A 109,906-nucleotide genomic window follows, 5' to 3' on the forward strand; every position below is an offset into this window, starting at 1 on the left:
TGGGTGATTTCGTAGGGCGCCATCGCCGCGTCGCCGACGAACACCACCTTGTAGTCCGGACCGTACTTGTGCAGCAGGTCGAAGGTGGCGGTGCGTTCGCTGCTGCGGCGCAGGTTGTTCTTCCACACCGACTCGTAGATGAAGTTGTGGAAGTAGAAATACTCCAGGTGCTTGAACTCGGTCTTGCAGGCCGAGAACAGCTCCTCGCAGACCTTGACGTGGGCGTCCATCGAGCCGCCGATGTCCAGCAGCAGCAACAGCTTCACCGTGTTGCGCCGCTCCGGGCGCATCTGGATGTTGAGCAGCCCGGCGTCCTTCGCGGTGTGGTCGATGGTGCCGTCGATGTCCAGCTCCTCCGCCGCGCCCTCACGGGCGAACTTGCGCAGGCGCCGCAGGGCGATCTTGATGTTGCGCGTACCCAGTTCGACCTGGTCGTCGAGGTTCTTGTATTCGCGCTGGTCCCAGACCTTGGCCGCCTTGCCCTGGCGCTTGCCGGCGTCGCCGACGCGGATGCCCTCCGGGTTGAAGCCGCCGGAGCCGAACGGACTGGTACCGCCGGTACCGATCCACTTGTTACCGCCGGCATGGCGCTCCTTCTGTTCCTCGAGGCGTTTCTTGAACTCCTCGATCAGCTTGTCCAGGCCGCCGAGGGACTGGATCTGCGCCTTTTCCTCGTCGGTCAGCAGGCGCTCGAACTCCTTGCGCAGCCATTCCTCGGGGATCAGCGCCTTGAGGTGGTCGTCGAGCTTCTCCAGGCCCTTGAAGTAGGCGCCGAAGGCCCGGTCGAACTTGTCGAAGTGGCGCTCGTCCTTGACCATGATGGTGCGCGCCAGGTAGTAGAACTCGTCCATGTCGGCGAACACCACGCGGTGCTTCAGGGCGTCGATCAGGTCGAGCAGCTCGCGCACCGACACCGGCACCTTGGCTGCGCGCATTTCGTTGAACAGGTTGAGCAGCATGGCTGCGACCTCGTCTGTTGTCCGTTGATCCCGGCGCGCGAGCGCCGGTCAGTATTGGTGTTCCTGCGGCAGGTCGTCGGCGATGACGTACCAGTCGGCTTTCGAACCCACGTAGATGTGCCGCTGCGCTACCGATGGCAGCGGCGAGTCGAGGGTGCCGAGGGCAATAGAGGTGTACGTCGGGTCCTCGTTGCCGCCAAGCCACTGCAGGTTCGATCCGCAGTGGCGGCAGAAGGTACGGGTGACGCCTGGCGACGAGTGGTATTCGGCCACCGCGTCCGCTCCGGCGACATAGCGGAACGCCTCGCGGCGCACCTTGCCGTAGGTGGCGAACGCCGCGCCGTGGGCCTTGCGGCACTGGCTGCAATGACAATGACTGGCCGACTCGATGGGCGCGTCGATTTCATAGCTTACCGCGCCGCACAGGCAACTTCCGCTGAGCATGGGATGTTCCTCCGCTGTCTGGCGTGCCGCCCCGCAGCCCTTTCCCCGGAAAGGGCCGACGCACTCAGCGGCTGGCGCGGCGGCTCATGAACGCCAGGCGCTCGAGAAGCTGCACGTCCTGCTCGTTCTTCACCAGGGCGCCGGCCAGCGGCGGGATCGCCTTGGTCGGGTCGCGTTCGCGCAGCACCGCTTCGCCGATCTCGTCGGCCATCAGCAGCTTCAGCCAGTCGACCAGCTCGGAAGTCGAAGGTTTCTTTTTCAGGCCGGGCACCTTGCGCACGTCGAAGAAGATGTCCAGCGCCTCGCTGACCAGCGACTGCTTGATGTTCGGGTAGTGCACGTCGACGATCTTCTGCAACGTCTCGCGGTCGGGAAAGGCGATGTAATGGAAGAAGCAGCGGCGCAGGAAGGCGTCGGGCAGTTCCTTCTCGTTGTTCGAGGTGATGATGATGATCGGGCGCTGCTTCGCCTTGATGGTTTCGTTGGTCTCGTAGACGTAGAACTCCATCTTGTCGAGTTCCTGCAGCAGGTCGTTGGGGAACTCGATGTCGGCCTTGTCGATCTCGTCGATCAGCAGGATCACCCTCTCCTCGGCCTCGAAGGCCTCCCAGAGCTTGCCCTTCTTGATGTAGTTGCGCACGTCGTGAACCTTGTCCACGCCCAGCTGCGAATCGCGCAGGCGGCTTACCGCATCGTACTCGTAGAGGCCCTGGTGGGCCTTGGTGGTGGACTTGATGTGCCAGGTGATCAGCTTGGCGCCGAAGGACTCGGCCAACTGCTCGGCGAGCATGGTCTTGCCGGTGCCCGGTTCGCCCTTCACCAGCAGCGGCCGCTGCAGGGTGATGGCGGCGTTGACCGCGAGCTTGAGGTCGTCGGTGGCGACGTAGGACTGGGTGCCTTCGAACTTCATCAGGAAATCCTCGAACGGTAACGCCCTGGCTGGAAAACCGGGCAGTTCAGTATTGTTTGAAAACCCGACTATAACGCGGGGACAAGCGCACTGTGAACGCAGACGGGTCATTCAGTCACTGAATGCCCGGCCACCTCGCGACCCGCCGTTCCGCCCGCGTCTTCAGCCGTCGTCGTCGCGCGTCGCCGGGGAACGCTCGAAACGAGCGTTGAACGCCTCGACGAACGCGTTGCGGAGAATCCCGAGGAACGCCTGGAACGCGCTGACGTCCCGCTGGTGGATATTACCGCTCAGGTTCACACGGGTTGCGAACTGGTCTTTGCGCTGGTTCTTCAGCACAGTCTCGCCACCGCCGACCAGCGCCTCCCACACCGAGCGGAACAGGTTCTTGTCGCCATCCTCCACGTCCTGCCGCCAGTTGAACACGTCCACGTCGCGCAGCAGCGGCTTGATGTAGCCATCCAGCTGGCCGCGCTTAGCCTGGGCCTCCAGCACCAGGTCGCCGGTGCCGGCATTGAAGTCGAACTTGCCATAGGCGCTGGCGAAGTCGTTGAGCCGCTTCAGCTCGACGCGGGTGACCCGCAGGCGCAGGTCGAAGTCCTCGAAGTCGCTCAGCGGGTCGAAATGCGCCGCCACTTCCAGCGGCGCCTGGCCGAGTATCCGCGCCGTGCCTTCGAGACGCGCCGGCCGCTCGCCCCGGGCGTCGGCCACGTTGGTCAGGTTATAGATGCTGGCGTTGAGCGCCGAGGCGTGCAGGTTCACCGGCGGCTTCGAAGTGAAGTTGCGGAAACGCAGGGTGCCGTCCACCACCCGCACCTCGTTGAGGGTGATCGGCAGCAGCTTGTCCAGTTGCTCGCGCCAGTCGGTGCCGGCACCGGTCTGCGAGGCGTCGCGGTCGCCGCCGGCATCGACGAAGTTGAGCTGCGGACGCTCGAAGACCACCCGCGCCACTACTGCGTGATCATCCCAGAGCGCCTGCCAGCTCACCGACAGGTCGATGCTCGGCGCGTCGAGGAACGGCACCGGCACCTTGCCGTTGTCCTTGACGATGCTCAGCCCGTCGATCCGATACGCGCCGCGCCAGAGCGCCAGGTCGACGTCGGCGATGTGCCCACGGTAGTCGCCCATGTCGGCCAGCTTGCCGTTCAGGTAGTCGCGCACCAGGTACGGCAGCGCCAGGTGCAGCGCCAGCAACAACAGAAGCAGCGCCGCCAGGCTGCCCAGGGGAATGGCATAGCGTTTCTTCATCGGTACGGCCCTCCTGGACAGTGGACACGCGCGGCGCGCCGCTGGTTCGAACGCGTCTGGACGCGCGGGCGGGGGCGGAATAGGCTGATTGATCTTTCTCCATGCGACAAGGACACCATCATGAGCCGCATCTTCGCAGACAACGCGCAGTCCATCGGCAACACGCCGCTGGTCCAGATCAACCGCATCGCCCCGCGCGGCGTCACCATCCTGGCCAAGATCGAAGGGCGCAACCCCGGCTATTCGGTGAAGTGCCGGATCGGCGCGAACATGATCTGGGATGCCGAAGCCAGCGGCAGACTGAAGTCCGGCATGACCCTGGTCGAGCCGACCTCCGGCAACACCGGCATCGGCCTCGCCTTCGTCGCCGCCGCACGCGGCTACAAACTGATCCTGACCATGCCGGCGTCGATGAGCCTGGAGCGACGCAAGGTGCTCAAGGCGCTGGGCGCGGAGCTGGTCCTGACCGAACCGGCGAAGGGCATGAAGGGTGCGATCCAGAAGGCCGAGGAACTGGTCGCGGGGGATCCCGGGAAGTACTTCATGCCGCAGCAGTTCGACAACCCGGCCAACCCGGCGATCCATGAGAAGACCACCGGCCCGGAGATCTGGAACGATACCGAGGGCGCGGTGGACGTGCTGGTCTCCGGGGTCGGCACCGGCGGCACCCTCACCGGCGTCTCGCGCTACATCAAGAACACCCGGGGCAAGCCGATCCTCGCCGTGGCGGTGGAGCCGGTGACCTCGCCGGTGATCAGCCAGACCCTCGCCGGCGAGGAGGTCAAGCCCGCCCCGCACAAGATCCAGGGCATCGGCGCCGGCTTCGTGCCGAAGAACCTCGACCTGTCGCTGGTCGACCGGGTCGAGAAGATCGGCGACGACGAAGCGAAGAACATGGCGCTGCGCCTGATGCAGGAAGAAGGCATCCTCTGCGGCATATCCTCCGGCGCGGCGATGGCCGCCGCGGTGCGCCTGGCCGAGGAGCCGAACATGCAGGGCAAGACCATCGTGGTGATCCTCCCCGATTCCGGCGAGCGCTATCTTTCGAGCATGCTCTTCGACGGCCTGTTCAGCGAACAGGAACTGACCCAGTAACCACCGACCCGCGGCGCCGCAGCGAACCGGCGCCGCCTTGCGCCAGGCGTATCGAATCATGCTGGAAACCTCGCTCTTCGTAGCCACCCTCGCCACCCTGGGCATGCTCTCGCCCGGCCCGGACTTCTTCCTCATCATCCGCAACGCGGCGCGCTACCAGCGCTCGGCGGCGATGATGACCTCGCTGGGGGTGATCCTCGGCGTGGCCACCCACATGGCCTACTGCGTCGCCGGCCTGGCGGTGCTGATCACCACCACGCCGTGGCTGTTCAACGCGCTGAAGTACACCGGCGCGGTCTACCTGATCTGGATCGGCATCCAGGCCCTGCGCTCGCGCGGCGGCGGCACGCTCGACCTGGCGGTCGGCGGCGTGCAGCGCGTCGGCCACTGGAGCGCGTTCCTCCAGGGCTACCTGTGCAACCTGCTCAACCCCAAGGCCACGCTGTTCTTCCTCGCCGTGTTCACCCAGGTGCTGAGCCTGGACTCCAGCTTCGCCGAGAAGCTCTGGTACGCCGGCATCATCGTCGGCCTCGCCGCACTCTGGTGGCCGCTGCTGGTGGTGCTGATCCAGAGCGCGGTGGTGCGCCGCGGCCTGGCCAGGGCCCAGGGGGTGGTGGACAAGCTGCTCGGCGGCCTGCTGATCGCCCTCGGGGTCAAGGTCGCCCTGAGTTGAGGCAGGCGGGCGGAGCGACGCCCCGCTGCGGTGCCGGCGCCTGTCTGCGGGCCCGCAGGTAAAAGCCGCCCCTTTCCTCGCTTCCGGCAACGCGGGATAAAACCCGGGTGCCGGCCAGCGTTGCCGGCGCCCCCTGAGCGCCGGCGGCGAACCAGTCCGTCGCCGACGCTGTCGTCAGCCGACAGGACACCTACAACAATGAAGACCCGCATCGCTTCCCTCACCCTCCTCGCCCTCGCTTGCGGCAGCGGCGCAACCCTCGCCGCGGACAACCTGAAGATCTACAACTGGTCCGAATACATCGCTCCCGAAACCGTGGCGAACTTCGCCAAGGAAACCGGCATCCAAGCCACCTACGACGTCTACGACAGCAACGAGACCCTCGACGGCAAGCTGATGACCGGCCAATCCGGCTACGACGTGGTATTCCCGTCGAACCACTTCATGGCCAAGCAGATCCAGGCCGGCGCCCTGAAGAAGCTGGACAAGTCCCAGCTGCCCAACTGGAAGAACCTCAACCCGGTGCTGCTCAAGGCCCTGGAGGTCAACGATCCGGGCAACCAGTACGGCTTCCCCTACCTCTGGGGCACCACCGGCATCGGCTACAACCCGGCGAAGATCAAGGCGGTGCTCGGCGACGACGCGCCGCTGGACTCCTGGGATATCTTCTTCAAGCCCGAATACATGCAGAAACTGAGCAAGTGCGGGGTGGCGGTGCTGGACAACGGCCCCGAGCTGCTGCCCATCACCCTCAACTACCTCGGCCTGCCACACCACAGCCAGAAGGCCGACGACTACAAGCAGGCCCAGGCGGCGCTGCTGAAGGTGCGCCCGTACATCCGCTACTTCCACTCCTCGAAGTACGTCAGCGACCTGGCCAACGGCGAGATCTGCATGGTGGTCGGTTTCTCCGGCGACATCCTGCAGGCCGCGACCCGCGCCAAGGAGGCCAACAACGGCGTGGAAGTGCGCTACTCGACGCCGAAGGAAGGCTCGCCGCTGTGGTTCGACATGGTCTCGATGCCGGTCGACGCGCCCGACGAGAAGGCCGGCTACGCCTTCATGAACTACCTGCTGCGTCCCGAGGTGATGGCCGCGATCAGCAACCATGTGCACTACGCCAACGGCAACCTGGCCGCCGACCCGCTGGTGGACGCCGAGATCAAGGCCGACCCGGCGATCTACCCGCCGCAGGAGAAGATGGCCAAGCTGTTCGCCCTCGAGTCCATGCCGCAGAAGATCGACCGCGTGCGCACGCGCACCTGGAACACGGTGAAGACCGGCAAGTGAAGCCCGGCGCCGGCCCGGTTTGTCGCCGGGCTGGCGTTTTAGCGCAAGGCTCGCCCACAGGCTCGTCAAATCCCGGACGGCCCGCTATAGTCCCTCTCGTTGTCTTCATCCACCGGATAGCCTCCATGAACCAGCGCTCGCACAGCTCGCTCCCCGCCCTTCCGGTAGCCACCGGCGAGGTCGGCGCGCTCCAGCCGTGCGCCAGCCTGGGCTGCGTTTCCCCTCCTGTAGTCGCCTCGCCTCCGCCTCCCCCTCCCGGTTCGGCCGCCTGCCCGCCGCCGGGCGTCAGCCCCTGACGAGCGCGGTAGCGCCCCAACTCTCTTCCACAGCCCGCCGCAAGCAGCGCCATCCGCTGCCGAGGCGTGCCGTCCGCCGCCGGCCCGAGCCCGCGGCATGCCCGACTACAAGGTGGCAGATCCATGTTTGCACTGAACAAATCCGCGCTGGCCGGCCTGGCCAGCACCAGCCTCTTCGTCCTGCTCTGGAGCAGCGGGGCCATCGCCTCGAAATGGGGCCTGGCGCACTCCTCGCCGTTCGCCTTCCTGGTGTTCCGCTTCGGCATCGCCCTCGCCTGCCTGCTGCCGCTCGCCCCGCTGCTCAGGCTGCGCACGCCGCGCAGCGCGCGTGAGCGCGGCAAGGCCCTGCTCACCGGCCTGGTGATGCTGGGGATCTATCCGATCTTCTATATCTTCTCGCTGAAGCTGCAGGTCACTCCCGGCATGATGGCGACCATCCTCGGCGTGCAACCGATCCTCACCGCCGTCATCCTCGAACGCCGGCAGTCGCCGGCGCGCCTGTTCGGCCTGCTGCTGGGCCTGGCCGGCCTGGTGCTGGTGGTCTACCAGGGCATCGGTCTGGCCGGGATGTCCACGGCCGGCATCCTCTGCGCACTGCTGGCGCTGGCCGGCGTCACCGGCGGCTCGATCATGCAGAAGGGCATCCGCGAGAACCCGCTGGGCACCCTGCCCCTGCAGTACCTCGCCGGCCTCGGCCTGTGCCTGGCGTTCGTGCCCTTCCAGCCGTTCGAGTTCGAATGGAACGCCGGCTTCCTGGTCCCCGCACTGTGGATGGGCGTCGTGGTCTCGGTGGGCGCGACCCTGCTGCTCTACCGGCTGATCGCCCAGGGCAACCTGGTCAACGTCACCAGCCTGTTCTACCTGGTGCCGGCGGTGACCGCGATCATGGACTTCATGGTCTTCGGCAACCGCCTCGGCTGGCTCAGCCTGCTGGGCATGGGGCTGATCGTGGTGGGTCTGATGTTCGTCTTCCGCAAGGCCGGCTGAGCGAACCGAGCGGGTCGCGGCCCGCCCATGGCAGAGCGCGCGCGGATTCAGTTCTGCGCGAGCTTGCCAGCCATCGCCGCGAACCCCGGCCCCGGCACCGCCGTCACATCGCGCGACCCCACCGGCTCGCCGCACTCCGGGCAGACCATGGTCGGCCGGAACTTGTGGCCACAGGCCTTGTGTACATACTCCACCGGAGCGCCGCGGCCCTCGTCGAGCCAGCGGTCGCCCCAATTGGCCAGGGCCAGCAGCACCGGATGCAGGTCGTGGCCCATCTCGGTGAGGCGGTACTCGTAGCGCGGCGGTCGCTCCTGGTAAGGCACCTTCTTCAGCGCGCCCGCCTCCACCAGCCGGCTCAGGCGGTCGGCCAGTACCTGACGGGTGACCCCGAGGCTGGCCTGGAACTCATCGAAGCGGCGCATGCCGAGAAAGCAGTTGCGCAGGATCAGCAGCGTCCAGCGGTCGCCGAGGATCGCCAGGCTGCGCGCCATCGAACAGGGCGTTTCGCCGACTTCTTGCCATTTCATGGGGTTCTCCCGGAAAAACCTCCGTCCATTCTAGGGGGCCGCTTCGGAGCTTGACCAGTTCCAAATTGGAACTTAGTATCCGGCCGAAAAGGTCATGGATCCGGCGCGCTCCTGCCAGGATCGGACAAACCAGCACTACGGACGGGTCCCATATCAGCGCCCGCATAGTAAGTTCCGATTCGGAACTGTAGAAGCGTCGAGCATGAGAGGGAAAGGCCGATACGACGGGGTTCCGTGTGCCGCCCGCGCGTCGTCCTTGCAGCACAGCGTCAGGCAGTCCCGAAAGAACGAAGCCCGCACGGCTGGGGTGCGCCCCAGGTTGCGCCGGCAACGACAACAACGAGGAACACACCGTGACTACGCCGTCCCCGCAATGGAAGAAGACCGCCTGTATCCTCTGCAGCCTCAACTGCGGGCTGGAAGTGCAGACCGAGAATGGCCGCATCAGCAAGATCCGCGGCGATGACGACCACCCCGCCTCGCAGGGCTACGTCTGCGAGAAATCGCAGCGCATGGACTACTACCAGAACGGCGCCGACCGCCTGGACACGCCGATGCGCCGGCGCCCCGATGGCAGCTACGAAGCCATCGACTGGGACACGGCGATCCGCGAGGTGGCGGAGAAATTCCTCGCCATCAAGCGCAGGCATGGCGGCGAAAGCATCCTCTACTACGGCGGCGGCGCGCAGGGCAACCACCTCGGCGGCGCCTACGGCGACAGCACGCTGAAGGCCCTCGGGGTGAAGTACCGCTCCAACGCCCTGGCCCAGGAAAAGACCGGCGAGTTCTGGGTCCAGGGCAAGATGTTCGGTACCGGCGTGCACGGCGACTTCGAGCATTGCGAGGTGGCCATCCTGATCGGCAAGAATCCCTGGCAATCCCATGGTTTCGCCCGCGCCCGCGTGCTGCTCAACGCCATGGCCAAGGACCCCGCGCGCTCGATCATCGTGATCGACCCGCGCCTGAGCGAAACCGCCGCCCTGGCCGACTTCCACCTGCAGATCCGTCCGGGCACCGACGCCTGGTGCCTGGCGGCGCTGGTCGGGATCATCGTCCAGGACGGGATGCTGGCGCGCGACTGGCTGGCCGAGCACACCAGCGGCTACGAGCACATCGTCGACGAACTGAACGCCATCCCGGTGGCCTACTGCGCCGAGACCTGCGGGGTGGCGGAAGACAAGCTGCGCGCCGCCGCCCGGCGGATCGCCAGCGCCAGCAGCGTATCGGCGCTGGAAGACCTGGGCATGCAGATGAACCTGCACTCGACCCTCGGCAGCTACCTGCAACGCCTGGTCTGGTTGCTCACCGGCCATTACGGGCGCCCCGGCACCAGCAACGCCTTCGTGCCCTTCCTCTCGCTGTCCAAGGCCAGCAAGGGCGATACCTCGATGGGCAAGAAGGGCGCGCCACGCGTCGAGAAGCGCAGCCCGGTGGCCAATGCCAAGATCATCATCGGCCTGATTCCCTGCAACGTGATTCCAGAGGAAATCCTCACCGACCATCCCAAGCGCTATCGCGCCATGCTGGTGGAGACCGGCAACCCGCTGCATTCGCTGGCCGATAGCCAGCGCATGCGCGAAGCCATGCGCGCCCTGGAGTTGTCGGTGGTGATCGACGTGGCCATGACCGAGACCGCGCGCCACGCCGACTACGTGCTGCCGGCGGCGAGCCAGTTCGAAAAGGCCGAGGCGACCTTCTTCAACCTGGAATTCCCGCGCAACGCCTTCCACCTGCGCGCGCCGCTGTTCCCGGCGCGCCCCGGCACCCTGCCGGAAGCGGAGATCCACGCCCGCCTGCTGGAAGCCATGGGCGTGCTCGGCGAGAAAGACTACCGGCCGTTGCGCCTGGCCCTGAAGCTCGGGCGCAAGGCATTCTCGGCGGCTTTCCTCGCCGCCGCGGCGACCCGCCCCAAGGTCATGAAATACGCGCCGGTCCTGCTCTACCGTACCCTCGGCCCGACCCTGCCCGCCGGCATGGAAGCGGCCGCGGCGATCTGGGGCATCTGCCAACTGCACGTGCTGAACAACCGCAAGACCGCTGCCCGCGCCGGCTTCGACGGGTTGCCGCCGCTGGCCGCCGACCGCCTGTTCCAGGCCATGCTCGACAACCCGTCCGGGGTGGTCTTCGCCGAAACCACCTACGCCGAAAGCTGGCAGGCCGTCGCCCGTCCCGAACAGCGGATCAACCTGCACATCCCCGAACTGTTGCCGGAACTGGCCAAGCTCGCCCACAGCGCGCCACCCCACGATCCGGCCTACCCGTTCATCCTCGCCGCCGGCGAGCGGCGCAGCGACACCAGCAATACCGCCGTGCGCGACACCGGCTGGCACCGCCGCGGGCGCTACGGCACCCTGCGCATCAGCCCGCAGGACGCCGAGGCGCTGGGCTGCGCCGACGGCGAGGTGCTGCGCGTGGTGACCCGCCGCGGCGAGGTCGAGGCGGAAGTGGAGATCAGCGACATGATGCAGCCGGGCAATATCTCCCTGCCCAACGGCCAGGGCCTGGACTACCGCAACGCCGAGGGCGAGGTGGTGCGCCGGGGCGTGGCGCCCAACGAGGTGACCGACTGCACCCAGCGCGACTTCCTCGCCGGCACGCCCTGGCACAAGTACGTGCCGGCGCGCCTGGAACGGCTGGCGACGCCCGCCGCTACGAACGCCTGAGCCAGGGAGGACGATCATGACCTTCGTCGTGCTGGAAGAATGCATCCGCTGCAAACACACCGACTGCGTGGAAGTCTGTCCCGTGGACTGCTTCTACGAAGGCCCCAACTTCCTCGTCATCCACCCCGATGAATGCATCGACTGCGCGCTCTGCGAGCCGGAATGCCCGGTCGCCGCGATTCGCGCCGAGGACGAGGTGCCGCTCGGGCAACGGCAGTTCATCGCCCTCAATGGCGAACTCGCCGCGCATCCCAACTGGACGCAGATCACCCGCAAGAAGCCGGCGCCCGACGACCACGACGCCTGGTTCGGCCTGCCGGGCAAGCTGGCCGAACTCGACCGCAACGGCGCCTGAGGCGCTGACGGTGCTCAGGCTTCGGCGCGCGAACGCATGAGCCGCCGGTAACGGCGGGTCTGCAGGAGCGCGCCGGCCTGCTGCGCGAGCAACGCGCACAGCGGCGACACCCGTGGGTTGGTCGCCCTGCCCCGGCTCAGCTTGCGCAGCTGGAACTTCACCGCGGCCATGTTCGCCAGCGATGCCAGGGGTTTGTTCTTCCAGGTTATCGGCCGCAACTGCGGCGCCGAGTCCTTGCCGGCGCGCCAGTCGCGCGGCAGGTTCGGCTCGATCGCCAGCGCCGTGCCGATGCCGACCATGTCCACCCCGCTGGCCAGCACCTGTTCGGCCACCGGCCGCCGGCGGATGCCGCCCGTGACCATTACCGGCATCCGCGCCGCCGCGCGGATGTCGCGGGCGAACTCGACGAAGTAGGCCTCGCGGGCCAGGGTCCGCCCGTCGCGCGCTTCGCCCTGCATGGCCGGCGCCTCGTAGCTGCCGCCCGACAGCTCGACCAGGTCGATGCCCAGGCCATCGAGCATCCGTACCACCTCGCGGGCATCGTCGGCGCTGAAGCCGCCGCGCTGGAAATCGGCGGAATTCAGCTTCACCGCCACCGCGAAGCCAGGGGCAACCTCGGCGCGCACCGCCCGGACGATCTCCAGCAGCAGGCGCGCGCGATTCTCCAGGGAGCCGCCCCAGGCGTCGCTGCGGCGGTTGCTCAGCGGCGAGAGGAACTGGCTGAGCAGGTAACCGTGGGCGGCATGGATCTCCACCCCGCTGAAGCCGGCCCGCTCGGCCAGGCCGGCGCTGCGGGCGAACCGCTGGATCACCTCGGCGATCATCGCCTCGTCCATCGCCTTCGGCGTAGCGAAGTGCCTGGACATCCCGCCCAGTTCCAGCGGCACCGCCGAGGGTGCCCAGGCCTGCTGGCCGAGATTGGCCTGCATCTGCCGGCCGGGATGGTTGATCTGCAACCAGAACTGCGCGCCGGCGGAACGCCCGATGCGCGCCCAGCGGCGGAATTTCTCCAGTTGCGCGTCGTTTTCCAGGACCACCCCGCCGGGGCCGGTCATGGCACGGCTGTCGACCATCACGTTACCGCTGATCAGCAGCCCGGCGCCGCCGTCGGCCCAGGCCTGGTAGAGGCGCATCAGGCGTTCGGAGGGGGCCTGCGCGGCATCGGCCATGTTCTCCTCCATGGCGGCCTTGGCGAGGCGATTGGGAATGGTCGAGCCGTTGGGAAGCGTCAGCGTGTCGAACAGGTTCATGGGCCTACCTCATGAGGACAGTGGCCCGACGATAAGATTGAAGTCGACTTCAAGGTCAACGCTTTTTTTGCCGCGCCGCCCGGGCCCTGACCGGGTGCCGGGAGCGCGCCCCCAGCACCCGGCGCGCTCAGCCGCGGATGAAGGCCAGCAGGTCGGCGTTGATCACCTCGGCCTGGGTGGTCGGCATGCCGTGCGGGAACCCCGGATAGGTCTTCAGCGTGCCGTTGCGCAGCAGCTTCGCCGAGAGTACGCCGGAATTCTCGTAGGGCACGATCTGGTCGTCGTCGCCATGCATCACCAGCACCGGGATGTCGATGCGCTTCAGGTCATCGCTGAAGTCGGTCTGGGAAAAGGCCACGATCCCATCGTAGTGGGCCTTGGCGCCGCCCATCATGCCCTGCCGCCACCAGTTGCGGACGATCCCTTCCGAGGGCTGCGCCCCGGGACGGTTGTAGCCATAGAACGGGCCGGCGGGAATGTCCTGGTAGAACTGCGCGCGATTGGCCGCGAGCTGCGCCTGGAGATCGTCGAAGACGCTCTTCGGCAGGCCGCCCGGATTGCCCTCGGTCTTCACCATCAGCGGCGGTACCGCGCTGATGATCGCCGCCTTCGGCACCGGGTCGTCGGGATAGCGGGCGATGTAGTGGACGACCTCGCCGCCGCCGGTGGAATGGCCGACATGGATCGCCCCGCGCACCCCGAGGCGCTCGACCACCGCCGCCACGTCGTCGGCGTAGTGGTCCATGTCATGGCCGTCCCAGACCTGGCTGGAGCGACCGTGGCCACGGCGGTCGTGGGCCACTACGCGAAAGCCCTCGGCGAGGAAGAACAGCATCTGCGCATCCCAGTCGTCGGAACTCAGTGGCCAGCCATGATGGAAGTAGATCACCTGGGCGTCGCGCGGCCCCCAGTCCTTGTAGAAGAGTTCGACGCCATCCTTCGTTGTCACGTAACCCATGTCGCTTCTCCCGATCGGTGTGGATGCAGGCAACGGCGCCACCCTGCGGCCTCCGTCCCCCTGTGTAGAGTAGAAAGCCGCCTGCGTTGCGCCGCCTGGACGAGGAAAACGCGACCAGCGGTAGCGCCCATGCGGCCTGGCGAACCCGTCGATGGAGGCGTGTTCGTCGCCCGGCCGTGAAACCACCCTAGGCTTGAAGTAGGCTTGAAGGTCAACGCGTTTCGAGGTGCGACATGAAAATCGGCGAACTGGCCAAGCTCACCGGCCTGGCGACATCGCGCATCCGCTTCTACGAGGCCAGCGGCCTGATCCGCTCGCAGCGCAAGGCCAACGGCTACCGCGACTATGCGGCAGACACCGTGTGGATCCTGGAGCTGGTCACCGGCGCCCAGGGCGCCGGCTTCTCCCTGGAGGAGATCGCTCGCCTGCTGCCGAGCGGCGACGGCGCCTGGCAGCACGGCGAGCTGCTCGAAGGCTTGCGCCGCAAGGTGGCCGAGATCGAGGCCCTGCAACGACGCCTGGAACAGAACAAGGCGCAATTGCTGGTGGCCATCGAAAGCATCGAGAACAAGCCGGACGGCCTGCAGTGCACGGAAAACACCCAGCGCGTGCTGGAGCGCCTGCGCGAGGAAGGCCCTCCACAGACGGTCGGGCGTCCACGGCAAACCCGCTCGCGGGGGTCCTCTCCCACGCCGGCGGAGCAGCGGCTTTCCGACGCTTGACCTTGAAGTCGACTTGAATCTTAGAGTGACGCCAACCCACCCGGACAGCCTGCCGAAACCGGCTGCCGACGGGATCACTCACCGAGGAAGGTCAACGCAATGACCAAGCGCATCCTGCACGTCGTCACCAACGTCGCCCACTATGCCGATCCGACCCAGCCCACCGGGCTGTGGCTGTCGGAGTTGACCCATGCCTACGAGATCTTCGCCGCTCGGGGCTACCAGCAACGCCTGGTCAGCCCACGCGGCGGCGAGTCGCCGCTGGAGCCGCGCGCCCTCGGCTGGCCCCACGCCGACGCCAGCGCCAAGGCCTGGCTGGCCGACGAGACGCGCCTGGCGCTGCTGGCCGACACTGCCGCTCCCGAGCAGGTCGACGCGGAGGCGTTCGACGCCATCTATTTCACCGGCGGCCACGGCGTGATGTGGGACTTCCCCGACGACGCCGGGCTGCAGCACCTGACCCGCGAGATCTACCAGCGCGGCGGCATCGTCTCGTCGGTCTGCCACGGCTATTGCGGCCTGCTCAACACACGCCTGGACGATGGCCGCCTGCTGGTCGCCGGGCGCCGCCTCACCGGCTACTCCTGGATCGAGGAAGTGCTCGCCGGGGTCGCCCGCAAGGTGCCGTACAACGTCGAGGAAGAAATGAAACGACGCGGCGCGCTCTACGAAAGAAGCCTGCTGCCGTTCACCAGCAAGGTGGTGGTCGACGGCCGCCTGGTCACCGGGCAGAACCCGCAGTCGGCCAAGGCCACGGCCGAGCAGGTGGCCGCCCTGCTCGGCTGAACGCGGCGTGTCAGTCCTGCGCGCGCCTCATCTGGAAGTCATGGCGCCGCTTGCCGATGAAGAACGATTCTGCATCGTCCCGTCGGCCAGGGGCCGCAGGATCGTCGCAGTGCTGGTCGTGTGGTAGGGGTCGAACTCGTCGAAGGGCGACCTGACATGGATGGAGCCGCCATCGACCGGTTCCGCCTTGCGGGCTTCGCGACGCGGCGGCCTACGCCAGCGGCTTGAGCATGAGGAAGTTGCGCACGCTGTAGTAACCCTGCGAATCCTGCCAGTCGAGAGCGGCCAGGTTCTGCATGCCGGCCTCCCACGGCTGGTTGTCGAACAGCGCTTCCACCGTGCGCTGGTTGCCGAAGGCACAGAAGAAATGCCGGAACCAGTGCAGGCGCGCGTCCAGCGGCTCGGCGCGGATCGCCCGCTCGATGCTCGGGAACAGCCCGGCCGGCAGCGGCGGCGCCTTGCCCTCGGCGCCGCGCAGGCCGAGGTTGCCGATATGCACCTCGAAACGCCGCTCGCCGATCTCCCAGGTCTCCACCATCACCTGGTCCTCCTCGGCCTGGCCCCAGAGCGCGGAAAGCAGCACGTGGAAAGAGTTGGAGGCGAAGTTACGCAACGCGTCCTGCAAGCCGTCCTCGCCGCTGCCGATGCCGGCGAAGGCTTCCTGCAACTGGCGCTCGTCCTCCAGCAGCACGTCGACATCCAGCCGTCCGGTCTTCTCCCCCGCATACCAGGTGGCGCGGATCGCCGGTAGCCGCCCGGCTGGCGCCACCCATTCGCCGTGCACGACGCACTCGATCCGGTGGGATTCGAACAGAGCAGCCAGATGCTGCGAGACGGAGACCGCTTCCATGGGTTGTCCTTGCATGGTCGAGGGCGCGCCGCCGAGGCGCTGCCCGGAAAGCCCGGCGAGGCTGGGCGAAACGCGGCATAGGGTAGCGCAGATCGGCACTCGCGGCGCGACCTCCCGTTCGGCGCCTGCCCAGGTCGCCGCACGCCAGCCGACTAGACTGGCGGGGTCGACCCCGCCCGTGGAGACCTCGCCATGAACAGCAAGAACACCATCTGCCTCTGGTACGACAACGCCGCCCTGGAGGCCGCAACCTTCTACGCCGAGACGTTTCCCGACAGCGCCGTGCTGGCTGTCCATAGCGCGCCCGGCGATTACCCTTCCGGCAAGGAGGGCGACGTACTGACGGTGGAGTTCCGGGTGATGGGCATTCCCTGCCTCGGGCTCAACGGCGGCCCGGCCTTCCGCCACAGCGAAGCGTTCTCCTTCCAGGTCGCCACCGACGACCAGGCCGAGACCGACCGCCTGTGGAACGCTATCGTCGACAATGGCGGCGAGGAAAGCGCCTGCGGCTGGTGCCGTGACAAGTGGGGCATCTCCTGGCAGATCACCCCGCGCGTACTCAGCGAAGCCATCGCCAGCCCCGACCGCGCGGCGGCCAGGCGCGCCTTCGAGGCGATGATGACGATGGGCAGGATCGATATCGCCACCATAGAGAAGGCCTTCAAGGGCTGAACGCCCCAACGCCTTGCAAAGGAGTCACGAAATGGATCGATTCACCGGCGGCTGCCTCTGCGGCAAGGTCCGCCTGGTGGCGAGCGGCCGCCCCTACCGGGTCGGGCTCTGCCACTGCCTCGACTGCCGCAAGCACCACGGCGCGCTATTCCACGCTTCGGCGATCTTTCCCGAGGAGGCGGTGAGCATAGAAGGCGAGACCCGCGACTATGCCGGGCGTTTCTTCTGTCCGCAGTGCGGCTCCTCGGTGTTCTCGCGCAGCGCCGACGAGATCGAGGTCAGCCTCGGCGCCCTCGACGCTCCCGACCGGTTCCAGCCCACCTACGAACTCTGGACCGTCCGCCGCGAGGGCTGGTTGCCGGCGTTTCCGCTGGCACGGCACTATGAAAGGGATCGCGAAGGCGACGGACGCAGCGAAGAGTGACGTTGTTCCAGCAGGAGAAGGGAGGCAGCATGGACGAACTGTTCGAAGAGCACCTGGAGATCGCCAAGGCGCTCTTCGCGCAGCGCTTGCCGTACTGGTGCGATGTCTTTCTGCGCCCGGCCGACCAGGCTTTCAACGCCTACCTGAATGCCCGCGGCCAGGCCTCCACCTACCTGGTGCTCGAAGGCTTCGATCCGGTCTATATTCCTCGCGGCTGCGACCTCGACGCCGTGCGCGCGACCGCCAGGGCCAGGGCTCGATTGAGGGAAGCGGGGCTGGGCGAAGACGCGCTGCCCGTACTGCTCTGAGCGCAGGCCGCCAGTATCGCGGAAGCGTCTGCTGGCAATTTCTCCCACCGCACTGTCCGCCAACGGAAGGCTACATGACCCGCCCCTACCTGCTCCGTCTCGCCGCCGGCCTGGCGCTGCTCCTGCCGGCCGCCTGCACGTCCCCTGCCCCGCCAGCACCGAACCTGACCGCACTGTTCGCCGACGCCCTGCACTGCCGCGGCGACTTCCCCGACGGCCGCGACCGCGCAACCGCCGAGCGCCTGCGCGCCGAGGGCGTCGAAGTGCTGGATCGCGCGCCCGGCGAGACCCTCGACCTGCTCTACCGCTTCGCCACCCCGCTGCGCATCGACGGCAGCCTGGTGAACGCGGTGCGGGTACGCGGCGACAGCGGCGTGCTGGTGATGGCCTACGCCGAGGGCGACCTCGAAGACTTCGCCCGGCGCCAGGGCGCGACGCCGCACCCGGCGGAACGCGCCGCGCTGGATGGTTTCGGCGAGCTGGAGGTGCTCTACAGCCGTCCGTTGCCGCCGCGTCCCGACCTCGACGAAAGCCCGCCGCGCCTGGTGATCGGCCGCGGGATCGAGGCGGCGGCGCAGGCGTTCCGCTGGGGCTGCCGGAGCTACGACGGTTGAGCAGGCGCTCCGCCAAGCCTGGCACCCGGAACTCGTAGCGGTTTTCGTCGCCTCCGGCGAGGTCAGGGTTGGAGACATGGCCCTCGGGGCAATATGCTGTGGCCACGACACACGCTGTGAGCGACTACCGATGCCAGGGACTGCACTGTTCGAAAAGCCACGCTGGTTGCGCGACCTCCTGCGCTTCCTGCCCCTCAAGAGCCAATTCGTCCTCTCCGGGAACATCCGCGACCTGCAAGCCTGCGAAGTGGTGCCGGGTACGGTCACCGCGCAGAGCTTCAACCAGACCCTCTGCGACGCCCTGCTGGACGCCGGCTACACCCAGGTGCTGGCCTGGGATCCGCTGGCCGGGTTCCGCGTGCTCGGCCGGCCGGGCAGCGAGGCGGGGGCCACTCCGCAGGTGCTTCTCGACCTCGGCCTGACCCCGGTGGACGGTGCCGCGCCGGCCGGCATCGACCTGCTCGGCGCGACCCTGCAACGCCTGGTCAACCGTAGCGGCGAGCCGATCGCCCTGATCGTCGACTTCGCCTCGCGCCTGGCGGTGCGCAACGACGCCCTGAGCGCCGCCGAGCATCAGTTGTTCACCCAGGCCCTGGTGCTCTCCCACCAGGCCCGCAGCCGTCCCGCCGGGGAACAGCGCAAACCGTTCTTCAACAGCGTGCTGTGGGTGGTGGAAAAGGAAGGCGACCTGCCCGACTGGCTGCTGGTGGACAACCCGCGCCTGCGCCATATCCCGGTGTCGAAGCCCGACCAGCCGGCGCGCCGGGCCCTGGCCCCGGCGCTGCTCCGCGGGCTAGGCGGCGCGGGCGTCGCCGAGGAGGCCCTGCAACAGGCCGCCGCAACCTTCGTCGAGAACACCGAAGGCCTGCTGCTCCTCGATCTCAACGCCATCGTCCAGTTGGCGCGCGTGGAAGGCCTGGCCATGGAACGCATCGCCGACGCCGTGCGGCGCTACAAGGTCGGCGTCACCGAAGACCCCTGGCTGAAGATCGACCGCCAGCGCATCCGCCAGGCCGACGAGATCGTCCGCCGCCGGGTCAAGGGCCAGCAGCACGCGGTGACCCACATGCTGGACATCGTCAAGCGCGCGATGACCGGGGTCGGCGCCAGCCGCAAGGGCAACCGCCCGCGCGGCGTGGCCTTCCTCGCCGGGCCCACCGGGGTCGGCAAGACCGAGCTGGCGAAGACCGTCACCAGCCTGCTGTTCGGCGACGAGAGCGCCTACATCCGCTTCGACATGTCCGAGTTCAGCGCCGAGCATGCCGACCAGCGCCTGATCGGCGCGCCGCCCGGCTACGTCGGCTACGACGTCGGCGGCGAACTGACCAACGCGATCCGCGAAAAACCCTTCAGCGTGGTGCTCTTCGACGAGATCGAGAAAGCCCACCCCCGGATCCTCGACAAGTTCCTGCAGATCCTCGACGACGGCGTGCTCACCTCCGGGCGCGGCGATCGCGTGTACTTCTCCGAGGCGCTGATCGTGTTCACCTCGAACCTGGGCATCTACCGCCAGGGGGAGAACGGCGAACGGGTCGCCAACGTGCTCCCCGGCGAGCCCTTCGAGGCGGTGCAGGGCAAGGTCCACGGCGAGATCGAGCGCTACTTCAAGCTGGTTCTCAACCGCCCGGAAATCCTCAACCGGATCGGCGAGAACATCATCGTCTTCGACTTCATCCGCGCCGACGTCGCCGAGCAGATCTTCACCCAGATGGTCGACGGCACCTTCGCCGACCTCCGCGAGCAGCGCCTCGTCATCGAACTGGCCGAGGCGCCGCGTCAGGCGCTGCACGACCTCTGCCTGGGCGACCTGTCCAACGGCGGCCGCGGCATCCGCAACCAGCTCGAAGCGCGCCTGCTCAACCCGTTGTCGCGGGCGCTGTTCGACCAGGACGCGCAGCCGGGCGAGCACTTCCTGATCAGCGCCCTGGACGCCGACGGCCTGACCCTGGAACGCCGCTGAGATGGAACTGAGCCTGTCGCGGGTGCATTTCCCGGTGACCACCCTGGGCCCGGGACGGCGCCTGGGCATCTGGTTCCAGGGCTGTAGCATCCGCTGCCCCGGCTGCATCTCCGCCGATACCTGGGGGCCGGGACGGCGGCGCATCGCCCTGGCACGCCTGCTCGCCGACATCCAGCCATGGCTGGAGCAGGCCGAGGGCATCACCGTCTCCGGCGGCGAACCCTTCGAGCAGTTCGCTGCCCTCCTCGCCCTGCTCGGCGAACTGCGCCAGCGCAGCCGCGCCGACATCCTGGTCTACAGCGGCTACCCGCTGGAGCATTTGCACGCGCAACTGGAACAGGCCGCCGGGCTGATCGACGCGCTGATCAGCGACCCCTACCAACAGCACGCCGAACAGAGCCTGGCCCTGCGCGGCAGCGACAACCAGCGCCTGAGCCTGCTCACCGAACTCGGCCGCGCGCGCCTCGGCGGCTACCAGCGGCCACTGCGCGAAGACGACAAGGCCCTCGACCTGATGTTCGACCATGACGGCAGCGTGTGGATGGCCGGCATCCCGCGCCGCGACGACCTGCTGCGGCTACAGGACCTGCTGCGCGAACAGGGCCACCAACTTAGCGTCAGCGCCCATCGGCCGCGCTGAATGGATCGATACCGATGATACGTTTCTGCCCCAACTGCCAGAGCGAACGCTCGCTTTCGGAAATCTTCTGCGAAGGCTCGATCCAGGGCCAGCCCTGCGGCTGGGACCTTTCCGCCGAAGCCATCCATCCCGCCGGCTGGCGACCACAGCCGGTGCTGACCCAGGAAGCCATCGCGCCGCCCGCCAGCGAGCCGCCAGCGGCGTCCGCCCCGCTCTGCGCCAACGGCCACCCGCTGCAACCCGGCGACCTGATGTGCCTGGAGTGCGGCGCCGCGCCGGCCGAAGGCCCGCTGCCGATGCAGGCCGAGGCCACGCCGCAGCCCGCCGTCACGGAAACCCTGATCGACGGCTGGCGTCTGCTGCGGCAGATCGCCAGCAGCGACGGCGTGCGCGAGCGCTACCTGGCTGAACACGCGGAAAGCGCCCGCCAGGCGGTGCTCACCCTGTATCGCCCGGGCGCCGAGCCGGACCCGGCGATCTACGACGTGATCCGCCGCCTGCCGCGCGAACACGTACCGGAAATCCTCGCCACCGGCCGCTGGGACGAGCGCGCCTACGAAGTGGTCGAGGAGCTCACCGGCGGCAGCCTCGCCGACCTCGGCACCGTGCTGGAGGACCGCGAGGCGGTGCGCCACGTGGTCCGCGAGCTGGGCCACGCCCTGCACGTGTTCAACGAAGCCGGCCTGCGCCACCGCGACCTGCGCCCGGCCAGCCTGCTGGTGCGCAGCCACGAGCCACTGGACCTGGTGATCAGCGGCTTCGGCTCGGCGCGCCTGTCGGAGTTCGACCTGGATATCGTCTCGCCGCTGGAGACCAGCCGCTACATGGCCCCCGAGGCGATCGCCGGCGGCGTGGCGGCGGCTTCCGACTGGTGGAGCCTGGGCATGATCCTGCTGGAGCAGTTGACCCGCGGCGCCTGCTTCGAAGGAGTCAACGCCAACGCCTTCCTGATCCACGTGCTGGCCAACGGCGTGGCGCTGCCCGACGACCTCGACCCGCAGTTGCACCTGCTGCTGCGCGGCCTGCTTGCACGCGACCGCCACCAGCGCTGGCAGTGGCCGCAGGTACAGGCCTGGCTGAACGGCGAGGCGGTGGACGCGCCGGCCTCGGCGGACAGCGAAAAGGACGACGCCGAAGGCGCCAGCATCGCCCTCGGCGCACGGCGCTTCCGCAAGCCGACGGTCTTCGCCCTGGCCGCGGCCCAGGCCGAGCACTGGGCGGAGGCCCTCGACCACCTGCTGCGCGGGGCGATCGTCACCTGGGCCGAGCACATCGGCCTGTCGCCCAGGCTGCTCGCCGGCCTGCGCCAGGTGGCCCAGCACGAGGGGCTGGAGGACGACTTCCGGCTGATGCTGGCGCTCAAGCTGCTGAACCCGGAAATCCCGCTGATCCAGCGCGGCGAGATCGTCACCCCCGGCTGGCTGCTGGAGCATCCGCTGGAGGGCTACCGGCTGATCAGCGGCTCGGTGCCCGACCTGCTCGAACAGTTGCACACCGAAAGCTGGCTGTCGCGGCTCAAGACCCGCGCCGAGAAGGTCCGCCAGCGCGCCCTGCACCAGCACATCGAACTCGCCGAAGAACAGTTGCGCATCTACCTGCTGTCGACCTCGCGGGCGCGCCTCGCCGCGCAGTGGCAGGAGCGCCAGCGCCTCCTGCCGGACACCGAGCACCCCGGCCTGCTGGCCCTGGCCGAGCGCCGGGTGATCGCCGAGGAAGACCTGATCGTCCTGCTCAGCGCCAACATCGGCCAGTTCCGTGCCGCCGAGGCGATCGTCGAGGAAGCCGCCGGCCTGGCCCGCGACGCCGATGTGCACCTGTTCGACGCGGAGACCGCGCGCGGCCTGTTGCAGCACTCGCGGCAGGAGCTGTACCGCCGCGTCGACGAACGCATCAGCGGCTTCGCCCGCAGCGGCGTGCCCAGGGTCGACGAATGGGCCGAGCAGTTCCGCCTGGAGCGGCGCATGCCGTTGGCGAGGGTCCTGGTGCTGCTGGCGATCCCGCCGGAACAGTGGCTGGAACCGCAGAAGCAGCAGTACGTGTCGCAGATCCTCGATTTCTTCGAGAAGAAAGTGGTCGCCGCGGTGATGCGCGGGCCGCTGGTGCGCATGAGCATCGGCAAGAGCACCCCACGCATCGACCTCAACGAACTGGATAGCGCGCGACGCCCCGCCGCCGCCCTGCTCGACCACCTGCTGCAACGCAACGCCCGCGCGGTGAGCCTCGACCCGGACAGCTTCCTCGCCAACCCGCAACTGGAAGTGCGGCTCAACGCGCTGTCCCGGCAAAGCTCGCTGTACAAGCGCGACACCGGCATCGACGGGCTCTACCTGGGCTTCCCCTTCCTGCTCAACCGCGACCCGCGCGGCACCACCCGCACGCGCATCGTGCCGCTGCTGCTGTGGCCGCTGAAGCTGCAACTGGAAGTCGGCAGCCGCGGCCAGGTGGCGCTGGCCTTCGACGGCGAGCGCGAGGAAGTACGCCTCAACCCGGCCCTGGAAAGCCTGCTCGGCCCCGAGCCGTGCAAGCGCTGGCGCAAGGTCGCCGACGAACTGCTCGGCCGCTCCGCGCTGCGCGCCGCCGACGTGATGGATGCCTTCGGCCTGCTCGCCACCCCGCGCGGGCGGGTGCTGGAAGGATTGCCGCCGAGTTCCACCGAGGTCACGCCCTACCAGGACCAACTGGCCTGCGCCGCGGTGCTGTTCCACGTCACCTTCATGGGCCAGGCGATCGGCGAGGACCTGCGCCAGTTGAAGAGCCTGCCGCCCTCCGGCACCGGCCTGGAGACCGCGCTGCGCCTGCGCGAGAACGGCGAGCCGGAAGCCCGCGAGAGCCCGCCGGAGTTGCAGCGCTACTTCACCGTGGCCAGCGACCCGTCCCAGGAGGCCGCCGTGTTGCAGGCCCGGCAGAGCCCGGGGCTGCTGGTGGAAGGCCCGCCCGGTACCGGCAAGAGCCAGACCATCGTCAACATGGTCGCCGACGCCATCGGCCGCCAGCGCAGCCTGCTGATCGTCTGCCAGAAGCACGCCGCCCTGGAAGTGGTACACAAGCGCCTGGTGGCCGAGGGCCTGGGCCAGCGCATCGTCATGCTCAACGACGTCAACCGCGACCGCGAACCGGTGATCCGCAACATCCGCGAGCAGCTCGAAGCGCTGTTCGCCGACGCCGGCGGCGCCCAGGGCTGGGAGCGCCAGCGCGAGCGCCTGGCGGCGCGTATCGAGGCGCTGGAAGGCGAACTGGACCGCTACCACCAGAGCCTGCACCGCGTGGACGAGGCCACCGGGCTGAGCTACCGGCGCCTGCTCGGCGAACTGATCGAGCTGGAGAAAGGCTCGCCGCCGCTGGACTTCCCGGCCCTGCGCCAGCGCCTGGCGGCGCTGGACATCGGCAGCCTGGCGCGCCTGGAGGAAAACTGCGCGCCGCTGGTCCGCCTCTGGCTACCGGCCCGCTACGAAGGCAGCCCGCTGGCGCAACTGCGCGCCTTCGCCACCGACCAGGCCACCCTGCAAGCCTTCGCCGACAGCCTGCGCGCCTTCGGCGAAGCGGAGAACGCCCGGCAGAAAGCCCTCGACGAACACCCGGCGAGCTTCGAGGTCGACGACCCGACGCCCTACCGCGCCTGGCTGGCAAGCCAGGTCGGTACCCTGCTGAATTTGCGCGAGGAGCAGCGCCAGCGCCTGGCCCACTGGCTGCCGCTGTTCCGCGACGCCACACCAGGGCAGCCGAGCCGTGGCGACGGCCTGTTGGCGGAGGCCGAGCAGATCGAACGGCAACTGCGCCAGCTCGACCTCGAACGGCATGCGCCGCTGCTTTCGCCGGCTCTCGCCATGCTCGAAGAGAACAACCTCGAACGCTTCCAGGCCCACGCCCGCCAGGTGCTCGAGGCACGCACCTGGCTGGCCCGGCTCAACCCGCTGCGCCTGCTGCGGCGCGGCCGCCTGCGGCGCTTCCTGCGCGAGCACGGCGAGGCCGACGACGACAGCCGCCTGGCCGCCCTCCTCGGCGCCTGCGACCTGGAGCGCCAGTGGCGGCCGCTGCGCCGGCAACTGGCGGCGCTGCAACAGAGCCTGGGGCTGGCGACAGTCACCACCGATGCCGGTCCGGAACTGACCGGCCTGGCCGGCAGCGCCAGCCAGCAACTGCGCGAGATCCAGACCCTGGCTCGCAGCCTGGCCCAAGCGCCGCGCGCCGAGCAGCTCGACGCGGTGATCCTCACCGGCGAGAAACAGCGCTTCGAAGCGCTGCTCGGCGACCTCGACGCCGCGCTGATCCGCCAGGCCGCACGCCAGCTCAGCCTGGACAAACTGAAGGTGCTCGCCGACTGGCTCGGCGACGAACTGCTGGAACAGCTGCACCGCGCCATCGCCGGCAACCAGAGCAACCTGCCGGCCCTCGGCCGCCTGCGCGAGGCGCTACCGCAACTGGTCGCCTACCAGCGCTTCCGTGGCCGCGCCGGCCAGCTCGAAGCCACCGACCTGGAATTCCTGGCCCTGCTGCGCCAGCGCCAGGAACGACTCGACGCGATTCCCGCCGAAGCACTCGAAGCCACGGTGCGCCGCATGCTCAACCGCGAAGCGCGGCTGGGCTGGAAGCAGCGCCTGGAACAAGACAATCCGGAACTGCTGTTCAGCCAGGACGAAGCCAGGGCCAGGGTCGCCAGCCTCGCCGAAGCCGACGTGCAGATGCGCGCGCTGAACCGCGAACTGCTCGGCAAGGGCATCGACGCCGCGCGCCTGGGCAGCCGCAAGCAGTGGGAAGACGTCACCCGCCTGACCGGCAAGCGCTCGCGGCGCCTGCGCGAGTTCATCGAGCTGGGCGCCGAACTCGGCCTGATGAGCCTGCGCCCGGTCTGGCTGATGAACCCCGACCTGGCCAGCCGCGTGCTGCCGCTCAAGGCCGGGCTGTTCGACATGGTGATCTACGACGAAGCCTCGCAGATGCCGGTGGAGTTCGCCCTGCCGACCCTCTATCGCGGGCGGGTCACGGTGGTCAGCGGCGACGAGAAGCAGATGCCGCCGACCGCGTTCTTCTCCAGCCGCGTGGAAAGCGACGAGGCCGAACTGTTCGACGGCGAAGCGCCCGACGAGGACGCCGACGAGGAGCAGCGCGAAGCCTACGAGGACACCTGGAACCGCCGCGAGATCAAGGACTGCCCGGACCTCCTGCAACTGGCGCGCAACGCCCTGCCCAGCACCACCCTGCAGATCCACTACCGCTCGGCCTACCGCGAGCTGATCGGCTTCTCCAACGCCTCGTTCTACGGCAACCGCCTGAGCGTGCCGGTACGCCATCCGCAGGCCAACATCCTGCGCATCAAGCCGCTGGAACTGATCCAGGTGAACGGCCTGTACCAGAACCAGAGCAACGAGCGCGAGGCCGAGCGAGTCGTCGACTACCTCGCCGAACTCTGGCGCCAACCCTACGCGGCGCGGCCGTCGGTGGGCGTGGTCACCTTCAACCGCAAGCAGGCCGACCTCATCGAGGAGCGCCTGGAACTGCGCGCCGAGCAGGACGAGACGTTCCGCGCCGCCTACAGCGAGGAGCGCGAGCGCAGCGAAGACGGCGAGGACATGGGCGTGTTCGTGAAGAACGTGGAGAACGTGCAGGGCGACGAGCGCGACGTGATCGTCTTCTCCTCCACCTTCGGCCGCAACGGCCAGGGCAGCTTCCGGCGCAACTTCGGCGTGCTCGGGCAGACCGGCGGCGAGCGCCGCCTCAACGTGGCGGTGACCCGCGCGCGGCGCAAGGTGGTGATGATCACCTCGATGCCGATCGGCGACATCTCCGACATGCTCGGCACCCAGCGCTCGCCGAGCAGCCCGCGCGACTACCTGCAAGGCTACCTGGAATACGCCCGCGCACTGTCCGCCGGCGAATTCGCCGGCACCGGCCAGCTGCTCGAGCGCCTGCAAACCGACCGCAGCGACCAGCGCCGCCAGCACTACCAGCGGCACGACGGCTTCAGCGAGATCGTCGGCGAGTATATCCGCTCGCTGGGCTGGTCCGCCGCGCCCGCCGGCGAAGGCGACGCCTTCGGCCTCGACTTCGCCATCGAGAACCCGGCCACCGGCCTCTACGCCATCGGCATCGAATGCGACGCCCCCTGCCACCCGCTGCTGGAACGCGCCCGCGCCCGAGAAATCTGGCGACCCTCGGTGCTGCGACGGGCGATCCCGCACCTCCACCGGGTTTCCTCCCAGGGCTGGTACCACGACGGCGACAACGAACGCGCACGGCTGCGCGCCGCCATCGAGAAGGCCCTGGCGCCCAGCGCGGAAACCCATCCCACGGCAGCAGCGGAGGCCTCCCAATGAGCGGACCGAAAGTTGTAAGAATCGTCACCCGGGAAGAAGCCATCGCCACCTGCGAGCGCGACCTGCAACGCCTGGACAAGGCCCTCGCGCGCTGGGAAAACCAGGCCAGCCGGCTCGCCCAGCTCAGTGACGCCGAGCGCGCCGCCGCCCACGCCCGCCGCGCCAGCCTGCACGCCCTGCTCGAACAGGAACGCTGGCTGGACGTGCAACTACAGGTGAAGATCGAAAGCGAATTCCTCAAGCGCGACCTCGCCGAACGCGAAGAGCGCGCCATCCGCCAGGCCGCGGAAACGCGCCAGCAACACCGCCGCCTCCAGGAAAACGCCAGCGCCCTGCTCCAGGCCCTCGACGCCAGGCCCGATGCCGCCAGCGCGGCACTCCGGCAAACCCTGCATACGCTGGCCGACGGCGTCCTCCGCGACGACGCGGAAGCCCTGCTCGCCCAAGGCTTCGCCGCCCTCGCCAGCGCCCCCGCCGAAGAACGCCTCAGCGAAGCCCAGCGCGAACTCGCCCAGCGCCTGAAGACCGACGAAACGCCCATGTCCCTGGAACAGTGGCGCGCCCGCCAGCAACAGGACGCCCCGCACGAACAGCGCCTGGCGCGCATCGACCGGCACATCGCCGAACTGCAACTGCTGCAAGGCGAGGCCAGCGCCCAAGCGTTCCTCGAGCGACTGGCACGCGCCGAAGCCGAACAGCGCCCGGAGCGCCGCAACCTGCTGCTCGACAGCCTGGTCCTCGACCTCGCCCAGGCCGCCCGCGAACACCAGCAGCAACGCCAGCGCCTGGAACACCTGCAAGACCTCGCCAGCGAAGTCGCCGCCCTGGGCGCCGCCGAACACGCCGAACTGCTCCAGCGCGCCGCCGCCTGCCAGCCCGACAGCGATCCGCAGCAACTCGCCGAACTCACCGAGCGATGCAACGCCATCCTCACCGCCCACCTCCAGCAACAGGCCGCCCTCGCCCGCCGCCAGGCCGTGCTCCAGGGCCTCGCCAGCCTCGGCTACGAAGTCCGCGAAGGCATGGCCACCGCCTGGGCGCAGACCGGCAGGGTCGTCCTGCGCAAACCCGCTACCCCCGGCTACGGCCTGGAAGTCGGTGGCACGGCCGACAACGGCCGCCTGCAACTGCGCGCCGTCGCCCTCAACGCCAACCGCGACAGCCAGCGCGACCGCGACATCGAAACCCTCTGGTGCGGCGAATTCCAACGCCTCCAGGCCCTGCTCGCCGCCCAGGGCGGCGAACTCAGCGTGGAACGCGCGCTGGGAGTGGGAGAAGTGGCGTTGAAGGAGATTGGCGAGGAGGAGCAGCGGGAGATGGGGGTGGCGCGGCAGAGGGGGTTGTGAAGGGGCCGGCTGGCGCCTCGGCGAGGCATTCGATCCGGGCAGCCCATCGCTTGACCCATGGATGCCCCCTCGCTACCCTGCCGGCCAGGTGCTGAACACACCTTCTCTAGGCGGTTAGCCGCTCCCGAAAGCCAAGCGGTTTTTTACCTACACAGGAAAAAATCATGGCTACCCAGAAATCCCCTCTTTCGAATTCTCGACTTCTAACGATCGGCTACCAGCTCTATGAAAGCCGTCATAGCGATTGGGAACGTCGTGGCAAACCACGGCAAATTCCCTACCTGCGCTTGAGTGGCGACTGGCTGGAGGCTGCGGGCTTTGAGGTTGGCTGCAAGGTGAGCATTCAGGTCACCAGGCGGCGCCTTGTCATGCAAGTTGAGGATTGAGGCCATGCGCCCCTCGGGCAGAGAGTATCTGCTCAGGGGGCGCTGGTTTCTCTGTGAACCTTCATCCCATTCCTGCCGCATCTCGCCCTGCGCTCGCGCACCAGGCATCGTAGGAAAACGTCGCTCAGACACCCTTGTCTCCTCGAGCTGAAGCCAGCATGGGAGAGCAAGCTCAGCGTGAAGCGAACTCCTGGACTACAGGAAGCAACAAAAACCTATGGGTGGCTGACGATTCGCCAGGAGCACGTCCTACAGCTTGTAGCCCCCCCTGTCCCATGAAGAATCCCTACGATCTTTCTCCCTTCGTCTGAAGGAAGTATGGTGGCGGGCAATGGCGTCGCAGACGCCCGAGGCCCCGCCTCGCCGCCAGCCCGAAAAGATTCCTGGATATCGCCGTGACAAACGCATCGCCCCCCTCCTCCCTGGTAGACGTCGGCCAGCTCGCCGCCGCCCTCGAACGTTTCGCCGCCGAGCGCAACTGGGCCCAGTTCCACTCGCCGAAGAACCTGGTCATGGCCCTGACCGGCGAGGTTGGCGAACTCAGCGAGATCTTCCAATGGATGGACGAGGAGCAATCGAAAGACGCCGCGCGCCATCCCGACACCGCCCAGGCGGTGCAGGACGAACTGGCCGACGTACTCATGTACCTGGTGCGCCTCGCCTCGGTCCTCGGCGTCGACCTGGATGCCGCCGCCCGGCAGAAGCTGGAGCAGAACAACCGGAAATACCCGGTAGAAAAAGCCCGGAATAGCAGCAAGAAATACGACCAGTTCTGAAGAAAGGCCATATCAGGGAAGATCGACGTGATCGTTTACGAAGCGACCAAGAAGCAGTTCCTGCAAGACAGCGACAACGACGATATCGAAGAGGTGATCCTCCAGCATTTCAAGGCGGTCACCGGCAAAAGCGTCGGCAACTCGGAAATCAACTCGTGGAAAGGCTCCCTCGGCTACATGGCCAAGGTACTGCGCGACGAGGAAGTGCCCGACGACACTGGCCTGGCCATCGAGTTGCATATCCCCCAGACCTCCAAGCGCATCGACATCACCCTCACCGGGCGCGACGAGTCGGGAGCCAAGAACGCGGTGCTGGTTGAACTGAAGCAGTGGAGCAAGGCCAGCGCCACCGGCAAGGACGCCATCGTCCGCACCGCCCTGGGCAATGGCCTGCGCGAGGTCGTCCACCCATCCTACCAGGCCTGGTCCTACGCTACCCTGCTGGAGGGCTTCAACGAGGCGGTCTACGAGGCAAGCATTTCCGTCCGCCCCTGCGCCTACCTGCACAACTACCCGCGCGACGGTGTGATCGACTCCCCGCACTACCGCGACTACATGGAAAAGGCCCCGCTGTTCCTCAAGGGCAAGGACGAACTGGCGCGCCTGCGCAGCTTCATCAAGCAGCACATCAGGACCGGCGACGCCAAGGAAGTGCTCTACGAGCTGGCCAACGGCCGGATCCGCCCGTCCAAGGCCCTGGCCGACTCGCTCAAGGGCCTGCTCGCCGCCCAACCGGAGTTCGTACTGATCGACGACCAGAAGGAAATCTACGAGTCCGCCATCGCCGCGGCCAGGTCAGCCTCCGAGACGCATCCCCGTGTACTGATCATCGAGGGCGGCCCGGGCACCGGCAAGACGGTGGTCGCGATCAACCTGCTGGTCCACCTCACCGGGCTCGGCCTGGTCGGCAAGTACGTGTCCAAGAACGCCGCGCCACGCAAGGTCTACGAATCCAGGCTGGTGGGTTCCATCACCCGCAGCCGCTTCTCCCACATGTTCACCGGCTCCGGCGGTTTCATCGAGACCGAGCCCAACACCTTCGACATGCTGATCGTCGACGAGGCCCACCGCCTGAACGAGAAGAGCGGGCTCTACGGCAACCTCGGCGAAAACCAGATCAAGGAACTGATCGAAGCCTCCAAGTGCGCCATCTTCTTCATCGACGAAGACCAACGCGTCACCCTCAGCGACATCGGCAGCAAGCAGGCCATCCGCGAGTTCGCCAAGGCGAAAGGCGCCACGATCGAGGAATACAACCTCGCCTCGCAGTTCCGCTGCAATGGCTCGGACGGCTACCTCGCCTGGCTCGACGACGTGCTCGACATCCGCCCGACCGCCAACCAGCAACTCGACGCCAACCAGTACGAATTCAAGGTCTTCGACACCCCCGAGGCCCTGCACGCCGCCATCGCCGCCCGGAACCAGGACAACAAGGCCCGCGTCGTGGCCGGCTACTGCTGGCCGTGGCGCAGCAAGAAGGATCCCCGGCAACAGGACATCGTCATCGGCGACTACCAGCGCCAATGGAACCTCGACCAGGACGGCAGCCTCTGGATCATCGCCGAGAACTCCATCGAACAGGTCGGCTGCATCCATACCTGCCAGGGCCTGGAGGTCGACTACATCGGCGTCATCATCGGCCCGGACCTGATCGTCCGCGACGGCAAGATCATCACCGCCCCCGAACAACGCGACCGCCACGACAAGTCCATCCGCGGCTACAAGAAACTGATGAAGGAAAACCCGGAACTGGCGCGCAAGGAGACCGACCTGATCATCAAGAACACCTACCGGACGCTGATGACCCGGGGGATGAAGGGGTGCTACGTGTTTTGTACGGATGAGGAGACGGCGAGGTATTTTCGGGGGCGTGGCGGAATTTAGGACAGCTTTCAGGGCATCGTGGACGTGTCATGCAAAGAGATGAGGGTGAGGGATTTTAATATTCTACCTCTTGTACCCCATGCGCTTATTTCATGGATCTACATGGAAGCTAGTGGATCGCCTACACCCTACTAAATACGGGGCATACAAGCTAAATTAGCGTCCATCACGATCCATGAGCATCCACCGACAGCCATGACCTGCCCCCAGTTTTAGTACCGCTACCTAGTTAGTAGGCCCTGGGGTTGATATTAATTTTTCCTGCTTCAGCTGCTGCTGGCCAGTTCGCCAACTTGCAGCAAATTCTGCCGGGGTGAGATTGCCAATCGCGCTGTGCGGTCGGTGTTCGTTGTAATCCCGCCGCCAGGCCGCGATGCGGATTCTCGCTTCGGCCAGCGAACAGAACCAGTGCTCATTGAGGCATTCGTCCCGGAACTTACCGTTGAACGACTCGATGAAGGCATTCTGCGTGGGCTTACCAGGCTGAATCAGCTTCAGCTTGATGACGCGCTGATAGGCCCATTGATCGAGTGCCTTGCCGGTGAACTCGGGCCCCTGGTCGGTGCGGATCGCTTTCGGGTAGCCGCGAAACCGCGCCATCTCGTCGTCGGCGACACAGTTCCTTCACCGGCACACCGGCCTCCGCCTGCTTGAGGAAGTCTAGAATCTGTTCTTCGGTAAAACGCTTTTTCACTGCCGTCTCCTGCTCGGAAAACGGACTCTACTAAGTTTGACGTGGTACTGAAATCGGGGGGCAGGTCACTCCTGTGTTCAGAGCCATTCCCGTGCTAGCCGGCATGCCCCCTGTCCCCGATGACATAAAAACGCCTTTCGCCGATGAGATTGAAGAGATGTTCTATGGAAAGAATGACCAAGATCAGTAACGCAGCACTCCGGCTGGGGTAGAATCTCAAAGGGTCAAATCATCCCGGATGGCCCCCAGCCTGATTTTCAGGCGCAAAGGCTCAGCCCCTCGTGACCCACTTCACACTTGGATACCGACCATCTTAAGGGCATCATATGGCACAAGGCCTCTATGGCGGCCCAAGATATGGAGCTGAGCAGCACGGATCAGGCGATGGAAGAAATCATTCGAGTAATGTCCGACGGTCGAGAGATTGACCGGATCGTCTGCTCAACCAAGCTCGACGAAGGCACGCCTGCGGTCAAATATCGGGAGCAATATTGGCCTGTTGTCGATGGTTGCATCCAGCTAGATAGGCCTGCCAACCAGGAATGTAGCTCCGCAGAGTGGGCCGTTCTCATCCAGAATCTTTTACCGCCAGTGCTTCCTGATCAAACAGATTCCTGCGAGAAACTGCTGCAGGACTGCTTTAGGGGAAGCCTACCGCTTGGTATAACCAAGGCTGTAGCCTCTCTGGTGGCGCTGAGATTCGAACAGCAAGCCCGCGAGCTGCTGGTGGACTTTCTCAGAGAGCATCGCAACGCTCACCGGCTGTTTCGACTTGTGCAGATGCAGCTGCTGTTCCGAGAACGGGCGGGAAGGACTCAAGACAGCGCTGGTATCACCCCCTCCTCCGTGGCCGAGCTGCCCCCGGAATCAGCGCACCTATCCGGAGTAGATATGGATTGGGAGTGGTCCGCGTCTTTAGATGATCCAGAAATGCCTGATGTGGACGACAGTTCACTCAGGGCTACCGCTACCAATCTGCAGGAAAGCATCGGTTCCTACCGCGCAAGAGAGTCAGGCGCGCCCATCCCAGGACTTGAAGATCTGACCAGTGAACTAGAGACCTTCATAAGTCCGATACCCCCCCCGCTCCTGAACGAGAGTGCGCTGGTCGAGCGAACCTCGCAGCTGGGCATGATTGCCCTCGATCTTCTGAGATATTTTTCTGACAACCCGGGCGACAGGGCCGTACATGCGGAGGCAGTGCTCGGATACCCCATGACGGAAATTCGTCGCCTTTTGCTGGGTTCTCTCGGACATTACCTTAAGAAAACTGACTCTGGTGGATGGGAATGCCATCCATGGGTCGAGCCAGTACTGTCTGCTCTCAAAGAGAATCATAAGGTGGGGTGATCTAGGCGACCTTGGGAACGCGAGGCAAGCTTTTGCAGCTCCCCAAGCAGCTCATGCAGAACAGTCGATGACCCGCGAAGCTGGCATTCCCATACGACAATGGTCCTCCAACCAGACTCATTCAGAGACTTAATCGCTTGTTCGTCCCTTGCCACATTCCCCAAGAGTTTGGCTTCCCAGAACTCTGCTCGAGTTTTGGGAAGCACAGCAAATCGGCACCCAGGATGGCGATGCCAGAAGCACCCATGTACGAAGATACAGACCTTCAGCCGAGACAGTACAATGTCTGGTTTTCCCGGCAAATCCTTGCGATGCAGCCGGTAACGATAGCCGTGGGCATGCAAAAACCTGCGCACCAGCATTTCAGGTTTCGTGTCCTTCCCCCTGATACCCGACATCATTCGGGATCTTCGGGCAGGCTCAACGATGTCCATCTTGAACCGTTTCGATACAGCGTGGATTCATGAGTCGTACCCCCCCCATTCAGGTAGTAGATCTCTTTGCAGGTCCAGGTGGCCTTGGAGAAGGCTTTTCATCCTATAGGGACAGCCAGGGCGAGGCCTTTGAAATCAAAGTCTCAGCCGAAATGGAAAAGTCTGCACATTCCACTCTTCAACTGAGGGCCTTTTACAGGCTTCTCAAGCGCAACCAGCCTGAAGATCTAGAGGAATACTACAGTTTCTGCGAAACCGCTGATGCCGCCCCCCCATACACCAGCAGAACTCGAGATGCTTGGAGGCACGCCGAACAAGAGGCGCAACAGCTCGAACTGGGTACCGCAGAGGGCAACGAACGTCTCGATCGCATTCTCAAGTCCCGCTTGGACGAGACCAAACCATGGGTTCTGATCGGTGGCCCACCCTGCCAGGCTTACTCTATCGTTGGCCGGGCGCGAAATCGCGGCAAGCAAAACTACAGGGCAGAGGACGACCATCGCCATTTCCTGTACCGGGAGTACCTGCGCATCATCCAGAAGAAGCGCCCCGCGGTCTTCGTAATGGAAAACGTCAAAGGCATCCTCTCGTCACGTGTCGCTGGCGAGCAGATGTTCCCGAAGATCCTGCAGGATCTTTCAGATCCGGATGCGGCATTCGGAGAAAACGGCAACGGCCCCAAGTACAGAATCTGCTCGCTCGTGGCAGACGACATTTTCGAGGATGGTGCGTCTCCGGATAGCATCGACCCGGCAAACTACATCATCCGAGCAGAGAACTACGGGATCCCGCAGGCAAGACACCGGGTCATTCTCCTCGGGGTTTCGGAGGAATATTTCGGCGCCTTGGGCGACCACAAACTTGTCCCCTCGACTGGACCCTCAATCGACCAGGTAATTGGCCGCCTCCCACCTCTGCGAAGCACACTCACACGAATGAAGGACTCTCCAGAGGCATGGGCAGAGTTAATTCGCCAGAACCTGGAGATGCTGAGTCACGAGTGCAGCAAGCTGACTGATGTCCCCCGCAGGCTCACACTCGCAAAGCGCCTAGAAATACTTGCAAGCACATTCTCGGGCGAGGGGATGAGCAATGGTGCACTCCGTATTCACCGCAAGAGCGAATGGGATGGGCTGACAGGCACACATCTGGATGACTGGCTCCTTGATGATCGGCTCAGATACTGGCTAAACCACGAGGCTCGCGGACACATGGAGTCCGACCTGCGCAGATACGTCTACGCGGCTGAGTATGCCGAGCTTTATGAAGACTCTCCCAAAGGCCACCACGACTTCAATCTCCCGGGGCTGGAACCGGACCACAAGAACTGGAAAACCGGCAAGTTCAGCGATCGTTTCCGTGTTCAGCGCAGAGGGATTCCGTCCACGACAATCACCAGCCACATTGCAAAGGACGGTCACTATTTCATTCACTACGACCCAAGGCAGTGCCGCAGCCTGACCGTTCGCGAAGCAGCCCGGCTACAAACCTTCCCGGACAACTATTTCTTTCTGGGGAACCGAACCCAACAGTTCCACCAGGTTGGCAACGCGGTTCCCCCGCTTCTGGCGAATCAAATCGCCGGCGTGGTCGCCCGTATCATCAACATGGGAAAGGCAGCTCGATAGAAGAGCTTTGCAGACAGGAAGTCCAGCCATGCAATCCTCCTTCAAAAGCCGCAGTGCTCCTCCCAAGGCAAGCGCCATGGTCGAAGCACTACGTGGGTTGGGATACAACACCCAGACAGCTCTGGCAGACATCATCGACAACAGCATTGCTGCCGGCGCGAACGAAGTACATATCGAATTCATCTGGGCTGAGCAGGAAAGCCGTGTGCTTTGCTTGGACAACGGTTCGGGGATGACTGCAGACGAACTCGATCGGGCCATGCGTCTGGGCGATCGGAATCCTCTCGAGGAGAGATCGGCAGGCGATCTGGGTCGTTTCGGCCTCGGCCTAAAGACTGCGTCCTTTTCTCAGTGCCGAAGGATGACCGTTGCCACACGTGGCCCCGATGGCCTACAGACCCTCCGCTGGGATCTCGACTTCCTGGCCAGCAGTGCCGACGACGGCTGGCATTTGCTGGAGGGCCCCCATCCCGGTTCGGAAGGATTTCTGGAACGCCTCACCAGCGCAACGGGCACCCTGGTTCTCTGGGAAGAGCTGGATCGCATCGTCACGCCAGGGACTACAGTGCAGGACTTTCTCAATCTGGTCGACAAAGTCGAACAGCACTTGGGAATGGTGTTTCACAGATACCTGGAAGGCACCAGGCCTCGACTGCGAATTCTGTTGAATGGCCAGCCGGTCAAACCCTGGGATCCCTTCATGACGGATCATCCCGGAAAGCCATATAACCCTCCGGTATTCAAACACCCCAGCCGCAAAGATATCGAGGCCGAGTGCCACGTTCTGCCGCACAAGGACATGCTCTCTCCCGGAGACTTTGAGCGCCTGGCAGGCCCGGAAGGCTGGACTGCACAGCAGGGTTTCTACATCTATCGAAACGAAAGACTGCTGGTGGCAGGCAGCTGGCTAGGACTTGGTACAGGACGTTCATGGACTAAGGATGAAGCTCATCGCCTTGCGCGAATTCGCCTCGACATACCCAACTCCGTAGATGCGGACTGGAAGATCGACATCAGGAAATCAACTGCACGGCCGCCAGTGTATCTGCGGGACTGGCTGACAAGACTTGCCGAGGTTACGCGCGGCCGCGCAAGAAGAGCCTTTGCCCATCGAGGCAAGCCGACCATGCTGGGCAACAGACAGATTGCAGAGGCCTGGAAGGTCGAAAGACTTGCGGACGGTATGCGATATCGGATCGACACGGAACATCCGGCAATAAGAGCGGTTCTGGATGATGCCGGCAGCCTTCTACCCCAGCTAAAGGCAATGCTCCGCGTGATCGAGGAGACGGTTCCGGTTCAGCGAATCTGGATAGATACCGCCGAAAACAAGGACACCCCCTGCACAGGATTCGACAAGACGCCGCCTCAAGAAGTCAGCGACATCATGATGGTGATGTACCGCAACATGATCGAAAGAAAGGGTTATTCCCCCAGCGCAGCAAAGGAGCAGCTGAAGCAAATGGAGCCGTTCCACGCATACCCTGCCCTAATCAGCGTTTTGCCAGACAGTCTTTAAGGAGTGACGCCTCATGTCTGAGGAAAACAAATGGAGTGTGGTCAAGTTCGTTCAGGAAATGCTGGCTGATGAAAAGGACAAGTCGGCGATCACCCCTCAGCTCATTTCCCAGAAGATCGACATGGTGCTGAAGATAATGCCGGGAAAGGCCAAGGGTCTGGATCGCGACTCGGTCACGGAGGAGCTGATCAGACGCTTCAGTGTCTGGGTTGGGGATGACTCATCCCTGATTGACACCACTGGGCATGAGCCTTGGCAACCAAGCGATCGGAAAAAGGACTGGCGATACTGGCGGCGCTACCGTGAGTGGCAGGAGCTGAAACTGCCCCTCAGCGCCATGGAAGCACTGGACAAGACCACTGACAACGTTCTGTCGATGCTTGAAGACCCAAAGCGAGATGGTGCTTGGGATCGACGAGGGATGGTGGTTGGCCATGTACAGTCGGGCAAGACCGGCAACTACACTGGCCTCATCTGCAAGGCAGCAGATGCCGGTTACAAGATCATCATTGTGCTTGCGGGGCTGCACAACAACCTGCGAGCACAGACCCAGATGCGTCTGGACGAAGGCTTTCTGGGCTACGAAACAAGTGCCATCGAAGGTGAAGGAAACAAACTCATCGGGGTCGGCAAAATCGACCCATCTCCGGCACTGCGCCCCCAGTATGTGACCAACAGAACGGAAACCGGCGACTTCAACACCAAGTTTGCAAAGAATCTGGGCGTATCTCCGGAGCAGCGCCCGTGGCTGTTTGTCGTCAAGAAGAACAAGACGGTTCTGACGCGGCTGCTCAACTGGATCCAGTCCCATGTAGCCGAAACCAAGGATCCGGAAAGCGGTCGCCCGCTCGTTACACATCTGCCGTTGCTGATAATTGATGACGAGGCCGACCACGCATCTGTCGACACTGGCGAGAAGGTTGTCGACGAAGACGGCAACCCCGATCTGGATCATGAGCCGACAGCCATCAACAGCCTGATCCGCCAGATTCTCCATGCGTTCTCAAGAAAGGCTTATGTCGGCTATACCGCTACCCCATTCGCCAACATCTACATTCACGAGCATGGTGAAACCGCCAAGGAAGGCCCGGACCTGTTCCCCTCCGCCTTCATCACCAATCTCTCGGCGCCGTCCAGCTATGTAGGGCCTTCGAGGGTATTCGGACTCGCCGGTGAGAGCGGACGCACAGGTGCACTGAACCTGGTCCGAATAGTTAAGGATCAGTGCTCCCAAGACGGCAAGAGTGGCTGGATGCCGGTCAGCCACAAAAGCAGCCATATCCCACTGCTTGAAGGTCAGGACGCAATGCCTGCCTCCCTAATCGAGGCCGTACACGCATTCGTTCTTTCATGCGCGATCAGAGGCCTTCGTGGACAGGGCCCCCAGCACAGCTCGATGCTGATTCACGTAACCAGATTCAATCAGGTGCAGCAGCATGTCCACCGCCAGGTTCTGGGCTACGTTCACGGCCTGAAGCAGCGATTCCGGAGACGCACGGACCATCTGAGCGCATTGGCCGAATTGAGGAGCCTCTGGGAAAGAGACTTTCTCAGCACCAGCCTCGAGATCGAAGCCCAGATAGAAGAAGAGTCCCGCCACCCTTCCACATCTTGGCAGGACATCGAGGCTGTACTGCTGGATGTGCTTGATGAAATCGATGTGCGCATGATCAACGGCAAGGCCACGGATGCTCTTGACTATGCCGACAGTGCAACCGGGCTGAAAGTCATCGCCATCGGCGGCGACAAGCTTGCCCGGGGGCTAACCCTCGAAGGACTTTGCACCAGCTACTTCCTGCGCGCATCCAAGATGTACGACACCCTGATGCAGATGGGGCGCTGGTTTGGTTATCGGCCGGGCTACCTCGATTTGTGCCGCCTGTACACGACCAATGACTTGGTCGAGTGGTTCGAACATATTGCCGACGCCGCTGAGGAGTTGCGGGCCGAGTTCGACTTCATGATGGAAAGCAGGCTGACGCCCAGAGAATATGGCCTCAAGGTGCGCTCTCACCCAGTTCTTATGGTCACATCGCCGCTGAAGATGCGCACGGCCAAAACCTTGTATCTCTCTTTCAGTGGCGATGTAGTCGAGACTGTAAGCTTTTACACCGACAAGGATATTCTGGAAAAGAATCTGTCAGCTCTCATGGCCCTTGCCGATGAGCTTGGAAGTCCCTCCTCAATCCCCCCGCAGCAGCGAAATGGCAAGAAGGATAGCTGGAGCGGGATTCAGTGGCCCGACGCAACAGCGCAATCGGTTACGCGCTTCCTGCGTGGTTATCAGACCCATCCCGACTCCAGAAAGGTAAAGAGTGATCTTCTGGCAGACTTCATTGAAGAAATGAGTTTTTCCGGGGAACTGACATCTTGGACGGTGGCAGTCATAGGCGGTGGGACAGAGAAGACACTCGATATCGTCGGCAGTCCAGTCAGAATGATGCAGCGACAGAACAAGGCAACCGAAGGAGAAGGCAAATACTCCATCGGCAGACTGCTATCCCCCCAAGACGAGGCCATGGATCTTGATGAGGCCGGATGGAACGCAGCGCTTGAGTTAACCAAACGGGCCTGGGTGAAGGACCCGGGACGATCCAGACGCAAAGAGCCCCCCGAGACCCCCAATGGCCCTGCAATCAGGCATGTAAAAGGCCTAGGCGCAGATGGGATAAAACCTCGACCGGATAAAGGGCTCCTGATCATTTCATTACTGGAACCCGAGGACTCAAACGTCACCGGTGTAACTACACCTGTCGTGGCATTTGCCATCAGCTTCCCTTCCAGCAATGCCGGCAAATCCGTGCCCTATCTAGTCACCAATGTGCTTTGGGAGCAGCAGTATGGCTCAAGTGAGTGACCTCGAAATTCTGGGAGTCTGGAGAGCACTGCCCGGCAACGCCGCCACTCCCGGCTGGCGCTCAATAGATCTGGTTCAGCAGACGGGCTCCTGCCGAATCAAGGCGGCCCGACACTCACCAGGTAACGAGGAAGCGGTTCTGGTTGGATTTGCTACTACAAAAATCGCACCGGCGACTCAGCTTCCCCAAGGGCAGGGCTTCCGTATGGAGCGAGCCACGCTCGGCGAAACTGGCGGCAACCACAGTTGGCTCGCCATTGTTCGTCAGCCCGCGGGCAGTCTTGAACTGTTTGCCAAGGTAGTCTCCGATATCGTGCACCTGCTCCAGTCATTCAGCGATTCTCCCGAGGAAACGCTTTATCAGCGCTTTCTCGGGCGGGTGCGGGGCTGGCAGGAGTTCATGCGTCAGGGACGAGAAGGCTTGGGCCCAGAGAAGGAGCTGGGGCTGGTCGGAGAGCTGCGATTTCTGAATCTTCTGCTGGATGCGGGGATCCTTCAGTTTACGGCAGTGGATGCATGGAAAGGTCCGCATGACGGATTGCACGACTTCCAGATCGGACTTGGCAGCGTGGAAATCAAGTCGACAATGATTCCGGACGGCTTCCCTGTTCGGATTGGCTCACTTGAGCAGTTGGATGACACTAACTCCCCGCCTCTCTTTCTGGCCGGGCTTCGATTCAGCGCTCAGGAGGCGGGTAAAACGCTCACTGAGCTCGTTGATGCAACTCGGCAGCGCCTTGACGCTGACCCCGCCGCAATGCGCCTTTTTGAGCTGGCTCTCCATAAGGCCGGATATCTGGACATGCACGCGGCAGTCTATACACGTCGATTCCTGCTGGCCGACACAAGGTTGCATCTGGTGGACGGGGAGTTTCCCAGGCTAACCCCCTTCAACGTTTCGTCGGCAATTCGCCATGCCGCATATGAGCTGGATCTTTCTCTCGTTACGGCAAACAACCACACACTGGATGATGTACTCGAACAATTAGGAGTCGTTTGATGGAGCTCGTCGACTTTCTGCGTGAGACGCAGGCCGCGATCCGCGATGAAGTTGAAAAAGATATAGGCCCAGGGGAAGCCCCCATTCCTCCTGAGGCCGTATTCACCGAGCATGTGATGACGCACATGGCTGACGAGGGAATCACCTTTGAACCAACTGTCTGCCATTACGAAGCGAAGGTAGGTACGTACAAGGTAAAAATCAGCGGCTACTCCGTCTCCGACACTACTGATGATTCTGGCAACCCAGACCGTCTCGATCTTTTTGTCAGTCTGTACAAGGGAGTAGATGAGCTAGAGCCGCTTCCAGATTCCGAAGCAGGAAAGGCTGCCAAAGAAGGGCTGCAGTTTCTGAGGTTCTGCGCAACAGGCCAGCTATCCGGCAAGCTCGATGAAACCAACGATGCCTATGCCCTTGTTACCGAAGTCGAGCGCATCTTCAAGACGCTGGATAGCATCCGTATTTTCGTCATCACGGATGCCGTAGCCAAAACGAGAAACTATGCACCGCAGGAGGTCGAGGGCAAGCAGGTCCGCCTAGAGATCATGGACATTCAACGCCTCTTCAACCACTGGCAGCAGGGGCGTCCTCGGGATGAACTGGTAGTAAACTTCAGGGACATCTGCGGGACTGCCCTTCCTAGCGTGTGGGTTCCTGGATCCGGTGACGATGAGTATGACTACGCCCTGACAGCCGTGCCCGGCGAGGCCCTGCGGTTCCTTTACGAAAAGTATGGCCCGCGGATCCTCGAAGCAAACGTGCGCTCCTTTCTGGGAGTTAGCAGCAAGGGAGTCAATAAGGGAATCCGTGACAGCCTGCGCGACCACCCTGACCGTTTCATGGCCTATAACAACGGCATCGTCGTTGTTGCCGACCAAGCCAAGCTCGACACCGCGGCAGATGGCTCGACAGGCATTCTCTGGCTCCAGGGCATGCAGATAGTCAATGGCGGCCAGACTACTGCATCCATCTACTTCGCCAAGAAAAAGCATCCGGACATCGATCTTACGAGTGTGCGGGTTCCAGCCAAGATCATCGTGCTACGCTCCGGACAGGCTGACGATGAGGAACTGATTGCCAATATTTCGCGGTATGCGAACAGTCAGAACGTTGTCAAACAGTCCGATCTTTCCGCCAACAAGCCCTTCCATCGCGAGCTGGAAAAACTGTCCATGCGTACTTACTGCCCCGATGGCGTTGGGCGCTGGTTCTACGAGCGCTCAGCTGGCAGCTACAAGGTGATGCTGGAGAAGGAAGCAACTACCCCAACGCAGAAGAAAAAGCTCCAGGCGACAATTCCCCCTTACCGCAAACTCACCAAGCCCGACCTAGCCAAGTTTCTTTTTGCTTGGGATCAGAAGCCACATATCGTCAGTCTCGGCAGTCAGAAAAACTTCCAGGCATTCATGGATGAGTTGATGGAAAGGGAAAGTGCTGGTGAGAACGTGATACCGGATCAAGAGCAGTACAAACAGATGATCGCGAAGGCAATCCTGTTCAAGTCAGCTCACAAGATCATCCGCCCCATGTTCCCGGCATTCCAAGCCAACATCACGTCCTACACAGTTTCGATTCTAGCGCTCAAGCTGGGAGCGACCCTCAATCTGAACCGCATCTGGCAAGAACAATCGATATCACCGCAACTTCATCGCCAGATCGCGATATGGGCGGAAGAGGTCAATGACGCACTTCATCGAGGAGCCGGCGGGAAAATGATCTCCGAGTGGGCCAAGAAAATCGAATGCTGGTGGAGAGTAAGGGACACCTCCTACTCTTCTGAGCTAGGTGATATCACCGAATTATCCTAACAGTTGTTTAGCGCACGGCTAGATATGTAGTGGTTGTAGTGGTCTACTGATCCCGGACACCGATTTAGGCGAAAATCCTCGCCGTGAGAGAGGTGTCTGATGAGCAAGCAACGACGTATGTTTTCCGCCGAGTTCAAACGAGAGGCTGCCGCCTTGGTGCTGGACCAAGGCTACAGCCATATCGACGCCTGCCGTTCGCTGGGGGTAGTGGATTCGGCCTTGCGCCGTTGGGTGAAGCAGCTCGAGGCGGAGCGCCAGGGTGTGACCCCGAAGAGCAAGGCGTTGACGCCTGAGCAGCAAAAGATCCAGGAGCTGGAAGCCCGGATCAACCGGTTGGAGCGGGAGAAAGCGATATTAAAAAAGGCTACCGCTCTCTTGATGTCGGACGAACTCAATCGTACGCGCTGATAGACCAGTTGAGTGAGCAGGAGTCGGTGGAAGTGGTCTGTTCAGCTTTCGATGTGGCGCGGTCTTGCTACTACGTCCACCGTCTTCGACGGCGGCGTGTCGATGCTCGCCGCGTGGCGCTACGCAGCCAGGTCAACCAGTTGTTCAGCCAGAGTCGGGGCTCGGCCGGCAGCCGCAGCATTCTGGGCATGCTGCGCGAAGAGGGCGTGATCATCGGCCGTTTCCGAGTGCGTCGGTTGATGCGTGAGCTGGGCCTGGTTAGCAAGCAACCGGGCTCGCACGCGCCACGGTTGAGCGGCCGGATATCCCGAATCGGCTGAACCGCGAATTCGCGACCGAGCATCCCAATCAGGTGTGGTGTGGCGACATCACCTACGTCTGGGCGCAAGGCCGTTGGCACTACCTGGCCGCGGTGCTGGATCTGCATACCCGGCGGGTGATCGGCTGGGCGTTCTCGGCCAAGCCGGATGCCGAACTGGTGATCAAGGCCCTGGACATGGCCTACGAACAGCGCGGCAAGCCACAGCAGGTGCTGTTCCATTCAGACCAGGGCAGCCAGTACGCCAGCCGCCTGTTTCGGCAACGGCTCTGGCGCTATCGGATGCAGCAGAGCATGAGTCGCCGAGGGAATTGCTGGGATAACTCGCCGATGGAGCGCCTGTTCCGCAGTCTGAAGTCGGAGTGGGTCCCGTCAACGGGTTACCTGACGGCGCAGGAGGCCCAACGGGACATCAGTCATTACTTGATGCACCGCTACAACTGGATCAGGCCGCATCAATTCAACCACCTGCGGTGGCCGAAGAAAAACTCAACCCACTGTCCGGGATGGGTTGACCACTACAACTATCACCCACGATAGTGGATTGGGAGTGCGTCAAGTGTCGCGATTTTCCTTGCCTGAAAGCCATCGCTCATCATCTTCGGAACACACAATACACAAGTAGGCCCGAGCTCTTGAAAGCGCGACATAGGCAAGCTCACGCTGCTCCATTTCCTCGCCGCTGACGATGAGAATTACTGCCGACCGCTCCAGCCCCTTGTACCGCCGTACTGTATCTACGACCACGTCTTCGAGTACCATGGATTCGGCGTCTGTAAACGGAATATTTGTTCCACTACTTTTTTCGAGAAAGCTTGTCCGGGCCAGAGGCCCATTGACAAGGACTGCAATGTCACCAGGAGCTACTTCCTCGTTATGTACGAGTCGTCGAAGCTCTCTGTAGGCAGCAGCGATTTTCGAATCAGGACTATCAGCGCTGAGCCAAGAGACCTCGAGACCATCGGGCCCATCGGCGATTATCTCGGGGCCCGAATAATGTGTCGAAGCGGCCTGGTGGATGTTCTTCGTGTTGCGAAGATTTCGAGAAAGCCTAACCGGGACCACGCTCAGATCATGAACACCATTCCCGGCGCTGTCGTAAACTTTCTGATTGCTATCCAAGAAAACGCGAAGACTTCCACTGCTAGTGAGACAGGCGTCGATCGCGACCCACCATTCAGCACGGAAATCTTGGCCTTCATCGACAATAATGGTGTCCCACTTTAGCGCAGGCTGGATCTCCATCGCACAATAGAGCGCGTTTGGTAGGGCACTGTCGTAGAGATCCTGCTCACAGGTATCGGACGGTATCGGGATCCCCGCCTGACGCGAGATGCGCCCGCACAACGCATGAAATCCAGCAACTGTTAGATTTTCAACGTCTTTCAGTTTTCGCTCAAGGTTTGTTGCCAACGGGCGACTATGACAAGTCAGTAGAGTCCTGCGACCTGCTGCGGCGGACCTGAGCGCTTCCTCGATCGCCACCACAGTCTTGCCAGTCCCTGCCCCACCCCGGATTAGAGCTCTCGGTATATCACGGATGATATCCAATACATGGTACTGGGACGGTTCAAGGACGCGAAACTCCGTATCAGCTTCCGCTAGAGCAGCCCCAATCCGGAAACTAAGGGTGAAGGGGTGCGCCAGTATTCTTTCCAGCGCCGCAATGCCGTCACGACCAAGCGGTTGGCAGTTGTTAGGCCGATGTCCCGCCTTCAAACGGTCGGCGATCCATTCGCCCAGCCTCTGCTCAAACTGAAGTGAGCAGCAGAACACCCAGGCCGGGCGATCAGCTCCGAGGTCGCCTCGGGGAGAACCGGCACTCGGGAAGATCACACCATGAGCGGCATGTATGAAACGCTTTGGCCATCTGGCTGACCTATTAAGACGGCTGAGAATCTCATGCTTAGCGCCTCGCGCCTGCGCTACTGGATCCTTGATCTTGTGGACAAAATTGCCGTGGTCAGTGCTGCGCCACTGAGAGTCCTTTGGATCGAAGGAAATCTCCTTCCCCCCTTTGACCTCAATCGCAAGGATACCGTGATCAGGATGTGCAACGAGAAAGTCGCATTCGCCATCTTTCTCGTTCCCCAGCCTGTCGGTACCCAGCCAAGGACTCGAGTAGAAGACATGAAAGGTATCGTTGAGAACCTCTGCCAGGCGGTTGTATACGCGAACCTCAGCGCGGCGCCTCGGGTCATCCAGTACCGATCGTGGCAGTTTCCTTGGCCAGAGTACTGCCATCAGTCTCTCCTAAGCATGTCTTCGAAATATCCGAGTCCAGAGCCTGTACCGTCACCGATCAAAAGGGCACGGTCTAAGAAGCTGTTGAAAGCTTCGCATGATGTCTCTGGAGCAAGACAGCAAGCATGGCACACTGAGTGCGAGTAACTGTTGATCGCTGCCATCATGTCCGTGATGCAAAGCGGGTCGGATGAACACCACTCGATCGCGTCAATCGCGCGCTGAAGAATGCCCTCTATGCGCCCTGTCTTTCCCTGCCGCTGAAGTCCGCCAAGCGTTCCGTCCGAATCCGGTGTCGCCGTATAAATCAGAAGCCCGGCCATCTGCTCATCGCCACTCCCGGCATAGATCCTCTCTTGAAGGGACGCTGAGGAGTATCCACATTCCAGCGTAAGTTGGCGCATGAGTGCATGCGCAAGCGTGTGGCAGAGCATGTATCGAGGGGTGATCGCTTGCAACGGCTTGGTGTCGTCGCCGTACCGTTCCTTCCAGTCCGCCTGATGCCGAATCTCACACTCGGAGGCACGTGCAATAACATCAGGACGGTTTTCCCAAATTGATAGCCGCTCTTCGTTTAAAGCGAGAAAGATGCCCTCGCCGCGGACGTCGATGGCAGGGAGCCATTCAAGTGGCTCCTTTGAAAGCCGCGCTACCTCGGGCGAGTCGGGATCGCCAGGCGGATTGATCCGGGTGAATCCTTTGATGGCGCGAACTTCCCGAAGACGGACCGCTCGTACAACTCGAAAGATCCATGGAGCGATTTCCGGAGATACGATTTCTCTTCGGGTTTCGAAGTCGATGTCTGGAGTCCGACTACGACCTGGCTCGGTGACGAACTGTCGATATTCTGCCGGGCGCAAATCGTCGGTTCGGAGCTGCCCATACGATGCAAGGCGGTTTCTGATCGCCTCTGCCAGGTCCGCTGGCGACATTTCCAGATCCTTCAAAATGTTTTCCAGATCACCTTTCGCAAGAAAGCCGATGTAGTCCTCCAACCTTGATAAATCATCGAGATTCGTGAGAGAGCTCCACCAATCGCCCAAGACTTCCTGAAGACGGTCGGACCACGGCGGGATGCTGAGTGCTGACTCCGTCACCGCAAAGTACAGGTTGGACGCGCCGCGCTGGACCGCGTTCTGTTCCTTACCACAGACTTCATCGCCGTCGGCCAGCCATGGTCGATACCCCCGACATTTCGGCCCATACTCCCAGGTCTTCTTTGAGAAAACCCCGTCCATTGACCGGCGTGCACCGCATTTCGGGCAACTGAGGATAAGCCCAGCGAGACCGGGACTCTCGGATTGCAGCATCAGCCCAGGGTGACGGTCTACGTTGTCACGCTGCGCCACCCGGCACTCAGGTTTGTGCCCCACCCACCAGTCCCAGGGAAACTCATCTACATGGCCATGCTTACAGGCCATGACGAAACGGACGGGGATGACGAAAACCTTGCTGTCGCCATGGGCTTTTTCCGTGCATGTCGGACAGTAACGATAAGCATGGCCCGGATCGTTCTTCCAACGCCGTTCCGGCTTGATGACGTCGCAGCTAGGGCATTGCAGCCATTTAGGGAAGCGCACAGCAACGAGACGTCGATTATCCGGATCATCATCCTTCCTACGCTCCAGCGTCACAGGGGGCGTTCTGAAGCCCTTCACACCAAGCTTCTTCTGCAAGCGCGTCTCGCGTATGACCTGTGGGTGGGCCAAACCAGCAGGAGGAAAGGAGCGATCCCATTCCTCAAGTCCCGCAGCGATTCCAGAGACGGCTCCGCCCCCCGCCCGAAAGTCCACTACCGAGCCAGGACCAAATGTCGAGACAACTGCACTACGCCGCAGATCCTGAAGGTCATTCTTCATGTGTATCATCCTTTACCCTGAGGGCAGGGGCCATCCTGAAAGGGGTTCCGGCCTCTACAGTCCGCATGGAGTTGAGGGTCGGCCAAGCTGCGCCGGTATCGCGGCCAGCAGCTCGGCGAGCGGCTGCACGCTCGGCGCTCTGAAGAAGGGATTTCCCTCCCTTGTAGTCGCTCCAGTAGACAGTAGGGGATCTTGCCCTCCATGTGTCGAGACGACGTTCAAGCTCTTCCCGAACAGCTATCTCTTCTGGATCGATCCGATCTGCACGCTCGACGATCCGGTCGATGAGATCCATCGCCAGATCCTCTGCGTCGTCATCCATTTGTGGAGAGTCGAGCATGCCTGGTACGAGATGACGTACTGCAGCCACCAGCGCCGCATGCAGCGCCCGGTCGCGAGCCCGTGATGCGAAGGGAGTAACGCTAGTCGCCTCCACGTCCCTGTAAAGGGTGCGGTGCCAGCTGCAGAACGTTTCGAAATGCGAACGATCACGAGCCTTGGCGTTGTTGAGGACCGGGACAACAAGTCCGCTAACATCTCCCCGCCCGACCCGGCTAGTCGACTGGATGTACTCGGCGATAGTCTTGGGTTGCCCATTGACCAACATGAGACCCAGTCGGGAAATGTCCACACCGACGCTGACCATATTTGTCGCAAGAACAGCGTCGACAGCCCCCGGAAGCCCGACTTTGATGTCGAGAAGGTCGAGCATCCCGCGGATTTCTTCCTGTGTTCTCCGGGATGTGAGCTCCTCAACGTTGCTGAGAGGCCTTCTTTCTTCGGAGCGAGCATCAGCGTAGAGCGCAATACTGTCGGTGACGTCGTCCTGCATGAGGACGAGCGCTCCGCCAAGCTCGCGAAGTGAGTTGAAGTACCCAACGAGTGTCCAGTAGGCGTCTCGACGGACATCATCGCTGAATGCCCCAAAAGCAGTTTGCAGCAGGGAACCTGCGACGGCCTGCAGGGTAAACTTTGCCGATCGACCCGCCGTCGTGACACCGAGATATCGCCTTCCCACTGCCTTCGGTCGACGATCACGAACCGCGAAACCAGAGTCGTCGTGATCGATCGCTGGCGGAGGGAACTGGAATGCTTCGCGGTCAAAAAGAGCCAACACCTGCTCCGACGCTCTGCGGATCGTCGCTGTCGAGCCGATAATCTTTGCCCGATGCCCGCGCGCGGCGAACATCAGGTCAAATGCCGCTTCATAGGTTCCAGCGATTGTCCCCAAGGGACCCGAGATGAGGTGCAGCTCATCTTGGATGATAAGATCAGGCGGAGCGCCGTCCCAAACACCAAATAGGCTGTTGGTTCTTTTCTCGCGGATGACCTGGGCAAACTTGTCAGCCGTTCCTATAAGCAGGGTCGGCCGGTTGTCGTAGACATCCTCGTCGACGGTGAAGACCGGCAAAACCCCGCACATCTTGCATGACCTGTTCGTGCATTCAACATCAACAGGTGAGATCGCGCTTGCCATCGACCATTTCAGTTTCTCGCCACAGACCGGGCACCGGGAGAGCTGCTTTGGAGATGAAACCTCCAAAGCCCCTTGAAGTGAGGCGAAGGCAACCGCACGCTTGTTCGGTGTAGCGTCTCCGCCCACCCACAGCCCGATCGAAAACGGCTCATCCCCTTGCAACGGCAGGCCAGCGGGAGAAGATACTCTCCCGGAGCGTATCGCTTCCAAGGCCACTATCATTGCGGCAGACCGTGCAAATTGCTGGGTGGTCAGCAAGCGAAGTGTGTAGCGCATCAAGGCGCAGACACCCCCGTGGTCATTCGGATCATCGGAGAGGCGGCGATAGACGGCGATGCATGCGATCAGCGCAAGGTATGCTTCGGTCTTGCCTCCACCAGTGGGGAACCATAGGAGGTCCATGACCCCTCTATGCTCGTGGTCACGCGCCACTGATGACGGAGCGCTCAGCAGCAGGAATCCCAGCTGGAACGGTCTCCAACGCAGAGGACCGTGGCGGCTCTTGGAACTGTCCCATGAGTGCTGCAGGTGCATGGCGAAGTTCGCCAGCTGAAAGGCACGCCGGAGCCGCGGATTCGTGAGAAGTTCAAGGACTGATGCCCGCATACGTCCGAGCGCCTCTTCGCAGCGGACCAGGTGCATCTGAGCGATGTACTTAAGCTCACGGCTCACGTCTGCCATGTCATCAAGCCGCTTCAGCTGCAACTGTACCCAGCGATCGTAGGCGTCGCAGAAAAGCTGCAGGGCCTGTTGGAGAGACGCTGTATCGGCCAAGGCCAATGCCTCGGCCGAGAGAGGATCGAGCGCGCCGCTCTCATTGCCCAGCTCAGAGAAAAAAACATGACCATTCGGGTCAACGCCCTCAACAATGGCTGATGGCAGCCATGTCGTCCCGACCCAACGCGCAGTGGAGAGAGCCCCTGCCACCTGTTCGGAGGATTCCCATTCGGCGGAGCAGACATGCCCAACAGCGAACTCTGCCACATTTCTATACAGCAGAGCCCCGCTTTCCTCATCGCTGATCGCGGCGCTCCCATTGGCTTCATCTTGGTGTCTCGACAACCCCCGACGGGGAGGTTTCGGAACCAGCAATGTGCCTTTGCAAGGCTGGACGCGAAGCGATGTCTGGAAAAGCGACGCGGCCTCAATCTCGTTTCGGCTTTGCTCTGGAACTATCGAATTCACGAGCGAAAGAGTGACCAGAACAGCCCCGCCAGCATTGATGCATCGGACACTAAGTGAAACGTTGGGGAGTCCTTTACCGTGTACCGCAAGCGCAATCTGGCGAGGCGGTCCGGCTGACAGGTCAAGGACCGGGATTTCTATTCTGTGCGGCTGGCGAATCCAGATGTCACCACCGTCACGTTGTTCTATCCGGTACGTAGCAAAGCTGCAGATAACCTGTACTTGCGGTACGGCGGAGGATGTAGCGCTGAACGATATGCCTGCTACAGACGGTTTCTGGATCGATCCGGTTCTGACTGCATCGCTCTCACTGTCGCTGTCCTCTACCGAACTCGCCCCCGCGGTTCCGAGGCGATCATCGTCCTCCCCCGCCATCGCCGTACGCTGGGGCCAAAGGATGCCGGTGAGATAGACATCGGATGGGCGCGCGGTCAGCTCCTCATTCTCTACACGTGGTCCGATCAGGTCCTCAAAGAGCCGACAGGCGACGATATCCCTGTCGAGTGATTTATCCTGCATGAGACTATCTCCGACCGAAAAAGGTGAAGGGAGGGAACGCCGCAACTCTAGGTGACAGGACGAAACCGGAAGAAGCCCAGGGCTCATTAAGTGTCTCAAGCTCATTGTCATCCGGGCTTAGTACGATCGTTGCACACCCCTGACCTCTCACATGATTCACGTAGGTTGGAGGCTTGTGGCTACGCTTCTGGTTCCTGTTCTCGAGTATCTCCCAGAGGTCGTACGTGAGTTTGCGCGATAGCACACCAACGCAGAGCCTCTCGTTGCCGGCATATATCCTGTAGCGCCAATCCAGGTCGGGATCGGCTTCCAGCTTGTAGGTGGTGACTACATCGACGACTTTGGTCAGAAAAGCCTGTCCTGCCAAAGCATCGGCTTCGCGAAACTCGCTGTGACCTACAAGACCACGTGCTGTGATATCACCGCTACGACCAATCTCGACCATCGTTGATTGGCCTTTCTTGGTTGAGCGATGAGCCCTACCTGATGCCAAGGTTGATGCTCTAAAGGGACTACGCTCTCCGACGATTAGAGATGAGCGCGCGCGCGTGGCGCCGACAAAGAGTATGCGAGCCTCTTCAATCTCATCCTCGACGCTCTCGAATTCCGAAACGCTCGGCAGGATGAGAACAACGTTGCTCGCCTCGCGTCCTTTGCTCGCGTGAATAGTCCCAACTATCGGTCCATGCAGACCATATTCTGGGAGAGTTAGCTCGACCGGGGGGCGAGTCTGACCCAACCGCCGCCTGAGCCTCTGCATATCGATGGAACCATCCTGGCGCCCAGCAACGCGCATGAGATGCTGCCAAGCCTCAGCAGGCCCATACGGAGGCGAAACCTTGTTTTCTATACGCGCCGCCCAAAGGTCGAAAAAGTGCCGCTCTACGAGGAACAGTTCGACAAAGTCCGAGAAACAGATCGCCAGCCATGCGGGCAGGGTTGCGCCATACCCTGACACGCGCAACCGATGGGGAAGATCACAGAACTGAGACGCCATGAGCACTTCGGCACGTGTTCTGAAAAGCAGAAGGTCGTCGCTGGTAAAGTTAGCAACCTTCATGTCAGTCCATTTTAATCCGCTCTCGTCGGCCAGCTCTCGAATTCTTTGCGCCGTCTCGGCGTGCAATCCGCTGCCGTGCTTTTGTTTGTCGAGAATGTCCTGCCGCAACTCCGAAAAGATCTTCTTAAGACCGGGAGAGGACGTGCGATAGATCTCCTTCAGGGCCAGCGTAGTGAACCCCAATTTTTCTCCAGCCTGCAAACGATCAAGCAAGGGCAAATCAGATTTGCAGCCTGCCTCTTTTCTGCGACTCCCGATACTGTTGTCAGAGAAGCCATAGATTGCCTGGGCCTCATCGGCGAACACCGTGATACCACAGTCCGACGGCAGCCGCCCCACTAGAGCCTCGATCAGGTCCGCTCGCTGTCCGACGAGATCCTGCGCTTCATCAATAACGACGTGCTCGATCTGCAGCAGCTCATCTGCTATATCCTCGTCGTTCTTCAACAGCTCAATGACTCGCGTAATATTCTCTTCGTACGAGCCGGTCAGACTGGCATTCGGATCATGCCCGGAGTGGATGGACCATGCATGCGAATCGATGGTCGCAATCCGGATAGCAAAAGACGCATCACCGACGTACGAATGTAGTCGTGCACGGATTTCTGCTACTGCGGTCCTCGTGAAACTGATCATCCATGTATTGCTGGGCTCGATGTCCTCTTCATTGATCAGATAGGCCAGGCGGGCGCACGCGACGGCCGTCTTTCCGGTTCCTGGGCCCGCCTCAACGATCAGCCGTGAATCTGCATCCTCCTCAATCACTCGGAGTTGATCTGCATCCCAGTCAGACTCCAGCAAAGTATTTCCAGCAGTATCCATGGCTAAGAAATTCCTTTATTCAGCCAAATCTCTTGTTGCGAGGAGCAAGAGCAACCTCTTACGCTCCAGCAGCACTCAATCTTCTTGGCCGCTGCGAGATCAGCTCACAACGGCCTTGGAAGTAATATCTTATGGCATATGCAGGCAAAAGGCCTGCATCAGAATGATGCTTATGGATAGCGCTTGAGAGAAACCCAAGCTAAAGCCATAAAACGCACTGGCAGGACGCACGAGCCCTCATGTGATCATCGTTCTTCTGGCCCCCGCCATTTCATCAACATACCGAGCGTATCCACTTCCCCGACAAGCTCTCTGGCGATCGCCAGACGCTTTAACAGCCCCGCCCTCTCCTCACTCTTTCGCGACAAGGCTTCGTCCTCAGCCTCGCGGAAGAATGCCTGTATCCGCCGAACGTCATCCTAGGAACGAATGGCCTCAAGCAGCTCTTGCCGGGCTTCGGCCTTGGTCTTTTCCTGGCGCTCCCGCTCCCACCGCTCTTCCAGTCGCCGCCGCTCTTCTTCCCATTCCCGCCTTCGGATTTCAGCCTGACGCTCACCCTCCTCGACCAGGCCAGCAATAGTGGTCGCCGCCTTTGCCAGGTAGTCGACTATTTCGTCCAGTTGCCCCCGAAGTTCGCGCGCCCTGACCTCTGGCCAGCGATTCACCCAATCCGCGACTGGATAAGGACTGAATGCCTGGAGGCACAGACGCCCGGTAGCGAAGTGCTTGTGTGTGGTCCAGCTCCAACTGGGCATCAGACGACGTCGCTCAGTAGCCGGTAGCTTGCCAAGCGGGATGTACTCCCCATCGACGTACCGCGCCTCCAGCTCCTCGGTCATCTCGAAAAGAGTCAGGCCGATAGCGACGGAACCCACGAAGACGACAGTCGCCTTGGAGGGATGCCAAAGGCTTGGATAACGATTGTTAACCGTCTTTCCAGGCTTTTCCCTTTCCTCCACAGAAGCGCGGGAATAGATGCGATCGCTCGGCGCGAGCATGACCCGATATCCAGCGGCCTCCAGTCTGAGGAACAGGGCATTGGCCATATCCAGCGCATCGTCGAGCATCGGTTCCGACACCACTACATCCACCAGGCGCCTCTGCGAAGGCTTCAGGTAGCCACTGTCGATCACCTTTCCCTTGGTAAAAAGGTCTCGTACACCGCTGACCAGGGGATGGCGGGCTGAGCGAGAAATACGTGGCCGCGGACGGGCAACCTGACGCTCAGGCGGTCTGGGAAGCGGATACCTGGCCGGCCCTGGGGCATCGCCTCTTCGCCATATCAAATGGTCTCCCGGGCGTGCATCAGGCAAGGGTACCTGGGGACTTGGCTTGCCATGCGCGAGCTTGGCCCAGTGGCCGCGCGGCGGGCGCGGCACGTTCATGGAGGTGCAGACCCTCGCCATGAAGCTCGACGAAACCCCATAGCGCTCGGCCACCCTGAGCATCGGATGACGCCACACCTCATCGTAGAGTGCCTCCCGGGACACCTGCCCAGGCGGATCATCGCGATCCGTGGCACCTAGCAGAACTGAATTCACCCACCATCCTCCTGTCGCTCAACATCAAGATATCGTCGCCTCCCGCATCGCCTGGCCGCTCGTGGCTGCACCTTCGCCTGGACATGCAGCAACCCGCCACAGCGGGTTGCCCCTTCATCGGGTCTGTCTCGAACATGACACCCTCATGCCAGGAGGCAGATGCCATGTCAGACGCCAGCAGGAAACCCCTGTCCAACCGGCTTTCTTGCCCACCACGCGTTATCCGGGCCGGGGCGGCGCCCGCTTATCTCGGGATGTGCAGGGATGAATTCAACAAGACCGTACGTCCATATGTCCGCGAATTTCGCATAGGCCGGCAAGGCATCGGCTTTGATCGCGAGGAGCTGGACGCCTGGGCAAACGACTACATCGAACGAGCGGTTATTGAAAAGAACGGTGCCCAGGGACAAGATCGATTCCGCAGCGAGCGCCAAGGAGAAAAACCATGGCGCGAAAAACCATCACTGGCCTCTACGAGAGAAACGGAATCTGGCATGTCGACAAGGTCGTCAGAGGTCAGCGACTTCAAGAAAGCACTGGAACAAGCAACCGGGAGGAAGCAGAACAGTACCTGATACACCGGCTCGAGAAGCTCCGACAGGAGAAGGTCTACGGTATTCGCCGAGTCAGGAGCTGGCGCGAAGCCGCGACCCGCTACCTGATGGAGTATAAGGACATGCCGTCGATCGGCCTGGCCGCCATCTACCTCGAACAGTTGGACCCCTACATCGGCGACCTACCGCTCACGCACGTCGATGACGAGTCGCTTTCCCCGTACATCAAGGACAAGCTGAAGCCGAGCAGGGCATCGACCGGCAAGGTGAAGCCTGGTGTAACCCCAAGGACGGTGAACATCGCCCTGGAGAAGGTCATCCGCATTCTCAACCTATGCGCCCGGAAATGGCGTGACGAAGAGAAACGGCCCTGGCTGGACACGGTACCGATGATCAACAAGCTGGACGAGAAGCGGTCGAGGCGTCCCCCCTACCCGCTTTCGTGGGAAGAGCAATCGCTGCTGTTCTCGGAACTGCCGGACCACCTGCGCCGAATGGCGCTCTACAAGGTCAACTGCGGCTCTCGGGAGCAAGAAGTGGTCAAGCTGAGGTGGGACTGGGAGATCCCGGTACCGGAGTTGGATACCAGCGTGTTCCTGATTCCTTCGGACTTTGGAGGTAGGGACAAGGGATCAGGTGTGAAGAACGGAGAGGAACGGCTGGTCGTGCTGAACACGGTGGCCAAGTCAGTAATCGAGGGGCAGCGTGGCCTGGATCCGGTCTGGGTATTCCCGTATGGGATGCCCGACAGGAATGGCAAGGCGACACCGGTTCATCGGATGAACGATTCGGCATGGAAGAAGGCCCGGATCAGGGCTGCGAAGAAGTACCAGGAACGCTTCCTGCGACCGGCACCGAAGGGATTCGCCTCGATCCGCATCCACGACCTGAAGCACACCTTCGGGAGAAGGCTTCGGGCAGCTGGCGTCACCGAGGAAGACCGACGGGCCCTGCTGGGCCACAAGAACGGCAGCATCACCAGTCACTACTCGGCGGCGGAGCTGGGAAAACTGATCGATGAGGCCAACAAGATATCAGCGACGGACTCGCGAGGACCGGCGCTGACAATACTGAGGAGGAAGGCAGGATGAAAAGTCCCGCAAAAGTCCCTGAAACGAAAAAGGCCAGCTCATCTCTGAACTGGCCTAAGTCGTGGAGTTATTTGGTCGGGACGGAGTGATTCGAACACTCGACCCCTTGCACCCCATGCAAGTGCGCTACCAGGCTGCGCTACGCCCCGACTGTACTTCCAAGCTCAGTGGCTGTGCTTCCGAAGTGAGCCGCACTATATACTAAGCTTCTGATAAGTGGAAGTTTTTTTTGCTTCCGTCACTTCTTCAGGACCAGTAGGACTTCCTCCAGCTCGGCGATCATCTGGCGGATGAGCTGCTTGTACTGGGTGACGTCGTCCTTGGCCTCGTCGCCGGAGAGGCGCTGGCGCGCCCCGCCGATGGTGAAGCCCTGGTCGTAGAGGAGCGCGCGGATCTGGCGGATCATCAGCACGTCCTGGCGCTGATAATAGCGGCGATTTCCGCGGCGCTTCACCGGGTTGAGCTGCGGGAACTCCTGCTCCCAGTAGCGCAGCACGTGGGGCTTGACCGCGCACAAGTCGCTGACTTCGCCGATGGTGAAGTAGCGCTTGCCGGGAATCGGTGGCAGCTCGTCGTTATGACTTGGTTCCAGCATATGCCTCAACCCTGGCCTTCAGTTTCTGCCCTGGACGAAAGGTGACAACGCGGCGGGCCGTGATCGGGATTTCTTCGCCGGTCTTCGGGTTGCGTCCGGGGCGCTGGCGCTTGTCGCGCAGGTCGAAGTTGCCGAAACCGGACAACTTGACCTGCTCGTTATGCTCCAGCGCCTGGCGGATCTCTTCGAAGAACAGCTCCACCAACTCCTTGGCTTCCCGTTTGTTCAGGCCCAGCTCTTCGTACAGACGTTCCGCAATTTCAGCTTTCGTCAGAGCCCCCATACGCTATTTCCTTAACGTGGCATTGAACCTTTCTTCCAACGACGTGACGATGTTCTGCGTCGTGCTATTGACTTCATCGTCATTAAGAGTGCGCGATGGATGCTGCCAGGTCAAGCCGACGGCAAGGCTTTTTCTATGCGGATCAATGCCTTTACCGTGATACACATCAAACAGCCTGAGGTCCGTCAGCCATTCGCCGGCCGCCGCACGGATTTGTGTCAGGATGTCTTGTGCCGGCACGTCCTGATCCACCAGCAGCGCCAGGTCGCGGCGCACTTCGGGGAAGCGCGACAGCTCGCGGAACTTCGGCAGGTGGCCGTCGACCACTTCGGCCAGCAGCAGCTCGAAGAGGAACACCGGCTGCTCGAGGTCGAGTTTCTTCGCCAATTCCGGATGCAGCGCGCCCAGGTAGCCGACCAGCCGCCCGTCCCGCTCGATGCGCGCGGTCTGCCCCGGGTGCAGCGCCGGGTGCTCACCGGGCACGAAGCTGAAGTCGCCGAGGGCGCCGGCACTGGCCAGCACTGCCTCGACATCGGCCTTGGCGTCGAAGAAGTCCACGCCGTCACGGCCGTTGGCCCAGCCTTCCGGCAGGCGCTTGCCGCAGATGGCGCCGGCGAGCATGGCTTCCTGCTTCAGGCCTTCCAGTTGACCGACGAAGCGCAGGCCACTTTCGAACAGGCGGACCCGCGACTGCTGGCGGTTGAGGTTGTGCTGCAGCGCCTTGACCAGGCCCGGCCAGAGGCTGGAACGCATCGCCGCCATGTCGGCGGAGATCGGGTTGGCCAGGGTCAGCGGCTGGGTGCCCGGATCGAACAGCTCGAACAGGGCCGGATCGATGAAGCTGAAGGTGATCGCTTCCTGGTAGCCGCGGGCGACCAGCAGGCGCCGCAGCAGCGGCAGCGCGGCGCGCGCTTCCGGCTTGTTGTTCGGCGCCAGGCGCGCCTGCGGGTAGCGCACCGGCAGGCGGTTGTAGCCGTAGAGACGGGCCAGCTCCTCGATCAGGTCGACTTCCAGGGAAATGTCGAAGCGATGGCTCGGTACGCCGACCGACCACTGCCCTTCCCCATCGGCTACCACCGTCAGCTCCAGGGCTTGCAGCAGGCGCACGATCTCGGCGGCGTCCAGCGGCATGCCTAGCATCTGGGTCACGCGCTCGGCGCGCAGGGTGATCGGCGCGACCTTCGGCAGGTGCGCTTCGCTGACCTGCTCGACGATCGGCCCCGGCTCGCCGCCGACGATGTCGAGGATCAGGCGCGTCGCACGCTCCATGGCCTTGCGCGCCAACTGGCTGTCGACGCCGCGCTCGAAGCGGTGCGAGGAGTCGGTGTGCAGGCCATAGGAGCGGGCCTTGCCGGCCAGGGCGATGGTGTCGAAGAACGCGGCTTCGAGGAACAGGTCGCGGGTGCTGTCGCTGACGCCGCTGTGCTCGCCACCCATCACCCCGGCGATGGCCAGGGCGCGCTGGTGGTCGGCGATCACCAGGGTGTCGGCGCGCAGGGTGATTTCCTGGCCGTCGAGCAGGACCAGCTTCTCGCCGCCCTCGGCCATGCGCACGCGCACGCCGCCGTTGATCTCGGCAAGGTCGAAGGCATGCATCGGCTGGCCCAGTTCGATCATCACGTAGTTGGTGACGTCGACCACCGGGTCGATGCTGCGGATGTCGGAACGGCGCAGGCGCTCGACCATCCACAACGGGGTCGACCGGCTCAGGTCGACGTTGCGGATCACCCTGCCGAGATAGCGCGGGCAGGCGGCCGGCGCGGCGAGTTCGACCGGACGGGTCTCGTCGTGCTGCGCGGCGACCGCGTCCACCGCCACCGGCGCCAGCGGTACGTCGTAGATGGCGCTGACTTCGCGGGCCAGGCCGGCGAGCGACAGGCAGTCACCGCGGTTCGGGGTCAGGCCGACCTCTATGGTGTAGTCGTCCAGCTCCAGGTAGGTGCGGACGTCCTGGCCGACCGGCGCGTCGGCCGGCAGCTCGAGCAGACCGGCGTTCTCTTCGCTGATCTGCAATTCCTTGGCCGAGCAGAGCATGCCGAAGGACTCGACGCCACGCAGCTTGGCTTTCTTGATCTTGAAGTCGCCCGGCAGTTCGGCGCCGATCATGGCGAAGGGAATCTTCAGGCCCGCGCGTACGTTGGGCGCACCGCAGACGACCTGGAAGGTCTCGCTGCCGTTGCTGACCTGGCAGACGCGTAGCTTGTCGGCGTCCGGATGCTGTTCGGTCGAGAGCACCTCGCCGACCACCACGCCGCTGAAGGCGCCGGCGACCGGCAGGTCGGCGTCGACCTCGAGGCCGACCATGGACAGGCGAGCGACCAGCTCGTCATGGGAAACCTGCGGATTTGCCCAGCTCCGCAGCCACTTTTCACTGAATTTCATCCTGTTCTCCTAAGGAATCCGGTTGCGTTCTGGCCTAGCGGAATTGTCCGAGGAAGCGCAGATCGTTATCGAAGAACAGACGCAGGTCGTTCACCCCGTAGCGCAGCATGGCCAGGCGCTCGGCGCCCATGCCGAAGGCGAAGCCCTGGAATTTCTCGGGATCGATGTTGGACATGCGCAGCACGTTCGGGTGCACCATGCCGCAACCCATGACTTCCAGCCAGCCGGTCTGCTTGCACACGCGGCAGCCGTTGCCGCTGCAGATCACGCACTGGATGTCCACTTCGGCCGAGGGCTCGGTGAAGGGGAAGAAGGACGGACGGAAGCGCACTTCGAGCTGCTTCTCGAAGAAGGCGCGGAGGAATTCCTCGATGGTGCCCTTGAGGTCGGCGAAGCTGACGCCCTCGTCCACCAGCAGGCCTTCCACCTGGTGGAACATCGGCGAGTGGGTCAGGTCGGAGTCGCAGCGGTAGACGCGCCCCGGGCAGACAATGCGGATCGGCGGCTGCTGGGACTCCATGGTCCGCACCTGCACCGGTGAGGTGTGGGTACGCAGCAGCATGTTCGCATTGAAATAGAAAGTGTCGTGCATGGCACGCGCCGGGTGGTGGCCCGGAATGTTGAGCGCTTCGAAGTTGTGGTAGTCGTCTTCGACCTCCGGGCCTTCGGCGACTTCGTAGCCGATGCGGCTGAAGCACTGCTCGATGCGCTCCAGCGTGCGGGTGACCGGATGCAGGCCGCCGCTCAGCTGGCCACGACCAGGCAGGGTGACATCGATGCGCTCCGCGGCCAGCCGGGCGGCCAGCGCGGCCCCTTCCAGCTCGGTCTTACGCGCGTTCAGCGCATCCTGGACCTTTTCCTTGGCCACGTTGATCAGCGCGCCGACCTTCGGCCGCTCTTCGGCCGGCAGGTCGCCCAGGGTCTTCATCACCTGGGTCAGTTCGCCTTTCTTGCCGAGGTAGTGAACCCGGATCTGCTCCAGGGCATTGACGTCTTCGGTGTGTCGCACAGCCTCCAATGCTTGAGAGACCAGCGCATCCAGGTTTTCCATGTATGGACTCCAGATACAAAATAGGGGAAGAGCGGTAAGGCTCTTCCCCTATCGGTGACGTTACGTCCGGACCGAAGTCCGGTGATTGTCGTAGGGCTTAAGCCAAGCTTGCCTTCGCTTTCTCGACAATCGCGGTAAACGCCGCTTTTTCGTTCACTGCCAGATCGGCCAGGACCTTACGGTCGATCTCGATGGCCGCCTTTTTCAGGCCGGCGATCAGGCGGCTGTAGGACAGACCGTTCTGACGAGCACCAGCGTTGATACGGGCGATCCACAGTGCGCGGAACTGACGCTTGCGCTGACGACGGTCACGGTAGGCGTATTGGCCAGCCTTGATCACCGCCTGCTTGGCAACGCGGAACACGCGCGAGCGTGCACCGTAGTAGCCCTTGGCGAGCTTCAGAATTTTCTTGTGACGACGACGGGCGATAACGCCACGCTTAACACGAGCCATGAATTAATCCTCTACCTTAATAATCAGCGCAGACGCAGGGAGCGTTCTACGCGCGCAACGTCAGACTTGTTCAGCATCGAGGTGCCGCGCAGTTGACGCTTACGCTTGGTGGTCATCTTGGTCAGGATGTGGCTCTTGAAGGCGTGCTTGTGCTTGAGGCCACCAGCAGTCTTCTTGAAGCGCTTGGCCGCGCCACTTTTGGTCTTCATCTTTGGCATGTTCGGATACTCCGCATTGAGTGATTACGCATAACCGCAAGGCCTGCCAGTGCCCTGGTGGTTACTTTTTCTTCTTGGGAGCGATGACCATCATCAGCTGGCGTCCTTCCAGCTTAGGATGCTGCTCGACGGTGCCGTACTCCACGAGGTCGGCTTCGACCCGCTTCAACAGCTCCATCCCCAGCTCCTGGTGAGCCATCTCACGGCCGCGGAATCGCAGGGATACCTTGGCCTTGTCCCCTTCACTAAGGAAACGTACCAGGTTGCGTAGTTTTACCTGGTAATCCCCTTCTTCCGTCCCTGGACGAAACTTGATTTCTTTGACCTGCGCCTGCTTCTGGTTCTTCTTGGCGACCGCAGCCTGCTTCTTCTTCTCGAACAGGTGCTTGCCGTAGTCCATGATGCGGCAGACAGGAGGCACCGCGTCGGCCGAAATCTCAACCAGGTCCAGCTTCGCCTCTTCGGCTAGGCGGATCGCCTCATCGATCGAAACAACACCAACCTGCTGGCCATCAGCTCCAATCAACCGTACCTCACGAGCCGAGATGTTCTCGTTGATCGGGGGTTTCGGTTGAGCTCGCTTATCCTGTCTCATTTCACGCTTAATAATGATTACTCCGAGTCTTGGCGACCACGCCGGGAAACCGCCTGTGCCAACAGCTCAGCGAACTGGGTGACGGGCATGGAGCCCAGGTCTTCCCCTTCGCGCGTACGCACCGCGACGGCCTTCGATTCAACTTCCCGATCTCCAATAACCAAGAGATAGGGAACCTTGAGCAAAGTATGCTCGCGGATTTTAAAGCCGATCTTCTCGTTTCTCAAGTCGGACTTGGCACGGAATCCGCTTTCCCCGAGGATCCGCACCACCTCGGCGGCGAAATCGGCCTGCTTGTCGGTGATGTTCATCACCACTGCCTGGGTCGGCGCCAGCCAGGCCGGGAAGGCTCCGGCGTAGTGCTCGATGAGCATGCCGATGAAGCGCTCGAAGGACCCGAGGATCGCACGGTGCAGCATCACCGGGCGCTTACGGTTGTTGTCCTCGGCGATGTAGCTGGCGTCCAGGCGCTCCGGCAGGTTCGGGTCGTACTGCAGGGTGCCGCACTGCCAGTTACGGCCGAGGCAGTCCTTCAGGGTGAACTCGATCTTTGGCCCATAGAACGCGCCCTCGCCCGGCTGGTATTCCCAGGCCAGGCCGGATTCGTTCAGCGCATCGGCCAGCGCGCCTTCGGCGCGATCCCACAGCTCGTCGGAACCGACGCGCTTGGCCGGACGGGTCGACAGCTTCATGGCGATGTCGGTGAAACCGAAGTCGCGGTAGACCTGCAAGGTCAGCTTGATGAAATCGGCCGCTTCCTTCTTCACCTGCTCTTCGGTGCAGAAGATATGCGCGTCGTCCTGGGTAAAGCCGCGTACACGCATGATCCCGTGCAGCGCGCCGGACGGCTCGTTGCGGTGGCAGGCGCCGAACTCGGCGAGGCGCAGCGGCAGGTCGCGATAGGACTTCAGGCCCTGGTTGAAGATCTGCACGTGGCACGGGCAGTTCATCGGCTTGACCGCGTAGTCGCGGCTTTCCGAGGAGGTGGTGAACATGTTCTCGGCGTAGTTCGACCAGTGGCCCGAACGCTCCCAGAGGATGCGGTCGACCACCTGCGGGGTACGCACTTCGACATAGCCATGGTCGCGCTGGACCTTGCGCATGTACTGCTCGAGCACCTGGTAGACGCTCCAGCCATTCGGGTGCCAGAACACCATGCCCGGCGCTTCTTCCTGCAGGTGGAACAGGTCGAGCTGCTTGCCGATGCGGCGATGGTCGCGCTTCTCGGCCTCTTCGATGCGCTGGATGTAGGCCGCCAGTTGCTTCTTGTCGGCCCAGGCGGTGCCGTAGATGCGTTGCAACTGCTCGTTCTTCGAGTCGCCGCGCCAGTAGGCGCCGGAAATCTTGGTCAGCTGGAACGCCTTGAGGAAGCGGGTGTTCGGCACGTGCGGGCCGCGGCACATGTCCACGTACTCCTCATGGAAGTACAGGCCCATGGCCTTCTCGTCCGGCATGTCGTCGATCAGGCGCAGCTTGTAGTCTTCGCCACGGGACTTGAACAGCTCGATGACCTCGGCGCGCGGGGTCATCTTCTTGATCACGTCGTAGTCCTTGTCGATCAGCTCGCGCATGCGCTGCTGGATCGCCGCCATGTCCTCGGGGGTGAAGGGGCGCTCGAAGAAGATGTCGTAGTAGAAGCCTTCCTCGATCACCGGGCCGATGACCATCTTCGCGGTCGGATAGAGCTGCTTGACCGCATGGCCGACCAGGTGGGCGCAGGAGTGGCGGATGATCTCCAGTCCTTCCTCGTCCTTGGGCGTGATGATCTGCAGGGTCGCGTCGCGATCGATGGTGTCGCAGGCGTCGACCAGGCGGCCGTCGACCTTGCCGGCGAGGGTCGCCTTGGCCAGGCCTGCGCCGATGGATTGGGCCACCTCGGCCACGGAGACCGGGTGATCGAAGGAACGTTGACTGCCGTCGGGAAGAGTAATGATGGGCATGGCGCCTCCTCTCCTAGTGGTGACCCCTACCAAAGGCCACGTGGGTTGGGATGTGCCAGTAAGCGTCGCCCGCCGGGCCGGCCTGCCTCACAGTGGCAGGCGCCTTGCGGCACCCCTGCGCCGAAGCGCGCGGACGGAGATCACTGGGAATGGATACTGACGAAAAACGCCGGAGCTGATCCGGCGCGAAGCGCCCATGGTAAAGCATCCGCGGCGAGCTGACGAGCGGTCAGTTCGCCCGGCCTCGCTTCAGGACGTTTCCACGTCCGGCGCAACGCCATCGACGCGCGCCAGGAACTCCAGCACCGACCGGTTGAAAGCCGCCGGACGGGTGGCATTGAGGCCATGGGACGCGCCCTGGATGCGTTGCAGCTCGGCGCGCGGCAGGGCCGCCGCCAGCGCCTCGGCGGTGGCCGGGAATGGCAGCGGGCTGCGTTCGCCATTGAGGATCAGGCTCGGCAGGTCGATCGAGCGCAGTTCCGACAGCGCCAGCGCCGGCGGCTGGTCGGCCACCTGCCCGACCAGGGTCATGGCGTTGTCCAGCGTCATTCGGCGGAACGTCGCCGACGAGCGTTTCCATACCCCGGCGCCGCTCACCGTATCGACGAACAGTTCCAGTCCCCGTTCCGCCTCGCCGCCACGGATCAATTCGAGCGCCTGGCGCCGGAACTGGTTGCGTTCCAATGGTTCCTCGGGCGCAGGCAGGCCGGCGTGGGCGTAGACCTCGGCGGCATAGTCGCCGCCGGGATCGGCCAGGCTCAGCGAACGCAGGGCGTCCGGAGCGGCCAGCGCCAGGCGCAACGCCAGGTTGCCGCCACGGGAATGGCCGAGCAGGTGTACCGGCTCGCCGAGCCGCTCGACCAGCGCCAGCAGGTCGGCGACGTGGCGGGCGCTGGTGAAGTCCGCACCCTGCCCGTCCCAGCGCTCGGGGTAGTAGTGACGCAGGCTCGGCACGATCAGCCGGTGGTGCTTGCCGAGGCTGCGCAACTGCCATTGCCAGTAGCGGTAGTCGCACAGCGAACCGTGGACCAGTAGCACCGGCGTGCCCTCACCCAGGTCCTGATAGACCAGTTGATACCCATCCACCTCGAACGAGGCGAGTTCGCCACTCATGCACGCAACCCTTTCGGTTTCTTTTTCGACTCAGCGCGACGAACGGTGACCGGGCCCGCAGCCCGATGCACGGCATCGCCTGGAAAAGATGGATGTTAACGGCCTGAGGTCACGCCCCGTAATGACAAATAGGTCTAGGGCCGTCTCGCCCGCTGGACTAGGCTGGAAGTTCCCCTGCGGAGGTGACGCCGATGAATACGCCGATCTTCTACGAGCTATTCCGCAACCACCCGCTGCATGCCCCGTCCGCCCGGACCCTGGCGAGCATGCTGGCCCTCGGCCTGGCACTGGCCGGGGTATGGGCCCTGCTGCTGGGCTGGGGCATCGGCCTGGGCATCGACAACTTCGCCATGTACTTCGGCTGGACCGCCCTGCTCATGACCATCCTCCTGGTCGCGCTGTTCCTCGGCGCCACGCTGTTGCGCATGGAGGCCATCTGGCTGGCTTTCCTGCTCGCCCTGCCCCTGCTGACCAGCCTGACCGGCTGCCTGGCCCTGGTCGGTGCCGGCCCCGAATGACCGCGTTTCAGACCATGGTCGAAGACCGATTGCAGTAATTCCCCTTCCCGCAGGGTCTATCCTTGGGTAAGAGGAGGACGAACCATGACTCCCGAATCCTTCGTCACATTGCTGATCGTCGCCTGGCTGGGCCTCGCCGGCGTCACCCTGTGGGCCTTCCTGCGCGTGCCGCGTCGGCGCGCACGCCTGCAACGCAAGGCACGGCAAGCCGAAAACCGGCATCCCGCACGGCCGCCACAGCCTCTTCCGCAGCGCAGCTGAAGCCGCCATGCCGACCGGTCACGGCAGGAAGGCGTGCTGGGAAACCCCCAGCAACAGATAGGCCGCCAGCACGGTGAACGCGAGAAAACCCACGACGTAACGCAGCATCCCGACTCCTGTCAGTCATTTCATCCCTGATGCTGACCCGAACGACCTTGCATCGTTCTGCGCCAGCCTGCCGAAGCGCCGAACGGGCAGGCCAGCCCTGGCCTTCCCTTCCGACACGAGCGGGGGCCGGTCGATCCTCGCCCAGCCCCCTCGAAGCTTCACTCTAGCACTCTCGCCCGCCCTGCCGGAGGTCTCCGCCAGGATTCCGGACGAACCGTTCAGCCCGCCATGTAGCTCGGCAGGCCGCGCTCCTGCAGACGACGCAGGGTGCCGACCACATCCACCGGCAGGCTCCCCGCCTCCAGGGCCAGGTCACGGCGCACGGCGTTGATGAACCAGTACATGCGCTTCTCGTCGGCCAACTGGGCGGCGGACACCACGCGACGGGTCACGATCTCTTCGCCGTTGCGCAGGGTCAGCAGGGCGCCGCCGTCCGGACGCATCTGGGTGGATACGGCAAAGGTGGCCTGGAAGGCATCGAACAGCATCTTGATGGACTTTTCCATGATCGTTTATCCCCTCTTGCATGAAAACCGACCGCGAACTTCAGCGCAGCCGCAACACGGGGAAAGGCGGCAGCTTTCATGCCAGCCACATGGAAAATTAAAACCATTCAAAATCAATAACTTACGAAAAGACTCAGCGAAGCGGTCCGTGCAAACTGCAAGATCGTGCGAAATGCATCATGCGATTTGCCAGCAGGCTCAGTCGGAAAACAGCGGCCGGCCCCGCGCATCGAAGCCGCGCACCCGGTACAGCGCCGCTTCCGCCAGCGACAGCGCGGCCGCCGGACTCTCGCACGGCGGCTGGCCCGGCAGCACCAGCCATTCGGTGCGTCCGTCGTCGATGCTGGTTATCTCGATCTCGGCCAGATAGCCGCTGTCCTCGCGCAACCAAGTGGCGCGCAGTTCGAACTCGCCAAAACGCCTGCCGGACACCCGCCAGCCTCCCTTCGGAAAAGTCGTCGCAGTGTAACCAGGCCGGGCGTCGATCAGCCAGCCAGGTCGGCCAGCGCCTCGCGCTCCTCGTCGCGCAGGGTCAGGACCCGGCAACCCCGCTCGGTGACCAGCACGGTGTGCTCGTACTGGGCCGACAGGCGGCGGTCGCGAGTGGTCACGGTCCAGCCGTCCTTGTGCAGCTTCACCGCGTGGCCGCCCTGGTTGATCATCGGTTCGATGGTGAAGGTCATCCCGGCCTTCAGCCGCGCACCCGCGCCAGCGCGACCGAAGTGCAGGACCTGCGGCGCCTCGTGCATCTTGCGGCCGATGCCATGCCCGCAGTATTCGCGGACCACCGAATAACCGTTGGCTTCGGCGTGACTCTGGATGGCATGCCCGATATCGCCGAGGGTGGCGTCCGGGCGCACCACGCGGATCGCCCGGTACAGGCATTCGCGGGTGACGTCGAGCAGCTTCTGCGCCTGGCGGTCGATGGCGCCGACCCGGTACATCTTGCTGCTGTCGCCGAAATAGCCGTCCTTGATCACCGTGACGTCGACGTTGACGATATCGCCGTCGCGGAGGATCTGCTGCGCCGACGGCCAGCCATGGCAGACCACCTCGTTGACCGAGGTGTTCACCGTGAACGGATAGCCGTACTGCCCCTTGCTGCCGGGAATCGCCGCGAGGGTGTCGACGATGTAGCGCTCGCAGAAGCGGTCGATCTCTGCCGTGCTGATGCCTGGCCGCACCACCTCGTCGAGGGCTTCGAGGACTTTCGCGGTGAGCGCGCCGGCCACGCTCATGCGCTGGATTTCCTCCGCGCTCTTGATCATCCCGAGATCCTCGCCGCGCCCTGCTCGCGGCGGTCGCTTTCGCGCGCTTCGTCCATCAATTGGCGTAGCACCTGCGCATAGGTCAGGCCGGGATTGGCTTCGATCAGCATGCCGATGCGCATCCAGTGCTCGGCCTGGGCATTGATCGAGCGCGACATGGCCTTGCAGGCGATGCGCGCCTCTTCGTGCAATTGCTCGGAAATCTTCACCAGGCCCACACTACACCTCGACTACAAAACATATACGGAACGCATACTAACCATCGCATGGACGCGGCGCAAACGGGAAGGTCCGCCCCTCGCCTGGCCATGGACTGGCCACGATTGGCATCTCCTGCAAAATCAGTAACATGCGGATTTTTTTGGAAGTTGCCGCATGCTTTCCCGTTTGTTTGTAGGCCTTTTCGCCCTCCTCCTCGCCAGCGCCGGCCAGGCCAACGCCCCGCGCACGTTCTCCGAAGCGAAGAAAATCGGCTGGAAGCTCTACGCCCGGCAATCCGTGGAGTTCTACTGCGGCTGTCGCTACTCGGGAAATCGTGTCGACCTCGCCAGTTGCGGCTACAAGCCGAGGAAGAACGCCAACCGCGCGCGGCGCATCGAGTGGGAACACATCGTCCCGGCCTGGGTGATCGGTCACCAGCGGCGCTGCTGGCAGAACGGCGGGCGGAGCAACTGCGCGAGGCACGACAGCACCTACCAGCGCGCCGAGGCCGACCTGCACAACCTGGTGCCGAGCATCGGCGAGGTCAACGGCGACCGCAGCAACTTCGGCTTCGGCTGGCTGCCGCAGAAACCCCAGCAATACGGCGCCTGCCCGATGGTGGTGGACTTCAAGGCGCGCAAGGCGATGCCACGCCCGCAGATTCGCGGGATGATCGCCCGCACCTACTTCTACATGAGCGACCGCTACGGCCTGCGCCTGTCGAAGCAGGATCGCCAGCTCTACAACGCCTGGCACAAGCAGTACCCGCCACAGACCTGGGAGCGCCAGCGCAACCACATGGTCGGCTGCGTGATGGGCTGGGGCAATCCCTATGTCGGCCCGGTGGACCTGGCAACCTGCAGCAACCTATCCTCGCGTCGACGCTGACCTCCGCCGGAGTAGCCCATGATCTTCCGCACCCTCGCCCTGTTGCCGCTCTGCGCCGCCCTGGCGTTCGCCGCCGACGCCGGGGAGCGCCGCTTCGACTGCACGGTGGTGGCGATACATGACGACGCCAGCCTGGGCTGCCGCCTGCCCGGCGCGAACAAGGCGCTGCGCATCCAGCTCAATGCCGTCGAGCTACCGGCCGCCGAGCCCTGGCGTCGGCGCGCCCGGGAAGCCCTGGAAGACATGCTGCTCGGCAAATCGGCGACCATCCGCGAGCAAGGCCGCGACGCGCGCTTCCGCATCCTCGGCGCGGCCTGGGTCACCCCGGCCGACTGCCCCACCTGCGGACATACCCTGGATGCCGGGCTGGCCCTGCTGACCATTGGCCTGGCCAGCTGGCGCGACGCGCCGGACAGCGGCCAGACGGCCGAGGCGCGCGGCCAGTACCGGTTCGCCGAGGAAGAAGCGCGGGCGCGCAAGGCTGGCCAGTGGCGACCGCGCGACGCCGCTCCTAGAGATGGATCTCCGCGAACTTGATGCCCAGCCCGCGCAGCTCCTTGACCGCGTCGTCGAGCCGGCGGAACGACATCACCTCGTCGCTCTCGTCGACCAGGAAATAGCTGCGCCCGCCGTCCTTCTTGAAGAACACGATCCATTCCCTGGCCAGGGTGGGATTGGCGATGATGTGGGTCGCCGAGATCTTCCCTGCCGCCTGCCTGTCCCGAACCTTCTCGCGCTTCATTGCCTTCCCGTCAGCTGTGTGGAAAGGCGGAATTATCGCATCATCGGTTCCCGCGGCGAAAAAACTCAGCGTGCCGCCATCGCCATTTCCATGCCCGGCACGGCCAGTTCCCGGCGGATGCTGCGGATCAGCCACTCGGTCTCCGGCGGCGCGCTGAGCTGCGGCGAGGGTATGGTGCGAGCCACGTAGCGGCCGTCGGCGGCCTGCAACTGCAACAACAGCGCGCCGTCGTGGCGGCTCTTGCTGGACAACTGGAACTCGGGAAAGGCAGCGGCGATTTTCTTCAGGTCGACAGACATGGTGCGCTCCATTTCTGAGAAGTTGGACGGAGGCCCGCCGCGCGGCGGGCAGGCGCAGTCTGGCTAACGGATGCGACCGAATGATGACGCCGGCGACGAACCAATTCGCCCGCCGTGGCGTCCCAGAAAGGACGCGACGAATTTCACCCAACGGAAAATGCCTGGCGGCAAGCGGCCATCGGTGGTCGATCGTCATCGGCACGCACACAGCAAGGAGATGGAATGTTCCGTACGGCTTATCGGGAAATAGGCCTGTTCGGCCTGGTCAAGCGCACAGTGAACGAGTTCCTCGAGGACGACATGCCGACCTACGCCTCGGCCCTCGCCTATCAGATGCTGTTCTCGCTATTTCCGTTCCTGCTGGTGCTGATCACCCTCGTAGGCTACCTGCACCTGCCGGAGTTCTTCGCCTGGCTGCGCGAGCAGGCGGCGTTGCTGCTGCCGCCCGAGGCGATGGATCAGGTCAACCCGGTGATCGACCAGTTGCAGCAGCAGAAAGGCGGCCTGCTGTCGATCGGTATCGCGGTGGCGCTGTGGACCTCCTCGGCGGGCATCCGCTCGATGATGATCGCGCTCAACGCCGCCTACGACGTGAAGGAGAGCCGCCCGGTATGGAAGCGCTTCTCCCTGTCGATCCTCTACACCCTCGGCATCGCCCTGTTGTTGCTGGTGGCGGCCGGCCTGATGGTCACCGGGCCGCAGGTGATCGCCTGGATCGCCGGCCTGGTCGGTCTGGAACAGTACCTGGTGACGCTCTGGACCTGGCTGCGCTGGCCTCTTGCGGTGTTCCTGCTGATGCTCGCGGTGGCGCTGTTCTACTATCTGGTGCCGGATGTCGAGCAGCGTTTCCGCTTCATCACTCCAGGCTCGGTGCTCTCGGTGATCGCCTGGATCGCCGCGTCCCTCGCCTATGGCTTCTACGTGAAGAACTTCGCCAACTACAACGCCATGTATGGCAGCATCGGGGCGATCATCATCCTCCTGCTGTACTTCTACCTGTCGGCGGCAGTGGTGCTGTTCGGCGCCGAGCTGAACGCGGTGATCGAACACCATTCGGAAGACGGCAAGGACCCTGGCGAGCGCGAACTTCCGGACAACGACGACCCCGAACTCAAGGCTTGAGCAGGGCGTCGGCCTCGCTGACGCTGGCCTTGCCGGTGGCGCGCCGGTACAGACACAGCTCGCGGCCCTGGCGGCCCTGCATGTGCGGCTGCGGATACCGGCCCTGCAGGAGCAGCGCCGAATAGCCCACCTCATCGTCGAAGGGCAGTACCTGCCCCACCGCGCGTACCTGGCGCAAGCCGCTGGCTTTCAGGCAGGCGGCACGCACCATGGCGTCGTGCGCCTGCCACGCCTCGGCCGTGGAAGCCCAGGCCGGCGCCGAACCGAGCAGCAGGCAGACCAGCGATCCCGCAACCACCCTCGACATTGCGCACCTCGCATCGCCGGAAACAGGCAGGAAAAGAGAAGCCCCCGGGACCACAGCGGCAACTAAAGGCCCCGGGGGCGATGAGGCGGCAGTTACACCTCGCAGCAATGGACATTGCCCCGCGAAAAATAGTTCTACGCTCGCCGACGAAGCGCTCAGCCGGCCCAGCCCAGCACCAGCGCAGCCAAGACCAGGTAGCGGAGCGTCTTGGCCAGGCCGACGATCAGCAGGAAACTCCAGCAGGGCTCACGCATGATGCCGGCCACCAGCGTCAGCGGATCGCCGATGACCGGCACCCAACTGAGCAGCAGGGTCCAGCGGCCGTAGCGGCGATAGTGTCGCTGCGCCCTGAGCAACTGCACCTCGCCCACGGGAAACCAGCGGCGACCGCGGAAATGCTCGAGGTAGCGACCCAGCCACCAGTTGACCCAGGAACCCAGCACATTGCCGACGATGGCCAGCGCCAGCAGCCACGCGACCGACTGGCCGCCGCGCAGCAGCAAGGCGGCCAGCACGGTTTCCGACTGCAACGGCAGCAGGGTCGCCGAACCGAACGCCGAGAGGAACAGCCCGGCGTACGCGGCCCAGTCAGTCAACACCCGAACGCTCCCAGCGCCATTCGCATCCCCACTCCAATCCGGAAAAAACTGACCTGGGACAGCCGTCCCGAGGCCGGCGAAGCATACCCTGGCAGGCAAGGGCATTTCCCCGGTTATCCGAAAAGGAGGCAGGCCATGTTCATTCCCGGCCATCTGCATCTCGCCTCGGCCAGCGAAGTCGACCGCCAGACATTCGATATCCACCTGCGCTACCGGGTCCTGGAGGCCGAGGCCCGCCCGGTGGCCGTACACTTCGACATGGAGGGCCGGATCGACGGCCAGCCTTTCAGCGAAAGCTTCGAACTGCCACGCGACGCCGCCGTGCATTTCGCCAGCCGTGCCAGTCGCCTGGCCCGACGCCACGGCCTGCGCTTGCGGCAGGGACCGATCGTGCGCCAGCGCCGCGAGTACGACGCTATGTTCGACGACCTGCGCCGACGCCTGAAACTCAAGAGCGGCGAAGCGATCGACCTCGACCGCTACCTGCGCGGCGAGGCCGGGGCATCCTGAAACGGCTCTCCCGCATGCTACGGAAACCCCCGACGCAGGCCATGCCGTGCAACTTTCAGCGAAGCGGGCGACTCCATACCTAGGTAACCATCCTCGTCAAGGAGACCGACATGACTCTGAAAACCCGCTCCGCTCGCGCCAAGCAGGCTATCCAGGACCAGGCCATGGCCGAACTGCAGGACCTGATCGCCGAGGTGGACCAGTTGATGAGCGGCACCGGCAGCCTGGCCGGCAAGGAGGGCGCGAACCTGCGTGAACAGATCAATTCCGTGCTGCATCGTGGTCGCGACGCCATCGAGCGCACCCGCCGCGGCGTGGTGCAACGCAGCCAGGCGGCCGCCGAAGCGACCGAGGAATACGTCGAGGACCATCCCTGGCAGACCATCGCCGTCTCGGCCGGCGCCGGCTTCCTCCTCGGCCTGCTGGTGGGCCGCCGCTAGGGCGTTTCCGCAGGCAACAGAAAGCCCGCGCTCGGCGGGCTTTTCGGCAAGGCAAGGGCCTTGGCTCAGGCGGAGATCGCCGCCTCCAGCGGCCAACTCAGTTCCCAGGTTCCCTTCAAGGCTTCCGCCTCGTCACGGCTGGTGAAGGGGCCGGCCCACATGGCGCCGTCCACCATCAGGATCCAACAGGCCAGCAATCCCTTGCTGCGCAGCGATTCGGGAACGGACGTCCCCACCAGCACGGCGACTTCGATTCTGGACATAGGCTGACTCCGGTTATCATTAGCTTGCTAACAATAAGCGCCCGCCCCTTCGCCATGAAGCACGCCGCGCACAACAGTCTTTTTCATCTGCGACAAAATTACCCACCCCCGGCTCCCACGGCGGCCCTGCCGTCCCGCCGGCTATAGTGGAAAAACAGCGAATCCAGGAGGAACCGTCATGGACACCAGCCCGCACACCTTTTCCAACCTGTTCCGCCAGTTGGGGCTCCCCGCTGGGCGAGACGACATCGTCGCCTTTCTCGCCCGGCACCACCTCGAGGAGGGCACGGCGCTGCCCGATGCGCCATTCTGGAACCCTGCCCAGGCCAGCTTCCTGCGCGAGGCCCTGGCCGAGGACTCCGACTGGGCCGAACAGGTCGATGAACTGGCCTTGCAACTGACCCGCTGAAAAAACGCAAACTGATGCGCTGACGGCTCTATCGTGCGGAACTTGCTATGAGTTGGCGGGGAATTTCAAGTCACCGGCATCGATAGCCACTATCAGCCCAAAGCATTTTTCCCCAGCGGAGCGGCGTGAGATCGTAGCGGCGTCGGGAGAACCCCAAGTCCCCGACGCTCCTTTGAAGACCATCGCCCTCCCCCCGCAGATGGTCTTTTTTTTGCCCGCGATTCGGCCGTGCCCCGACCGGCTGGCCCAGGACATGGAACATTCCGTTACGTCCCCCACTGAACTTTTCACCCGTGCCTCGGTGTCTTACCCTGCTCGCGTTACCACGTAAGGAGAACCTCAAGGACATGAAAGCACTACTGATCGCCGCCGGCGTTGCCGCTCTTTCCAGCACCGCCATGGCCGCCAAACTGGATGAAAAGGTTCCCTACCCGAAGGCAGATGCCGGCTTCACCCGCCAGGTCATCCACCTGCCGAAACAGGACGCGGAAGACGCATTCAAGGTCGAGATCATCGCCGGCAAGACCCTCGAGGCCGACTGCAACCAGCAGCGCCTGGGCGGCGAGCTGGAAGAACACACCCTGGAAGGCTGGGGCTACTCCTACTACCGCCTGGACAAGGTCAGCGGGCCGATGAGCACGATGATGGCCTGCCCCGGCCAGAAGAAGGAGCAGCGCTTCATCCCGGTGGTCGGCGAAGGCTTCCTGCTGCGCTACAACAGCAAGCTGCCGATCGTGGTCTATGCGCCGAAGGACGTGGAGGTCCGCTATCGGATCTGGTCGGCGTCCGAAAAGGTCGAGAAAGCGGTCAGCGAATAAACGCCGCGCATGAAAAAGCCGCCCACGGGCGGCTTTTTTCGTTGCGCCGGCGTCAGCCCGGCACCAGGCCGATGTTCAGGCCGGAGTCCACGGTGATCCGGTAATGCGTGGTCTGCCCGTTCTGCACATGCACCACCTGCTTGGGCGCCTCGCCGCGGCAGATCCCATCGCCCTGCACGGATACCACCCGCAGCCCCGCCGGAAGACGGAAACGCGCGCTCTCGCCGGCCTGGATCTCGGCGGCCAGGCGGCTATCGATGATCAAGCGGGTATTGCAGACGCTGCCGAGAAACTCGCGGTCCCGGGAAACCACCAGGAAGGCGTCGCCGTCGTCACGGAACTGGTAGTTGTACAAACGCTCCTTCGGTACCTGGTCCGTCTCGTCGAGCGAGGGCGTCGATGTCGAACAACCCGCCAGCAAGACGGTCCCCAGTAGCATCCCCAAAATCCGCATAGTGACCCCAATCCGTTCATCGAAATGCCGCACCCCATCCTCGCCGGGGCAGACCTTCATGGCTTGCGGTCGTACTTCCTCCCTGAACCGGCACCACAGCGCACGTCCGTCTAAGGTAGGCGATTTGCCCCGGCCAAGGCGAGCGCGAATGGCGCTGAAGAAAAAAAATCCTCAGACGGAGGCCGCCTCGCCGGCCGGCAACGCGGAAGTCGGGAGGCCGAACAGGCGATCGAAGGCCCAGTTGAAGAGGAAGGTGTAGCACGGGATCAGGACGATCAGCGCCAGGTCCAGCCAGAACGCCTCCAGCAGGGAAATCCCCATCCACCAGGCGATCAGCGGGATCAGGTAGACCACCAGGGTCAGCTGGAAGCCGATGGCGTGCGCCACCCGCCGCGCAATGCTGCGTCCGCGCACGGCCTGGCGCCGCTCCCAGAACTCGAACAGGCAGTTGTAGATGAAGTTCCAGGTCACCGCGACGGTGGTGATCACCACCGCCAGGGGGCCGGTGGTAGTGGGCGTGGAACCGGCGAGCAGGGCCAGCCCCAGGGTCGAGATACTCATCCCGATCAATTCGTAGGCGGTCACGTAGACCAATTTGCGCTTGATGCCTTGCACGTGGACCTCTCGGGCGTGATAGCGGAAAGGCGGGCAAGGTTGGATCAATTTTCTTGACAGAAAAAGTCAGCAGCTTTCAGATCTGCTGATAGGAGAATTGCCATGAACTTTTCCAGCGATACCATCGAGCTGTTCCTCGCCGTCCTCGACCGCGGCTCCTTTTCCGGCGCCGCCCGTGCCTTGGGTCGAGTGCCTTCGGCGGTGAGCATGGGCATCGCCAACCTGGAGGCGGAACTGGGTTTCGCCCTTTTCGAGCGAACCCACCGCGAAGCCCGTCCTACGGCGCTGGCCAGGGCCCTGGCACCGCAAGCGCGGATGATCGCCGAGCAGCTCGCCCAGTTGCAGGTGCATGCGCTGGAACTCTCCCAGGGATTGGAAAGCCGCCTGTCGCTCGGCGTGGTTGCGGACATCGACAGCGGGCGGCTGTTCGGCGCCCTCCGCACCCTTTCCGAGCGCTACCCGCTGCTCGATGTCGAGGTGCTCAGCGCGGCGCAGGACGATGCCCTCGCCCTGCTCCATGGCGGCCGCATCAGCCTGTGCTTCGGATTCGCCGGCATCAGCGTGAACCCGCAGGAGCGCTTCCAGTATGTCGGCGCGGAATCGCTGGTCGCGACCATCTCGCCGCGCCATCCCGCCCTGCAGAAGCCGGGGCAGGCGCTGTACCTGGAAGAGCTGGTGAACGTGCGGCAGATCCTGGTCGCCAGTTGCGACCTGCCGTTGGCCGACACCCGTCCGCTGATTGCCGGCGCCTGCTGGCGCACCGACAGCCTGGGCACGGCGCTGGAAATGGTCGAGGCGGGGATCGGCTGGGGCAATTTCCCGTTGTCCCGGGTCGCGCCGCTGCTGGCAACGGGAAGGCTGGTACGCCTGGACTTCAGGAATACCAAGAACGAGCTGAAACTGCCTGTCCACGCTATCTGGCTGAAAAACCAGCCATTGCGCAAGGCCGCCCAGGAACTGGTTGGCATGCTGGCCACCCGTCCCGATTGAAGCGTTATGCAATGCACTTCACAGAAAAAACGAGACCCGTCACGCGAATCGCCGCACACGCCGGCTCCCCGGCCTCCAGTACTTGATCTCGATCAAGCGCAGCGCCGGCCATAGGCAGATGATCGTTCTGCGGCCATCCTCCGTTTGCGGCCGTAGAGCTCCGGACACTTCATGCTAGGGGGGCCGGAGCTCTTCCCTCTTCCTCGCGGCTCAGGAACAGGTCCTGGCCGCATCGATGATGGCCCCGCGGGTGACCCAGGGCTGCTGATCATGGATTCGCACCAGGCTGCCCCCCCCCGCCGGCTGCACCTCCAGCCACTGACCGGCGTCCGCCAGGCGATAGCCGCGGCCTTCCTCCAGCAGCGCCACGCCCGGCGCCTGGCGTTGCCACTTGGGCAAGACGCACATCGCGTAATCGTAGGGAGCCTTGCTGGTGCTGGCGGCCAGCGCCGGGGCGTTCGAAGCGGGAGGCGAGGCACAGGCGGACAGGGCCAGGGCGGCGAATACAGCGATAAGAATCTTCATGTCACGTCCCTCTTTGTCGATCCGTTCACGATTCGACGGTATCACCGCCCAAAGCGAGAACTGCCGCGACTTCGCGGCATGGTACTTATCGATAAGGTTGATATTGCAGGCGCATGACGAAGCGATCCGGCAACGCCCGATTCAGAGCCTATGGAAGGGGCTTTCCTTGCACTTTGGTTATTAGCAAATGACTCGAAGCTTTCTTGGATCGAACAATGTTCTGGTATTGTTGCGCCGCCAACGGGAGAAACAAGAAACCAGAACCGCCACGCACGGTAAATGGGACAAATGACTCCCGTGCACTTCGAACCTTGCGCTTCCTTCAATTTCAGCGCACATCAAGCCAACAACCAGGAACAATAAGATGTTGAAGAAAAGGATTTGCCTGCTGGCACTGGGCATCGCGACTGCAAGCCAGGCGATGGCCAATGACCAAGAAGCAGCAAAGGGGTTTGTCGAGGACAGCCACCTCGATCTGTTCTTCCGCAATGGCTACATCAGCCGTGACTACAAACATGGCCGGCAGGACAAGGCCGAATGGGGCCAGGCCGCCACTGCCACCTTCACCTCCGGCTTCACCCAGGGGACGGTGGGCGTCGGTGTCGACGCGTTCGGCTTGTACGCGGTACGCCTGGACGGCGGCAAGGGTCGTAGCGGCGCCGCCGGTATCGACTTCTTCAAGCAGGGCGACAGCGGCTCCGCGGCGGACGATCTGTCCAAGGGCGGCGCGGCGGTGAAGTTCCGCATCTCCAACACCGTGCTCAAGTACGGCGACCAGATGCCCAGCCTGCCGGTGCTCAGCTACGACAACTCGCGCCTGCTCCCGGAAAGCTACAGCGGCACCCTGATCACCTCCAAGGAGATCGAGGGCCTGGAGCTGAACGCCGGTCGCTTCACCGCGGAATCCCGCAAGAGCGCCGAAGGGCGCGACAGCGGCGGCCTGAAGAGCATCAACGTGTTCGGCGGCAAGTACGCCTTCACCGATCACTTCAACGCCTCGCTGTACGCTTCCGACGTCGAGGACGTACTGAAGAAGCAGTACATCAACCTGAACTACACCATCCCGCTGCAGGCCGACCAGTCGCTGAACTTCGACTTCAACGGCTATCGCACCAAACTGGACAGCGACTTCGCCGACCAGAACTTCAACGGTAACCGCGACAACAAGATCTGGAGCCTGGCGGCGTCCTACACCATCGACGCCCACACCTTCATGATCGCCCACCAGCGCAACACCGGCGACACCGGCTACAACTACGGCTGGTACCAGAACGCCGGCGGCATCGGCGACGGCGGCACCACCATCTGGCTGGCCAACTCCTACTGGTCGGACTTCAACGCCGAGGACGAGCGTTCCTGGCAGGTCAGCTACGCCCTGGACTTCGCCAAGTACGGCGTGCCCGGCCTGACCTACCGCGTAGCCTACGTGCGCGGCGACAACATCAAGACCGCCGAGACCAGCAACGGCAAGGAGCGCGAGATCTTCAACCAGGTCCAGTACGTGGTGCAGAGCGGTCCGGCCAAGGACCTCACCCTGCGTCTGCGCAGCTCGTTCCTGCGTGTCTCCAACGACGCTCGCTCGTACAACGACGACGGCAACGAAATCCGTGCCTTCGTCGAGTACCCGTTCAGCGTGTTCTGATCGAACCTGCGAGCGCGACGAGAACCCCGGGCCAGTCCCGGGGTTTTCTTTTTTGCGTTTCGTGCGCCAGTTCAACCTTATCGGGTAGAGCCGTACAGCTTCGGAAAGCCAGTGATAGCATTCGCTCTCGCTTGCCATTGCTTATCGATATCGACAATGCCGTTCCGGAAACACCTTCTGCTCCCCCTCCTCGGTCTTGCCCTGCTGCTCGGCGGTTGCGGCCCTAGCGTCAGCTACTCCTACATTCCGCCGACCAGCGATGCCGGCCTGCACTGCGTGAGCCAGTGCAATGCCGAGAAGCGCCAGTGCAAGACCCTCGCCAAGCTGCAGCAGCGCCAGGACGAGGCGCTCTACCAGGCGCAGAGCACGGCCTACAACTACTGCATGCAGAACAGCGACAAGAAGAAGCGCAAGTCCTGCCCCTACCCGCAGCGCAACTTCGATTTCGGCGACGACTGCCAGGACGAGTACCGCAGTTGCTACCAGTCCTGCGGCGGCACCATCCGCCGCATCGTCCACCAGGACTGAGGCGCGACGTCCGGCAGGCATCCCGGACGTGCGGCAATACCGTCAGGCGAAGACGAAGTACTTGCGCACCGTCTCCACCACCTCCCAGGTACCACGCAGGCCCGGCTCGATGACGAACACGTCGCCCGCCCTCAGGTGCACCGGTTGCTCGCCTTCCGGGGTGATGATGCAGTAGCCGTCGAGGAAGTGGCAGAACTCCCAGCGTTCGTAGTTCACCTCCCACTTGCCCGGCGTGCAGATCCAGGTGCCCATCAGCTTGCTGCCGTCCGCCGAGGCGTATGCGTTGAGGTTGACGGTATGCGGATCGCCGTCGATCCGCTTCCACTTGGTGGCGTCCAGCACGGGTACGGGACAGGTATCGCGCAGTACGGTGATGAAATCTGACATGGTCGCTCCAGGAAGGCAGTGGATGAATGCCTCACCATAGGGCCACGCGCGGGGCGCCGGTTGTCTGGGTTCGACATCCGCCTAGCTGAAAGCGCTAGGCAGCCCGTGCGCTCAGCGACGCCTGCCATTCAGCGCTGCCAGCAGGTCGCAGACCATGATCAGCAGCAGCATGGGTACGGCGAACGGAAAGAATGCCAGCGCCGCGTATTCGTAGGCCTGGCCCGTCCACCACAGGCAAAGGCTGGCGACCGCCACGAGCAGGAAGCTGGCGGCGACGATGAACTTGCACAAGCGCGAGGCGAATCTGAGCGTATCGTCCACGACGAATCTCCTTCGGCGACTCCCCCGCAGTCTGCCGAAACCGCTCTGTCCCGGCGGTGACGCAAGAATGACGATTCGGACAGAATTGTTACGCCTGCCGCAAAACTTCATTCCACTTTGTTAGCTGGCTAATCAAATTCCCCCTTGATATCGTCTTTTTCGCCAGATCCCCAAGGCCTGGCAAATGTCCCTTGTACAGGCCATTACCAACCCTCCCCCCGCTTGGTAATGGCCTTTTTTTCCCTTCTGCCGTAGTCCATGGAGATCGCATGCCACGCATTGCCCTGGTCCTGGGTGTGCTGCTGGTCAGCGCCTGCGCACAGCCTGTCACGCCGGACTCGATAGTCGAGGAATCGTTTTCCCGCAGCGCCAGCGAACGCCAGCTGGAAGAGCTGAACCGCCAGGGCCTTCCCTACGAGCAGTACCGGCTGCGCCGCCAGCGCATTCTTGGCCGCTGATCCCGGCACCGCGCCTAGCGCTTCTTCGGCACCACCGCCCGCACCGCCTCGCAGACGACCAGCCCGACCATCAGCGGGATCAGCAGCGGCAGGATCGACATCGAGAGGTTTTCCGCTCCCGAGCTGAGGAGAAACGGAAACTGGCTGAGGAAGGCGACCATCGCCAGGCTGAGCAGGATCAGCAGGCCGTAGAGGCATGACGCCAATTTCAGAGCTTTTTCCATGACCGGGTAGAAAGTGAAGGATTCGGAAGAAAATCTACCCGCCCCGCTCCCCCGGTATGGCGAGAAGCAAGATTTTTTCAGATTCGGGTGCCCCGAAAAGACGCGAACCCGACCGACCGATCACCCCTCCATGCCCGTCGCGACAACCCGATCGGTCGGGTCCGGACTTGCAACATACCGCCGTGCCGATATCACGTCGCCTACCGGAACAAGGAGTTGTTCTTTTCGACGAACGTCCTCGCCTCCCGCTATCGCCCGCCCATCGCGACCTCGTATGCTCGCCGGGCGATGTCTCATGCCAGCGATCCTCACCCACAAGGGAGCAACACGATGAGCAACCTGCCTGCGATCATCCTGGTCCACGGCTTCTGGGGCGGCGCCGCCCACTGGAGCAAGGTCATTCTCGAACTGAAACGCCTCGGCCACGACAACCTGCATGCCGTCGAACTACCGTTGACCTCGCTGGCGGACGATGCCGAGCGGACGCGCAAGATGATCGCGCAGCAACAGGGGCCGGTCCTGCTGGTCGGACACTCCTATGGCGGCGCGGTGATCACCGAGGCCGGCAACCAGCCGAATGTGGTCGGGCTGGTCTATATCGCCGCCTTCGCCCCCGACAGCGGCGAAAGTCCCGGTGGCATCACCCAGGAGCACTTGCCCCTGGCCGCAGCGAACCTGGCGCCGGACAGCGATGGCTATCTCTGGGTGAAGGCGGACAGGTTCCACGAAAGCTTCTGCCAGGATCTCGCTGCGGACGAAGGGCTGGTCATGAGCATCACCCAGAAGGCTCCGCTGGCCAGCACTTTCGGCGATGCCATCGGCAGCCCGGCCTGGAAGAGCAAGCCCTCCTGGTACCAGATTTCCAGCGCCGATCGCATGATTGCGCCGGAGAACCAGGAGCGGATGGCCGCGCGGATCGCACCGAGGAAGATCGTCACCCTCGATGCCAGCCACGCGTCACTGGCCTCGCGAGCGAAGGAAGTAGCGGCGCTGATCGACGAGGCCGCCGTGGCCACCGCCCACTAGCGCCGCGCAGGACGCGGCAGCAGGCCTGGCCTGCTGCCGCGGCGGGCTCAGAGGCCGAGGGCGGACAGGTCGAGGCGGCCGTCGGCCATGGGCGGACACCAGAAGTAGCTGCCGCTGATCGGCCGGGTGAAACGGAACAGGCCATCGAGCACCCCGTCTTCCACGCCGATCATCCGTAGCCATTGGACCTCGAAGGCCTCGAACGAGCGGCCGAAGGCGGCGAACAACAGCCCCGCGCGGTGCTCGTCGGACCAGGGCGCGCCGCGCCGCAGGAGGAACGCGGCGGGCTCGAAGCTTTCCTGCTCGGTGCGCTTGACGTGGGCGTAGGCCGGCGCGTCTTCCAGTTCTTCGTCGTCGGACTTGCGGCGGCCGATGATGTTGTCCATCTCCTCGCCGGGGATCGCCTGCATCCGGTCGAAGTCATGCAGCCACTGCTGGACAGCAACGAAACTGCCGCCATCCAGGCCCGCACCGCGCCCGGAGACCAGCGCGGCCTCGAGCGCCGCATCGCCCTTGGGGTTCTCGGTGCCGTCCTTGTAGCCGGACAGGTCGCGGTCCTCGCCGTAGAGGAACGCATCCACCGCGCCGGTCCGCTGGAAGGCCGGCGCCAGCGACCGTTCCAGCGCGTGCGAGCGCAGCGTCACCTCGCCGCGATCCTCGCCGCGCAGCCAGCACCACAGCGCGGAGGGCGTGGACGGCAGGTCGATGCCGGGCGCGGCGAGCACCGGATAGTCCTTCATGCCCTCGACGGTCTTGCCGAGGCTGAGCATCAGCGAATGGCCGATACCCACCACCAGCTGGTAACCATCGGTGGCCGCGGCCAGGCTGGCCAAGGTCGCGGCCACCTGCTCGGGTTGGGAAATGCTGAAAAACAGGTAGCGACCCACCACCGGAATCGGGGTGAGAATGCCTGGCTGAGCCGCGCTCATGTTGCCTCCATCTATCATCAGGCCGTGCGCCGCTCGTGGCGATGCACCTTCGATCTCGTTCTGGTTCGAGCAATGCTCGGTTTCGGAGCGCAGCGGCGGGCGACGCCAAGCGAAGCGGCTCCGAAATACCCGCGCATCCTAAACCGGTGCAACGCCAGAGACCACTCGAAGACGAGGGAAAAGCGCGAAGTCGGACCTGCGTCGCTCAGAACTCCATCGGCATGAGACCGACCACCAGGCCGGCGACGGCAAGGGCAAACACCAGCAGGGCCTTGGCGAGTTCGAGATGATGGGCGTTCATGGGCTTACCTGTCGGAGGGAAAGCCTGACGCTAGACGCCGAACATTGCAGTTGTGCAATCAGTCCCGGTCCGCTTGCGGCGAAACCGCTCCGCTCGCCGAAAGCAGGCCCAGCGCATGCTCCAGCGCCGCATCCAGGACCTTGTCGCGCGCCACCTCGCTCGCCTGGGCACGCGCGAGAAGCACCGCGCCGACCGACAAGCAGGTGAGCACCCAGGCCCGGTTCTCGTCGCCCATCAGTTCGGCCAGCCGCCGTTGCCGCTGTTCCAGGGCGCGTTCGAAGGTTTCCCGCACCTCGGGCCCTGCCCGGCCCACCTCGGCGGCCAGCGCCGGAATCGGGCAGCCCATGTCGGCATGCTGCGCATGACCGCGACTGAGGTAGAGACGGGTGGCGCCGGCCAGTTGCTCCAGGCTGTCCAGCGGAAAGGCATCGTGCTGGGCGCTCAGCTCGCGCTGCAGGATCGCTTCGAGCAACTCCGCCTTGCTGGAGAATTGCGAGTAGAACGCCCCGGTGGTAAGACCAGCCGCCTTCATCAAGGTGTCCAGGCCGGTGCTGGCGAAGCCCTGGCGCTTCACCAGCGGAGCGGCCTTGCTCAACAGCAGGGCGCGGGTGGCCTGTTTCTGTTCCGGTTTGTAGCGCATGCCGACTATCCGTTGGTTGGGGAGACGATGTCGTCACATTGGATAATGATCTTTATATAACGCTCGTTATCCAATGAGGAAGCCGCAATGACTCTAGCACCGCGACACCTGCGCATAGAACAACGAGGACGCGTCCTGCAAGTCCTGCTCGACAATCCCCCGGCGAACTTCCTCACCACGGCGGTGATGCAGGAGCTGGCCGACCTGCTGGAAGACCTTGAGCAACGCCAGGACATCGGCGCCGTCATCCTTTCCGGAGCGGCGGACGGGGTCTTCCTGACCCACTTCGACGTCGACGAGATCGAGCGCGCCGTCGCCCCCATCACCTTTTCCATGCCGGCCTGGCTGACACGCCTGCTGCTGGAAAGCGAAAGCCTCCTGCGCCACTTGCCTGGGGCGAGGAAGCTGCTGCGGCGCACCCTGCTGGCAGGCGTCGCCGACATGAACCTGTTCCATGAGGTCACCGCGCACATGCGCCGCATGGACAAGGTGTTCATCGCCGCGATCAACGGCCTGGCCCTGGGTGGCGGCTGCGAGCTGGCGCTGGCCTGCGACCTGCGCCTGATGGCCGAGGACGACCAGGTGGAACGCTTCCTCGGCCAGCCGGAAGTACTCATCGGCCTGATACCGGGAGGCGGCGGCACCCAGATGCTGGCGCGCAGCCTGGGCGTAGCCAGGGCCCTGGAGCTGTGCCTGGAAGGGCAACTGCTGGAGCCGCGCCAGGCCCTTGCGCTGGGCCTGGTCAACGGGCTGGCGCCAGCGGAGGAGCTACTGGAAGCCGCCGACGCGCTGGCGCAACGCCTGTCCCGGCGCTCACCGCAAGCGGTGCGCCTGATCAAGCGTTCGATCTACCAGGCGGCTTCCCGCGACTGGACGGAGGGCATGGCCAGCGAAAAGGCCGGCTTCCTCTCCGCCGCCTCCCAGGGCAATACCCGCCGCGCCATGCGCGAATACATCGAACGGGTGCGCACCATCACCCGGGAAGAGCGCCCTTTCCGCCGTGCGGATTTTGACGACCTGACCGAAGGCAACGCCATCGACATGGCCTACAGGTGATCTGCATGACTGCCTCCCCTTCCCCGGTTTCCGCCACGCCTTGGCTGACCCTGAGCATTCGCCTGATGGCCGGCGGCTTCCTGCTGTTCTTCGGCCTGGCCCTGGCCACGCTGCTCCTGCGGCTCGACCAGTCGCTGCTCGACTCCGACGCCGGGCGCCTGCTGCTCCGCCTGGTTCGCTGGGGCGACCAGCAAGGCGGCGGACAGCACTATGAGCTGATGATCTCGACGATCTACCTGGTCTGGGGCGCATTCCTCTGGCGCGCCGCCAGCCAGCCCTTCCGCCACCGGCTGTTTATCGACTTCACCGTGGCGGCCAATGCCGCGCACTTCGGCCTGATGTTCCTGCAGGGACTGTTGATGCCCGGCGAACACATCCACCTGGCCGGCGATGTCCTGCTGGGCTGGGCCTCGCTGCTGCCGCTGATGCTGTTCTGGATACCGCAACGCAAGCGGGCAGCCCCTTCGCTCGCCGTCGAGCGGAAGTGACGACAGTGGAACGGCCCCCAAAGGGGCCTAGCAGTTCGAACAGGCTCCTCTTGATGCCGTTGCGGACTGGCCTATGCTCACGGTGTGTGCGAACCCCAAGGGTATTTCCCGACCAGCTCCCCCGCGGTCGGGATTTTTTTTTGCCTGTCGCTCAGCGCTTCGGGTCGAAGGGCGAATAGCCCCGCCGGCGCAGGCTCGCCAGGGGCGCGAACAGCGGTTCCGGCAGATCGGCCCAATCGAACCAGGCCCAGCCGTCGCACTTGTCCGGCTCCATGAGGCGCGCCTCGGCATCCTCCGCGCAACCGGCCAGGATGAACGCGGTGAGGTAGTGGCGCCCCTCGAAGACGTCATTGCTGAACGGGCCGTGGCGCAGTTCGCTCAGCGCCAGGCCGGTCTCTTCCAGGGCTTCGCGCAGGGCGCAGTCCTCCACCGCCTCGCCGAACTCGAGATGGCCGCCGGGCGCCGACCAGCAGCCAGCGCCATGACTGCCCTTGCGGCGCCCCAGCAACACCTTGCCGTCCCGCAAGATCAGGACGCCCACGCCTACCTGCGGTGCCGGCATCGTCGTACTCCTGCTTCGGGATCAGAGATGGAGCGTACCGCTCATGTACAACGCCGCCTTGCCGGAGATGACCACCCGCTCGCCGCGCACGTCGCATTCCAGGCGCCCCTTGCGCGCCCCGCCCTGCTCGGCGCTCAGCCGGGTCTTGCCCAGGCGCTGCGCCCAGTACGGCGCCAGGGAGGTATGCGCGGAACCGGTCACCGGGTCTTCGTTGACGCCGACGTTGGGCCCGAACCAGCGCGAGACGAAATCGAAGCGCTGGCTGCGCGCGGTCACCGCCACCCCGCGGCACGGCAAGCCCTTCAGCCGGGCGAAGTCAGGCGCCAGGGCGGCGATCGTCTTTTCGTCGTCGACCACCACGAGGTAATCGTCGGTCTTCAGCACTTCCGCCTCGGCAATACCCAGCGCCTCCAGCAGTCCGTCCGGTGTCGCGCAAGGCTCCGGACGCTTGGCCGGGAAGTCCATCGCCAGCGAGTCGCCCTCGCGCCGCACGCTCAGCTCACCGCTACGGGTAGCGAAACGCAGTACCGGGGAAGCGTCGTCGAGCTTGTGGATCAGTACCCAGGCCGTCGCCAGGGTCGCATGACCGCACAGGTCCACCTCGACCTGCGGCGTGAACCAGCGCAATCGATAGTCGCCGTCGCGGCCGACGACAAAGGCGGTTTCCGAAAGATTGTTCTCTTCCGCGATGGCCTGCAGGCGCTCGTCGTCCAGCCAGGCATCGAGGGGGCAGACCGCCGCCGGATTGCCCTGGAAGGGACTGTCGGCGAATGCGTCTACCTGGAAGATCGTCAGTTCCATGTTCCGGACTCCTGTATCGATGGGCTGCGCACCTTAGCAGCCGGACCGAGACCAGGACAATGCCGCGCCCCGCGCAGGCGCCTCGCTCAGATCTGACGGATATCCAGCAGCGCCCAGACCTGGTAACCCTGGCGCTTGGCTTCCTTCTCCGCTTCCAGTTGCGCGGTGACCTTGCTGATGGAGCGCGAGCGATGTTCGAAACGCAGCGGCAATCCCGCCCCGCCCTTGCGCACGCTCAGTTCGACGATGGTGTAGCGGACCGGCTGGCTGGCCTCGGTCCGGACCTTTTTCGGTCGCGTTTCGGCAAGGCCCAGCGCCTTGCGCATCTGTTCTTCAGAGTAGATTTCCTGCACGCATTCACCCAGATTGAATAAAACCCGCAAATCCTATTGGTTCGCGACCCCACTTGCCAGGATAGTCGGCGAAGCGGGTCACACATCGACGCGAAAATCGCGCCTACCAGATCCGGCAGCTTCATCGAAACCGCCGCCGACATAAGCTGTGGGCGCTGTACATCCCTGGATCCTTTCCCGGCCTGCTCCACGCGGCCGGGATTTTTTTTGCCCTCTTCACCCTTGCGCCGACTGCGGACGCCAGGCTGGCCTTCAGCCTGTCCGGCAGCTATACCGAAAGTCTCCACCGTGATCAGGATCCAGTATGCTCGCCTGCCCCCTCCCTCCCGACGAAGCCCTGCGCCAGCAGGCCCTGGACGACATGGCGCTGGTCGACACCCCCGCCGAACACTACCTGGACGCCCTGGTGGAACTGGCGCGGGAAACCTTCGGGGTGAAGACCGTGCTGATCAGTCTGATCGACCACGACCGCCAATGGTTCAAGGCCCGTATCGGCCTGGATGCCGAACAGACGCCGCGCGACCTGTCCTTCTGCGGCCACGCCATCCTGGCCAGCGAACCGCTGATGGTGACGGACGCCTCCAGGGATCCGCGTTTTCACGACAATCCGCTGGTCACCGGGCCGCCCTTCATCCGCTTCTACGCCGGCGAGCCCCTGCACGCCAGCAATGGCCAGGCCATCGGCACACTCTGCCTGATCGACCCGAGCCCGCGGCTTCTGGATCTCCGGGAAGGACGCCAGCTCAATCGACTGTCGATCCTGGCCGAAGGATATCTCCAGCTACGCAGCCTCACCGAGCACACCCGCTTCCTGCGCCAGGAGATCGACCGGGAGCAGCGCAAGTCACTGCTCGACCCCCTCACCCAATTGTGGAACCGGGCCGGCTTCCACGCGCTGCACCAGCATGAACTGGAGTTGGCGCGGGCCAGCGACCAGCGCATCGGCATCATCTACAGCGATATCGACCATTTCAAACGTATCAACGACACCCTGGGGCACCGGGCCGGCGACAGCGTCCTCCGCGAGGCGGCTTCGCGACTGCGCGCGGCGCTGCGGCCGGAAGATCTCCTGGCGCGTTTCGGCGGCGAGGAGTTCGTGGCGATGGTCCGGGTCCGCGAGACCACGGAACTGACCATGATCGCCAATCGCATCCGCGAACTGATGGAAGCGACCCCGATCGACTGTGCCGGCACGTCCGTGCCGGTGACCATCAGTGCCGGCTGTACCCTGGCCGGCAGCGGCGAAGAACCGGAACGGGCACTCGCCCGGGCGGATGCCGCGCTGTACGACGCCAAGCGTGCCGGACGCAACCGGGTGGTCAGCGTCTGACCAGGGCTAGTCCTCCAGCCCTGCGCAATCGGCGCAGATAGAGAAACCCTCGCTATCGACTGGGACCTGGACCGCGTCGCAATATTCGCAGGAACGTCGCCTGCCGGTTCCGCAGGTATCGGGCTCGTCGAGCGCGCCGAACGTATCTTCGTCACGCTCGTCCTCGAGGTAATCGTTATCCAGCAGGTGATCGTGTTCGGGTTCGTGAATATCGTCTTCGTCGCTCATCTTCGACTGCCTGCCGGCTGCGTGAGGCGGTCTTATAAAGGCAGCGACAGCGCCCGTCAACGGCTCAACCCAGGTACAGACGCAGTTGCAGCCGGATTCGCTCCGGCTCGCCGTCGATCGGCGCAGGGCGACTGTCGAATCGCTGGGCGCCCTGGACCATGTAGAACGCTTAGGCATGCAAATCGGCTCCTCCCCCTGCCTCATTGCACTAGAATCGCCCGGCGCAGCGCCTGCGCCCTCAAGCCTCTTTCGTAGAAAACACCATGAGCAAACTGCAACATATCGGCCTGTTCCTGTTCGTTCTTCTCTCCGCCGGCCTGGCGCTCGGCTACCGAGTCGACTGCCCGGACGGCAGCCATGTCGAGACCTACCTGCTTCGCGGCCTGGGCGCGCGCCTCCTCGGCAACGATCTCTGCGAGCAGGCAGCGCCCTGACGCCGGGCGTTCCCGGATCCGACGGCGCCCGCCTATCGAGCCGGCAAGCCTCCGCCAACGCCAAGCCTTGCCGAAACGATGGGCCACCAGCGCTAACCGGCCAGTTGCAACCAGAGCGAAAACACGCCCAGCGCACACCAGAAGCCGGCGAACAGGAACGGCACGCGTCGCGAGAACAGCAAGGTTTTCTCGAAGCTGCCGCGGTTGACCTCGCGTTCGCTGAACAATGGCGAATCATCGTAGGCCAGGCCGATCTCCGGATCGCTGTGCAACAGGCAGGACTGCTTGAACTGCCAGTGGCAGATGATCTCCGAGGATGCCTGGATGCCCGGCCAGGCATGCAGGGAATTGACGATCCCGAGCAGTGCCAGGAGCGCCGGCACCACCAGGGTGAACAGCTCGCCCCAGGCCGGGTTCAGGTTGGCCATCGACGAGGCATAGGCGATGACCAGGAACGACTGCGCCGTCAGGTAGGCGTTGGTCCGACTGGATAGCTGGCCCGTCTCGTAGTGGATTTCCCGCCGGTAGAAGTCCAGCCGCTCCTTGGCTGAACAGAAGATCCGGACATCGGATTCTTGCGACAACGGCCCTCCGGGCATGATCAACCTGGACACAAGCACGACACCTCGAACGAGTGGATGGGCTTGTTTGGAAAGAACCGATCCATGCCGGTTCGGAATCTCCGACGACCGTTCCCCGCGCCGGTAACGATTTCCGCCACCGCCCCGCTGGCCATGGAACTCAACGGAGCCCTGGCCGCCGCACGCCTGCGCAAGGTAAAAAGGGCGATCCTCCCGGATCGCCCTCCTGCATCAGAACAACGCCCCCAGGTAAGCCGCCGCGCCGCCGCCGAACTGTGCACCGACGTTGACCCCGGCCATCAACAGGGCGCCACGGGACGATTGCAGTAATTGCCGCGACATGCTGGCGCCCAGCGCGGCGGTCAATGGCGAGGCGCTCGCCAGCGCCACCGCCGCCAGCAGCTTGGGATCGAGGCCGAAGAGAATCGCCGTGCCCGAACCGCCGGCGATGACTCCCGCGCCGAGTTCGACGTACATGCAGGGCCCGGTGAAGTCGCCGCGGGACAGGTCGCGCCCCACCAGGCCGTCCGCGACCAAGACGGTTCCGGTGCTCGGCAACGCCTCCAGCGCACCGGCCCCGCCAACGCTCTTGCCCTTGACATTGAGGTTGACCTTGCCGAAGCGCGGCAGGCGCATGCCCAGTCCGATCCCGCCGCCCACCCCGCCATAGCGGAAGGACACGTTCTCACCCTCCGGCGAGAGCAACGTGATGGAGCCGCCGCTACCCGCCAGGAAGGCCACGGTCATGCCTCCGCCACTGGCCGTCACGTAGCGCCAGCGACTCTCGTTGAGGGGCAAGGGAATGGGAAGTTGCGACATGACTTCAATGTCCTTTTGAGGTCGGTTGGGAAGAACGCAGGCCCAGCAATCCCCTGAACCCGACAATACCGAAGAGTGCGCCGAAGCCGCAGAGGAAAGCGCTGGTTCCCCAGAGCGCGCCGGCATCGTCGACTATCGCGCTGGCCGCCGGCCGCCCAGCCTCGTAGAGGACGCGAACCGGCTCGCCCACCTGGTAGCCGAAGATGAAGCCGCCCTGGGGATAGGAAATCCGCTCGCCGGAAACGCTGGTGAAATCGATCTGCGGATGCGAACCGCCGGCATTCAAGGCGCTGACCGTCCCCTGGGCTTCCTGCGCAGTACGCAGGAAATGGTACCGCTCGACGGTCTTGAAACCGCCGGCGAGCAGGAGACCGAGTCCGAGCAGGGAAAAAAGGGAAGCGTGAAGAAGTCCGCCGATACGCGAACCGGAAGAGGTCGTCATGAGCCTTGTCGCCTGAATCATCCGTGAAGGCGCTAGGGTCGGAAAAGACCGCCCCCGCTGTCAATAGCGGCTATGCGATGAAGCGCGAGCCCAGGCGAGCACGGGCCGAGCGGCCTTTTTCGGGGCGCAAATGAAAAAAGGCGACCCTTTCGGATCGCCTTTCTTGCCCCGCCAGCAGCGCAGGATTTGTTTGGTAGGCACGATTGGATTCGAACCAACGACCCCCACCATGTCAAGGTGGTGCTCTAACCAACTGAGCTACGTGCCTGCTGATGGCGCGCATTCTACAGACCCCAAAAACACCGTCAAGCTTTTTTTTCGCTAACTCTCTGAAAAAGTGGAATTTTTATTTTCTGGGGGTCCGTTGAAAATTTTGCACGGAGGCTAGCCGGCCGATTTCGACTCGGGTAGCATCCGGGCATCCGTAAAAAATAAAAAACAGAGGTGCAAGATGCCGCACACCCCCTACCCCTCCTCCTATTACGCCGCGTCGGCCAATCCCGCGCCGCCCCGCCCGGAACTCCAGGGCGAGGTCGAAACCGACGTCTGCGTGATCGGTGCCGGCTATACCGGCCTCTCCACCGCCCTGTTCCTGTTGGAGAATGGTTTCAAGGTCACCGTACTGGAAACCGCCAAGGTCGGCTTCGGCGCTTCCGGGCGCAACGGCGGCCAGATCGTCAACAGCTACAGCCGCGACATCGACGTGATCGAGCGCACCGTCGGCAAGCGCGAAGCGCAGTTGCTCGGCGAGATGGCCTTCGAAGGCGGGCGCATCATCCGCGAGCGCGTGGCCCGCTACGGTATCCAATGCGACCTGAAGGACGGCGGGGTGTTCGCCGCCTTCACCGAGAAGCAGATGGATCACCTGCGCGCGCAGAAACAGTTGTGGGAACGCTACGGCCACAACCAGTTGGAGATCATGGACGCCAAGCGCATCCGCGAGGTGGTGGCGACCGACAACTATATAGGTGGCATGCTTGACATGAGCGGCGGCCACATCCATCCGCTGAACCTCGCCCTCGGCGAAGCGGCGGCGGTGGAGTCGCTCGGCGGCAGAATCTACGAGCAGAGCCCGGCGACCCGCATCGAGCGCGGCGCCAGCCCGGTGGTGCATACCCCGCAAGGCAAGGTGAAGGCGAAGTTCATCGTGGTCGCCGGTAACGCCTACCTCAACGGCCTGGTCCCGGAACTGGCGGCCAAGTCGATGCCCTGCGGCACCCAGGTGATCACCACCGAGCCGCTGAACGAGGAACTGGCCCACAGCCTGCTGCCGCAGGACTACTGCGTGGAAGACTGCAATTACCTGCTCGACTACTATCGCCTCTCCGGCGACAAGCGCCTGATCTATGGTGGCGGCGTGATCTATGGCGCTCGTGATCCGGCGGACATCGAGGCGATCATCCGGCCGAAGATGCTCAAGACCTTCCCGCAACTGAAGGACGTGAAGATCGACTTCGCCTGGACCGGCAACTTCCTGCTGACCCTCTCGCGCCTGCCCCAGGTCGGCCGCATCGGCGACAACATCTACTATTCCCAGGGTTGCAGCGGCCACGGCGTGACCTACACCCACGTCGCCGGCAAGGTCCTGGCCGAAGCCCTGCGCGGCCAGGCCGAGCGCTTCGACGCTTTCGCCGGCCTGCCGCACTACCCCTTCCCCGGCGGCAAGCTGTTCCGCGTACCGTTCACCGCCATCGGCGCCTGGTACTACAGCCTGCGCGACAAGCTCGGGGTCTAGTCCGCGTCGACAGAACGGCACCCCGGGGTGCCGTTTTTTCCATCCGCTCCTCAACCTTCGCTACGGATCTGCGCATGACTGATCAGGGCGAAGATCAGGCTACCGCCGACGATGTTGCCGCCCAGGGTAGGCAGGGCGAACTTCAGCAGGAACTCGGTCCAGCCGATTTCCCCGGCGAACGCCAGGTAGCCTACCTCCGCCGAGCCCACCACGATGTGGGTGAAGCTGCCCAGCGCCATCAGGTAGGTGACCATCGCGATGATCCAGATCTTCGCGCCCTCCGCCGCCGGGATCAGCCAGACCATGGTGGCGATCATCCAGCCGGAAACGATGCCCTTGGCGAACATTTGCGCCAGGTCGTTGTGCATCACCTCGCGGCCGATCTCAAGGAACGCCGCGTCGGCCGCTTCATTGAATATCGGCAGATGCAGCACCGCCCAGGCGAACAGCAGCGTACCGACGATATTGCCGAACAGCACCACGCTCCAGAGACGCAACAGTTGCCAGGCCTTTTCCAGGGTCGGCTCGGTCATCACCGGCAACACGGCGGTCAGGGTGTTTTCGGTGAACAGTTGCTGGCGGGCGAGGATCACTGCCAGGAAGCCCATGGGATAGCCGAAGCTGCTGACGATGATCGCCCACTCCTGCTCGGGCAAGGCAGCGCGGAACAGGCCCATGCCCATCAACGAGAGGCCGATGGTCAGCCCCGCGGCCACCGCCGACCACCAGAGTGCCGCCAGCGTGCGCTGCAACTCGTGTTCGCCCTGGACGCGAATCACCTCGTGCAGGACAGCGGCGCGCGGTGGCTGCTTGTCGTCGATCTCCCGCCGCTCGTTGGCGGTCAGCGCCGTGGCCGAACGTCCGTCGGCCGGTTTCTCTTTCCGCTCCTCGCCGCGCGCACGCGGCTTGCGCGTGCCCTCCGCCGCATGCCCCTGGCGCTTGCCCGCCGCACCGCCCTTGGCCGGTTGCCGGGGGGTGGGGGGCGAAGTCCGCTTGTCGTTGGCCATGTTCTGCACCTGAGTGGGGTCCTCCCAGGTATAGAGCCGTCTCGCTGGAACGGGGTTCCGACAACCTTCGGCTCCGCCGCCTCAGCGGGGCGGTGCGCCAACGGGACAGGCCGGCAGCTCGGCGCACCGAGCCGCGGGTGCGACGGCCTGCGGCAAGGCCGCAGCGAAGCGGGCTTCCCCAGGCTGCAATGCCCGCGCGCAGGCCTGCGCCTGGCGCGCCGGCGCCGCGCAACCGCGTTCCGCCAGCAACTGGGACAGGTTGAACCAACCCGCGGCGAAATCCACGCGACGCTCGACGCTGGTGAGCATGGCCTGTTCGGCAGCGGCGGAATCGCCTGCGGCGTAGCGACTGTTGCCCAGGGCAAACCAGGCGAAGGCGTCCTCAGGCCAGCGTCGCACGGCTTCTTCGTAGGCGCGCCGGGCAACCTTGGGGTGGCCGGTTTCCTCGCTGTCACTGGCGGCCTTGAGCCACGGGACCGCCGCTGCCGTGGCCGGCAGGCGGTCACCCGGCAGGGTCAGCACCGCCCAGCGCCCCGAACGCTTCCAGGTCGACTCGAAGCTGGTGAAGTCGGTAACCCAGCGCCGGGTGATGCCCGAGCGCAGCACCAGTTCGCGGCGCTCCCGATCGAAACCGACCACCACCGCGAAGTGCCAGCGCGGCCACCAGGAGAAAGCCTGGTTCTGTAACACCAGCACCGGGTTGCCCGCCGCGACCTCCTCGAGCACGCTCTCCAGTCCGCCTTGCAGCGGATAGACCAGCATGCCGTGGCGGCGCGCCGCGGCGACCATCTCCAATTGCAGGCTGCCCTCGCGACCGGGAATGAACACCTCGTCCTTCAATTGCCCCGGCGTCAACGCCAGGCCGCGCTGGCCAAGCATCGTGGCCAGCGCGGCGGGACCGCACTGGTAGGCTTCCTGGGGGAAGAACGGCACTTCGCGCAGCTCCACCCGTGCGGGCAGCGCCGCGCTTTCCGGCGGCAGTCTCGGCGGCTGCGCGCAGCCGCCGAGCATTGCGGAGACCAGCAGTGCCCCTGCCAGCCGCCTCACCGATTGATGCATTTGATGAAGCTGAAGATATCCGTGGCGCAAAGCATGTCGGTGATGATGAAGATCACCAGGAACAACACGATGATGCCGATGATGCCGCCCGCCGGCGCCTGGTCCAGCTGCTGGTTGAACTGCGCCAGCTCGGCGTTGGTCAGGCTGTTGATGCGACTCGCCACCTGGTCGCGGGGCACGCCCATGGCCTCCAGCTTCTTCTGGACGCCCTGGTCGTCGAGCATCTTCAGCAGTTGCTGGCGATCGAGGTTGTGCTGTTGTTGCTGCATGACTTCCGCAGTACCGATCATCGCTGCCTGGGCGAGCGGAACCTCGGCGAAGGTGAGCAGGTGCAGCGCTGCCAGGACGGCAGCGACACGGCGGATGCTTGTTGTTGTTCTCATGGGAATGACCTCTGCGTGAAACCCGGCTATTAGTCCTGGAAGGCGAGGCTTGGTTCCGCAACGCCCACCTTTCCTGAGTATCGTCCCGATCGCCGTTTTCCGCCGCCTCGGCGCCGATGCCCGCCCCTCTGGCGAGACGACGACCCGCCGCCCCCAGGCGACGAAACGGCGTCCGCCTTTATGCAATTCGCATATACTCCGGCTCGCCGCGAGAAAACCGGAGCATGCGCGATCTCGGCGACATCGACGCATATCCCCGCCGCAGCCTCGTACACGGCGTCGAAACCGCGCGCCGCCCCGGACGACAGAGCCTCCGGCACGGCGAAAACTAAGGATTCCTGAGCTTCCATCTTGTCCAGATTTGCCCAACCTTGAGCGAGCGGGCCAACGGGACGGGAGTTGTATGGATGCTAGGTACCCGGCTAAAAGCCGCAAGAATCAGAGCGGGATACTCGCAGAAACAGTTGGGCATGCTGGTGGGAATGGACGAGTTTTCCGCCAGCGCACGGATGAACCAATACGAACGCGAACGGCACTCCCCCAACATGCGGACTTCCGAACAGCTGGCCATGGTCCTCCAGGTCCCCATGGCCTACCTCTATTGCCCCGAGGACGAGCTGGCCGAGCTCATCCTCAAGGTGTCCAGCCTGACACCCGAGTTCAAGAAAGAGCTGACGCGTTTCATCGAACAGTTGCTCGCGGCCCAGGGATCAACCAGCCGCCAGCCTGTACGCACAAGGAGTGAACTGTGAACAAAAGCTTGGATTCAGACTCGATAACCACCGCCATAATGGCCCTGCGTCGCCTACGCGACACGCACCCGGAGCAGTACCGGGAGCTGCTGCCGTTGTGCGCCTCGGGGCTGGTGGAGACCCTGGTCGGACAGAGCGACGGGGACGACCGCAGGAAGGCCGAGACGCAGAGCGAGACCATCGCCCGCTGGACCTGGCTGCAGTTGCTCGGCTGGGCCCAGAACAACAGCCTCAGCCAGCAGCAGATCGAAAGCCTCTACAGCATCGTCGAAGGCATCCGCAGTTGCCGGCCGCTGATGCAGGAGCGCGCCCGTCTCCTGCAACTGGCGCGAGGCTGAGGCCCCGGCGCGGCTAGAGGCCGTACCGGGTTGCCTGGAGATGAGCGAACATGCCACCGTCGGCCGGGATGTCGACACCCCATAGCCAGCGCCAGGCGTCAGCGAAGCCAGCTGGACGAACCAGGGCTTTGAGGTGGCATCGGCGAACTTCTTGAACTGCCAGGCCGGTCCGCCCATATAGGTGGGGCTGCCGTAGACGATGGCATCGGCTTCGACGAGCCGAGCAACTTCGTCCAGTTCTTCAAGCGCGAGGACGGCCAGGTGCGCCGAAGCCTTCCGCCGCGAACAGCATGGCGGCCGAACGCCAGCCTTGCCGCAGCGCACAGAGCGCACGTGACCTGGCGCCCGCAGCGCTCCGGCCTGATTCGCAGTTTCGTCACGCCGGCGCGCGGCCTGGCGCAAATGTGAACGGTTGCCGCCACGCTGGGAGAGGCTTCTTCCTAGACTCCGCGCCACGTTCACTCAGAGGAGAAACAACGTGGCCAAGACATGGATCTACGCAGCCTCGGCCGCCGCCATCGGCGGTGCGCTGATCGGCGGCTGGCTGCTCGACCCGGCTCCGCCCGAGGCATCGCCGCAGGCCCGCCAGTCCCCCGCCGCCCAGGCAGCCGCCGCCCCGACAGCGGCGCTCGCGGCGCCGGCGGCGGACGCTACCCGCATGCTCGCCCCGACCCCCGTCACGACGCCCGCGCCACGCGAGCGGGTGACGCTCTGGCAAGGCGAACTGCGCAGCCGCGAAGGCGCCCAGGGTATTCCCGAATACCTGGCGCAGGTCGAACCCGCCCTGCTCGACACGCTGGCGCTCGGCCAGGTGCTGGAAATGAGCCTGCCGGGTCGCGAGCGGCCCTTGCAGGCACGCCTCGCCAGCACCCATAACAGCGCCGGCCTGCCGGTCTGGCGCGGCGGCCTGGTGGACGGCGACGAGGCGGAAAGCCTGACCGTGGTGCGCGGCAGCCTGGAAACCCACATCAATGTCGCCACCCTCGACGGCAGCTACTCGATCATCGTCGACAACCGCAGCGGCAAGACCCGGGTGATCGACGAGAACGACATCGCCGCGCGTAGCGACCCGCACGGCGATCATGTCGACGCGCCGCTCGCCGAGCTGCCACCGATGCCGCCGCCCGCCCAGGGCTGAGCCCACCTTCCCAGCATGTTTCCCCAGCGGTGCCCTCGGGGCGCCATGGCTTCCTATTGTCCGAACACAGGCAACCCATGAAGAAATCCCTGCTCTGCTCCACCCTAGCCCTGGCGGTAGCCTCTGCCGCCCAGGCCGCGCCGAAGACCGTCGACATCATGGTCCTCTACACCACCGCGGCGACCCAGACCGCAAATGGCCGCGACATCGATGCGCGGATCGCCAGCTACATCGAGTTCGCCAACACCGCCTACGAGAAGAGCGGCGTCAACCTGCGCCTGCGTCTGGTGCACAAGCAGCGCCTGGACTGGGCCGACTACCCGACGGTGACCGGCGCCAACCTCGATCGCTTCATGCGCGACCCGCAGGTGCAGCGCCTGCGCGAGCAGTACGGCGCCGACCTGGTCAGCCTGGTCAACCGCTCGCAGAACAGCGGCAACGGCTACATCACCTGCGGCATCGGCTACATGGGCTCGGGCGATAAGAACAGCGGGCGCTTCCACAGCAACGCCAAGGACATTGCCTACAACCTCACCGGGGTCGACTGCGGGCTCAACACCTTCGCCCATGAAGCCGGCCACAACATGGGCCTGCGCCACTCCTACGAGCAGGACCTGGAGTCCAGCTACTACGATCCGCGCTACGCCCACAGCGGCACCTACGAATGGAGCCGAGGCTACGGCGTGCAAGGGCGCTTCGCCACCGTGATGGCCTACCCGCATGCCTTCGGCACCAACAAGCAGGCACCGTTCTTCGCCAACCCGCGCCTGGTCAACGCCGAATGCGCCAACCAGCCCTGCGGCCGCGAAGAACACGCCGACGCCGTACGCGCGCTGAACAGCATGGCCACGCAGATCGCCGACTTTCGCCCGACCAAGGTACCCGGCACGCTCAACCCGGGCTCCGGCGGCGACACGCCGACCCCGCCGGACCTGCCATGGTGCACGAAAGCCAAGCTCGGCGGCCTGCTCGGCGATGGCGAGTTCGCCAGCATGGAAGGCTGGCGCGCATGGTCCGGCAACGCCCAGTTGAGCCTGGTGAACGTCGCCAAGGGCTGCCGCGACAATGCCTTGCTGGTCGACGTGCGTGGCTTCGATCTGCTGGTCCGCCCCATTGCCCCCCTGCGCGCCGGCAGCGGCTACCGGCTGAGCGGCAAGGTCATGCTCAAGGCCGCCAATACCCGTGAAACCGTGCGCATGGCGCTGCTCAGCGAACGCGCCGATGGCGCCCTGGCCTACAACCCGGCGCAGAGCGTCGAACTGTCGGTCAGCGGCAACGAGTTCAGTCGCCTGGAGAAGACCTTCGACTACCGTCCCGCCGCCGACCAGCGCAACCTCTACGTGGCGGTCTGGAGCGACAGCGGCGCCAGCCTGCTGGTCGACGAGATGAACCTGCAGGAAGCCCAGGCCGCGCCGCCGAGCGTACCGCCGGCGCCGAAACGCATCGCCTACGACTTCGAGAGCGGCATCGGCGGCTGGAGCGGCGTGCATGCCAGCGCCCGCGCCACGCGCGTCGCCAGCGCCGGGCGGCTGGCCCTGGAAGCCTACCAGCGGCGCTACGCCGGCACCGGCGCGAGCACCAGCCTGCTGGGCAACCTGGAAGCAGGCCGGACCTACGCGTTCAGCGCGGACGTACGGGTCGGCGACGGTCGCGGCTCGCAGGCCATGACCTATGCCTACCTCTACCTGGAAAGCCAGGGTCGGCCCGGCGAATACCTGCCCCTGGGCTACAAGGTGGTCGAGAATGGCCGCTGGGCCAGCCTGCGCGGCCAGGTGCAATTGCCGAAGGGGCCGATCAAGCGTGCTGAACTGATGATCCTCAGCGGTAACCAGCAGGAGTCGATGTTCATCGACAACGTCCAGTTGCTGCAGAAGTAGGACGCTTCCCCTCCGTGCCCCCGGCAGGCACGGGGGGGATTTTGCGGAGCGCTCCAGGCCGGATGCAGCGATCTTGAAATTATCGTTTTACGATAATTTATTATTAAACTATGATCACTTCGGTTTCCCTCGTTTCCGAGGGGCCTGCCCACCTTCCCAGGAGTACCCCCGATGACAAGCGACCGCCTGGCCGGCTACAGCCGCCTGATGGCTACCCTGACCCTGCTGTTGATCGCCGGCATGCTGCTGCTCAACGCCGCGTGCTGGATCTTCCCCGACCTTGCCAGCGAGCACGGCCTCGGTTTCGCTCTCACCGCCACCGGTGTCGCCGGCGACCTCGGCGTTGTGGCGCGGGACATGCCGCTCTGGCAGGCCCTCGGCGGCATCCTCCTGTCGAGCCTGCCGCTGCTGGTCCTGGCCAGTGGACTGCAGGCGCTGCGAAGGCTGTTCCAGCACTACGGGCGCGGCGAGTATTTCTGCGAAGACGCCGCGGCGCTGCTCGGCAAGGTCGGCCTGTGCCTGGCTTGCTGGGTGCTGGCGAACTTCCTGCTGGAACCGCTGCTGACAGTCTGGGTCACCTTCCTCCAACCCCAGGGGCAACGCATCGTCAGTCTCAGCTTCGGTTCGGCGGAACTGGTCAGCCTGTTCGCCGCCGCCTCGGTGATGGTGATCGCGCGCATCCAGCGCAAGGCCGCCCTGCTCGCCGAGGAAAACCGCCAGTTCGTCTGAGGTCCGCCATGCCCATCGAAATCAGGCTGGACGTCATGCTCGCCCTGCGCAAGGCCAGGTCCAAGGACCTGGCCCAGGCCATCGGCATCACCGAACAGAACCTGTCGCTGCTCAAGCAGGGCAAGGTAAAGGGCATTCGCCTCGCTACCCTGGAGGCCATCTGCGCCTACCTGGCGTGCCAGCCGGGAGACCTGCTGGAGTACCTGCCCGGCCCGACCGAGGAGTGACAGCCGGGCGCTTATGCGCTCGAGCGAGGGGGAGCGCACCAAAGGGTATTTAGGCCAAGCCCCCTTTCGCCGCTACAGTCGCGGTTCATCCACCAGACATGGGCGAGGCCGGGCATGGCGAAATCCTCCGAACGATTCGAATCCCTGCGCCGGGATATCGACGCACTGGCCCGCCGGCTCGACGTGCCGTCGGTGCTGATCATGCGTTCCCTGCCCCGGCACATGCGCGTCGAGGCCTCCGCCGGACGCCTGGAGGACACCTACCCGATCGGCGCCGAAGGCCGCAAGAGCGTCCATGAAGACGGCGCCAAACCCCTCTACTGCGAACGCGTGGTCGACCGCGACGCCCCGTTGCACGTGCGCGACTCGCGCCAGGAGACGGAATGGGCCGGCAACGAGGATGAAGTCGAGTTCGGCCTGAGCAACTACCTTGGCTATCCGGTTCATGCGCCCGACGGCACCCCGTACGGCACCGTCTGCGTACTCGACAGCCGACCGCGCGACTATTCGGCCGAGGAACGAGCCCTGCTGGAAGAATTGCGGCGCAAGGTCGAGGCGCTGCTGGCGGAAACCGTCTCATGACCTAAGGTCAATCGGATACCGCGGCGCACAACCGCGCCGCCTCCGCCCGCCAGACGAGGACCTTCCGTGCACGCCCGCCGCCTGCCCCGCCTCTTGCCGCTCGCCCTCGCCTTCCTGCTTTCGCCCGCCGCCTTCGCTGCCGACACGCCAGCCGCCGAGCTGCTGCGCCAGGCCGAAGCCGAACGCCCGGCCTACCTCGACACGCTCCGGCAACTGGTCGCGGTGGACAGCGGTACCGGCCAGGCCGAAGGCCTCGGCCAGTTGTCCGCGCTGCTCGCCGAACGCCTGCAGGCGCTCGGCGCGCAAGTCCGCAGCGCACCGGCGACGCCCTCGGCCGGCGACAACCTGGTGGCCACCCTCGATGGCACCGGCAGCAAGCGCTTCCTGCTGATGATCCACTACGACACAGTGTTCGCCGCCGGCAGCGCGGCGAAGCGTCCGTTCCGCGAGGACGCGGAGCGCGCCTACGGACCCGGCGTGGCCGACGCCAAGGGCGGCGTGGCGATGGTGCTGCATGCCCTGGCGCTGCTCAGGCAGCAAGGCTTCAGGGACTACGGACGGATCACCGTGCTGTTCAATCCCGACGAAGAGACCGGCTCCGCCGGCTCGAAGCAACTGATCGCCGAGCTGGCCCGGCAGCAGGACTACGTCTTCTCCTACGAGCCGCCGGACCGGGACGCAGTGACGGTAGCCACCAATGGCATCGACGGCCTGCTGCTCGAGGTGAAGGGTCGCTCGTCCCATGCCGGCTCGGCACCCGAGCAAGGCCGCAACGCCATTCTCGAACTGTCGCACCAGTTGCTGCGTCTCAAGGACCTCGGCGATCCGGCGAAAGGCACCACGCTGAACTGGACCCTCGCCAGGGGCGGCGAGAAGCGCAACATCATTCCCGCCGAGGCTTCGGCGGAAGCCGACATGCGCTACTCGGACCCGGCCGAGAGCGAGCGGGTACTGGCCGACGCCCGGAAGCTGACCGGCGAACGCCTGGTCGCCGATACCGAAGTCAGTCTGCGTCTCGACAAGGGTCGTCCGCCTCTGGTGAAGAACCCCGCCTCGCAGCGCCTGGCGGAAACCGCGCAGACGCTCTACGGTCGAGTCGGCAAGCGCATCGAGCCGATCGCCATGCGCTTCGGCACGGACGCCGGCTACGCCTACGTGCCCGGCAGCGACAAACCGGCGGTGCTGGAAACCCTCGGCGTGGTCGGCGCCGGCCTGCACAGCGAGGCGGAATACCTCGAACTATCCAGCATCGCCCCCCGCCTGTACCTGACGGTGGCGCTGATCCGCGAGCTGTCCGCCGACTAGCGCCGACGCCCGCAGCCAGCCTCAGGTACGGAAGCGACCGAGCACCACGCGCAAGCCAGCCATGTGCTCCTTGACCCTCTGGTTGGCCGAAAGCACTGCGGCGGTCCCTTCGTGGGCCTGCTCGGAGAGTCCGGAGACGTTGGTGATGTTGCGGTCGATGTCCTGGGCCACCTGGCTCTGTTCCTCAGCGGCGGTCGCGATCTGCTGGTTGAGGCCGTCCAGTTCTTCCACCGTGGCGACGATGCGCCCCAGCGCCTGGGCCGCGCTGTCGGCCTCGACGAGGTTGCTCTGGGCATGGCTGGCGCTACCGCGCATGGCGGCGACCGCATCGTTGGCGCCGTCCTGCAACTGCTCGATCAACCCCTGGATCTCCTGGGTCGACTGCTGGGTACGGTTGGCCAGCGAACGCACTTCGTCCGCCACCACGGCGAAGCCGCGCCCGGCCTCCCCGGCCCGCGCCGCCTCGATGGCGGCATTGAGCGCCAGCAGGTTGGTCTGCTCGGCGATGCTGCTGATCACCGTAAGCACCTGGCCGACACTGCCGGCATGCTGGTGCAGGGTGTTCAGCGCCAGGGCGGTCTGTTCCAGTTCCTCCGCCAACGCACCGGTCTGGCTGCTGGCGTGCTCCACCAGACGCCGTCCCTCGTGGGCCAGGGCCGCGGCGTCGCGCGTGGAGTGCGCCGCATGGTTGGCGTGGCGGGCGACCTCGGCCACGGTGGCGCTCATCTCGTTCATCGCGGTGGCCACCTGGTCCAGGTCCTGGTGCTGGCGCGCCACCTGGTCGCCGGCGCCGAGCGCCTGCTCCAGGGCCTCGGCCACGTCCTTGTCGGTCTCTGCCGCGCTGCGCTTGACGTTCGCCAGCAAACCGCTGACGTCCTGGCGCATCCGCTCGTAGCCAGCGACGATGCGGCCGATCTCGTTGTCCGCATGGCCCGCCGCCAGGGCATGGGTGAAGTTCGCCGCGCCGACCTCGGTCAGCGCCACTTCCAACCCACGCAACTGCCGCATCAGCGGCGCCAGGCCGAACTGCCGGCCGAGCACCACCAGCACCAGGATCGCCAACAGGCAACCGAAGGCGATCCACATCTGGGTGTGCTGGACACTGTCGGCGCGCGCGCTCATCAGCGAGACCAGGTTGTTCAGCTCGCCCAACAGCTCGGTGGAATACTGCGAGAAGCCGCGCAGATCGACCTGGCTGGCAGGCTGTGCCACCTGGTCGAGCATGGCCCGGTAGCGGCCCCAGATCTGCGCCACCTTCTGCCGCTGGGCGGCGATCTCCGGCGCGCCCATCCGGCTCACGTTGCGCTCGGCATTGCCCGTATCCAGGTCGGCGGCCGAGCGTTCGTACTGGGCGATGGTCGCGGCCAGGGCCTTTGGGTCGCCGGCGCCGAGTCGCAATTGCAGCGCCTCGCGGGCCATCTTCTGGCTGAGCATGCGCTGCGCGCCGGCCACGTTGATGGTTTCCGGCGAGATCGACATGCTCAGGTACAACGCCACCGAGGCGCAGGCGGCCAGGCCGAACATCAGTGCATAGGACAGCAGGAACTGGGCGTTCAGGGTCTTCAACCCGAGCCCCCGTAGAATCCGATCGAACACCCTGGCGACGCTTTCGTTCATTGGTTTTTCCCCACTGGACTACAGAAACCGATAACCACCCCATCGGCCCGTCGCGCCTGGGCTTGAATCGGCACTTCGCCGACTCCATCCCCGAGCGCCTCCCTCTCCAGGGCGTGGCCCCCGGCGGACAAGGCCTGAAGACAGTTTGCCGCTGCGGCATCGGGACGCGCCCTGTAAACTCTGGCAGGTACCCGGCACGCCGCGCCGGAGACGTCATGGAACCCAACCCGCAAGGACGCCCGCGTGATCCCCGTCGCCCCTCTTCCCCTGATCGTCCCGCTCATCTACCTGTCGTCGTTCGTCGCCGGCATCTGGCTGCTGATCTGGCTATCGCTCCTGGCCTTCAGCCCGCGCGCGCGCCAGCGCTTGCGCCGCCGCTGGCCGAGCCGCGGCCTGCTGATGCTGCTCCTGCTGATCCCGTTGGGACTGCGCGCCTGGCTGGAGATCGGTCTCTGGCAGTACGAGCGCGAACGTGCACGCGAGGAAGCCGCGCACAGCGCCGTGCTCGAGCGCCCTACCCGCCTCGGAGGCATCGAGATGCCTGCCGGCACCCGGCTGAAGCTGGAACTCAAGCACCAGCCGGAAAGCTTCCGAGAAGCCGAATTCCCCACCCCGGTGACGATCCGCGGCGTCGCCACCCGCCACCTGCAACGCTGGCTGCAGAGCGAGCAGGACAACCCGCAGGACCCATGGAAAACCACCGGCGTCCATCCCACTTCGCTGCGCCTGCGTGGCGAGGGAGTCGCCGAGATCGAAGGCTGGCGTTGCGACGCCAGCCAGGAAATCGCCTTCGCCAGCGAGCGCGACGGGCGTCCCGCCGCCTTCGAAGGCTGTAGCCTGGCGATCGGCAACCGCGCCGACGACATCGACTTCCCCGCCGGTGCGCGATTGTTCGCCAGCGATGGCATGGTCTACACCGACGGCTACCGCGACGCCGAGCGCTGGCGGGTAATGCCGGAAACCGGGCAACGGGTGTCGGTGCGCGGCATCGCGCTGAGCGGCGGCGCCCTGGCCTTCGACCGCGACCGCCGCCTGTACGGCCTCGGCGGTACGGTCCTCGCCGAGGCCTTGCAACTGGGCGCCTGGCACTACCCGGCAGGCACCGAGGTCAGCCTTTCACCCCGCGCCGCCTGGCGCGCGCAACATCCGCACGCCTGGCTGTTCAGTCCTACCCGCGAAGCCGCTTCGCATGCCTCCGGCGAGCGCCTGGAACACGGCGTCTCGCTGTTGCAGACGCTGGACGGCCAGGAACTTGAGCGCCTCGACAACCGCGCGGCAGGGGTCATCGACTTCATCGAACTGGAGATCGGCGACGAACGCTGAACCTGCGCCGCGCGGTTATCTGAGGCTCAGCCAGCAGCGCGGCGGGAAGGGCAATCAGGAAATGGACGAGGCGCATGGACCCTCCGTGGCCATCACTGCGGTATGGCTAGGCATTTTCCCGATCCTGCGGGAAAAGCGATGCCGCTTCGCTTGCCGCACAGCGAAACAGGGCTAGCCTTATCAATGTGACTTTCTCCTATGGTGGTCACCAAAGCCCCGGGGGCCGCTCATCCCTCCGGGGCTTTCCCCCCGCCTGCTGCCTCTCCCCTCCTTGATACAGCAGCCCATCGCAGTTCAACGAGGAAACCCGATGAAACTCAGCATTGTCGCCCTGGGCCTGTTGTCCATGGCAGGGGTGCTCATCTGCACCTATCTGATCCTGAAATCGCTCAGCGCCATCTGATATCGCTCGTGCACGAAGCTGTGGATCGCCCATGGGCAGATCCAGCAGTCCGCGCGTAGGATGGGCAGGCCCGCTTCCTGCCCATTTTCCGCCAGGAAAAGAGAGGAATTCCTTTCCGAGATTTCCACAGAGGTCATGGATGAAAAAAAGCCCCCTGCTGATACTGAGCGTACTCCTCGCCGCGTGCGGCCCCGACAAGCTGATTTCCGACCTGCCGTCGCCGAACGGGCAATACCACGTCGAGGTTCGGAAATGCCCGGAGAAAGGTTCGATCACCTGGGGCGAAGAAATACAGGTCTCCCTCCTCGAAACCGGGAAATCGGAAAAGTGCCATGCAGTCGTGCGGTCGCTGGCGCAATTCGACCTGCGCGCATCCGCGGACCAATTGCAACTGGAGTGGCTGTCCGATACGGAACTCAGGGCCTGGCACCCTAGCTTCGAGCCCGGGAACCAACCGAACGGCTCGCGCCTGAAGCACGATGCGCCGGTGAAGATGGTCTTTGCGCCGAAGCGCTGAGCGACTCAAAGGACGCACCTGTATTCCGCCGCAGCAGGAGATGTCAAAGCAGTCCGCTTACTCGAGCTACACACCCGCGAGTGCCTGATTAAAGACTGGCAAATATGAAACAAAGCGGCGCCATCCACAGCGCCAGGTTGATCGTCCATTGCAGCGCTCTTTCGCGAGCGCTTCCCAGCTTTCGCTGCTGGAGCACGAATGCCAACGCAGGGGAATGCAGCAACAGGGCGCAGGCAGGAAAGACCAGCAGGTAGGCGATCAGCCCAGGCGCATTCATATTGGGATAGCTATGGCTGACGAGCGATCGCCAGTACGCCACCAGGAAAGCGCTCGCGACCGCGAGGCTGAGTCCCAGGCTGATGCGGCTATACCACTTCATCGAGACCCTCCCGACGCGCCTTCCGGACCTACGCCGATCGCTCCGGAAAACGGCCCGATCCGCCTCGCCTCACCCTGCTTCAGTCAGAGCGGCTCAGGGCTTCCGGGGTTCGTTGCCGAGCAGACGATCGAGTTCGCCCATGACGCGATCGCTCTTGGCCTCTTCGAGCTTGCGCCGGGCCTCGGCGAGATTGGCCTGGGCGCGCTCCATCTCGACCATGCCGACGGCGGTGATCACCGCCTGCAATGGCACGCCCCTGCCGGTGGAGCGCATGCCATTGCGTTCGCGCTCCTGCGGCGCGCAGATGAACTGGAGGACAGCCTCATGGCTTTCGTTGGGCAGCGGGGTCCAGCCCTTGGCGAAGGTGAACTGGAGGTTCGTGGGTTGCCCGTTGTTGGAGAAGGTCTTGGCGTTGACCACCTTCACCTCTCGCGTATCGCAGCGGTACTGGTGCGCGCTGAGCAGATGGAAGGAGTCGAACAGCATGGCGATCTGCACCTGCCAGGCGTTTTCGATACCCGGCACGGGTGCCAGCGAATCGGCATCGGCCAGGAACACGTCAAGCTCGGCAGGGTCGTCGCCCTTGTGTACCACCCACCAGTCTTCGGCCCAGGCATGGCCGGATGCGGCCAGCAGCGCGGCGCACAGCCAAGTCGCGGCACTGCGGGAAACCTTGCGATATACGTTCATGTCACCTTCCTTGTGGGGAAATGCTTCCCTGCCGATCGTGGATAGGGGCGGCACCCGGCGCCCCCCTGAGCGAACACCCGCTATTTCAATGACAGCGGCACGCCCCAGACCGGGTCTTCCATGCCCTGCTTGCGCAGCGGCGTGATCTGCAGGGGCTGGAGTCTGGACAGCAGTTGCCGGTGCTTGTCGCTCAGGGCCCGCTGGGCGATCAGGGACTGGCTGAAGTCCATCGGCGCCGGCCAGGTGTAGACGGTCAGGTTTTCCAATGGGCATTCGATCTTCTTCGGATCGATCGCCCGGCACTTCGACTGCTGGTACTTGTAGCCGGGGGTCTTCAGGTGCATGCGCGGGGCCAGCAGCAATTGCCCGCCCTGCACGGTGAAGCTGGCCAGCGCCTTGTCGACCGGCAGGCGCGCCTGGACCTTGATCGAGGGCACGTCGCGGGAGTCGGTCTGCTGGTAATAGCCGGCCTGGGAGCCCTGGGTCGTCTGCGTGTATTGCTGCTCGCCCCAGCTCACGCAGGCGCCCGAGGCCACATGCACGGCGGTGCAGACCTTCTCGGTCTTGATCTCGCTGCCATAGGTGGCATCTTTCCAGACTTCTTCCCGGTAGTACTCGCGATACAGCTCGGGGGACAGGTACGCGGTGCCGTTGGCGCCATGGCCCGAACCGGGCGGACCGCTGCGGGCGCCGACCTGGTCGAGCAAGCCATGGATCTGGTAGTCGTCGCCGCCGGTCAGCAGGTACTTGCCGGGCGGCAGGATATGCACCTCGAAGGCCTTGAACAGATAGGTCTCGTCGGGCTTCCGCTGCAGCGCGTTGGTCTGGAACTTGCGGCCGAAGGTCACCTTCGGGTCCTTCTCGTACTCCCAGATCGCCGTTGGCGTCCACTGGGTCATGGTCAGGGCATCGCTCAGGGACTTGTGCGGCATCACGTCGGCCACCAGTACCACGGCCATGTTCCCCTTCAGCGCCTGGTCCACCAGGTCCAGCATCTGCGCGTTGCGCGGATCGTCCATACTGCCATAGGCGCCCGAATCGAGTTCCGACACGCAACCGGAAAGGCAAAGCAGCAAGGCGGCGGAAAGGGCAAAACGCGGGCGGGGCAGTCTCATGCATCGATCCTTGATAGAGGCTGGTGCGGGTCGTCGAACGGCCCATCTTACTGGCCCATGCCAGGATCGCAATATTTCAAATGGACTAGGTCGGCAGGGGCACACCGGCAGGGCCAGGAGCTGCCACGGCCCGCCGGCCCTCGTTGGTTCTACGCCTACGCAGACCTCCAGGCGTTGGGATCGGCGTTGTCTGGCAGGCCAGGCTCGGGAAACGTGCACATCCGGAAGAGTGGTAATCCCGCGCGCATTGAGGCCACGCCAGTCTCTTCGGAGAGTATCCAGATGTACCAGGTGTAAGCACTATATTACGGAGGTTTTGTCAGTGACTGAAAAACGGTCGCAGCCTACCCTTACCGCTGCAGTTTTTAATGGGCCGAGCAAGCTAGACCTCCTGCCCGTCCGGTAGATGCGATTCAGCAATCGCTCCGCTTGATTTCTAGTCAGTGGGCAGCTAAATCCATGCTCTGACCCGATAATACCCGGTAGCGAATCGAGTCGTGGCACTATTGTCGATTCCTCCGAAATATCCCGTGCCCCATACTGCCGCTCCAGTTCCAAGCCGAATATTCAAGCTACCCACTTCAACCTGAGCCCCACTGCCTTTATGCCCTCCATCATTGAAATAACTGGGCATGACAATGTTCCATGTTGATGGACTCGATGACCTTGCAAACTCAACGACCACCCGACGCGGCGACCTCTGGAGTCCATGACTCAGGGTATACAAACTATTTGAAGAAACAGAAAACCAGTCTGACTCAAAATCCGGGACTCCTCCCAGATACACTTCAAACTGATAAGCTCCCGACGTCGTAGAAGACGTCTCCCTGAATAGATTACCCAGTATTCTTCGACCTCCCAAAACGACTTGACTAGTATAACCGGAGGCGGCTGGCGCACTATACACAGGAACACGCTCCGTCCAGCCGGAGGAGCCTGCTACGGCTTTCGCCAGCAGGATTGTTCTGTAATAACAAAAATGAGTCGTTCTGTTCGTGTACAAAAGAACTACATGTGGTGTACCTCCCTCAGAGTAAATATAGGAGAGAGAAGGGGCTACGAGAATATCGGTAGAGTCACCATTTTGTGCAGTCACATTACCCTGATCAGTCCATGTGCCGCCGTCGTCCAGACTTATAAACTGACGTAACGCTCCTCCGGCACCAGATCCTACTCTGGCTACAGCCAGAATTACGCCATCTCCCACAGGAAGGTAAGAAGTCTCATTGTATGGTGTGTTCCCGCTGTAGATCGTGCTTCCTTCGCCCCAAGTTTCTCCGCCATCAGAAGACTCTAGCCATTTCAGTTCATAATTGACTCCCGTCGCCGCGTAAAGAGGAATCACATAGCGTGCCCCTACTTGAAAACTTTTTCCATGAGCAAAATTATAATCCGCCCCACCTCTAGCCAATGTGAATTTATGTACCCATGTCACACCTGAATCATCAGATACATAGACCTTCACCTCTCCTGTTTCATAAACCGTCGAGGCCGCGACGATCCTTCCGCTAGGCATCGTCCCACCAGCTACATCTCGAAAATCCTGTCCTCCCGCCTGGGCAACTATGGTAGGCGCACTCCAAATACCACCCTCCAGTTTACTGAAAACAACACGCCCATCACTACCACCTACATGCTCTGTTGCCCGCCTATATATTAGGTACAAACTTCCATCTGACAATATATCCATTTGGCCAAAATGATCATAATATGATTCATACAGAGCCTTTCCCACTAGCCGATGCGGAATATCAAAATAAGTATTCATCCTTCACTCCTTCGGTCAAATTAGGCCAACACACTCGCCCCACTCAACAGCTCTACCCTACAAACCTTGACTACCCGGCCAACTATAAAATTCTTCAAAAATAAATATTGAAAAAAATTTCTGATGAAAAACTCATGAATGAATACAGGTGCCGGACCGACGGCAGACTTATAATCATCTCGGCATCCCACCAGCCCCGGCTCTTGCACGCATTCACACTAGCACGCTCATCCCGCCCCTCCTCCACCTCCATACCTGATAAAATCCCTCGCCCTGCTCCGCTCTCCCTGCCGAAGTCCCGATGCGCCCAGAACCGACCAACGCCCCCGCCGCCCTCTCACGCCGCTTCTCCGTTGCGCCAATGATGGATCGGTCAAACTATAAAAAATTACCTAATAAAATCATATAGATACGAAATAAACTCAATTTGCTGTAGCAAATCCGTAGCAAAGTCATCCTAGCCGCGGATCTCCTATAGGCCCTTTCACTAGCACCAGCGGCTAGCGGGGCGGATAGGTCAATACCGCCAACGCCAGTTGCAGATCACTGTAGCGCGCAAGCTCGGCGCGCTGGCGCAAGGTGTCCAGCACCGCTTGCAGCATCGCACCGCGGATCGCGCCGTTGCTAGCCATGAAAGCGGCCGCATCGTCATGCGCCAGCTTGAGCTTCCGGTCGTAGCTGCTGATTTCCTTGGATACGTCTCCAGAGAGTTCTGTACCTTCTCTTGGGTCGCTGGTGCCGATGGTCGTTGTCGCCAGCAATATCGAACTGTAGAAACTGCTGGCAATAACGGGGTGGTCCTGCCTATCCCGCGTTAGGTCAATCCCGGCGTGGACAGGCAGGCATACCAGTAGTTTGACCAGCAGCAAGAGCTTGGATGACATGAAAAGCCCCGATTGAATGCCATCCTTTCGTTGCCATCTTTGGCCAGGCATAGTGATATCGCAGCTTTCCGCCCTAGCGCTTGCTGCCGCCATCACTGCATCTCACTACGCGCCAATAGTCCGGTAGCAAAGGAGCTCAGTTCCAGCCTGGGTTCAGGAGTGTCGGCTTGATATTTCCTCCAGGCGCGCTCCAGTTGCACGCCGTAGATTGCTCCTTCTGAGGCTACAAATGCTGCCGCGTCCTCGCGGGCATAGGCATAGCTGCTGTGCCCGAAATGATCGCTTGTGTGGCCGGTTGCTGAAGTGCCCATTACAGTGAGAATGACGGTGCCACGGGCAAGCTCCTCCAAT

113 protein-coding genes, 2 tRNA genes and 4 pseudogenes (2 of these 119 only partly in view) are annotated in these 109,906 nt (G+C 63.7%); 56 read left to right on the forward strand and 63 right to left on the reverse strand.

Annotated features, from left to right (window positions below; translation table 11 throughout):
* From HMPREF1224_RS15390 to HMPREF1224_RS15405, 4 genes are all read right to left on the reverse strand, one after another.
* Window positions 1–959: the 5' portion of a vWA domain-containing protein gene (locus HMPREF1224_RS15390; RefSeq protein WP_003101527.1), read on the reverse strand. Its footprint begins 223 nt before the window's first position; the window shows 959 of its 1,182 coding nt (coding positions 1–959); it begins with the start codon at window positions 957–959; its stop codon lies beyond the left edge, outside the window.
* Between the two features lie 48 nt (window positions 960–1,007).
* A complete protein-coding gene (locus HMPREF1224_RS15395; RefSeq protein ID WP_003101529.1) occupies window positions 1,008–1,403 on the reverse strand; it encodes a GFA family protein in 396 nt (131 codons plus the stop codon).
* 64 nt (window positions 1,404–1,467) lie between these two features.
* On the reverse strand, window positions 1,468–2,313 hold the full coding sequence (locus tag HMPREF1224_RS15400) for an AAA family ATPase (RefSeq protein WP_003090571.1): 846 nt from the start codon (window positions 2,311–2,313) through the stop codon (window positions 1,468–1,470).
* A gap of 162 nt (window positions 2,314–2,475) precedes the next feature.
* On the reverse strand, window positions 2,476–3,561 hold the full coding sequence (locus HMPREF1224_RS15405) for a DUF748 domain-containing protein (RefSeq protein WP_003101533.1): 1,086 nt from the start codon (window positions 3,559–3,561) through the stop codon (window positions 2,476–2,478).
* Between the two features lie 120 nt (window positions 3,562–3,681).
* On the opposite strand from HMPREF1224_RS15405, the gene cysK reads away from it, so the two are divergent.
* The 4 genes from cysK to HMPREF1224_RS15425 all read left to right on the forward strand — a co-directional run bounded on the left by cysK (window position 3,682) and on the right by HMPREF1224_RS15425 (window position 7,902).
* Window positions 3,682–4,656, forward strand: a complete 975-nt coding sequence (gene cysK / locus HMPREF1224_RS15410) for a cysteine synthase A (RefSeq protein WP_003090573.1) — start codon at window positions 3,682–3,684, stop codon at window positions 4,654–4,656.
* A gap of 58 nt (window positions 4,657–4,714) precedes the next feature.
* Complete coding sequence (locus HMPREF1224_RS15415) at window positions 4,715–5,329, forward strand: LysE family translocator (protein ID WP_003090574.1); 615 nt, start codon at window positions 4,715–4,717, stop codon at window positions 5,327–5,329.
* Window positions 5,330–5,527: 198 nt separating this feature from the next.
* Window positions 5,528–6,619, forward strand: coding sequence for a polyamine ABC transporter substrate-binding protein (locus tag HMPREF1224_RS15420; RefSeq protein ID WP_003090575.1), 1,092 nt, complete (start codon window positions 5,528–5,530; stop codon window positions 6,617–6,619).
* 419 nt (window positions 6,620–7,038) lie between these two features.
* On the forward strand, window positions 7,039–7,902 hold the full coding sequence (locus tag HMPREF1224_RS15425) for a DMT family transporter (RefSeq protein WP_003090576.1): 864 nt from the start codon (window positions 7,039–7,041) through the stop codon (window positions 7,900–7,902).
* 47 nt (window positions 7,903–7,949) lie between these two features.
* On the opposite strand, the gene HMPREF1224_RS15430 is transcribed toward HMPREF1224_RS15425, so the two are convergent.
* Window positions 7,950–8,429: a winged helix-turn-helix transcriptional regulator gene (locus tag HMPREF1224_RS15430; RefSeq protein ID WP_003090577.1), complete on the reverse strand. Its 480-nt coding sequence runs from the start codon at window positions 8,427–8,429 to the stop codon at window positions 7,950–7,952.
* 353 nt (window positions 8,430–8,782) lie between these two features.
* Here HMPREF1224_RS15430 and HMPREF1224_RS15435 point away from each other — a divergent pair, with 353 nt between their 5' ends.
* Both HMPREF1224_RS15435 and fdxA read left to right on the forward strand, forming a co-directional pair.
* Entirely contained in the window at window positions 8,783–11,092 is a 2,310-nt protein-coding gene (locus HMPREF1224_RS15435) for a molybdopterin oxidoreductase family protein (protein WP_010793095.1), read from the forward strand.
* Between the two features lie 16 nt (window positions 11,093–11,108).
* Complete coding sequence (gene fdxA / locus HMPREF1224_RS15440; protein WP_003090580.1) at window positions 11,109–11,447, forward strand: ferredoxin FdxA; 339 nt, start codon at window positions 11,109–11,111, stop codon at window positions 11,445–11,447.
* A 14-nt stretch (window positions 11,448–11,461) separates the two neighbouring features.
* On the opposite strand, the gene HMPREF1224_RS15445 is transcribed toward fdxA, so the two are convergent.
* Window positions 11,462–12,697, reverse strand: coding sequence for an NADH:flavin oxidoreductase/NADH oxidase family protein (locus tag HMPREF1224_RS15445; protein ID WP_003122573.1), 1,236 nt, complete (start codon window positions 12,695–12,697; stop codon window positions 11,462–11,464).
* A gap of 127 nt (window positions 12,698–12,824) precedes the next feature.
* Complete coding sequence (locus HMPREF1224_RS15450) at window positions 12,825–13,655, reverse strand: alpha/beta fold hydrolase (protein WP_003101542.1); 831 nt, start codon at window positions 13,653–13,655, stop codon at window positions 12,825–12,827.
* Window positions 13,656–13,888: 233 nt separating this feature from the next.
* Here HMPREF1224_RS15450 and HMPREF1224_RS15455 point away from each other — a divergent pair, with 233 nt between their 5' ends.
* A complete protein-coding gene (locus HMPREF1224_RS15455) occupies window positions 13,889–14,377 on the forward strand; it encodes a MerR family transcriptional regulator (protein ID WP_003090587.1) in 489 nt (162 codons plus the stop codon).
* Between the two features lie 99 nt (window positions 14,378–14,476).
* Entirely contained in the window at window positions 14,477–15,163 is a 687-nt protein-coding gene (locus HMPREF1224_RS15460) for a type 1 glutamine amidotransferase domain-containing protein (RefSeq protein ID WP_003114389.1), read from the forward strand.
* 211 nt (window positions 15,164–15,374) lie between these two features.
* On the opposite strand, the gene HMPREF1224_RS15465 is transcribed toward HMPREF1224_RS15460, so the two are convergent.
* The gene (locus HMPREF1224_RS15465) at window positions 15,375–16,013 is read right to left on the reverse strand and encodes a DUF6348 family protein (protein ID WP_003090593.1); all 639 of its coding nucleotides are present in this window, start codon (window positions 16,011–16,013) and stop codon (window positions 15,375–15,377) included.
* A gap of 192 nt (window positions 16,014–16,205) precedes the next feature.
* On the opposite strand from HMPREF1224_RS15465, the gene HMPREF1224_RS15470 reads away from it, so the two are divergent.
* The 11 genes from HMPREF1224_RS15470 to HMPREF1224_RS15515 all read left to right on the forward strand — a co-directional run bounded on the left by HMPREF1224_RS15470 (window position 16,206) and on the right by HMPREF1224_RS15515 (window position 31,334).
* Complete coding sequence (locus HMPREF1224_RS15470; RefSeq protein WP_003099064.1) at window positions 16,206–16,685, forward strand: VOC family protein; 480 nt, start codon at window positions 16,206–16,208, stop codon at window positions 16,683–16,685.
* Between the two features lie 31 nt (window positions 16,686–16,716).
* On the forward strand, window positions 16,717–17,109 hold the full coding sequence (locus tag HMPREF1224_RS15475) for a GFA family protein (RefSeq protein WP_003114392.1): 393 nt from the start codon (window positions 16,717–16,719) through the stop codon (window positions 17,107–17,109).
* Window positions 17,110–17,138: 29 nt separating this feature from the next.
* Window positions 17,139–17,417: a hypothetical protein gene (locus HMPREF1224_RS15480; protein WP_003119461.1), complete on the forward strand. Its 279-nt coding sequence runs from the start codon at window positions 17,139–17,141 to the stop codon at window positions 17,415–17,417.
* A 74-nt stretch (window positions 17,418–17,491) separates the two neighbouring features.
* Window positions 17,492–18,031: a hypothetical protein gene (locus HMPREF1224_RS15485; RefSeq protein ID WP_003122572.1), complete on the forward strand. Its 540-nt coding sequence runs from the start codon at window positions 17,492–17,494 to the stop codon at window positions 18,029–18,031.
* Window positions 18,032–18,107: 76 nt separating this feature from the next.
* A complete protein-coding gene (locus HMPREF1224_RS15490; protein WP_074198705.1) occupies window positions 18,108–19,991 on the forward strand; it encodes an AAA family ATPase in 1,884 nt (627 codons plus the stop codon).
* A gap of 1 nt (window position 19,992) precedes the next feature.
* Complete coding sequence (locus HMPREF1224_RS15495; RefSeq protein WP_003090610.1) at window positions 19,993–20,631, forward strand: 4Fe-4S single cluster domain-containing protein; 639 nt, start codon at window positions 19,993–19,995, stop codon at window positions 20,629–20,631.
* Between the two features lie 14 nt (window positions 20,632–20,645).
* Entirely contained in the window at window positions 20,646–26,942 is a 6,297-nt protein-coding gene (locus HMPREF1224_RS15500; protein WP_010793096.1) for an AAA domain-containing protein, read from the forward strand.
* A complete protein-coding gene (locus HMPREF1224_RS15505) occupies window positions 26,939–28,288 on the forward strand; it encodes a coiled-coil domain-containing protein (RefSeq protein WP_010793097.1) in 1,350 nt (449 codons plus the stop codon). Before HMPREF1224_RS15500 ends, HMPREF1224_RS15505 begins: the two co-directional genes overlap by 4 nt.
* Window positions 28,289–28,452: 164 nt before the next feature.
* The gene (locus tag HMPREF1224_RS44005) at window positions 28,453–28,674 is read left to right on the forward strand and encodes a SymE family type I addiction module toxin (protein ID WP_003451853.1); all 222 of its coding nucleotides are present in this window, start codon (window positions 28,453–28,455) and stop codon (window positions 28,672–28,674) included.
* A 395-nt stretch (window positions 28,675–29,069) separates the two neighbouring features.
* Window positions 29,070–29,450, forward strand: coding sequence for a nucleotide pyrophosphohydrolase (locus tag HMPREF1224_RS15510; RefSeq protein ID WP_003155927.1), 381 nt, complete (start codon window positions 29,070–29,072; stop codon window positions 29,448–29,450).
* 27 nt (window positions 29,451–29,477) lie between these two features.
* Complete coding sequence (locus tag HMPREF1224_RS15515) at window positions 29,478–31,334, forward strand: DUF2075 domain-containing protein (RefSeq protein WP_010793098.1); 1,857 nt, start codon at window positions 29,478–29,480, stop codon at window positions 31,332–31,334.
* A gap of 225 nt (window positions 31,335–31,559) precedes the next feature.
* Here the strand turns inward: HMPREF1224_RS15515 and HMPREF1224_RS15520 are convergent.
* Together HMPREF1224_RS15520 and HMPREF1224_RS46145 are read right to left on the reverse strand one after the other, a co-directional pair.
* Window positions 31,560–31,940, reverse strand: a pseudogene (locus HMPREF1224_RS15520) (integrase core domain-containing protein); the annotation flags it as partial.
* Between the two features lie 40 nt (window positions 31,941–31,980).
* A pseudogene (locus HMPREF1224_RS46145) lies at window positions 31,981–32,028 on the reverse strand (hypothetical protein); the annotation flags it as partial.
* Between the two features lie 384 nt (window positions 32,029–32,412).
* On the opposite strand from HMPREF1224_RS46145, the gene HMPREF1224_RS15525 reads away from it, so the two are divergent.
* Complete coding sequence (locus HMPREF1224_RS15525) at window positions 32,413–33,378, forward strand: hypothetical protein (RefSeq protein WP_031628279.1); 966 nt, start codon at window positions 32,413–32,415, stop codon at window positions 33,376–33,378.
* Here HMPREF1224_RS15525 and HMPREF1224_RS44010 read toward each other — a convergent pair.
* Window positions 33,363–33,812 (reverse strand): very short patch repair endonuclease, encoded by a 450-nt coding sequence (locus HMPREF1224_RS44010; protein WP_003451864.1) that lies wholly within the window; start codon window positions 33,810–33,812, stop codon window positions 33,363–33,365. The two genes, HMPREF1224_RS15525 and HMPREF1224_RS44010, sit on opposite strands and share 16 nt — an antisense overlap.
* Before the next feature lie 29 nt (window positions 33,813–33,841).
* On the opposite strand from HMPREF1224_RS44010, the gene HMPREF1224_RS15530 reads away from it, so the two are divergent.
* From HMPREF1224_RS15530 to HMPREF1224_RS0111890, 6 genes and pseudogenes are all read left to right on the forward strand, one after another.
* Entirely contained in the window at window positions 33,842–35,440 is a 1,599-nt protein-coding gene (locus HMPREF1224_RS15530; RefSeq protein WP_031628281.1) for a DNA cytosine methyltransferase, read from the forward strand.
* Between the two features lie 76 nt (window positions 35,441–35,516).
* Window positions 35,517–36,959, forward strand: a complete 1,443-nt coding sequence (locus HMPREF1224_RS15535) for an ATP-binding protein (protein ID WP_031655762.1) — start codon at window positions 35,517–35,519, stop codon at window positions 36,957–36,959.
* A gap of 13 nt (window positions 36,960–36,972) precedes the next feature.
* The gene (locus HMPREF1224_RS15540; protein WP_010793100.1) at window positions 36,973–39,816 is read left to right on the forward strand and encodes a Z1 domain-containing protein; all 2,844 of its coding nucleotides are present in this window, start codon (window positions 36,973–36,975) and stop codon (window positions 39,814–39,816) included.
* The gene (locus HMPREF1224_RS15545; protein ID WP_010793101.1) at window positions 39,800–40,816 is read left to right on the forward strand and encodes a PD-(D/E)XK motif protein; all 1,017 of its coding nucleotides are present in this window, start codon (window positions 39,800–39,802) and stop codon (window positions 40,814–40,816) included. Before HMPREF1224_RS15540 ends, HMPREF1224_RS15545 begins: the two co-directional genes overlap by 17 nt.
* On the forward strand, window positions 40,816–42,624 hold the full coding sequence (locus tag HMPREF1224_RS15550; RefSeq protein WP_003451876.1) for an AIPR family protein: 1,809 nt from the start codon (window positions 40,816–40,818) through the stop codon (window positions 42,622–42,624). The genes HMPREF1224_RS15545 and HMPREF1224_RS15550 overlap by 1 nt, the downstream gene beginning before the upstream one ends.
* A 99-nt stretch (window positions 42,625–42,723) precedes the next feature.
* Window positions 42,724–43,866: pseudogene (locus HMPREF1224_RS0111890) on the forward strand (IS3 family transposase).
* Window positions 43,867–43,906: 40 nt separating this feature from the next.
* On the opposite strand, the gene HMPREF1224_RS44015 reads toward HMPREF1224_RS0111890, so the two are convergent.
* The 6 genes from HMPREF1224_RS44015 to HMPREF1224_RS46150 all read right to left on the reverse strand — a co-directional run bounded on the left by HMPREF1224_RS44015 (window position 43,907) and on the right by HMPREF1224_RS46150 (window position 54,468).
* Complete coding sequence (locus HMPREF1224_RS44015) at window positions 43,907–45,595, reverse strand: nuclease-related domain-containing DEAD/DEAH box helicase (RefSeq protein WP_010793105.1); 1,689 nt, start codon at window positions 45,593–45,595, stop codon at window positions 43,907–43,909.
* Complete coding sequence (gene drmB / locus HMPREF1224_RS15560) at window positions 45,595–47,454, reverse strand: DUF1998 domain-containing protein (RefSeq protein WP_010793106.1); 1,860 nt, start codon at window positions 47,452–47,454, stop codon at window positions 45,595–45,597. The genes HMPREF1224_RS44015 and drmB overlap by 1 nt, the downstream gene beginning before the upstream one ends.
* A complete protein-coding gene (locus HMPREF1224_RS15565) occupies window positions 47,444–50,635 on the reverse strand; it encodes a helicase-related protein (RefSeq protein ID WP_010793107.1) in 3,192 nt (1,063 codons plus the stop codon). Before HMPREF1224_RS15565 ends, drmB begins: the two co-directional genes overlap by 11 nt.
* 4 nt (window positions 50,636–50,639) lie before the next feature.
* Complete coding sequence (locus tag HMPREF1224_RS15570; RefSeq protein ID WP_010793108.1) at window positions 50,640–52,517, reverse strand: UvrD-helicase domain-containing protein; 1,878 nt, start codon at window positions 52,515–52,517, stop codon at window positions 50,640–50,642.
* A gap of 419 nt (window positions 52,518–52,936) precedes the next feature.
* Window positions 52,937–53,650: a hypothetical protein gene (locus tag HMPREF1224_RS0111900; RefSeq protein WP_003451888.1), complete on the reverse strand. Its 714-nt coding sequence runs from the start codon at window positions 53,648–53,650 to the stop codon at window positions 52,937–52,939.
* Between the two features lie 575 nt (window positions 53,651–54,225).
* Window positions 54,226–54,468 carry a hypothetical protein gene (locus HMPREF1224_RS46150; RefSeq protein ID WP_153565748.1) on the reverse strand — a complete coding sequence of 81 codons (243 nt, stop codon included), beginning with the start codon at window positions 54,466–54,468 and terminating at the stop codon, window positions 54,226–54,228.
* A gap of 35 nt (window positions 54,469–54,503) precedes the next feature.
* On the opposite strand from HMPREF1224_RS46150, the gene HMPREF1224_RS15575 reads away from it, so the two are divergent.
* Window positions 54,504–55,703 carry a tyrosine-type recombinase/integrase gene (locus tag HMPREF1224_RS15575; protein WP_003451890.1) on the forward strand — a complete coding sequence of 400 codons (1,200 nt, stop codon included), beginning with the start codon at window positions 54,504–54,506 and terminating at the stop codon, window positions 55,701–55,703.
* Window positions 55,704–55,775: 72 nt separating this feature from the next.
* Here the strand turns inward: HMPREF1224_RS15575 and HMPREF1224_RS15580 are convergent.
* The 10 genes from HMPREF1224_RS15580 to HMPREF1224_RS15625 all read right to left on the reverse strand — a co-directional run bounded on the left by HMPREF1224_RS15580 (window position 55,776) and on the right by HMPREF1224_RS15625 (window position 64,334).
* A tRNA-Pro gene (locus tag HMPREF1224_RS15580) sits at window positions 55,776–55,852 on the reverse strand.
* An 89-nt stretch (window positions 55,853–55,941) separates the two neighbouring features.
* Entirely contained in the window at window positions 55,942–56,298 is a 357-nt protein-coding gene (locus HMPREF1224_RS15585; protein WP_003090655.1) for a MerR family transcriptional regulator, read from the reverse strand.
* Window positions 56,279–56,581, reverse strand: coding sequence for an integration host factor subunit alpha (gene ihfA, locus HMPREF1224_RS15590; RefSeq protein ID WP_003090661.1), 303 nt, complete (start codon window positions 56,579–56,581; stop codon window positions 56,279–56,281). Before ihfA ends, HMPREF1224_RS15585 begins: the two co-directional genes overlap by 20 nt.
* Before the next feature lie 3 nt (window positions 56,582–56,584).
* Window positions 56,585–58,963: a phenylalanine--tRNA ligase subunit beta gene (gene pheT, locus HMPREF1224_RS15595; protein WP_010793110.1), complete on the reverse strand. Its 2,379-nt coding sequence runs from the start codon at window positions 58,961–58,963 to the stop codon at window positions 56,585–56,587.
* Between the two features lie 34 nt (window positions 58,964–58,997).
* Entirely contained in the window at window positions 58,998–60,014 is a 1,017-nt protein-coding gene (pheS, locus tag HMPREF1224_RS15600; RefSeq protein WP_003090666.1) for a phenylalanine--tRNA ligase subunit alpha, read from the reverse strand.
* 97 nt (window positions 60,015–60,111) lie between these two features.
* Window positions 60,112–60,468, reverse strand: coding sequence for a 50S ribosomal protein L20 (rplT, locus tag HMPREF1224_RS15605; protein WP_003099086.1), 357 nt, complete (start codon window positions 60,466–60,468; stop codon window positions 60,112–60,114).
* Between the two features lie 23 nt (window positions 60,469–60,491).
* Window positions 60,492–60,686, reverse strand: a complete 195-nt coding sequence (gene rpmI, locus HMPREF1224_RS15610) for a 50S ribosomal protein L35 (RefSeq protein ID WP_003090673.1) — start codon at window positions 60,684–60,686, stop codon at window positions 60,492–60,494.
* Window positions 60,687–60,747: 61 nt separating this feature from the next.
* The gene (gene infC, locus HMPREF1224_RS15615) at window positions 60,748–61,299 is read right to left on the reverse strand and encodes a translation initiation factor IF-3 (RefSeq protein WP_003119938.1); all 552 of its coding nucleotides are present in this window, start codon (window positions 61,297–61,299) and stop codon (window positions 60,748–60,750) included.
* A complete protein-coding gene (thrS, locus tag HMPREF1224_RS15620; RefSeq protein WP_003090677.1) occupies window positions 61,299–63,221 on the reverse strand; it encodes a threonine--tRNA ligase in 1,923 nt (640 codons plus the stop codon). The genes infC and thrS overlap by 1 nt, the downstream gene beginning before the upstream one ends.
* Before the next feature lie 249 nt (window positions 63,222–63,470).
* Complete coding sequence (locus HMPREF1224_RS15625) at window positions 63,471–64,334, reverse strand: alpha/beta fold hydrolase (RefSeq protein WP_003099092.1); 864 nt, start codon at window positions 64,332–64,334, stop codon at window positions 63,471–63,473.
* A 191-nt stretch (window positions 64,335–64,525) separates the two neighbouring features.
* On the opposite strand from HMPREF1224_RS15625, the gene HMPREF1224_RS15630 reads away from it, so the two are divergent.
* Complete coding sequence (locus HMPREF1224_RS15630; RefSeq protein ID WP_003090681.1) at window positions 64,526–64,852, forward strand: hypothetical protein; 327 nt, start codon at window positions 64,526–64,528, stop codon at window positions 64,850–64,852.
* Between the two features lie 84 nt (window positions 64,853–64,936).
* Entirely contained in the window at window positions 64,937–65,113 is a 177-nt protein-coding gene (locus tag HMPREF1224_RS15635) for a hypothetical protein (RefSeq protein ID WP_003099098.1), read from the forward strand.
* Between the two features lie 326 nt (window positions 65,114–65,439).
* On the opposite strand, the gene HMPREF1224_RS15640 is transcribed toward HMPREF1224_RS15635, so the two are convergent.
* From HMPREF1224_RS15640 to HMPREF1224_RS15655, 4 genes are all read right to left on the reverse strand, one after another.
* Entirely contained in the window at window positions 65,440–65,727 is a 288-nt protein-coding gene (locus HMPREF1224_RS15640) for a DUF3509 domain-containing protein (protein WP_003090684.1), read from the reverse strand.
* Window positions 65,728–65,925: 198 nt separating this feature from the next.
* On the reverse strand, window positions 65,926–66,159 hold the full coding sequence (locus tag HMPREF1224_RS15645) for a hypothetical protein (RefSeq protein WP_003090686.1): 234 nt from the start codon (window positions 66,157–66,159) through the stop codon (window positions 65,926–65,928).
* A gap of 53 nt (window positions 66,160–66,212) precedes the next feature.
* Entirely contained in the window at window positions 66,213–66,995 is a 783-nt protein-coding gene (gene map, locus HMPREF1224_RS15650) for a type I methionyl aminopeptidase (protein WP_003114411.1), read from the reverse strand.
* Window positions 66,992–67,213: a ParD-like family protein gene (locus HMPREF1224_RS15655; protein WP_003114412.1), complete on the reverse strand. Its 222-nt coding sequence runs from the start codon at window positions 67,211–67,213 to the stop codon at window positions 66,992–66,994. Before HMPREF1224_RS15655 ends, map begins: the two co-directional genes overlap by 4 nt.
* 157 nt (window positions 67,214–67,370) lie before the next feature.
* On the opposite strand from HMPREF1224_RS15655, the gene HMPREF1224_RS15660 reads away from it, so the two are divergent.
* Window positions 67,371–68,084: an endonuclease gene (locus HMPREF1224_RS15660; protein WP_003099106.1), complete on the forward strand. Its 714-nt coding sequence runs from the start codon at window positions 67,371–67,373 to the stop codon at window positions 68,082–68,084.
* Between the two features lie 18 nt (window positions 68,085–68,102).
* Window positions 68,103–68,621 (forward strand): thermonuclease family protein, encoded by a 519-nt coding sequence (locus HMPREF1224_RS15665; RefSeq protein WP_003114413.1) that lies wholly within the window; start codon window positions 68,103–68,105, stop codon window positions 68,619–68,621.
* On the opposite strand, the gene HMPREF1224_RS15670 is transcribed toward HMPREF1224_RS15665, so the two are convergent.
* Window positions 68,596–68,826 (reverse strand): hypothetical protein, encoded by a 231-nt coding sequence (locus tag HMPREF1224_RS15670; RefSeq protein ID WP_003090795.1) that lies wholly within the window; start codon window positions 68,824–68,826, stop codon window positions 68,596–68,598. The genes HMPREF1224_RS15665 and HMPREF1224_RS15670 overlap by 26 nt on opposite strands.
* A gap of 65 nt (window positions 68,827–68,891) precedes the next feature.
* Window positions 68,892–69,125 (reverse strand): DUF3509 domain-containing protein, encoded by a 234-nt coding sequence (locus tag HMPREF1224_RS15675; protein WP_003090796.1) that lies wholly within the window; start codon window positions 69,123–69,125, stop codon window positions 68,892–68,894.
* Window positions 69,126–69,347: 222 nt separating this feature from the next.
* Between HMPREF1224_RS15675 and HMPREF1224_RS15680 the strand changes: the two genes are divergently transcribed.
* On the forward strand, window positions 69,348–70,247 hold the full coding sequence (locus HMPREF1224_RS15680) for a YihY/virulence factor BrkB family protein (RefSeq protein WP_003090797.1): 900 nt from the start codon (window positions 69,348–69,350) through the stop codon (window positions 70,245–70,247).
* Here the strand turns inward: HMPREF1224_RS15680 and HMPREF1224_RS15685 are convergent.
* Together HMPREF1224_RS15685 and HMPREF1224_RS15690 are read right to left on the reverse strand one after the other, a co-directional pair.
* Entirely contained in the window at window positions 70,237–70,554 is a 318-nt protein-coding gene (locus HMPREF1224_RS15685; RefSeq protein ID WP_003108875.1) for a hypothetical protein, read from the reverse strand. The two genes, HMPREF1224_RS15680 and HMPREF1224_RS15685, sit on opposite strands and share 11 nt — an antisense overlap.
* A gap of 155 nt (window positions 70,555–70,709) precedes the next feature.
* Window positions 70,710–71,153: a YqaA family protein gene (locus HMPREF1224_RS15690; RefSeq protein ID WP_003114414.1), complete on the reverse strand. Its 444-nt coding sequence runs from the start codon at window positions 71,151–71,153 to the stop codon at window positions 70,710–70,712.
* A gap of 135 nt (window positions 71,154–71,288) precedes the next feature.
* Here HMPREF1224_RS15690 and HMPREF1224_RS15695 point away from each other — a divergent pair, with 135 nt between their 5' ends.
* Window positions 71,289–71,663 (forward strand): DUF5064 family protein, encoded by a 375-nt coding sequence (locus HMPREF1224_RS15695; RefSeq protein WP_010793111.1) that lies wholly within the window; start codon window positions 71,289–71,291, stop codon window positions 71,661–71,663.
* A gap of 110 nt (window positions 71,664–71,773) precedes the next feature.
* On the forward strand, window positions 71,774–72,103 hold the full coding sequence (locus tag HMPREF1224_RS15700) for an ElaB/YgaM/YqjD family protein (protein WP_003090802.1): 330 nt from the start codon (window positions 71,774–71,776) through the stop codon (window positions 72,101–72,103).
* 65 nt (window positions 72,104–72,168) lie between these two features.
* On the opposite strand, the gene HMPREF1224_RS15705 is transcribed toward HMPREF1224_RS15700, so the two are convergent.
* Window positions 72,169–72,366, reverse strand: a complete 198-nt coding sequence (locus tag HMPREF1224_RS15705) for a hypothetical protein (protein ID WP_003090804.1) — start codon at window positions 72,364–72,366, stop codon at window positions 72,169–72,171.
* 178 nt (window positions 72,367–72,544) lie between these two features.
* On the opposite strand from HMPREF1224_RS15705, the gene HMPREF1224_RS15710 reads away from it, so the two are divergent.
* Together HMPREF1224_RS15710 and eco are read left to right on the forward strand one after the other, a co-directional pair.
* A complete protein-coding gene (locus HMPREF1224_RS15710; RefSeq protein ID WP_003090806.1) occupies window positions 72,545–72,775 on the forward strand; it encodes a DUF2789 domain-containing protein in 231 nt (76 codons plus the stop codon).
* 347 nt (window positions 72,776–73,122) lie between these two features.
* Complete coding sequence (gene eco / locus HMPREF1224_RS15715; protein WP_003090808.1) at window positions 73,123–73,593, forward strand: serine protease inhibitor ecotin; 471 nt, start codon at window positions 73,123–73,125, stop codon at window positions 73,591–73,593.
* A gap of 52 nt (window positions 73,594–73,645) precedes the next feature.
* Here the strand turns inward: eco and HMPREF1224_RS15720 are convergent, their stop codons facing one another.
* Window positions 73,646–74,032 carry a hypothetical protein gene (locus HMPREF1224_RS15720; protein WP_003114417.1) on the reverse strand — a complete coding sequence of 129 codons (387 nt, stop codon included), beginning with the start codon at window positions 74,030–74,032 and terminating at the stop codon, window positions 73,646–73,648.
* A gap of 186 nt (window positions 74,033–74,218) precedes the next feature.
* Window positions 74,219–74,662, reverse strand: coding sequence for a PACE efflux transporter (locus tag HMPREF1224_RS15725; RefSeq protein ID WP_003090812.1), 444 nt, complete (start codon window positions 74,660–74,662; stop codon window positions 74,219–74,221).
* Window positions 74,663–74,764: 102 nt separating this feature from the next.
* Between HMPREF1224_RS15725 and HMPREF1224_RS15730 the strand changes: the two genes are divergently transcribed.
* Window positions 74,765–75,652: a LysR family transcriptional regulator gene (locus tag HMPREF1224_RS15730; protein ID WP_003099119.1), complete on the forward strand. Its 888-nt coding sequence runs from the start codon at window positions 74,765–74,767 to the stop codon at window positions 75,650–75,652.
* Window positions 75,653–75,862: 210 nt separating this feature from the next.
* Here the strand turns inward: HMPREF1224_RS15730 and HMPREF1224_RS15735 are convergent, their stop codons facing one another.
* Window positions 75,863–76,177 (reverse strand): hypothetical protein, encoded by a 315-nt coding sequence (locus HMPREF1224_RS15735; protein WP_010793112.1) that lies wholly within the window; start codon window positions 76,175–76,177, stop codon window positions 75,863–75,865.
* A gap of 364 nt (window positions 76,178–76,541) precedes the next feature.
* Between HMPREF1224_RS15735 and HMPREF1224_RS15740 the strand changes: the two genes are divergently transcribed.
* Both HMPREF1224_RS15740 and HMPREF1224_RS15745 read left to right on the forward strand, forming a co-directional pair.
* Window positions 76,542–77,819, forward strand: coding sequence for an OprD family porin (locus HMPREF1224_RS15740; protein WP_003099122.1), 1,278 nt, complete (start codon window positions 76,542–76,544; stop codon window positions 77,817–77,819).
* A 156-nt stretch (window positions 77,820–77,975) separates the two neighbouring features.
* Window positions 77,976–78,347 (forward strand): hypothetical protein, encoded by a 372-nt coding sequence (locus HMPREF1224_RS15745; protein WP_003160518.1) that lies wholly within the window; start codon window positions 77,976–77,978, stop codon window positions 78,345–78,347.
* Window positions 78,348–78,389: 42 nt separating this feature from the next.
* Here the strand turns inward: HMPREF1224_RS15745 and HMPREF1224_RS15750 are convergent, their stop codons facing one another.
* Together HMPREF1224_RS15750 and HMPREF1224_RS15755 are read right to left on the reverse strand one after the other, a co-directional pair.
* A complete protein-coding gene (locus tag HMPREF1224_RS15750) occupies window positions 78,390–78,734 on the reverse strand; it encodes a cupin domain-containing protein (RefSeq protein WP_003090818.1) in 345 nt (114 codons plus the stop codon).
* Between the two features lie 111 nt (window positions 78,735–78,845).
* The gene (locus HMPREF1224_RS15755) at window positions 78,846–79,055 is read right to left on the reverse strand and encodes a hypothetical protein (protein WP_003090820.1); all 210 of its coding nucleotides are present in this window, start codon (window positions 79,053–79,055) and stop codon (window positions 78,846–78,848) included.
* Window positions 79,056–79,324: 269 nt separating this feature from the next.
* Here HMPREF1224_RS15755 and HMPREF1224_RS15760 point away from each other — a divergent pair, with 269 nt between their 5' ends.
* Window positions 79,325–79,513 carry a hypothetical protein gene (locus HMPREF1224_RS15760; protein WP_003090821.1) on the forward strand — a complete coding sequence of 63 codons (189 nt, stop codon included), beginning with the start codon at window positions 79,325–79,327 and terminating at the stop codon, window positions 79,511–79,513.
* A gap of 14 nt (window positions 79,514–79,527) precedes the next feature.
* Here HMPREF1224_RS15760 and HMPREF1224_RS15765 read toward each other — a convergent pair whose 3' ends face one another.
* Window positions 79,528–79,719, reverse strand: coding sequence for a hypothetical protein (locus HMPREF1224_RS15765; protein ID WP_003099127.1), 192 nt, complete (start codon window positions 79,717–79,719; stop codon window positions 79,528–79,530).
* 348 nt (window positions 79,720–80,067) lie between these two features.
* Between HMPREF1224_RS15765 and HMPREF1224_RS15770 the strand changes: the two genes are divergently transcribed.
* Window positions 80,068–80,763, forward strand: coding sequence for an alpha/beta hydrolase (locus HMPREF1224_RS15770; protein WP_003119904.1), 696 nt, complete (start codon window positions 80,068–80,070; stop codon window positions 80,761–80,763).
* Window positions 80,764–80,810: 47 nt separating this feature from the next.
* Here HMPREF1224_RS15770 and HMPREF1224_RS15775 read toward each other — a convergent pair whose 3' ends face one another.
* Window positions 80,811–81,710, reverse strand: coding sequence for a Dyp-type peroxidase (locus tag HMPREF1224_RS15775; protein ID WP_003119903.1), 900 nt, complete (start codon window positions 81,708–81,710; stop codon window positions 80,811–80,813).
* A gap of 341 nt (window positions 81,711–82,051) precedes the next feature.
* Window positions 82,052–82,633 (reverse strand): TetR/AcrR family transcriptional regulator, encoded by a 582-nt coding sequence (locus HMPREF1224_RS15780; protein WP_003090825.1) that lies wholly within the window; start codon window positions 82,631–82,633, stop codon window positions 82,052–82,054.
* 87 nt (window positions 82,634–82,720) lie between these two features.
* On the opposite strand from HMPREF1224_RS15780, the gene HMPREF1224_RS15785 reads away from it, so the two are divergent.
* Together HMPREF1224_RS15785 and HMPREF1224_RS15790 are read left to right on the forward strand one after the other, a co-directional pair.
* On the forward strand, window positions 82,721–83,689 hold the full coding sequence (locus HMPREF1224_RS15785; RefSeq protein ID WP_003114421.1) for an enoyl-CoA hydratase/isomerase family protein: 969 nt from the start codon (window positions 82,721–82,723) through the stop codon (window positions 83,687–83,689).
* Window positions 83,690–83,694: 5 nt separating this feature from the next.
* Complete coding sequence (locus tag HMPREF1224_RS15790) at window positions 83,695–84,177, forward strand: DUF6632 domain-containing protein (RefSeq protein WP_003114422.1); 483 nt, start codon at window positions 83,695–83,697, stop codon at window positions 84,175–84,177.
* 151 nt (window positions 84,178–84,328) lie between these two features.
* On the opposite strand, the gene HMPREF1224_RS15795 is transcribed toward HMPREF1224_RS15790, so the two are convergent.
* The 3 genes from HMPREF1224_RS15795 to HMPREF1224_RS15805 form a co-directional block, all read right to left on the reverse strand.
* On the reverse strand, window positions 84,329–84,739 hold the full coding sequence (locus HMPREF1224_RS15795; RefSeq protein ID WP_003099138.1) for a nucleotide triphosphate diphosphatase NUDT15: 411 nt from the start codon (window positions 84,737–84,739) through the stop codon (window positions 84,329–84,331).
* Between the two features lie 21 nt (window positions 84,740–84,760).
* Window positions 84,761–85,540: a PhzF family phenazine biosynthesis protein gene (locus HMPREF1224_RS15800; protein WP_003114424.1), complete on the reverse strand. Its 780-nt coding sequence runs from the start codon at window positions 85,538–85,540 to the stop codon at window positions 84,761–84,763.
* An 86-nt stretch (window positions 85,541–85,626) separates the two neighbouring features.
* The gene (locus HMPREF1224_RS15805) at window positions 85,627–85,866 is read right to left on the reverse strand and encodes a hypothetical protein (protein WP_003114425.1); all 240 of its coding nucleotides are present in this window, start codon (window positions 85,864–85,866) and stop codon (window positions 85,627–85,629) included.
* 331 nt (window positions 85,867–86,197) lie between these two features.
* Between HMPREF1224_RS15805 and HMPREF1224_RS15810 the strand changes: the two genes are divergently transcribed.
* Window positions 86,198–87,223 carry a diguanylate cyclase gene (locus tag HMPREF1224_RS15810; protein WP_003114426.1) on the forward strand — a complete coding sequence of 342 codons (1,026 nt, stop codon included), beginning with the start codon at window positions 86,198–86,200 and terminating at the stop codon, window positions 87,221–87,223.
* 6 nt (window positions 87,224–87,229) lie between these two features.
* Here the strand turns inward: HMPREF1224_RS15810 and HMPREF1224_RS45555 are convergent, their stop codons facing one another.
* Entirely contained in the window at window positions 87,230–87,451 is a 222-nt protein-coding gene (locus tag HMPREF1224_RS45555) for a hypothetical protein (protein ID WP_009876699.1), read from the reverse strand.
* A 263-nt stretch (window positions 87,452–87,714) separates the two neighbouring features.
* Here HMPREF1224_RS45555 and HMPREF1224_RS15820 point away from each other — a divergent pair, with 263 nt between their 5' ends.
* A complete protein-coding gene (locus HMPREF1224_RS15820; RefSeq protein ID WP_003099153.1) occupies window positions 87,715–87,885 on the forward strand; it encodes a hypothetical protein in 171 nt (56 codons plus the stop codon).
* 92 nt (window positions 87,886–87,977) lie between these two features.
* Here HMPREF1224_RS15820 and HMPREF1224_RS15825 read toward each other — a convergent pair whose 3' ends face one another.
* The 4 genes from HMPREF1224_RS15825 to HMPREF1224_RS15840 form a co-directional block, all read right to left on the reverse strand.
* Window positions 87,978–88,499 (reverse strand): hypothetical protein, encoded by a 522-nt coding sequence (locus HMPREF1224_RS15825; protein WP_003119901.1) that lies wholly within the window; start codon window positions 88,497–88,499, stop codon window positions 87,978–87,980.
* 198 nt (window positions 88,500–88,697) lie between these two features.
* Complete coding sequence (gene tse4 / locus HMPREF1224_RS15830; protein ID WP_003099160.1) at window positions 88,698–89,285, reverse strand: type IV secretion system toxin Tse4; 588 nt, start codon at window positions 89,283–89,285, stop codon at window positions 88,698–88,700.
* A gap of 4 nt (window positions 89,286–89,289) precedes the next feature.
* Complete coding sequence (gene tsi4 / locus HMPREF1224_RS15835; protein WP_003099162.1) at window positions 89,290–89,727, reverse strand: type VI secretion system immunity protein Tsi4; 438 nt, start codon at window positions 89,725–89,727, stop codon at window positions 89,290–89,292.
* A gap of 191 nt (window positions 89,728–89,918) precedes the next feature.
* Window positions 89,919–89,995, reverse strand: a tRNA-Val gene (locus HMPREF1224_RS15840).
* Between the two features lie 183 nt (window positions 89,996–90,178).
* Between HMPREF1224_RS15840 and HMPREF1224_RS15845 the strand changes: the two genes are divergently transcribed.
* Entirely contained in the window at window positions 90,179–91,462 is a 1,284-nt protein-coding gene (locus tag HMPREF1224_RS15845; protein WP_003119900.1) for an NAD(P)/FAD-dependent oxidoreductase, read from the forward strand.
* A gap of 50 nt (window positions 91,463–91,512) precedes the next feature.
* On the opposite strand, the gene HMPREF1224_RS15850 is transcribed toward HMPREF1224_RS15845, so the two are convergent.
* From HMPREF1224_RS15850 to HMPREF1224_RS15860, 3 genes are all read right to left on the reverse strand, one after another.
* Window positions 91,513–92,469: a formate/nitrite transporter family protein gene (locus tag HMPREF1224_RS15850; protein ID WP_003107204.1), complete on the reverse strand. Its 957-nt coding sequence runs from the start codon at window positions 92,467–92,469 to the stop codon at window positions 91,513–91,515.
* 81 nt (window positions 92,470–92,550) lie between these two features.
* Window positions 92,551–93,480 (reverse strand): PA2778 family cysteine peptidase, encoded by a 930-nt coding sequence (locus HMPREF1224_RS15855; protein WP_003162463.1) that lies wholly within the window; start codon window positions 93,478–93,480, stop codon window positions 92,551–92,553.
* A gap of 32 nt (window positions 93,481–93,512) precedes the next feature.
* Entirely contained in the window at window positions 93,513–93,911 is a 399-nt protein-coding gene (locus HMPREF1224_RS15860) for a PA2779 family protein (protein WP_003090843.1), read from the reverse strand.
* Window positions 93,912–94,318: 407 nt separating this feature from the next.
* Here HMPREF1224_RS15860 and HMPREF1224_RS15865 point away from each other — a divergent pair, with 407 nt between their 5' ends.
* Window positions 94,319–94,663, forward strand: coding sequence for a helix-turn-helix domain-containing protein (locus tag HMPREF1224_RS15865; protein ID WP_003115217.1), 345 nt, complete (start codon window positions 94,319–94,321; stop codon window positions 94,661–94,663).
* A gap of 53 nt (window positions 94,664–94,716) precedes the next feature.
* On the opposite strand, the gene HMPREF1224_RS46155 is transcribed toward HMPREF1224_RS15865, so the two are convergent.
* On the reverse strand, window positions 94,717–95,325 hold the full coding sequence (locus tag HMPREF1224_RS46155) for an NAD(P)H-dependent oxidoreductase (RefSeq protein WP_071534012.1): 609 nt from the start codon (window positions 95,323–95,325) through the stop codon (window positions 94,717–94,719).
* A gap of 154 nt (window positions 95,326–95,479) precedes the next feature.
* Between HMPREF1224_RS46155 and bamI the strand changes: the two genes are divergently transcribed.
* From bamI to HMPREF1224_RS15900, 6 genes are all read left to right on the forward strand, one after another.
* Window positions 95,480–96,139 carry a biofilm-associated metzincin protease inhibitor BamI gene (bamI, locus tag HMPREF1224_RS15875; RefSeq protein WP_003124476.1) on the forward strand — a complete coding sequence of 220 codons (660 nt, stop codon included), beginning with the start codon at window positions 95,480–95,482 and terminating at the stop codon, window positions 96,137–96,139.
* 77 nt (window positions 96,140–96,216) lie between these two features.
* Window positions 96,217–98,016 (forward strand): metalloendopeptidase Mep72, encoded by a 1,800-nt coding sequence (gene mep72, locus HMPREF1224_RS15880; protein WP_003119896.1) that lies wholly within the window; start codon window positions 96,217–96,219, stop codon window positions 98,014–98,016.
* A gap of 171 nt (window positions 98,017–98,187) precedes the next feature.
* The gene (locus HMPREF1224_RS15885) at window positions 98,188–98,745 is read left to right on the forward strand and encodes a DUF2975 domain-containing protein (RefSeq protein ID WP_003090849.1); all 558 of its coding nucleotides are present in this window, start codon (window positions 98,188–98,190) and stop codon (window positions 98,743–98,745) included.
* A gap of 8 nt (window positions 98,746–98,753) precedes the next feature.
* On the forward strand, window positions 98,754–98,972 hold the full coding sequence (locus HMPREF1224_RS15890) for a helix-turn-helix domain-containing protein (protein WP_003108924.1): 219 nt from the start codon (window positions 98,754–98,756) through the stop codon (window positions 98,970–98,972).
* 114 nt (window positions 98,973–99,086) lie between these two features.
* A complete protein-coding gene (locus HMPREF1224_RS15895) occupies window positions 99,087–99,554 on the forward strand; it encodes a GAF domain-containing protein (protein WP_003104034.1) in 468 nt (155 codons plus the stop codon).
* 66 nt (window positions 99,555–99,620) lie between these two features.
* Window positions 99,621–100,859, forward strand: a complete 1,239-nt coding sequence (locus HMPREF1224_RS15900) for a M20/M25/M40 family metallo-hydrolase (RefSeq protein ID WP_003119895.1) — start codon at window positions 99,621–99,623, stop codon at window positions 100,857–100,859.
* Between the two features lie 21 nt (window positions 100,860–100,880).
* On the opposite strand, the gene mcpN is transcribed toward HMPREF1224_RS15900, so the two are convergent.
* Window positions 100,881–102,476 carry a nitrate chemoreceptor McpN gene (gene mcpN, locus HMPREF1224_RS15905; protein WP_003116585.1) on the reverse strand — a complete coding sequence of 532 codons (1,596 nt, stop codon included), beginning with the start codon at window positions 102,474–102,476 and terminating at the stop codon, window positions 100,881–100,883.
* Between the two features lie 243 nt (window positions 102,477–102,719).
* On the opposite strand from mcpN, the gene HMPREF1224_RS15910 reads away from it, so the two are divergent.
* Together HMPREF1224_RS15910 and HMPREF1224_RS15915 are read left to right on the forward strand one after the other, a co-directional pair.
* The gene (locus tag HMPREF1224_RS15910; protein ID WP_003124474.1) at window positions 102,720–103,799 is read left to right on the forward strand and encodes a hypothetical protein; all 1,080 of its coding nucleotides are present in this window, start codon (window positions 102,720–102,722) and stop codon (window positions 103,797–103,799) included.
* A gap of 434 nt (window positions 103,800–104,233) precedes the next feature.
* Window positions 104,234–104,719, forward strand: a complete 486-nt coding sequence (locus tag HMPREF1224_RS15915; RefSeq protein WP_003122543.1) for a hypothetical protein — start codon at window positions 104,234–104,236, stop codon at window positions 104,717–104,719.
* Window positions 104,720–104,807: 88 nt separating this feature from the next.
* On the opposite strand, the gene HMPREF1224_RS15920 is transcribed toward HMPREF1224_RS15915, so the two are convergent.
* The 4 genes from HMPREF1224_RS15920 to HMPREF1224_RS15935 all read right to left on the reverse strand — a co-directional run bounded on the left by HMPREF1224_RS15920 (window position 104,808) and on the right by HMPREF1224_RS15935 (window position 108,671).
* Window positions 104,808–105,098: a hypothetical protein gene (locus tag HMPREF1224_RS15920; protein ID WP_003104043.1), complete on the reverse strand. Its 291-nt coding sequence runs from the start codon at window positions 105,096–105,098 to the stop codon at window positions 104,808–104,810.
* Window positions 105,099–105,191: 93 nt separating this feature from the next.
* Window positions 105,192–105,788: a hypothetical protein gene (locus tag HMPREF1224_RS15925; RefSeq protein ID WP_003114780.1), complete on the reverse strand. Its 597-nt coding sequence runs from the start codon at window positions 105,786–105,788 to the stop codon at window positions 105,192–105,194.
* An 80-nt stretch (window positions 105,789–105,868) separates the two neighbouring features.
* Window positions 105,869–106,903: a hypothetical protein gene (locus HMPREF1224_RS15930; RefSeq protein ID WP_003090863.1), complete on the reverse strand. Its 1,035-nt coding sequence runs from the start codon at window positions 106,901–106,903 to the stop codon at window positions 105,869–105,871.
* Window positions 106,904–107,354: 451 nt separating this feature from the next.
* Window positions 107,355–108,671, reverse strand: a complete 1,317-nt coding sequence (locus HMPREF1224_RS15935) for a sialidase family protein (RefSeq protein ID WP_003119892.1) — start codon at window positions 108,669–108,671, stop codon at window positions 107,355–107,357.
* A 301-nt stretch (window positions 108,672–108,972) separates the two neighbouring features.
* Here HMPREF1224_RS15935 and HMPREF1224_RS46160 point away from each other — a divergent pair.
* A pseudogene (locus HMPREF1224_RS46160) lies at window positions 108,973–109,041 on the forward strand (hypothetical protein); the annotation flags it as partial.
* 130 nt (window positions 109,042–109,171) lie between these two features.
* Here the strand turns inward: HMPREF1224_RS46160 and HMPREF1224_RS0111915 are convergent.
* Window positions 109,172–109,555 carry a DUF2388 domain-containing protein gene (locus HMPREF1224_RS0111915; RefSeq protein WP_010793113.1) on the reverse strand — a complete coding sequence of 128 codons (384 nt, stop codon included), beginning with the start codon at window positions 109,553–109,555 and terminating at the stop codon, window positions 109,172–109,174.
* A gap of 92 nt (window positions 109,556–109,647) precedes the next feature.
* Window positions 109,648–109,906 carry the 3' portion of a DUF2388 domain-containing protein gene (locus HMPREF1224_RS15940; protein WP_010793114.1) on the reverse strand. The gene runs 89 nt beyond the window's last position, so only the last 259 of its 348 coding nucleotides appear in the window; its start codon lies beyond the right edge, outside the window; it ends in the stop codon at window positions 109,648–109,650.

It is taken from the genome of Pseudomonas sp. P179, from assembly GCF_000478485.2.
Taxonomy (GTDB): Bacteria; Pseudomonadota; Gammaproteobacteria; order Pseudomonadales; family Pseudomonadaceae; genus Pseudomonas; species Pseudomonas aeruginosa.

Bases quoted from the DNA above. Each gene is read 5' to 3' on its own strand.
- HMPREF1224_RS44010 (WP_003451864.1), bottom strand. From the start codon at position 33,812: ATGGACATCGTTGAGCCTGCCCGAAGATCCCGAATGATGTCGGGTATC.
- HMPREF1224_RS15890 (WP_003108924.1), top strand. From the start codon at position 98,754: ATGCCCATCGAAATCAGGCTGGACGTCATGCTCGCCCTGCGCAAGGCC.
- HMPREF1224_RS44015 (WP_010793105.1), bottom strand. From the start codon at position 45,595: ATGGCAGTACTCTGGCCAAGGAAACTGCCACGATCGGTACTGGATGAC.
- pheS (WP_003090666.1), bottom strand. From the start codon at position 60,014: ATGGAAAACCTGGATGCGCTGGTCTCTCAAGCATTGGAGGCTGTGCGA.
- HMPREF1224_RS15735 (WP_010793112.1), bottom strand. From the start codon at position 76,177: ATGAAGATTCTTATCGCTGTATTCGCCGCCCTGGCCCTGTCCGCCTGT.
- HMPREF1224_RS15810 (WP_003114426.1), top strand. From the start codon at position 86,198: ATGCTCGCCTGCCCCCTCCCTCCCGACGAAGCCCTGCGCCAGCAGGCC.
- HMPREF1224_RS15710 (WP_003090806.1), top strand. From the start codon at position 72,545: ATGGACACCAGCCCGCACACCTTTTCCAACCTGTTCCGCCAGTTGGGG.
- HMPREF1224_RS15700 (WP_003090802.1), top strand. From the start codon at position 71,774: ATGACTCTGAAAACCCGCTCCGCTCGCGCCAAGCAGGCTATCCAGGAC.
- HMPREF1224_RS15665 (WP_003114413.1), top strand. From the start codon at position 68,103: ATGATCTTCCGCACCCTCGCCCTGTTGCCGCTCTGCGCCGCCCTGGCG.
- HMPREF1224_RS15585 (WP_003090655.1), bottom strand. From the start codon at position 56,298: ATGCTGGAACCAAGTCATAACGACGAGCTGCCACCGATTCCCGGCAAG.
- HMPREF1224_RS15550 (WP_003451876.1), top strand. From the start codon at position 40,816: ATGGAGCTCGTCGACTTTCTGCGTGAGACGCAGGCCGCGATCCGCGAT.
- rpmI (WP_003090673.1), bottom strand. From the start codon at position 60,686: ATGCCAAAGATGAAGACCAAAAGTGGCGCGGCCAAGCGCTTCAAGAAG.
- HMPREF1224_RS15500 (WP_010793096.1), top strand. From the start codon at position 20,646: ATGATACGTTTCTGCCCCAACTGCCAGAGCGAACGCTCGCTTTCGGAA.
- HMPREF1224_RS15495 (WP_003090610.1), top strand. From the start codon at position 19,993: ATGGAACTGAGCCTGTCGCGGGTGCATTTCCCGGTGACCACCCTGGGC.
- HMPREF1224_RS15635 (WP_003099098.1), top strand. From the start codon at position 64,937: ATGACTCCCGAATCCTTCGTCACATTGCTGATCGTCGCCTGGCTGGGC.
- HMPREF1224_RS15480 (WP_003119461.1), top strand. From the start codon at position 17,139: ATGGACGAACTGTTCGAAGAGCACCTGGAGATCGCCAAGGCGCTCTTC.
- HMPREF1224_RS15535 (WP_031655762.1), top strand. From the start codon at position 35,517: ATGGTCGAAGCACTACGTGGGTTGGGATACAACACCCAGACAGCTCTG.
- HMPREF1224_RS15775 (WP_003119903.1), bottom strand. From the start codon at position 81,710: ATGATAGATGGAGGCAACATGAGCGCGGCTCAGCCAGGCATTCTCACC.
- HMPREF1224_RS15760 (WP_003090821.1), top strand. From the start codon at position 79,325: ATGCCACGCATTGCCCTGGTCCTGGGTGTGCTGCTGGTCAGCGCCTGC.
- HMPREF1224_RS15465 (WP_003090593.1), bottom strand. From the start codon at position 16,013: ATGGAAGCGGTCTCCGTCTCGCAGCATCTGGCTGCTCTGTTCGAATCC.
- HMPREF1224_RS15935 (WP_003119892.1), bottom strand. From the start codon at position 108,671: ATGAATACTTATTTTGATATTCCGCATCGGCTAGTGGGAAAGGCTCTG.
- HMPREF1224_RS45555 (WP_009876699.1), bottom strand. From the start codon at position 87,451: ATGAGCGACGAAGACGATATTCACGAACCCGAACACGATCACCTGCTG.
- tsi4 (WP_003099162.1), bottom strand. From the start codon at position 89,727: ATGACGACCTCTTCCGGTTCGCGTATCGGCGGACTTCTTCACGCTTCC.
- HMPREF1224_RS15915 (WP_003122543.1), top strand. From the start codon at position 104,234: ATGGGCAGATCCAGCAGTCCGCGCGTAGGATGGGCAGGCCCGCTTCCT.
- drmB (WP_010793106.1), bottom strand. From the start codon at position 47,454: ATGAAGAATGACCTTCAGGATCTGCGGCGTAGTGCAGTTGTCTCGACA.
- HMPREF1224_RS15675 (WP_003090796.1), bottom strand. From the start codon at position 69,125: ATGTCTGTCGACCTGAAGAAAATCGCCGCTGCCTTTCCCGAGTTCCAG.
- HMPREF1224_RS15855 (WP_003162463.1), bottom strand. From the start codon at position 93,480: ATGCTCGGCGGCTGCGCGCAGCCGCCGAGACTGCCGCCGGAAAGCGCG.
- HMPREF1224_RS15425 (WP_003090576.1), top strand. From the start codon at position 7,039: ATGTTTGCACTGAACAAATCCGCGCTGGCCGGCCTGGCCAGCACCAGC.
- HMPREF1224_RS15920 (WP_003104043.1), bottom strand. From the start codon at position 105,098: ATGAAGTGGTATAGCCGCATCAGCCTGGGACTCAGCCTCGCGGTCGCG.
- HMPREF1224_RS15490 (WP_074198705.1), top strand. From the start codon at position 18,108: ATGGCCCTCGGGGCAATATGCTGTGGCCACGACACACGCTGTGAGCGA.
- HMPREF1224_RS15885 (WP_003090849.1), top strand. From the start codon at position 98,188: ATGACAAGCGACCGCCTGGCCGGCTACAGCCGCCTGATGGCTACCCTG.
- HMPREF1224_RS15430 (WP_003090577.1), bottom strand. From the start codon at position 8,429: ATGAAATGGCAAGAAGTCGGCGAAACGCCCTGTTCGATGGCGCGCAGC.
- HMPREF1224_RS15415 (WP_003090574.1), top strand. From the start codon at position 4,715: ATGCTGGAAACCTCGCTCTTCGTAGCCACCCTCGCCACCCTGGGCATG.
- rplT (WP_003099086.1), bottom strand. From the start codon at position 60,468: ATGGCTCGTGTTAAGCGTGGCGTTATCGCCCGTCGTCGTCACAAGAAA.
- HMPREF1224_RS15475 (WP_003114392.1), top strand. From the start codon at position 16,717: ATGGATCGATTCACCGGCGGCTGCCTCTGCGGCAAGGTCCGCCTGGTG.
- HMPREF1224_RS15575 (WP_003451890.1), top strand. From the start codon at position 54,504: ATGGCGCGAAAAACCATCACTGGCCTCTACGAGAGAAACGGAATCTGG.
- HMPREF1224_RS15805 (WP_003114425.1), bottom strand. From the start codon at position 85,866: ATGCGCAAGGCGCTGGGCCTTGCCGAAACGCGACCGAAAAAGGTCCGG.
- HMPREF1224_RS15730 (WP_003099119.1), top strand. From the start codon at position 74,765: ATGAACTTTTCCAGCGATACCATCGAGCTGTTCCTCGCCGTCCTCGAC.
- HMPREF1224_RS15740 (WP_003099122.1), top strand. From the start codon at position 76,542: ATGTTGAAGAAAAGGATTTGCCTGCTGGCACTGGGCATCGCGACTGCA.
- HMPREF1224_RS15660 (WP_003099106.1), top strand. From the start codon at position 67,371: ATGCTTTCCCGTTTGTTTGTAGGCCTTTTCGCCCTCCTCCTCGCCAGC.
- HMPREF1224_RS15745 (WP_003160518.1), top strand. From the start codon at position 77,976: ATGCCGTTCCGGAAACACCTTCTGCTCCCCCTCCTCGGTCTTGCCCTG.
- HMPREF1224_RS15485 (WP_003122572.1), top strand. From the start codon at position 17,492: ATGACCCGCCCCTACCTGCTCCGTCTCGCCGCCGGCCTGGCGCTGCTC.
- pheT (WP_010793110.1), bottom strand. From the start codon at position 58,963: ATGAAATTCAGTGAAAAGTGGCTGCGGAGCTGGGCAAATCCGCAGGTT.
- HMPREF1224_RS15545 (WP_010793101.1), top strand. From the start codon at position 39,800: ATGGCTCAAGTGAGTGACCTCGAAATTCTGGGAGTCTGGAGAGCACTG.
- HMPREF1224_RS15705 (WP_003090804.1), bottom strand. From the start codon at position 72,366: ATGTCCAGAATCGAAGTCGCCGTGCTGGTGGGGACGTCCGTTCCCGAA.
- HMPREF1224_RS15800 (WP_003114424.1), bottom strand. From the start codon at position 85,540: ATGGAACTGACGATCTTCCAGGTAGACGCATTCGCCGACAGTCCCTTC.
- HMPREF1224_RS15845 (WP_003119900.1), top strand. From the start codon at position 90,179: ATGCCGCACACCCCCTACCCCTCCTCCTATTACGCCGCGTCGGCCAAT.
- HMPREF1224_RS15720 (WP_003114417.1), bottom strand. From the start codon at position 74,032: ATGCTACTGGGGACCGTCTTGCTGGCGGGTTGTTCGACATCGACGCCC.
- HMPREF1224_RS15895 (WP_003104034.1), top strand. From the start codon at position 99,087: ATGGCGAAATCCTCCGAACGATTCGAATCCCTGCGCCGGGATATCGAC.
- HMPREF1224_RS15930 (WP_003090863.1), bottom strand. From the start codon at position 106,903: ATGAGACTGCCCCGCCCGCGTTTTGCCCTTTCCGCCGCCTTGCTGCTT.
- HMPREF1224_RS15850 (WP_003107204.1), bottom strand. From the start codon at position 92,469: ATGGCCAACGACAAGCGGACTTCGCCCCCCACCCCCCGGCAACCGGCC.
- HMPREF1224_RS15540 (WP_010793100.1), top strand. From the start codon at position 36,973: ATGTCTGAGGAAAACAAATGGAGTGTGGTCAAGTTCGTTCAGGAAATG.
- HMPREF1224_RS15780 (WP_003090825.1), bottom strand. From the start codon at position 82,633: ATGCGCTACAAACCGGAACAGAAACAGGCCACCCGCGCCCTGCTGTTG.
- tse4 (WP_003099160.1), bottom strand. From the start codon at position 89,285: ATGTCGCAACTTCCCATTCCCTTGCCCCTCAACGAGAGTCGCTGGCGC.
- eco (WP_003090808.1), top strand. From the start codon at position 73,123: ATGAAAGCACTACTGATCGCCGCCGGCGTTGCCGCTCTTTCCAGCACC.
- HMPREF1224_RS15470 (WP_003099064.1), top strand. From the start codon at position 16,206: ATGAACAGCAAGAACACCATCTGCCTCTGGTACGACAACGCCGCCCTG.
- HMPREF1224_RS15505 (WP_010793097.1), top strand. From the start codon at position 26,939: ATGAGCGGACCGAAAGTTGTAAGAATCGTCACCCGGGAAGAAGCCATC.
- HMPREF1224_RS15455 (WP_003090587.1), top strand. From the start codon at position 13,889: ATGAAAATCGGCGAACTGGCCAAGCTCACCGGCCTGGCGACATCGCGC.
- HMPREF1224_RS15460 (WP_003114389.1), top strand. From the start codon at position 14,477: ATGACCAAGCGCATCCTGCACGTCGTCACCAACGTCGCCCACTATGCC.
- HMPREF1224_RS15770 (WP_003119904.1), top strand. From the start codon at position 80,068: ATGAGCAACCTGCCTGCGATCATCCTGGTCCACGGCTTCTGGGGCGGC.
- mep72 (WP_003119896.1), top strand. From the start codon at position 96,217: ATGAAGAAATCCCTGCTCTGCTCCACCCTAGCCCTGGCGGTAGCCTCT.
- HMPREF1224_RS15525 (WP_031628279.1), top strand. From the start codon at position 32,413: ATGGAAGAAATCATTCGAGTAATGTCCGACGGTCGAGAGATTGACCGG.
- HMPREF1224_RS15625 (WP_003099092.1), bottom strand. From the start codon at position 64,334: ATGAGTGGCGAACTCGCCTCGTTCGAGGTGGATGGGTATCAACTGGTC.
- HMPREF1224_RS15420 (WP_003090575.1), top strand. From the start codon at position 5,528: ATGAAGACCCGCATCGCTTCCCTCACCCTCCTCGCCCTCGCTTGCGGC.
- HMPREF1224_RS15865 (WP_003115217.1), top strand. From the start codon at position 94,319: ATGCTAGGTACCCGGCTAAAAGCCGCAAGAATCAGAGCGGGATACTCG.
- HMPREF1224_RS15750 (WP_003090818.1), bottom strand. From the start codon at position 78,734: ATGTCAGATTTCATCACCGTACTGCGCGATACCTGTCCCGTACCCGTG.
- HMPREF1224_RS15395 (WP_003101529.1), bottom strand. From the start codon at position 1,403: ATGCTCAGCGGAAGTTGCCTGTGCGGCGCGGTAAGCTATGAAATCGAC.
- HMPREF1224_RS15450 (WP_003101542.1), bottom strand. From the start codon at position 13,655: ATGGGTTACGTGACAACGAAGGATGGCGTCGAACTCTTCTACAAGGAC.
- HMPREF1224_RS15695 (WP_010793111.1), top strand. From the start codon at position 71,289: ATGTTCATTCCCGGCCATCTGCATCTCGCCTCGGCCAGCGAAGTCGAC.
- HMPREF1224_RS15640 (WP_003090684.1), bottom strand. From the start codon at position 65,727: ATGGAAAAGTCCATCAAGATGCTGTTCGATGCCTTCCAGGCCACCTTT.
- HMPREF1224_RS15670 (WP_003090795.1), bottom strand. From the start codon at position 68,826: ATGAAGCGCGAGAAGGTTCGGGACAGGCAGGCGGCAGGGAAGATCTCG.
- cysK (WP_003090573.1), top strand. From the start codon at position 3,682: ATGAGCCGCATCTTCGCAGACAACGCGCAGTCCATCGGCAACACGCCG.
- HMPREF1224_RS0111915 (WP_010793113.1), bottom strand. From the start codon at position 109,555: ATGTCATCCAAGCTCTTGCTGCTGGTCAAACTACTGGTATGCCTGCCT.
- HMPREF1224_RS15400 (WP_003090571.1), bottom strand. From the start codon at position 2,313: ATGAAGTTCGAAGGCACCCAGTCCTACGTCGCCACCGACGACCTCAAG.
- HMPREF1224_RS15530 (WP_031628281.1), top strand. From the start codon at position 33,842: ATGAGTCGTACCCCCCCCATTCAGGTAGTAGATCTCTTTGCAGGTCCA.
- fdxA (WP_003090580.1), top strand. From the start codon at position 11,109: ATGACCTTCGTCGTGCTGGAAGAATGCATCCGCTGCAAACACACCGAC.
- HMPREF1224_RS15860 (WP_003090843.1), bottom strand. From the start codon at position 93,911: ATGAGAACAACAACAAGCATCCGCCGTGTCGCTGCCGTCCTGGCAGCG.
- HMPREF1224_RS15630 (WP_003090681.1), top strand. From the start codon at position 64,526: ATGAATACGCCGATCTTCTACGAGCTATTCCGCAACCACCCGCTGCAT.
- HMPREF1224_RS15685 (WP_003108875.1), bottom strand. From the start codon at position 70,554: ATGTCGAGGGTGGTTGCGGGATCGCTGGTCTGCCTGCTGCTCGGTTCG.
- HMPREF1224_RS15795 (WP_003099138.1), bottom strand. From the start codon at position 84,739: ATGCCGGCACCGCAGGTAGGCGTGGGCGTCCTGATCTTGCGGGACGGC.
- HMPREF1224_RS15570 (WP_010793108.1), bottom strand. From the start codon at position 52,517: ATGGATACTGCTGGAAATACTTTGCTGGAGTCTGACTGGGATGCAGAT.
- HMPREF1224_RS15445 (WP_003122573.1), bottom strand. From the start codon at position 12,697: ATGAACCTGTTCGACACGCTGACGCTTCCCAACGGCTCGACCATTCCC.
- ihfA (WP_003090661.1), bottom strand. From the start codon at position 56,581: ATGGGGGCTCTGACGAAAGCTGAAATTGCGGAACGTCTGTACGAAGAG.
- HMPREF1224_RS15790 (WP_003114422.1), top strand. From the start codon at position 83,695: ATGACTGCCTCCCCTTCCCCGGTTTCCGCCACGCCTTGGCTGACCCTG.
- HMPREF1224_RS15405 (WP_003101533.1), bottom strand. From the start codon at position 3,561: ATGAAGAAACGCTATGCCATTCCCCTGGGCAGCCTGGCGGCGCTGCTT.
- HMPREF1224_RS15680 (WP_003090797.1), top strand. From the start codon at position 69,348: ATGTTCCGTACGGCTTATCGGGAAATAGGCCTGTTCGGCCTGGTCAAG.
- HMPREF1224_RS15820 (WP_003099153.1), top strand. From the start codon at position 87,715: ATGAGCAAACTGCAACATATCGGCCTGTTCCTGTTCGTTCTTCTCTCC.
- map (WP_003114411.1), bottom strand. From the start codon at position 66,995: ATGATCAAGAGCGCGGAGGAAATCCAGCGCATGAGCGTGGCCGGCGCG.
- HMPREF1224_RS44005 (WP_003451853.1), top strand. From the start codon at position 28,453: ATGGCTACCCAGAAATCCCCTCTTTCGAATTCTCGACTTCTAACGATC.
- HMPREF1224_RS15925 (WP_003114780.1), bottom strand. From the start codon at position 105,788: ATGAACGTATATCGCAAGGTTTCCCGCAGTGCCGCGACTTGGCTGTGC.
- thrS (WP_003090677.1), bottom strand. From the start codon at position 63,221: ATGCCCATCATTACTCTTCCCGACGGCAGTCAACGTTCCTTCGATCAC.
- HMPREF1224_RS15785 (WP_003114421.1), top strand. From the start codon at position 82,721: ATGACTCTAGCACCGCGACACCTGCGCATAGAACAACGAGGACGCGTC.
- HMPREF1224_RS15565 (WP_010793107.1), bottom strand. From the start codon at position 50,635: ATGCAGGATAAATCACTCGACAGGGATATCGTCGCCTGTCGGCTCTTT.
- mcpN (WP_003116585.1), bottom strand. From the start codon at position 102,476: ATGAACGAAAGCGTCGCCAGGGTGTTCGATCGGATTCTACGGGGGCTC.